We start from the raw sequence: 115,343 nt of genomic DNA on the forward strand, positions 1-115,343 counted from the left end.
ATCGGGATCGGGAAAATCGACATTGCTGATGGTCATGGCGGGCCTCGAACGCGCTGATGAAGGATCGGTCAACGTGGCCGGATCGGAACTCGGCCCCTTGTCGGAAGACCAGCTTGCACGGTTCCGCGGCCGCAATGTCGGCATCATCTTCCAGTCGTTTCACCTCGTGCCCAACATGACAGCGCTGGAAAACGTGGCCGTTCCGCTGGAACTTGCCGGCGATGCCGCCGCCTTCGACAAGGCCAGGGCGGAACTGGACGCCGTTGGCCTCGCTCACCGCATGAACCACTATCCGGCGCAGCTGTCCGGCGGCGAACAGCAGCGTGTCGCTGTGGCGCGGGCCCTGGTTGTCGAACCCGAAATCCTGATTGCGGACGAACCGACCGGCAATCTCGATGAAAGCACGGGCGCGCAAATCGTCGACCTGATGTTCACAGCCCAGAAAAACCGGGGCACCACGCTGGTGCTGGTCACCCACGACCCGAGCCTTGCCGCCCGCTGCGACCGCATGATCCGCGTGCGCTCCGGTGAAATTGAAGAGGAAACGTCCGATAGCGCCCGCCGCGAGGTGTCTGCATGAGCGCGTTTGTCCCGGGGGGCATCCCGGCAAACCATCAAACGCTGCGCCTGGCAGCCCGGTTCGCTTTCCGGGAACTGCGCGGAGGCCTCAAGGGATTTTACATCTTCATCGCCTGTATCGCGCTTGGCGTCGCGGCCATTGCGGGCGTCACCTCTGTCTCCCGCGCCCTGACCGAAGGTATCTCCCGCGAAGGGCAGACCATCCTGGGCGGAGATCTCGATTTTTCGCTGATCCACCGCGAGGCCGACGCCGAACAGCTTGCCTATCTGAACAGCCTCGGCGACGTGTCCCGCGTTGCGACCATGCGGGCGATGGCCCGCCGCCCGGAGACCGGCGATCAGGCCCTCGTCGAGCTGAAAGCCATCGACACCCCCTACCCGCTTTACGGCACGTTTGAGCTTGCCTCCGGAGAACCGCTCGAAACAGCCCTGGCCCGCAAGGACGGAACCTGGGACGCCGTTGCCGATCCCTCCCTTCTGGCACGGCTCGGCGCAAACGTTGGCGATACGCTGTCGCTCGGGCGCGCCACCATCCGCATTACGGGCACCATTGCCAATGAACCCGACAAACTGTCCGGCGGCATGGAGTTTGGTCCGCGCCTTCTGATTTCCGACGCAGCCCTTCCCGAAACCGGATTGATCCAGCCCGGCAGCCTGGTGCGCTGGCATTACCGGGTGCGCATGGCCCCGGCGCCCAACCTGGAAGCAATGGAAGAGATCGTCGAAGAGGCCAAGGCCGCGCAGCCGGAGGCCGGTTGGCGTATCCGGTCGCGCGCCAATGCATCCCCCGGCCTGCAACGCAGCATCGACCGGTTCGCCCAGTTCCTGACGCTGGTCGGGCTGACCGCGCTGGTGGTCGGCGGCGTCGGTGTCGCCAATGCCATCCGCGCCTATCTGGAAACCAAGCGCGAGGTGATCGCCAGCCTCAAGTGCCTGGGGTCTACGGGCGGCTTCGTCTTCAAGATCTATCTGGTTCAGATGCTGGTGCTGGCCCTGCTCGGCATCGCGGTCGGCCTTCTGCTTGGGGCCTTGATCCCCTTTGCCGCTGCCGCCGCCCTTGCACCGGTGCTTCCGGTCAAGCTTGCAGCCAGCATTTATCCGGCAGAACTTGGCCTTGGGCTTATCTACGGTCTTCTGACCGCGCTCGCTTTCGCGATCTGGCCGCTGGGGCGAGCTCACGACGTGCCGCCAACAGCCCTCTTCCGCGATATTGTGACGGGCGGTGCCAAGCTGCCGCGCAAACGCTATCTGGTCGCCACGGGCGTTACCGTACTTGCCCTTGCCGCCATTGCCATTCTGCTGGCCCATGATCAGCGCATGGCGGGCATCTACATCGCGGCCTCCGCGGCGGCCTTCATGCTGCTGGTGCTGGTCGCCCGCGGGATCATGGCCGTTGCCAGGCGCTTGCCCAGCGTCCGCTCGACCGAGCTCAGACTGGCGATTGCAAATATTCATCGCCCCGGCGCGCTGACCCCGTCGGTTGTCCTGTCTCTCGGGCTGGGCCTGTCGCTTCTGGTCGCGCTTGCCCTCATCGACGGCAACCTGCGGCGCGAACTGACCGCGACGATTGCCGACAAGGCTCCGAGCTTTTTCTTCATCGACATCCAGAGCCATGAACGCGATGCCTTCGAGGCACTGCTGAAGACCGAGGCCCCGGCCGCCAACCTTCAGAGCGTTCCCATGCTGCGCGGCCGCATCGTCTCGCTGAACGGGATTGCTGCCGACAAGTTCGTGCCGGCTCAGGAAGGCTCCGGCTGGGTGCTGCGGGGCGACCGCGGCATAACCTATGACGCCAATCTGCCGAAGAACTCGAAACTGGAACAGGGGTCCTGGTGGCCGGAGGATTACTCCGGCATTCCTCTGGTGTCCTTCGACGCGGGGGCTGCCACCGATCTCGGTCTCAAGGTCGGAGACCGGATCACGGTCAACGTCCTTGGGCGGGAAATCACGGCGGAGATTGCCAACACGCGGACGGTGGAATGGCAGAGCCTTGCGATCAATTTCGTGATGGTGTTCTCGCCCAACACTTTTGCCGGCGCCCCGCACGCCCACCTGATGACACTCGGCTGGGACGACGACGTTCCGGAGGACACTGAACTAGCCCTCCTCAAGACCGTCTCCAATGCCTTTCCGACAGTAACGGCCATCCGGGTGAAGGACGCGATCTCGCAAGTCAACGATCTTGTGGCGCAGCTCGCCTGGGCCATCCGGGGCGCAAGCTCGATCACGCTGATCGCAAGTGTTCTGGTTCTGGCAGGGGCCCTCGCGGCCGGTCACCGCAGTCGAATCTACGATGCCGTCATTCTGAAAACCATCGGAGCGACACGGGCTCGACTGATTTTCGCATACGCGCTCGAATACGCCATCCTGGGGCTTACAACAGCGGTTTTCGCCCTGCTGGCAGGCGCTGTTGCCGCCTGGTACGTAATCACGCGGATCATGGACGGGTCCTTCGTGATGATGCCGGTCACGGCAGCGGGGGCCGCATTGATCGCACTGGTGTTGACGGTTGGCTTCGGTCTCATCGGCACCTGGCGCGTCCTGGGTGAAAAACCTGCGCCTGTCCTCAGGAACCTGTAGCGCCTGCCGTTGCTGACCGGCCTCGCAAACGGCAGGGAAATGCCTCCGGCAGGCTATTTCCAGGGCGCTGGCAGCCTTGGCAAAGCAAGACCGAACACATTCTTTCCAGAGGCCGATCTATTGTGATCCGGCCTCGGCAGGCTTTGGCAATCGTCGCTTTGGAGAAAGTCTCGAAATACACTCCCGCCGCGTCAAACATCAGCCCCGGACAACTTGCATACTGAATTGATCTTGGCTATCCGGTTTAGCTCCGGGCAGTTTGTTAAAAGGGGCCATTCCATGTTCAAGTTATTCCCGAAATTTCGTTTGAAGACCATCGCGAGGGCCGCCGCCCTTTCCGCAGTTGCCGTTATGGCATTCGCTCCGGCCGCTTCGGCCGAAAGTCCGTTTCACACCGGCGTCTGGCAGTTGAACACGCCGGAAGGCCCGCGCGGACTTGTCGTCAGTGACTGGCTCGTTTTCGAAAACGGCCTGCCAAAGCGCTGGCTCTACCGCAGGGCTGGCACAAACGACGCCAACCAGTTCGATTTTTTCACCCGTTCCATGAATGATTCCGGCTACACGCCGGTTGGCATCCGGGTGTACCGCACCGGCGACAACGCGATGAAATACACCCTTGCGCCCAAGGGCAAGGAACCGATCGAGGTTTCCGCCGTTCGTCTGTCCATTCCGAATTTCGAGAATTCCTGCCTGTCCGTCGAGAAGAAAGGCAAACGCTTCTTCGGCAACTGGGTCGGCACCGAAGGCTCCAAACTCAAGAAGCTGAACGTCTCGAAAAACCGGTTGACCATTGATGGCCAACCCCGCAAGGTTTCGATTGAGGAAGTTCGTGTCGGCCGCATGGGCATTACCGAAGACGGCAAGCCGATCGCCTTCCTCACCGATGCTGGTGGCGACTATGCGGTTCTGCAATGGTTCAAGCCGGGCGTGAGCGTTGAGCAGATGCGCAATCCGGACAAAGAAATCCTGGACTTCGCGTCGGAGGAAATCGTTCGTAATCCGGCCGGCACCTGCGACAGGCAGATCCAGTCCCGCCTGAAAGCCATGAAATAAACTGGCTGAATCTCAGTTTGTTCTTAAGGATAGACTGAATTAAACGGCCCCGAGCGCGAAGATTACAAATTTTTTCAGAGAATCCGACTTGTGCTCGGGTCGGTCTTTTCCCATATGTTGAGGGAGTTGTGTTGCATGCGCGATTGCATGCTCACGTCTATCTAGAAAGGGATTCATACGACCATGTCGACCTATGACCGTCAATCTCAAGGCGCGTATACCGTCGCCGGCGCACGCGCCGAGGCCGGCATCGATCAGGGCCTGCGCTCTTATATGCTGGGCGTCTATAACTACATGACGATCGGCCTTGCGCTGACCGGCTTGTTTGCGCTGGCCACCGTCATGCTCGCCACCACCACCGATCCGAACGCTGCCGTCGCCAGCCTCGGCAACGGTCGCATGCTTACCCAGCTTGGCGTTGCCATCTACGGCAGCCCGCTGAAGTGGGTTGTCATGCTTGCACCGCTCGGAATGGTGTTCTGGCTGTCCTTCCGCATTCAGTCCATGAGCGCCAGCTCTGCGCGCGCCCTCTTCCTGGTCTATGCGGGCGTGATGGGTATTTCCCTGTCTTCGATCTTCCTGGTCTACACACCGGGCTCGATCGCTCAGGTCTTCTTCATCACCGCCGGCACCTTCGGCGCGCTGAGCCTGTTCGGCTACACCACGAAGAAAGACCTGTCCGGCTGGGGCTCGTTCCTGTTCATCGGCCTGATCGGTATCGTGATCGCGTCGCTGGTCAACATCTTCATGGCATCTTCTGCTCTGCAGTTCGCGATCTCCGTAATCGGCGTCCTGGTGTTCGCTGGCCTGACCGCCTACGACACCCAGCAGATCAAGGAAATGTACTACGAAGGCGACAGCGGTGAAGTCGCAACGAAGAAGTCCGTCATGGGCGCTCTTCGCCTCTACCTCGACTTCATCAACCTGTTCATCATGTTGCTGCAGCTTTTCGGCAACCGCGACTAAGCGCAGCCTCTTGAACAAACGGAAAAGCCCGGCACAGCCGGGCTTTTTTGTGTCCAATCGACAGCTTCCATATCGTCATGACGCTGTCTCTTCTCCACTGAGGGGAAGCCTTCAAACGGCACCGTCCATGGTCAGCAGAACGCAAGGAAGCTGGTAAGGCTTTCAAGCCACCTTGGGCCACGTCTCAGGCGTCGACCACCCGAAGATGCTTCTTCTTTTCCAGAACCTTGAGCACCTGTGCCAGGTCGTGCCCGCGCTTCAGGATCAAGCCCCCGGTTGCCACGACCGAGTAAGCGCCCTGGCGCCGGGCCATCTTCGGATCCTTTTCGATCCGGTAGAGCGGCATCTCCGATGACCTGCGAAACACGGAGAAGACGGCTCGGTCCTTGAGAAGATCGATGGCATAGTCCCGCCACTCGCCATCGGCGACCATGCGCCCGTAGAGCCTCAGAATGACATCGAGTTCGCGCCTGTTGAAGGCAACAACGGGTTTGGAAGGGGGAGCCGGGTGATGTTGTGGCGACGGGCCTGCACCCGCACCACGCTGAAACGCGCTGTCGTCGGCCTCACTCATTCCGCCTCCATTCCGCTCGCGGTTCCGCAGCAGACAGGCACTGGCCATGAGAATCGTCGAGGCAATGCCTGTCACCCGGTTGTCATGATGCGTTGTCTTTGGCCAGTCTGGCAAGCCCGCAACGTCATAATCACCGACCCCGGTCCGCGACCAGCGTAATTTTGCCAATAAACTTCGCAGCGAGAAGTGTAAAAACGAACGTTACGGCAGTTTGCCAAGAAAGAATGCCTAAATTTCCTTGATTTTGCCGCATTCCAGCCCTTGGCCAGCCATTTTAACCACCCATATTAGGATCATACCCTGATGGGTATGGCCTGTAGAAGCCGCGGAATGCATTAGCCCCCCAGCCCCCCGGGGTTTTTACTGGCCAACCAGATTTAATGAGTCAAACATCAGGGCAACTGAAGGGCCGGCTCTACGCCGGCCCTTTTCATATCTTGGCCCGCTCACCCTTCTGCTTGCGGCTTACTTCAGAAAATCCCTAAGAAACGACAGGAACCGTGCATCGGTTCCATAAGCGACATTGACCCGCATCGCCGGCTTCTGCCGCGTCTCCCGATTTGGATAGAAGACCGATCCCGGCGCTATGAAGATGCTTTGCTGACTGGCCGCAGCGCACAGGTCCCGCTCGTTCACATCGTCGGGAAACTCCACCCAGAGATAGAACCCCGGTATGGAACACTCCCGGACGGACAGGCCGATGGCTTCCAGAGTTCCAAAGGACGCCTTGTAGGCCTCTTCCACCCGGCTCTTGAGACGGCGCAGATGCCTCAGATAATGGCCGGCCTGGATCAGGTTGAACACGAACCGCTCCACATGATCGGAAGAATTCACCAGCGTCAGCATCTTGATATCGGCAAGCTGGCGAATGATGTCCGGATTGCCCGCGACATAACCGCACCTGAGACTGGCAGACAGGGTCTTGGAAAACGTGCCGAGGTAAAGCACCCGCTCCAACTGGTCCAGGGCTGCCAACCGTGGCAGCGTGGCCGGAAGAATGTCGGCAAGCGCATCGTTCTCCACCAGAAGAAACCCCCAGCGCTCGGCAAGCTGCATCAAACCGAACGACCGCGACGGCGACAGCGATCCACCGGTCGGATTGTGCCCATGGGACTGGGTCACGAACATTTTCGGCCGGTGAAGAGCCAGTTTCGCCGTCAGATCTTCCAGGTCCGGGCCGTCCCGGTCGCGGCGGATACCGACAATCTTCACCTTGGCGAAGGTCAGTTTCGAAAACAGCGGATAGTAACCCGGCTCATCAACGAACACCGTATCGCCAGGCTCGGTCAGATGCCGGATGATCAGATCCAGTCCGTGGTTGACGCCATGCGTCAGCAACAGCCCCTGCGGATCGGCCGGGATCGACCGTTCAAGCAGTTGCATCCGCAGCCGGTCCCGTAACGGGCCATATCCCCACGAGCTGCCATAGCCGAATTCGATCGCATCGGGAAACGGCGTTTTGGCATTGGCAAAATGCCGGCGCAATTCCGCGCCTTCCATCCAGGATGCTGGCGGGCGCCCATCTCCCGGACGCACTTCGTAATGCTGTTCCAACTGCTCCCGCAGCAGAGACATGCCGTCGACCGCAGCCGTGACATGTGGGGCGGGTGGGGTTTTGGTTGCAGGTCCGACCTGTGACATGTAGTACCCGGAACCAGCCCGTGCTTCCAGAAGCCCCCGGGCGACCAGCCGGTCGTAAGCTTCCGCCATCGTGTTCTTGGAAACACCGTTCTCACGCGCGGCCTGACGGACGGAGGGCAGCCGCTCGAAGGTCTTATAGGCCCCAGCCTCAAGCAAAAGCGCCACTTTTTCGACGATCTGGTCGACACGAGACAGTTTCCGACCGCTCACTGCCACCTTTATTGTCCCCCTGATTTTTCTGGGACAGTACTGCCTATAAATCCGACAACTGTCCCTTGATTGTCCCAATCTTTTTTATGACAGTTTGCCCCACTATGCCAGCAAATGGCAATTTCCTTGGGAGGGAAAAATGACCAAAGTAAGTAGACGCAGCCTTCTTGCAGGTGCAGCCGTAGGCGGCACCGCTCTTGCAGCTCCGATTGCCGCCAAGGCGCAGGAAGCGGTCGAGTGGCGCATGCAAGCACTCTGGGACGCAGGCACCACTCCTTTCGAATTCGAGAAGAAATTTGTCGATCGCGTCAGCGAACTGACTGACGGCAAGTTCAAGATCACTCTGTATTCCGCCGGACAGCTTGTGCCAGCCAACCAGGCATTCGATGCCGTTCGCGCCGGCGCCTTTCAGCTGATGAAGACCTTTGACGGCTATGAAGCCGGCAAGATCCCGGCTTTCGCCTTCACCTCCACCATTCCGTTCGGCTTTCCCGAATCCGACCAGTATGAAGCCTGGTTCTACGAAAAGGGCGGGCTGGAGCTTGCCCGCGAAGCCTATGCACGGGCCGGCCTGTTCTACATTGCTCCGACCGTCTATGGCGAAGAGCCAATCCACTCGACCGTGAAAATGGAAACCATTGCCGACATGGCCGGCAAGAAGGGCCGCTTCGTCGGGCTCGCTTCCGCAGTCATGGCCGACCAGGGTGTCTCGGTAACGCCGTTGCCGACAGCGGAAGTCTATTCGGCACTCGAAAAAGGGCTGATCGATTTTGCGGACCGGGGCGATCTGACCGCCAACTACGAGGCCGGACTTGCTGAAGTGGCCAAGTTCATCATTCTGCCTGGCGTCCATCAGCCGACCACGGCAACCAGCTACGTCGCCAACCAGGCGGCCTATGATGCCCTGCCGGAGGAATACAAGGCGGCGCTTGCCGTTGCCGCGCGGGAAATCTCCGGCTCGTTGCGCCAGCACATCCTGGTGCAGAATGTCGACGTCCTGAATAAATACATCGAACAGGGTGTCGAGGTCATCCATCTCGACCCGGCCGATGTGGCCGCCAACCGGGCCAAGGCTGTCGAGTCCTGGAAAAAGGCTACCAAGGAAGATGATCTGGCAAGTCGCGTTCTCGCGAGCCAGATCGAGTTCATGAAAGCCCTCGGGCTGATCTGACCCTTCCTCCCGCCGGACGGTAGACAGCACCTCCCTGCCGTCTGCCGTCCGGCCGTTTTTCCGATCGGCAAATGCTCAGCTTCATGAAAACCGTCAGTTCCATCGTCACCGGCGTCAACCGGGCGTTCTTTCTCCTTGCGGCGGCACTCATCTTCGCGGTGGTGCCGATCCTGCTGTTCGAAGTGGTTGCAAGATACCTGTTCGATGCGCCGACCGTTTGGGCCATGGAAGCCAGCACGCTGATCTTCGGTCCGCATTTCATGCTGGCCGGACCTTACCTTCTGCATCTGAAGGGTCATGTCGCCGTCGACATCTTCAGTGAAAAGCTGACGGGCTGGCCAAAGGCGGCACTCGACGTGTTCTCCTATGCGGTGATTGCCATCTTCGGAGCCGTTTTGGCCTGGGTCAGCTGGCCGCTTGCCGTCAATGCCTATTCCCTCGGCGAGACCAGCTTTTCCGCCTGGAACCCGCCGGTGTGGTGGCTGAAATTCGTGGTGCCGCTCTCCTTCGCGCTGCTGTTTGCGCAGGCACTTGTGGAAGCCTTCAACGCAGTGCGCCCGGCGCGGGAACAGACCGGAGTGAACGCATGAGCTCCGAACTCGTTCTCGCGATCATGTTCGCAAGCCTCGTTGGCCTTCTGCTCACCGGCCTGCCACTTGCCTTCACGCTCGGCGCACTTGCACTCGTCTTCACGATAACACTCTGGGGGCCTGCGGCCCTCTCTGTTACCGTTCTCAACCTCTACGCCACGATGACATCGGAAGCGCTTCTTGCGATCCCGCTCTACGTCATGATGGCCAGCATCCTGCAACGCTCCGGGGTCATCGAAAGCCTTTACCGGGCCATGGAGCTCTGGTCGCGCCGGTTGCCGGGCGGACTTGCGGTGGGCACCATCGCCATCTGCACCATCATCGCCGCCATGACCGGCATCGTCGGCGCCGCGGTCGCTGCCATGGGCATGCTGGCCCTGCCGTCCATGCTGAAGCGCAAATACAGTCCGGAGCTCGCCATTGGGACAATCTGCGCCGGAGGCACGCTCGGCATCCTGATACCGCCCTCCGTGATCACCATCGTCTATGCCGTGACCGCACAGGCCTCGATCGGCCAGATGTTCATCGCCGGCGTGGTGCCGGGCCTGCTGCTGGCCTCACTCTATATCGGCTACATCGTTCTGCGGTCTGCGCTCAATCCGTCCATCGCCCCCCGTCCGGACAATGACACACCAGCCACCTGGGAAGAGCGTATCGCGTCGCTGAAATCCCTCATTCTGCCGCTGCTGATCATCGTCGGCGTTCTGGGCACGATCTACAACGGCATTGCAACACCCACCGAAGCGGCCGCCGTGGGCGTCTTCCTGGCGTTCCTGTCGTCGCTGATCGAGCGCCGCTTCGGCTGGGACCTCATTTCGGGCGTCGCCCTCGACGTGGTCAAGGTGACCGCCATGATCCTCTGGATCACCATCGGTGCGCGGGCCTTCGTCGCCATCTTCACCGGCACCGGTGGCGCGGACTTCCTCCTGTCCTTCATTCAGGATATCGATACCAACCGCTGGGTCGTACTCGCGGTCATGCTGGGAATTCTGTTCTTCCTCGGCATGTTCCTGGACGAAATGGGCATCATCCTGCTGTGCGTGCCCGTCTTCCTGCCGGTGATCGACTTCCTCGAGTTCGACCGGCTCTGGTTCGGCATCCTGTTCCTCGTTTCGGCGCAGATGGCCTACATCTCCCCGCCCTTCGGCTACACGCTCTTCTACATGAAGGGCGTGCTGCCTGCCGGTATCGGCATGGGCACGGTCTACCGTGCCATCGTTCCCTTCATCCTGCTGCAAGCCATCGGTATCTTCATCTGCGCCCTGTTTCCGGAGCTGGTGCTGTGGCTGCCGCAATCCATGATCAATTGACAGACAGGTTTCCCCGATGAGTGACGTCACTTCGTCCCGTATTGAAGGTTTTCACAAGCTGGACCCGTCCGGCCGGCTTCTGGCCGTCCAGCGGCAGGCGAAGCTGGACAACAAGTCCGTCTCCGATCTTGTGGACGCGGCGTCCGGACATATCGAACTGGCCGACCGCCTTGTCGAGAATGCCATTTCCAGCATCTCCATTCCGGTCGGCATCGCCACCAACATGACCGTGGACGGGCGGGATGTGCTGGTTCCCATGGCCAGCGAGGAATCCTCCGTCATCGCTGCCGTATGCAACTCGGCCAAGCGCTGCCGCGCGACCGGCGGCTTCAAGACCTCGACAAGCGGCCCGCTGATGGCAGCCCAGATCCAGCTTCTGGGGGCCAGCGATCCGGAAAACGTCCGCCTGACGGTTCTGGAGCACCTCGATGACATCCGCACCATCTGCGAGGAAATCGATCCGCTTCTGGTCAAGCTCGGCGGCGGGTTCCGCGATCTCGACATCAGGGTCATCGACACCGCCGAAGGGCCGATGACCATCGTTCACATTATCGTCGACACGCGCGACGCGATGGGCGCAAACGCGGTCAACAGCATGGCCGAAGCCCTGGCGCCGAAACTGGAGGAATGGACCGGCGCGCGCAGCCTGCTGCGCATTCTGACCAACCTCGCCGACCGCCGCGTGGCCCGGGTGCGGGCGGTCTGGCCGCTTGCGGAAATCGGCGGTGAAAAGGTACGGGACGACATGTTGTCGGCCTATCACTTTGCTGATGCCGACCCCTACCGCGCGGCCACCCACAACAAGGGCATCATGAACGGCATCAGCGCGGTGGTTCTGGCAACCGGCAACGACACCAGAGCCGTGGAAGCAGGCGCTCATGCCTTTGCTTCGAAGGACGGCCGCTATCGCTCGATGTCCCGCTGGGAAAAGGACGGCGACGGCAACCTTGTCGGCATCCTGGAGCTGCCGATGGCCGTCGGGCTGGTCGGCGGCGCCACGAAAATCCACCCCACGGCACAGGCCAATCTGAAAATCCTCGGCGTGACCACCGCGGATGAACTGGCCCGGATCATTGTTGCCGTCGGCCTGGCGCAGAATTTCGGCGCGCTGCGCGCCCTTGCCACCACGGGCATCCAGAAGGGCCACATGGCCCTGCACGCCCAGAACGTTGCCCTGATGGTGGGGGCGACCGGTGAGGAAATCGACCAGGTGGCCAACGAGCTGAAGTCTCTCGGCAAGGTGCGGCAGGATCTGGCCGAAGAAATTCTCGCCCGGTTGCGACAGGGCGGCAAGGCCTGAGACGTTCCAGAAGGGTTTGTCCGGACGGATCTTGGCACTATTACCGTGTTGCCCCGTCCGGCGACTCAACTGCTGGCTGTTGATAGCGCTGAAATCGGAATGATTGGCGCCGCTACGGCACAATTGCCTCTTTTCCGCCGGGATGCTTCCTGTATCTTTCCAGAAGCATGACAACCGACCTGATAGATCTGCGCGCGGCACGGACCGCCGATTGTGAGGCACTTGCCGGCATCCATAGCGAAGCCTGGCTGGGCGCCTATCGGGGCGTCTTGCATGGCGTCGATCTTCAGAAGATGATTGCGCGCAGAGGCAGCACATGGTGGCGCGGCGCCCTTGCCAGGGGCGTCGATATCAAGATCCTCAGCATTGCAGATGTCCCCGCCGGTTACGCGACCTACGGGCCGTGCCGGTTGAGTGACACCGGCATGGACGGCGAAATCTACGAGCTTTACCTGAAACCGGAATATCAGGGCCTCGGCTTCGGCCGGGCCCTGTTCCGGAATGTGCGGGAAACGCTGTCGGCGAAGAACATGCCCGGGGTCGCGGTGCAGGTTCTGAGTGCCAACGAGCCCGCGCGCACCTTCTACAAGGCTGTCGGCGGCAAGCTTGCGGCCAAGTCCTGGTACAGGATCGGTGGCCGCAGGCTGGAACTCAGCATCTACGCCTGGCCGCAAACCGGCACCTGACCCGCCGGGTGTATTTTCAGTAGAGAATTCCGGGATTGCCGATGACCTGCGGCGGCTGCGTGCAATCGAAGGAACCGGCCATCGTATCGGCGGCCTGACGCGCCATCTCGTTGGCGTTCTTGTTTGCCTGGGCATCGATCCGGGCAATCTGGCATGTCCCGCCACCGGGCTGCAACTGGGTGACAATCAGCACGCTGCCGGTCTTGGAGCCCTCATCAAGGCTCGGGAACCAGCGCAGGATGGTCGCAAACGGAACACCGCCCCTCAGACGCCATTCCAGCGTTTCGTTGATCGTGTTGAAATTGGGCAAGGTCTGGTTGGCCGCGGGCTCATCAGCGGCAAAAGGACCGAAGGAGACGAACATCCGCAGGTCGCCCTCGGCAACATAGACGCCCATGTCCTTGTAGCCGGCGCACTGCCAGGCACCGCCGAAGGTGCCTTCTTCCTCATCCGCGGACTGGATCAGCGGGCAGGTGTCCAGCAGGATTTTGGTGTAGGCACTTTCGATCGACGCGGCACCGGCAGCCTGCAGAGAGGCAAGCAATCCGCCGAGCGCCAAAAGGGAAAGAGTGAGCCGTTTCATAAATCTATCTCCTCCAGAGCCTGCCGCCGGAATAGAGGCATGTTAATCAATTAGGTGCAATGCAAAAATAAAGGACTTGAACTTCTCCGGCGGGATTGCGATAGACGCAGCAACGAATAACAGGAGTTTCCGAAATGCGTATCGATGCTGTGCCGATTGGCAAGAATCCGCCTGAAGACATCAACGTCATTATCGAGGTCTCCGTTGGCGGCGAACCGATCAAATACGAGATGGATAAAGAAGCCGGCGCGATGTACGTCGACCGCTTCCTGTACACTCCGATGCGGTACCCGGGCAACTACGGCTTCGTTCCCCACACCCTGTGTGGCGACGGCGACCCGATCGACGTGGTCGTGGTCAACCAGCGCCCGATCGTTCCGGGCGCCATCATGAGCTGCCGCCCGATCGGTGTTCTGCTGATGGAAGACGAATCCGGCCAGGATGAAAAGATCCTCGCGGTTCCGACCCACAAGCTCAGCAAGCGCTACGACAACATCAACGACGTGACCGACCTTCCGGACATCACCGTTGCTCAGGTGAAGCATTTCTTTGAACACTACAAGGATCTGGAACCGGGCAAGTGGGTGAAGATCACCGGCGTGGAAGGTGTTGAATCCGCAAAGCGTCTGATCGTGGAATCGATCGAACGCGCCCAGAAGGAATCCGCTGAATAAGCGTTTCCGAACGGACGAAAACAAAAAGGCCTCCCGTGTTTCGAAAGACGCGGGAGGCCTTTTTCATGTCAAGAACCGGAACTAGCGCTCCGCTGCTGCCTCGATACGTTCCATATCCTGGTCGGACAGGCCGAAATGATGTCCGATCTCGTGGATCAGGACATGAGCAACCACATCCCCCAGCGTCTCGTCCATTCCGGCCCAGTAGTCGAGGATCGGCCGACGATAGAGCCAGATCCGGTTGGGCATCTGGCCGCTTATCATGGTCTCCTCGCCTTCGCTCAGCCCCTGTCCCTCGAAAAGACCCAGAAGTTCGTGCGGATCCTCGATGCGAAGTTCATCCAGAACCTCGTCAGGCGCATAGTCCGCCAGGCTGATCTGCAGATGACCGCAGCGCAGCAGGAGATCATCGGGAAGCCCGGACAGGATCTCGCTTGCCATCGCCTCGAAGTCTTCCAGGTCAGGTGCTTTGGTTTCGGTCCAGCTGCTGTAGCTGACCGGGCGGACGGATGCCATATCGCTTCCTTTGACGGATCGGTTCATTCAGGTGTTGGGCAGTACGTAGGTGACAAGAAGATAAATCGCCAGTCCGATTGCGAACACAACCCCGAGACCACGGCCAATCCGGCTGCCCCAAACCTCGATCCGGTCGTCTTCATCCTTGTCGGCGGCGCTCAGATGGTTCTTTGCCCGGTCTGCCATGCGCACGAAGGTCGAACCGGCAACGGTCTCACTCTCGGCATTCACCCTGTCGAGGGTGTGAAGCGCTTCCTTGCGGAGTTTCTCTTTCGGGTGCTCGCTCTGGCTCATGCCTCTACACTGGCCGCGTTGCCTTTGCGTTTCAACCCGAAAGCGGCCAAAAGTGCCAGAAGGGCAAGCCCGCCGGAGGCAACCGCGTTCCAGCCAGCGAAGGACAGGCCGAACAGACGCCAGCTTGCCTCGGTGCAACTGACCACACGCGTCGTTTTCAACGCCTGCAGCATGTTGGCAGCGGAAGTCGGCGTTGCGCTGCCGCCACCGCAATCGCTCGGGCCATCCCAGAACTGCCATTCGGCGCCGGACTGATAGACGCCAAGGCCGGACCCATAGGCAAACACGGCCGCAACGATGAGAAGCACGACCAAAGCTGCACCAGTGCGCTTTGCCTGCATCAGGAAGAGCGCCAGCAGGGCAAGGGGAAGACCGGCATAATAGGGAATACGCTGCTCAAGGCACAGCTTGCAGGGCACATAGCCGCCAATCAGCTGAAACCCCCAGGCAGTCGCGATCGCCGCAAGGCCGCCCAGCAGCAAAAGCCCGGTCAGATTGCGCGAAATCCGGTCGGCTGTCATCTCATCCTCTTACTGTCAGATATATCTAAGCAGAACAAATCCGCCGATCAGCAGCACCACAAATATGGTGAACATGAGACCGAGCCGCTTTTCGATGAAATCGCGGATCGGCGGGCCGAACAGATACAGCAATCCGGAAACGACGAAGAAGCGGATCCCCCGCGATACGATACTTGCGGCAATGAACACCGGCAGGCTGAGCCCCAGCGCCCCGGAGGCGATGGTGATGACCTTGTAAGGGAACGGTGTCAGCCCCGCGATGAACACGAACCACCAGCCGTACTGATGATAGATGTCCTTGAACTCGTCGACGAACGCCATCTTGCCGTAGAAGGTCAGGATCGGCACGGCCACCTGCTCGAACAGGAACAGGCCGATCATATACCCCAGGATACCACCGGCAACCGATGTCACCGTGCACAACAGCGCGTACCACCAGGCTTTCTCGCGCCGGGCGATCACCATGGGGATCAACAGGAGGTCCGGCGGGATCGGAAACACCGAGCTTTCGACAAAGGATACGGTACCGAGCGCGGCAGGCGCACGCGGTCCGGCGGCAAGGGACAGGGTCCAGTCGTAAAGGCGTCTGATCATAGCGCTTCCCTTAGCCGCTGCGCCGCAAAAAGTCACCTAGGGAAATGCGAGACCCATCAGCAGCAAGACGCCGCGCGGCCGCACTGCCATGACAGGCTGACACCTTGGCAAACTGGCCGCGGACACCCAAGGCAGACTTTTCGAACGCATCTGCTAGCATTGGAGCCTGATCAGGTTCCGCACGCCACTGTGAGGGGGAGATGACAGGAACAGCCGCGAAAATCGCCAAATTGGCATTGGCCCTCATGATGAGCGCTCCGGCCGTGGCGGCCGCCCAGCAGGTCGAACTGGAAGGATCGGTCAAGCTGACACCTTTCAAAGCTGACGGCGTCACCCTGTCGACGACCTACACGGTCGACGCGGCCTTCGCCGTAAAACACGACGTCGAGGTTCCCGTCCCCTTCAGACTGGCCGCACCCCGCCGTGAGGCACAGCAAATCCTTGCCCAGGCGAAACCTGCCGGTGGCGGCCCGATCAAGATCTATTTCACGACCGACGACGAAACCAAACGCATCTATTCGTCTCTGCAGATCGTCACCTACACGTTGAAAACCGATGACCCGCAGAAGCGCCTCGAAGTGGGCGACTATGTTGCCATTGAGCTGTTGAAAAAGCTCGGTACCACCGACGATACGCGGCTGAATGTCCGTCGCCAGATCACACTGGGCGAACTGCCAGCATCCGAAATCGTCGGCAACTTCGTCAACAAGGATGGCGACCGGTTGCTCGTACGGCTCGTCGCGCTGGCAAAACCCGGCAGCGCGCGAGGCATCGTCGGCATTGCGGTCGGCCATCCCCGGCAGGGGCGCATCAAGAAAGTGGAAGACATCTACCAGACCAGCGCTTCGCTGGCCTTAGATACGGTGACGTTCAAGTAGCTGAGGGGGGCAAGCCTGCGGGAGGCGGAGCCTCGAACCGTTCCGGCATGTTTGAGCAGCACCATAAAGCGCTTGCCTTGGTGCCCCCCGCCGGAATCGAACCGGCACTCCCGAAGGAACCGGATTTTGAATCCGGCGCGTCTACCAATTCCGCCAGGGGGGCGATCCGGTATCGGGAAGGGTGCCTATCATGAGGCTTTGTCCGATGCAAGCGGTTCCAGCGCGCTGCTGCCCACCGCCTCTGATCGTGGGTCTCCTGGAAGTCGATAAAATTTGAAAAACCTGCTTCACGCAGCCTTAACCCTGGACTGAAGAATCGCGGCCTCAAGGCTCTCAAAGCGTGGCTTCCGGCGCATATTTAAGCTGTTCGCAACTGCTGCTCGCGCAAGTGATCAGTCAGACAGTTTAGGAGACACGGATGACACTTGCAGGCAGCCTTCATGACACAAAACGCACCAAGACGTCTGCAGTGGACGATGCCGCCCGGCACGGGCAGGTGTTCACGCAATCCTTTGTCGACAAATCGCAGTTGATGCCGGCGCCGATCCGGCCTGAATGGGTGCTTGAGGGCGCCCCCCAGGCCATGTGCGCCGTTCTGGCCAAACACAAGTTCGGTTGGGGCGACGCCTGCCACTGGTCGTGCACGGCGGGCAAGTTCCGTTGGCACTATGGTTGGGACGAGTCGGTGATGTTCCTGGAGGGCGAAGTCCGGATCACGGACGACACCGGTCACGTCTATGAAGGCAAACCCGGGGTCACCCTGTTCTTCCCGGCGGGCACCTCCGCTGTTTGGGAAGTGCCAACCTATATCCGCAAGCTCGCCTTCAACCAGAAGCCGGTTCCCTGGTATCTGCATTATCAGTCCCGCATCCTGGAACGTCTGAAGGGCGTCGGCCAAAAGCTTTTCGGGTAAGCCGAAGGAACCGCACGCCAGAGCCAGGCTTGCGACCGCAGCCGCCTGCTGGCTGCCATCCTCCTGCATTTGTTAGCCAGCGAACAAAAGCGCAAATTGTGCGCTTTTTCTGGACAAGCAGAAACCGCTTGGCTAGTAATTCAGCATGAGCAAATCAGGACGTGAAATCGAGCTCAAGCTCGAGCTGGAAACGAGCGCCCAGGACGCTTTGAAACGGGCCGGATCCATCGACGGATTTACCGCCAGCCGGGCGGTGAACAAGACGCTGCAGTCAATCTATTTCGACACGCCGGACCAGGCGCTGCGCAAGGCGAAGGTTTCCCTGCGCGTGCGTAAATCCGGCAACAGCTGGGTTCAGACAGTCAAACTCGGCACCGGCGTCATGGGCGGGCTGTCCTCGCCGGTGGAAGCCGAACACCCGGTCAAGGGTCGCGCGCTTGATTTTTCCGTCATCGAGGACCCGTCCGTTCACGACCGCCTGCTGGAAATCATCGGCGACGCTCCCCTGTCGGAATGCTTTGAAACGGTGATGAAACGCACTGTACGCAACCTGACGCGCGACAGCGACGGCACCTTCATCGAACTCGCCTTCGACAGCGGCAATATTCTGGCCGGCAACGGCAGCCAGCCGCTGACCGAGCTGGAAATGGAGCTGAAGTCCGGCCCGAGCCTTGCCCTTTTCGAGGCAGCCAAGGCCCTGTTGAAGGACATTCCCTTCCGCTTTTCGCCCTATAGCAAGGCGGAACGCGGCTATCGTTTTGCCGAAGGCACCGCGCCGGCGGAACGGGCTCCTTATTTCGCAGAAGACATCGCCTTCTCGAGCGGCATCACCACCGAACACGCCTTTCGCGACGTGCTGCGCTCCTGCCTGACGCAGATTTCCGAGAACCGGCTCGCCGTTCTGTCGTCGGAGGAACCGGAAGGCCCGCACCAGCTCCGGGTGGGCCTGCGCCGACTGCGCAGTGCGTTCCGCCTGTTCCGGCCGATCCTCAACCCGGCGACCATGGCACCGCTCGACCGGATGGCGAAGATCATTGCCACCGAAGCCGGCTCCCTGCGCGATCTTGACGTTCTGGTGGATGAGATCGTGATGCCGCTGGTCTCGAAAGCCCCGGCAACCTTGTCCTTCGACGCCCTTCTGGAAAACCTCAACGCGTCCCGGGACCAGAACACCCGCACAACGCTGACCGATCACCTGAAATCGGACGAGGTCAACGGCTTCCTGCTGGACCTTGCCGCCTATACGGAAGGACGCGGCTGGCTGGACCCGGAAAATTTCGGCCAGACGCAGCTTCTCGCCCAGCCTGTCGAGACCCACGCCGGTGATGCCCTCGCCAAACAGTGGAAGAAGGTGCTGAAATACGGCAAGCGCCTGGAAGAGCTCACCGTTCCAGAACGACACGAAATGCGCAAGGCCATGAAGAAGATGCGCTACGGCATCGAATTCTTCGGGTGCCTTTATCCGAAAGACAAGGTGAAGCCTTTCCTGAAGCGGATGAAGAAGCTGCAGGATATTTTCGGCTATCTCAACGACGTCGCGATGGCCGAACAATTGCCGGTGAAATGCAAGGTCACCGGGGCAAACGCCCTCGCGACAAACCAGGCCATCGGCTTTGTCATCGGCTGGCACGACGCCCAGTGCCAGGCCATGTGGCAACACGCCAGAGGCTATTGGGAAGCAACCCGCGAAACACCGAAGTTCTGGACCTGATGCAAATCACCCGGCAGGTTCGATCGTCAGAATGTCCGGAAAGGAAACCGGCGCGAAGGCTCCCGTCAGCTTGAAGGTGGTCAGATCTTCCTCGCGCGAGACCAGCTGGTCCTGACGGGCCAGCTCGGCAATCGTCTCCTTCAGGGTTTCGATCTCTCGCAGGATAAAGGCCCCCGTGTCCGGCAGCATGCGGCGAGAGAGCGTGAAGAACAGCGACTGGTTGCCGCCCGGATTGGCGATCACCTGCCCCAGAAACCGCGTGTTGATTTCCTTCAAGAGCGGGATCAGCGGTCCGTCCGGGCGGAACCTGAGCGGTTCCTTGTGCAAGACCTTGATGTGGTTGCCAGGGTGCACTTCCACCAGGCCCAGCGCTTCCAGCGACCGGCCCATACGGAACATGTCCTCCCCTGAAAGATCGAAACGACGTTGGATTTCCCCTTGAGGGATCGGCTCTCGCAGCAGGATGAACAGATAGAACAGCGATGGGTCGGCAGCGAGCCGCGCTTCCGTTGCTACCGGCAGCACGCTTGCTTCTTCGGAGTTTCGTGCCGCCCGGTGCAACACATCCGACAGCGGCACCTCCAGAATGTCGCAGATCTCCAAAAGCCGGCTCAGCTTGCAGTCGTGCCCGGCAAAGATCCGTTTGACCGTCGGCTCCGAAATATTCATCCGCCTTGCCAGATCCGCATAGGTCATGCCGCGCGCTTTCAGAACGCCCTGCAAAATCTTGAATGTATCTCCACGCATGATATTGATCCCGAAATGACAGCCTTGGCATCGTTTTTTGATACCATATCATGATCAATTGCAAGAAAAGTTCGAAAGTTGCATGGAAAGTCCAGTTCAACTGTTTGAAAGGACATCCCATGCAGCCTCTGAAACACCTCGCCGCCGCGCTCCTGCTCAGCCTCTCCACGCTGCCTTCCGTGGCTGGTTCGCTCTGGTCGACGGACGGGTTCGATATGCCGGAATCAGTTGCTTACGATCTCACGACTGATCGGTTGATTGTCAGCGTCATGAACGGCGCTCCGAACGCGGTCGATGGCAATGGCCACCTGGCGCTTCTGTCCACTGGTGGAAAGCTCATCGACGCCAATTGGGCAACCGGCATGGACGCCCCCAAGGGCCTGGCGCTGATGGGCGGCAAGGTCTTCGCGGCCGATCTCACCAGCCTGCGCGTTGTCGATGCCGGCACTGGCGACTTGTTGCAATCCCTTCCTGCCAAGGGCGCGGTTTTTCTGAACGATGTCACCACCAATGGCAGCGAGATCTACGTCTCCGACATGATGACGAACACGATCTGGCGCTATGCGAACGGCACTTTCGAAAAATGGCTGGAAAGCCCGGTTCTCAACCACCCCAATGGCCTCTACTGGGATGACGACCGCCTGCTTGTCGGGACCTGGGGCAAGGGCCTCAAGGATGACTTCACCACCGAAGCTCCCGGCAGCCTGCTCGCCATCGACCCGGCCACAAAATCCATCAGCGTCGTGGCGCAGGAGGTCGGCAACATTGATGGCATCACGCGGCTGAACGGCAAACTCGTCCTCAATGACTGGATCACCGGCAAGGTCTTCGAGATCGGGACGGATGGAGCGACAACCGAGATCCTGAATGAACCAGCAGGCCTTGCCGATATCTCCGCACGCAATGGCGTGCTCTATCTGCCGCATATGCTGGAAGGAAAGATTGAAGCGCTAACGCTGGACTAGACGCCAGTTGCCTCGGCAACAGACGATCACAGGGCGCCAAATCCCCACGAACGACGGCTGGGCAGCACATGCCCAGCCTGAAGTGTATTTCCCGCCGAAACAGCATGCGATCCTGCACGGAAGGAGCACCGGACAATCGCTCTCAAATGCCCTTCCCACAAAAATGATGTGCGCACCTCATTTCATGTTACCTTCACGCGTGACCGGCTCAACGACCGGGAACCGGACGCAAGGGCCTGCTGCTGGAGGCGGCCTCGGATCGGAGAGAGGGCCGGATAAGGGAAGAACGCCAAGGGAACGCATGATGGGAGCCTACAAGATCAACCCGGAGTTCGTCATTTCAGATGAACGAACGCTCCGGAGCCAATTTTCCGAGCTATCGCCGCTGGCTGCAAAAAAGTGTCTGAGCGCACTGGATAGGCATGCACAGGATTTCATCAAGCGCTCACCTTTTCTGTGCCTCGGCACCCAGAACGCAGACGGCAAGGCAGATGTCAGCCCGCGCGGCGATCCTGCGGGCTTCGTCAAGGTTCTCGACCCGCAAACGCTCGCCATCCCCGACCGACCGGGAAACAACCGCCTGGACAGTCTGGCCAATATCGTTGCCAATCCGAATGTCGGTCTCTTGTTCCTCGTACCCGGATTTGACGAGACCTTGCGCGTCAACGGCACGGCCACCTTGGTCTCCGATCCGGATCTGCTGAAAATCATGAGTGTCAGGGACCGGGCGCCCAAACTTGCCATTGTCGTCTCGGTAAGCGAGGTCTTCCTGCATTGCGCCAAGGCCTTCCGGCGCTCCCACCTCTGGGATCCGGAGCATTTTCAGGATCGCAGCGAGATGCCGTCGCTTTCCAGGATCATTCTGGATCAGACGACCGGGGCTCCGAATGACTCGGAAATGCAAAAACTGGATGCCGAGCTGGAAGAAACCTACCGGAAGACCCTTTACTGAGGGGCATCCGCCCAGCCATCGCCAATGGCAGACCGACAGCACCGCTTCCCGTCTGGCGCCTTTGTTTCAGGCCAATGCCGCTTCAATCGCGGTCTTCCACAGAGGTTCGATCCGGCTCGTCATCTGGAGCCCAGGCGTAGACCGTGTCCAACGCATCCTGCGAGACGACCTGGAACCCGCAGGACAGGTAAAACGCGTTCGCCGGGCTGCCCTTCAGGGCCATCAGGCGAACCGGCAGTTCCGCCGAAACCGCCTCGGCCTTCAGATCCTCGATGACGCGGCGACCGATCCCCCGCCCCTGAAAGGCCGGGTGGACATAGAGATGATCGAGATAAAAATGGTCGGGCCGCCTGCGAATGACAAAGAAGCCGGCAATGCCTTCTTCCTCGATAAGGATACTGGTATCGGCGGCAACAAAGCTGTCCAGAAACCGCTCCCGTGCCCGCCTGGGATCAAACCGGCCCACGGCTTCCAGGCTGGGCCGCATCGCCTCGACGCGCAGGTCGGCAAGCCTGTCCGCATCCGCGTCAGATGCAGCTTCAATTCGGGTGGTATTGCGGGACATCCGAAACCTCGACAAGGGGACCGGCACACCGGCGGTGCAGACCATGAGCCCTCCCGAACCGGCAGGCACCGTTTATACAGCCGAAGACTGGAACGGCAATCGCAGACGTCGTGAGCCGAACGACGCCTTGCCGTTGCACGATGCCACCATGGAGCGGGCCCATTCCACCGGCATCGCGGTGACCGAATGTCCAGTGATTTCGATGGAAAGCGATTTCGTTACCGGAGGCAGCAAATGCAGCCACAAAAAGCTTTTGAGGTAACAGCAAAAGGTCCATCATGATCAGGTCTGCAGCTGGAAGCACGAAAATTTCATGTTTCAAATCCTTTCTCCTGCTCCTGAGCTTACCGGGCTGGTCAGGGCCTACTGGTTCGTCGAAGACCTGCCCGGCGAACACGCAGGCCAGCTTATCCGCACAAGTCCTGTCCCCCTGACGGTGCTATCGGTCAACATCGGCCGTCCCAACGCCGCGGAAAGCGGCGAACCAGTGCCGGGCGTGTCCCTTCTTGGCTTGCAGTCGCAACGCCGTGGCTGGCATTCGGGCTCAGACACCTATTTCGTCATGGTGATGCTGACGATTCCCGGGCTTGTCAGGCTGTTTCCCCACACAGGACCGGGCACTGCCGGCATGCTGGTCGATCTTGCTTCGCTGACCGGCGATGCAACCATCCAATCTCTGAAAAATGGCATTGGCATGGAGCAGAGACCTCGCCGGATTGCCCCTTTCCTGGATCAGTGGTTCGTTTCCAGAATGAACAGGATACGGCCTGTTCCGGACATCGACCGCATCGCCGCGGCGCACTCAATCCTGCGCCGTGGCGGAACTGTCGAAACAGCCGCAGAGACTGCCCAGCTCAGCCGCCGGCAACTGCATCGTCTTTTTCACCGGCATCTTGGAGTGAGTCCAAAGGAACTCGCGGACCTGGAACGATTGCACAGCAGCTTGCAGAGCGTTCAATCCGGCCGCGGTGAGCCTGTTGAGGGCTTTAGCGACCAGGCGCACCAGATAAGAAGCTGGCGACGGCGGTTGGGCACAACACCGGGGGCCTACGCGCATGCCCCGCGCACGCCGCTGGCCAACCACTTCGATGCAAATGGCTCCACGCCCGAAGTCGCCTACTACTTGTGACGACGATTGTCCCATTCGTTCAAGACCGATAGCCACTTTCAGGGAATGGTCAGGTTTTTCGAATGGAGACCCAACAGACCATGCGTCTTTATCTGCTTCACCTGGGCACAATGCAGCCCGGCGACATACCCGTTCCGGGATACCTTATCCAGACAACGGATGGCATCAACATCCTGATCGATACCGGCTGGCCCCGCTCCTTCGTCGAAGCGCCACGAAATCCACCCGGGCTTGCCGTCGAAATGCGGCCGGAAGATACGGTGGTCGCCCGCCTCGCAGCCATCGGGCTTCAGCCTGCCGACATTGACTATCTCGTCTGTACCCACCTCGATGACGACCATTCCGGCAACCACGATCTATTTGCAGGTGCCGAATGCATCATTCAGCGACACCATTACGAAATGGCCAAAGGGGGTCACCCCCGGTTTGCAGCCAACCGCGCCGCGTGGGATCACCCATCGCTTCGATATCGTCTCGTCGAAGGCGATAGCGAACTTGTGCCGGGCGTGGATCTGCTGGAAACGAGCGGACATGTTCCCGGTCATCAGTCGGTGCTGGTTCATCTTCCGCAGACGGGCGGCGTCTTGCTTGCCGCCGATGCCGTCATGCACCAATCAATGGCGGACGCGGCAACGCGGCAAATGTACATCACCGATATGGATGACGAACGGTCCATCAGACAAAGCACCCGGAAGCTGTCCGATATTGCTAACCGCGAGGGCGTGGCGTTTGTGGTCTACGGACATGACGCTCAGCAATGGCCCTCCCTGCGGCACTCACCCTTGTTTTACGAGTGATGCAGATACCAGTGTCCGTGTTCCGACAGATGGGCGGCACCGCCGCCCACTTGTCTTGCGTCTTGCGGTCTCAACGCGCGCGTCGGGACAAACCCTCTTATTGCGCGACAAGATGCGGCAGCGGGCTCTTCTTCTCGACTGCGGGCGGATTCCATTTGCCCGTGAGCGCAGGTGACTTCGGCGCATAGAGCCGCATGGTCAGATTGAACGGTCCCTTCGGTGCCGGCAGCCAATTGGCTTCCTTGTCCTTGCCGGGGCTTTCATTCTGGAAGTAGAGGTCCAGCGAGCCGTCGGCATTGTAGGCAAAGGGCATCCAGCTCGAAACAGCGAAACGGTTCAGACTATTGGCAACCTGAAAGCCCTGTTTGTCATAGAGCGTCACCGACCAGAATCCATTCGTCGGCGGGATTTCAGACTTGTCGAAATGAAGGACATAGTTGTTGGTGCCATCAAGCAGCTTTCCCTCGCTGTCCGCAAGGTTCAGCGGATAGATCGCATCCTGCGGCTGGTTGGCCCCCAGTCCGACTTGCGTGACAATTGCCCGCTTCAGATAGTAGTTGCCGTAAACGCCCATCGTATCGGTGTTCATCGACCAGTAATTGACGATCTTGGCCAGTCTCGGCAGCTTCCATGCCATCAGCTCCTGTGCAGCCTTGGGGGCACGTTCGACCGCCGTTTTGACGACCGGGTCGGCTTCATCGTAATTGAAGCTCTTGCCGCGCTCGATGCCAAGCTGTTTCATCCGTGCGAGAATTGGCTGGTCAGTGTCATGCGGCGGGATTGTTTTCAAAAGCTCCGCTGCATGCATGAAGTAATCGCCACCTGTCATTGAATCGACCTGCTCTTTCGGCGGCGTCTTCATGTCGATGTCCGGATTGACGGTAACTTCGGGGACTTTCAGATCCTGGCCCCACTTCGACAGCGGCGCGATCTTGAGACCGTCCTGGATCTTGTTGACTGCCGCGTAGTCGGACGGACCGTCCGTCTTGATGCGTCCGATCATCCAGACCATTGGTGTCGGCGCTTCTATCAGCTGCGTGTCCTTGGGCAGCTTGAATTCCTCGACAAACTTGTCGCGCAGGTCGGGCCTCCAACCCTCCGGGGCGATCAACAGTGTCTGGGCTTCCGTCCCTGTCGTACGCCACCCGGGGGAGGCGAAAACATTCGTCCACATGTCGAGCATCGGAAGAAGGTAATAGCGGCCGTCGGTGCTGGGCACCGAAATAACGACCGGTTCCTTGGTGACATCCAGCCAGGCGCTGGAATAGAGCGTATCGAAGTTCGGCCGGACGACAGATCTGTCCTCCGCCGCAGGATAGGCCCGGACATTGTTGAACCAGTTTTGCGGACCACCATAGGACGATCCGCCAGCTGGCACATTGGTAAGCTGCTGACGGGTCAGATCCATTGTAACAAGCGAATAGAAATAGACGTAGGCTTCCGTCGCAATGGCATTGGCTTCATCTTGCGTCAATGCATGAGCCGCGGACGTTGCCATCGACGCCGCGACGATCGCCGGCGTGATGAGTTTTCGAACTCTGTGAAGTGTCGATCTTCCAATATTGAGCATAACTATCTCCTTTCACTGCACGGCCTACCCGGCCAGGTGCTGGGGCACTCTTCCTTGGGAACGCACCTTTGACGCGAGCCGCGGCCGTCTCAGGCGTTTGATCTGGCATCATCGAGCATGCGCTCGCCCGATCTGTGTTTTTTTGGGGGGGTATTGGCTGGCCTCGGCGAGGCCCTTGCTGAATTCCGCGAAACGCTTCGTTGTTGTGCGCCGGTTGTGCCGACTCCTCCTGTCAAAACGGGAAGCGTTCCGAGGCCGCTCCCGGCCTTTTTTGCCCCCCGACATCCTTCCAGATGTTCAACCCCTGGAGGTTGACCTTAGGGAATACGAAGCTGTTGAAACACCTGTCGGAGGGGAGGTTACATGGAGCCTACGCGAAAGTATCACCGGATACGTGCAACTACTGCAGGTAGATATAAATACCAAGCTCGTGATAACGTCACGTCGGGTAGGGCTTTGCGTGGGAGGAGATTGAATGCAGACTGGTGACTCCCCCTCAGCAGCAGAGATTCAATCTGCGATTGACAAGATCCTGAAGAGCCCGGACTTCACCGTTCCGGACCGGGTTGCGGATTTCCTCCGCTACGTCGTCGAGGAAACACTTGCGGGCCGCGAAGAGGGTATCAAGGCATTCACGGTGGCGGTCGACGTCTTTGGCCGGGACGATTCCTTCGACCCTCAAAGTGACCCGGTCGTTCGCATCGAGGCCGCCAGGTTACGACGTGCGCTCGAGCGCTATTATCTGCTGTCAGGCCGAAGCGAACCGATTTTGATCGAAATTCCCAAAGGCAGTTATGTTCCGGCCTTCAGCTACCAGCGGGCAACAGAAACACCTGTTTCCATCGAGAAAACAAATGGAACCAACACAAGATACCGGGTGATTTCGCTATTGGTCCTGCTGGTTTTCCTGGCGGGTACATTTGCCGTTTGGCTGGGGTATTATTCAACTGGCGAGGAAACTGGTGTCACTTCGTTGCCTCTCGGGCCAAAGGTTCTGGTGCTTCCATTTTCCGATATTGGCAACAACGATGCTTCGAAACTCTATGCGGCAGCCATAACCGATGAACTTGTCGGAGCCCTTTCACACTTCAAGGAGATTGCTGTCTTCGGTGTCCAGACATCGAGATCTGTCGCGAACGAAGACGTCGATAGCCTGCGCAAGAGCCTGCACGCCGACTATCTGATTGAAGGAAGCGCAAGGACAGACACCAAAAGCGTTCGGGTGAGCGTCCGCCTGATAGGCACCGCGACCAAAGCGGTCATCTGGTCCCGGACCTATGAATATGAGCTGACCGCCGAGGCCTTGTTCGAAATTCCCACCGAAACCGCTGGTGCCGTTGCCGGTGCCATCGCGCAGCCGCATGGCATTGTTTTCAGCGAAGAAGCCGGCCTGTGGCGAGACCGGCCACCGGACGATCTGCAGGCATATTATTGCAGTCTCCGCTACTACAATTACCGAGACAGACCGGAACCTGAGACCCACGGCGAGTTGCGAGAGTGCCTCGAAAGCACGGTCAGCCAATTCCCGCTCTACGCAACCGCATGGGCGTTGCTCGCACATATTTATATCGATGAGGTCAGGCATGGGTTCACCCAGCGCCCAGGCGCCGAAAAAAGGGCGGTCGAGGCTGCCCGGCGCGCCGTAAGCACCGATCCTGAAAACGTCCGGGCGTTGCAGGCGCTCGCAACAACACTCTTTTTCACCGGCAACCCGAATGAGGCCTATGGCTTTGCTGAACAGGCGGTTGCGCTCAATCCCAATGACAGCGACATGCTCGGTCAGATTGGGCAACTCTTCGGACTGTCGGGGCAAATGGAACGCGGGCGGGACCTGATTGAGCGCGCTTCGCTTCTCAATCCCGGCAGAGACAGTTTCTATCAGGGAAATCTCGCCATCATTTGCTACATGCAGGAAGACTATTCCTGCGCCGCCAATGCCATTGAACGCTCCGACGCAACCCAGGTACCGACCTATTACGGGATTGCCGCAATCACCTACGCCCAAATGGGCCGTATTGACGACGCCGAAGCGGCCCTTGCCAAATTCAAGCGTATGGCGCCCGCGTTCATTCCAAATGTGTGGCAGGAACTTTCGATCAGAAACATTCGCCGCAAAGATCAACTGCACATCGTAGACGGCCTGCGCAAGGCCGGCGCGGACATACCACCGCCACCTGACGCTCAGCAGGGTGTGGACCCATAAACGAAGAGCACCTATCCGCCTGACTATGGAAGCGAGCTTCGCAACACGTCATCCAGAGGCGTAACGCTGAAATCCGGCAACACCTCTTGCAACCGCTCCCCGCACAGCGCGTGATCCGTATTCCAGAGATACCGCATCTCTTTCAGTTCCCGCGCCAGTTCCCAAAAAGGCGCGGTCAATGAAAACATCCACCACGGAAACCGGACAAATTGCAGGTCACGTTGCAAAATACGTTCAAGGCCGGACTTGATCTCCTGTGCCGTCAGCGTATGGCCTTCAAACGGAATATCCTCGAACTGCGACAACTCGTGACGCTTTCCCGCCAGGGCAACCGCGGCACGAGCCCAGTCCGGCACAAAGCACAGCGCTTGCCGTGTCTCCGCCGGGCCGGGGAGCGTAATTCTGTTTTTCGCAATCTCTCTCAGATAGATCAGCGACATGACGCATCCCTGTCGGTCGGGGTCGATTGCATTTCCCGCGCGCAGCACGATGGTTTGAACACCGCTTTGTGCGTAGTCCCGCTCCATGGTCAGCCTTATCTGCCCTTTCCGGCTGACGGGATTGGCCGGCGTGCGCGCCGACCAGACACCACCCTGATCCCCGAAATGGTAGACATTTCCCGGCAGGATAACGGCCGCGCCGCTTGCCCGTGCAGCCCCGATCACCTCCCGGGTGATTTGCGGCAAGATCGTTTTCCAGTCGTGGTAATTGGGCGGATTGAACCCGTTGAGGATGACGTCGCATCCTTGCGCGGCATCCACCAGACTGTCCTTGCCGCGCCGAAACCGTTTGACGGTCCACCCGGCCTCTTCAAACGCCAAAGCACTATGCCGCCCGAATTTTCCGGATGCGCCCAATATCAATACAGTTCCAGACATGTGTTTCTCCAGCCGGTGTTGAATGACTGGGCAACAAGCTAGATAGTCATAAATGAAATGGAATTGCACAAATTTCCATATAAGCTATTCATTATTGAATGACCCTGCTGACAGAAACTCTTGACTGGAGCTATATCCGATCGTTGCTCGCGGTGGCCGAGACCGGCTCCCTGTCAGCGGCGGCAAGAAAAACCGGTCAGAGCCAGCCAACACTTGGGCGCCATATCAAGGCTGTCGAGATGGCGCTTGGCACGGATCTCTTCGTTCGAAGCGCTGGCGGTCTTCAACTGACGGAAGCCGGGCTGTCGCTGCTGGAGCCTGCCCGTGAGATGGCACACGCTTATGCGCGTCTGACCACGCAGGCCGCGGGTCGGGACGCCGCCGTTGCCGGCACTGTGCGCATAACGGCAAGTGTCGTCGTCTCACAGTACCTGCTGCCCCCGATCATCGCCGAGATACGACGCAGGGAGCCGGACATCGAAATCGAGCTGGTCCCTTCCGACACCACCGAAAACCTGATGTTCCGCGAGGCCGACATTGCAGTCCGCATGTTCCGGCCTACCCAGCTGGACGTTGTGGCCCGGAAAATCGCCGACCAGCCCATAGCGCTTTACGCCGCCCACAGTGTCCTTGATCGACATGGCACCCCGGAAACCCTTGAGGAGCTGACAACCATCCCCTTTGTGGGGTTTGATCGTTCCGATATGATCCTGCAGCAAATGCGCAACCTGGGCCTCAGGTTGGACAGGCATTTTTTTGGCGTCCGCTGCGATCAACAGTCCACATACTGGGAACTCGTTCGCGCGGGATGCGGCATCGGCGCCATGCAAACGGTCATCGGAGACGCGGACCCGACGGTCCAAAGGCTGCCCTTTCAGCCTGATCTTCCAACCCTCCCCATCTGGCTCGCAGCTCATGAAGCGCTCCACAAGACACCAAGGGTAAAACGCGTATGGAACATTCTGGCGGAACGGCTAACACCCGATCAGCCCGGATGAAACTTCCGGGGTCTTCTGCCAACGTCAGCATGCGATTGATTGGCGCCGATCCGTTCGCCTCTCAGCGGTTGGCTGATGCACGAATGACGCCAGCTGATGTGCAAGGCAGGTCAGCCAAGCACCATGTCAGAAAGGTGGGCATGCGATGAGCGTAGACCGGCATGGCTTCATTGATGTGGTGGAAACGCATCCTTTTCAGGATGAATTCAGCCCCTTGATGCAGGACGTCCAGTCCCGCCTTTGCCCATCAACAGTCCCGTTGATCCACAGCGTCTATGTCTATGGAAGCGTTGCTACCGGAAAAGCCGTTGTCGGGCGCTCCGATCTGGACTTGTCTCTGATCCTGAACGGCCTGCCATCGGAGCGCGACAGCAAACGTATCGAATCCACGCGGCGTGAACTTGAAGCGGCTCACCCGATCGTCAGCAAAGTCGATTTCGACATCGGTCTGCTGCAGGATGTGTTGTCGGCGAAGTCAGGTCTGGCATGGCGCTATTGGCTCAGACATCACTGCCGCTGCATCGCAGGCGTAGACCTGGCGGAAGGCGTACCGTTGTTCCGCCCGTCCCGGACGCTCGCAATCGCGGTGAATGGCGACTTTCAGGAGGTGCTGGAAAAGTACCGAAGATTGCTTTTGGCACCCGCATCAGCATCCGACCGCTGGCGCCTGATGAGAGAAGCGTCCCGCAAGTTGATACGGTCAACCAATATGCTGCGGAAGGAAACCGACCACGACTGGCCAGACACGCTTGAAGAACATGTCAGCAGACTTCAGCGCCTGTTCCCGACGCATGGCGATGAGTTGCATTACTTTCTGAAGCAGGCTCAAGAGCCCGATGCAATGCCCGAGTGTTTCGCAGAACGCCTGGAAGCCTTCGTGAACTGGATGAGCAACGCCGTCGATAATTCCCCTCAATAACTGCGCTGCCCCATGGCCACCCTAACCCGCGACATTCACGAGCGACACCCTGACACGCCTCCAGGGAGTAAATACCAACAAATGCCCGCTCAAGTGACCTGACCACCCGAACCCGACCGCCTACCAGCAGCCCCGACGCACCAACGAAAACACCATGGATGACTTTCAGCATCGCCAGGCTGACAACTGCAAAACGTCTCCGTTTCGGTCGTTTGCAAGATCTAAGCCCAACCTGCGAAGCTGCCATTCGTTGCATGACGTGCGAATGTCTATCGAGGGCGGCAAGCAGACTTTCGCTGCGGTCGATACGAATGACCGGAAAGGGGCGGAACGGGAAGGTTGTTGATCCCATTGGCGCACGCCTCTTTCTAATTGTAGCGTTCTTTTGGCGCCTTGTGTTTCGAGGCCCGGGCAATCTAAATTGCCACTCAATTCGAGAGGCGTAAAATTGTGGGCATCAGGTTGAACAAGCTGTCAGAAGCAGGCACGCTTTCGCGGCTGAAACTCACCTTGGTTTCCGTGATGGCGGCTTGGCTGACAGCGTGCGCGGGGCCATCGGCAGCGATCATTGGCCTCTCCGCCGATCTCGATTTGCAAACGCCAATTCCCGGTCTCGTGCAAGAAGAAATTTACATCCTGACAGCACGCAAGTTCTCCGATGATCCGGCGCTACTGTTTTCCGGTGATCGCAGCTCGACGCTGAATATGGCGAAGGTTCGGGTCACCATTCCGCCGAACCACAAGGTGGGGCAGATCGAAAGGGCAAGGACCCTGCCGCCCAACCCACGCACCGACTTTACCATCGTAGACCCGGTTGTCTTTCCCAACCAGTATGGCTTTGTTGCAGAGCTTCGAGGAGATCTGAGGGCAAAACCGCGAGGTGAGAGGGACATTCTTTTATTTGTACATGGCTTCAACACGACGCTCACCGACGCGGTACTGCGGACGGCACAGTTCGCGCATGACACCGGATTTACCGGCATCCCTATTGTCTTCAGCTGGGCATCGCGCGGCAAGACCTTCGACTATGTCTACGACCTCAACAGTTCGCTGATCGCCCGTGACCAGTTGATCGAAGCCGCCCGAGTGCTTCTAGAGGCCTCGCCGGCAGGGGTGGATCTTGTTGCGCATTCCATGGGAAATCTCCTGACCATGGAAGCCGTGCGTCAGGGTGCACTTCTTGGCGAACTCAATGCCAGTCGCAAGATACGAAATGTGATCCTGGCCTCTCCAGACATCGACATCGACTTGTTCGAGGCCCAGCTAAAAAGCATTCCGCGCTCCAAGAGACACGTTTATGTCTTGATCTCTGAAAACGACAAGGCGCTCGGGATCTCAAGGTTCCTCGCCGGCGGTGTTTCCCGGGTCGGGGATGCAGACCCGGAACGTCTGGCAGACCTCGGTGTGACCGTCGTCGACCTGAGCCAGGTCAAGGATACGTCAAGCATCCATCACACAAAGTTTGCAGAGGTTCCCGAAGTGGTTCAGCTGATTGGGGCCCATCTGGAGGCGGACGGCCACTTTGAGACCAGTTCAACCCAGCCGAACCGGCCAGCGCAGGTGATCCAGGGCATCGCAAATGTTCCGATTGCCATCTTTGGCGGGCGAACGCGGTCCGCTGGCATACCTTGACCTGATCCAGGGCGAAGTAGCCAGATCTCTGGTGCGGGCTTCCCAAGCCGTTCACTGACTTGTCTTCTGAAGTCTCGCAGCCCCGGGCAAGCGTATGCCTCGGCAGCTCGACTTCAATGGCGTGGGCCCGATCCTGACGATGATCGTTTCCGGGCCGTTGGCTTACACGTAACGCAGCGCCAGATCGCCAGGTTTCAACCGGATGACCAGTCATGCAACAAGGGCATACGGAAAGAATGCCATGCCAGACGCAGGTCTTCGAAGACGTACGGGCCTGCCATTCCCTTTGGTCAGTCTATGTTCTTTTTCATCCCGCATTCCCCGGATGGAAGCCGCTTGCAAGCGGCGGCGACCTTTCTTTCCTGCCAGCCATCTCGCCACCGTTGCGCTGCGTTGCCCTCTTGTCTTCACTCCGACAGGAAGCTTTTCACCTTGTTTTTGGAGGGGGGACCGACATCGGATGATTTTCACCTTAGTTGTTATTCAAAGCGGTCCCCGTTGCTGACAAGGTAGGCCTGAACGGACGTGCACCAATCGTGCCGGGGCTACAGCCTGACCGTCGGCGGTCCAACCCGATGAGCGGACGACCAACCAACAAAGGAGCCATGAGATGAGAAAGCTATTCATGAGCAAAGTGCTGACGATGCTTATGGCTCTGGCGCTGGTCGGAGCGGTTGAAGCCCACGCCCAGGACTATGACGTTGTGCTGAAGGGTGGGCGGGTCATGGACCCGGAGACTTCGCTCGATGCGGTCATGAATGTGGGCATCAAGGGCGGCAAGATCGCCGCAGTGACCAAGGACGAACTCTCTGGCACGGAAATCATCGATGTGAATGGGCTTGTGGTTTCGCCGGGCTTCATCGACACCCATCAGCACAGCCTCGACATTGCCGATGGCCGACTCGCGGCGCAGGACGGCACCACAACCCACATGGAGTTGGAGTTCGGCCGCAGTCCCGTGGCCCAGGCGTACGACATCATTGAAAAGCGCGGCGGCCACCCGATCAACTACGGCTACGCCGCCAGCTGGCCCATGCGGCGGGCCGAGGTCATGGGGGGCTTCGATGGCGAGGCGACCTTCGAAGGCCTGGAGGAGGCTTTCTTCGCCGGCGGAGGATGGGGCACGACGGTCGCAGATCCCTTGCAGGAAAAGCAGATCCTGGAGCTGATCCAGAAGGATATTGATGATGGGGCCCTCGCGGTCGGCTTCCCCCCCGCCTACGGCAGCGGTGCCGGCGTGAAGGAGTCGATCAAGCTGTGGAAGATCGCGGAGGCCAACAACGTGCCGGTTTCGGTCCATGTGCGCTATCAGTCCATGCTGGATCCGAACAGCTCGGTTGAAGCCATGAACGAGATGCTGGGCATGGCCGCCGCATCGGGCGCCCACGCCATTCTCTGTCACATCCAACTGCTCGGCCTCAGCGACCCCTACATGATGCTCGACGTCATCGACGCCGGTCGCAAGGCCGGGCTCAGGCTCACCACCGAGGTCTATCCCTTCGGCGTCACCGCTCCGCCGATAATGGCCGACTACCTGCAATGGGAAAACTCCAATGAGCGCATCGGCTTCAAATGGGACGAGATTCGCACCGAAAAGACGCCCCACTACACTTTCAAGGACAAGGCCGACTTCCAGAGGTACCAGAAGGAAAATCCCACTGAGTTCGTGCAAATGGAGTACATCGACGAGAGCACGGACGAGGGCCTGGCCGCGATGCGCGCCGCAGTGACCTTCCCCGGGACCATCCCGGCCGCCGACGGAACGCCCATCGCGTGGGAGGGCAAACCCGAGGGCGCGGACAAACTGGGCCTGGGGTCCGGGATTGATGTCTGGCCTTTGCCAGAGGATGCCAGCGGCCAGCCGCGAACCACCAGCACCCACGCAATCATCCTGGGAAAATGGGTGCGAGAGCAGGGTGCGCTGACCCTGATGCAAGCGATCGCCAACTCCTCGATTGTTCCCGCCAAGGCGCTGGGTTCACACGTTCCCCAGTTCAACACCAAGGGGCGCCTGCAAGTCGGCATGGACGCGGACATCACGGTTTTTGACCCGAAGACCGTAAAGGCCAACGCCACCTGGGACGATGTCGCAGCGCTCAACGACGGCTTCCATCACACCCTCGTAAATGGCGTCTTCATCTTGAAGGACGGTGAGATCGTTACCGATGTCCTGCCGGGACAGCCGATCCGGCGCACGCCAAAGGGGCGCGAGGAATAGAATGCAAACGCCAGACGGGAACTCAATGAACCCGGTGTTCCAGGATCCGATCTGGCAGGAAGAGAACCGGCAGGTCGCCGAGGGCGCGCCGCAGGCGATGCCCTTGGCGAAACAGTACAGCGTCATGATCTTCTGGGGGACAAACGTGTTCTTCGGCGACGACACGTTCCAGAACTTCCGGCAGAAATTCGGCGATCGCAACGACGTCTTCTCGCCGAGCGAACAAATGCAGCAGGTGACCGGCAACAACGGCGGGATCCTAAAGCTCGCCGGCTGGAAGGAGCCGTATCCGCACGGCGATTTCCTGCTGATCGACGAGACCCGACGTGGGACATCCGGCTGCTGATGGACGCCGACACCATCGACCTGATCATGAAGGACGGTGTTAACTACAAGGACACGCTATGATGCGCGGAGTAGTGTTTGCATCGGGCTGGCGCATCGCCGCGTTGCTGTCGGTGCCGCTCCTGCTCCTCGCGCTGGCGGGTCCCGCGCTGGCGGCGCAGTTCGCGTCGTGGGGGTCGCTGGCACCCTCCATCGAGCCCTACGAAAACCCTTTCGATGAGATGCCGTTCGAGCAGATCGACGATCTCAGCATGATCGCCCGCGCCGACCTGGCCGCCGCAAGTGGGCTCCGCGACACCGCCCTGGAGGAACGGGCGGCCGCAGCGCGGCTTCGGCTTGAGGCCGCGGGCCTCGATATCGCGGCCCTCTTCGTCCAGCGCGCGCTCATCATGCAGCGACGGGAAGAGGCGGTCCTCGGCGCCACGACAACCCATCTGGACAAGGTCGTGGTAATGGACGGCTACACCCTGCCCTTACGGACGCAGGAGGGGCGAGTGGTCGAGTTCCTGCTGGTGCCGTGGGTCGGCGCCTGCGTCCACACGCCGTCGCCACCGGCCAATCAGATCGTCCATGTCGACTACCCCGACGGCTTGGAGGCGCACAGTATGTTCACGCCGATCCGCCTCGAAGGCCGCCTCACACATCGGCCGGCCGAGTACGACTTGTTCCTGGTCGACGGAACGAAGCGCGTCGCCACCTCCTACGCGATGGAGCAGGCCGTCATCGACGGCACGCCCGGTGAGGTGGTTGCCGGCGCGTCGGCGGACGACGATCTGTCCTGGTTCGCGGCCGCGCAGGCGTGGATCACCGGCATCTTCACGACCGCGATGGCGAACATGGCGCAGGGCCGGTCCGTCGGAACCATCGGCCTTGCGCTGCTGATCGCCTTCGCCTACGGCGCGATCCACACGCTGGGTCCAGGCCACGGCAAGGCCGTCGTCATTTCTTACTTCGTCGGAACCGGAGGCAGCTTGAGCCGCGGCGTCTCGATGGGGGTGCGGATCGCGGTGATGCACGTGTTGTCCGCGGTGGTCGTGGTCTTCCTGCTTGATTTTGCAGTCCGCAAGGCGACTGGCGCGGCGCCGTCGGACTACCGGCTGATCCGGCTCGGCAGCTACGCGCTAATCGTCGCCATTGGCGCAGTGATGCTCTGGCGCGCTCTCGCCGCCGTCCGGGCACAGCGCGCGGCCCAGGACCACGCTCACCACCACCACCACCATCATCACGACGCCCATGCTGGCTGCACTGCCTGCGCCGCTGCAAATGCCGGTTCGAAAGGCGGTGGGTGGATCGCTGCCGCTGTTGGCGTGGTGCCCTGTACCGGCGCGCTGATCGTCATGCTCTTCGGCCTGGCCAATGATCTGCTCGTTCCGGCGGTGATGATGGTGGTCGCGATCTCGGCGGGGATGGCGATCGCCATGACCGCCATCGGGGTGGCGTCGATCCTCGGGCGCAACTGGACCGAGGCGCGCGTCGCGGTGACCCCGGAACAGCGGGTCCGCTTCGAGGCGGGTGCACGCATCGCCGGGGCGGCCTGCGTGCTTGCTATCGGAGCCACGCTTTTCGTCGTGACGTTCGTGCAGACGCCAGCTGCGCAAAGCGGGCTGCAAGCGGCAATCGCCCCGCCGCTCCGGACGGTGGCGCAGGAGGGGCACGAAGAATAGTACGTAAATACCAGCCGTTGGCCCATCGTAGATGCCAATGGCGGAGTAGGGTCGAGTACGAACCATTGCGCTGCACAGGCAGAATGCTTGGGTACGGGCGTCGGAAGGCGAACAAGCTGCGTTGTTTTATTGTCGGTGATGCTGGGCGGCGATCCGGCGTAAATCTTTCCGCCGAAAAGATTTTCCTCGTTCTCAGATCCAAGTTCCTCGATAATCGGAGAATATACACCTCGATTTGCTTGAGACTTTCGATCAAATGGCTTGGCGTAATGGATATAGTTGGTAAGGATGAAATTCGGATTCTGGTATTGCGTGAGAGAAAACTTGACTGGCAGTGAAGTTTTGCTTCTGCCATGATTTCTTGAACCGGTTCAGCCACTTTCTGGGAACTTTGGCGCCTGAGTGAGGATGTTTGAACATGATGCGGGGAACCGGTAATCAAGACGCAGACAAAATACGCTGCATTGCCCCCCGGGTGCACTGCGCTGTCGTTGCAGCATTGACGGTTGCGGCTCTGATCGGGGCTTCGACACTCGCACATGCGCAAAGTACCGGCATCGTCTCCGAGCATGGGGATGTTGATGACGATGGCGACAAGGATGCGGCTGACCTCGCCAAACAGCTTTCCAACCCGGTGGCTAGCCTGATCAGCGTTCCCTTCCAATTCAATTGGGACACGGGAATCGGCCCCAAGGACGCCGATGCCACCATCCTGAACATTCAGCCGGTCATACCTTTTAAACTGAATGAAGACTGGAATCTGATTTCCAGGACGATTGTGCCCGTTCGCTGGCGAGATACGCCTGCTGACGGGATCGATAGCACCTTCGGACTTGGCGATACTGTTCAGTCCCTCTTTCTATCGCCAAGCGCTGCGGTCGGCGGCTGGATTGTCGGGGCTGGACCAGTCGCGCTTTTACCGACAGCGACGGATTCAGCCTTTCAGGGGCGTCAGCTCGGTCTGGGGCCGACGGCCGTTGGTCTCAGGCAGCATGGCGGGTGGACCTACGGTCTTTTGGCCAATCACCTTTGGGGTTTGACGGACCCGGACGACAGGGACCCCGTCAATGCCACGTTCCTTCAGCCGTTTGTCAGTTACACCACGCAGTCCGCCACAACTTTTGCTCTGCTCACGGAGTCGACCTACGATTGGAATGCCGACCAATGGACAGTCCCGATCAACGCAGCGGTGTCGCAGCTTGTCACCATTGGCGACCAGCATGTGAGTTTTCAGCTTGGCGGGCGTGTCTACGCGGAAAAGCCGGACGGTGGCCCGGATTGGGGCGCACGGGCATCGGTAACATTTCTATTTCCGAAGTGATACATCAGTGACGTGCAAGCCCGATCAAGATACGACGTCATGCGAATACGCATTGATAATCCAATGCAGTGAGGGAACCGGACGACGCCCGGATTGCGGCCATTGCCATTGAACTTGTGGCACTCACCGCACCATCGCCCTGTAATTTGATCCGGTGATCAGGCAGGGCCGGGTCATGGATCCGGAGACAGGCTTTGATCGGGTGACGCCTGTTGGCATCGAGGATGGCAAGATGGGGTCGAATACATAAAACGATTTCATCGTGCCTTGCTGTTTATAGGGCCGCTCGGAACCGAAGACCCAGCAGAGCTATCGAGTCGTCTTCGGGGTTCAGGGCAGGATTGTGGATGTACTGCACGCTCGGGGTCAGTTCGATGGCCTCGGTGAGCTGCCACTTCATAAAGGCCTCGACAGTGATCTGGTCATCCAGTTTGCGACCGAACGTATCTTCGTTCGGTCGGCTCCAGTTGACGCCAAGGCCGAAAATGCTGCTCGTGGGATCCTGGCTGTATCCGAAACCGGCACTGACAGAGGCCTCATAGAGACTGTCGCCTCCGTCCGCCCAGCCACCACGCAGGAACGGAAACCAGCGCTCACGCACGACCTGGCTGGCACTGAAGGCCACGCCGTAACCGTCGGGCGTGCCAGCCTGCTCGCGCGCGTCAATCTGCCAAAAGGTTACATGCGCATTGTTGAAAAACCGCGCCTTGGCCCCGCTCGTCCAACCCACCTCGAAAGACTTGAAGGTCTCTCCCTCGTCGAACAGGGTGTCGGAGAAGGGGTTCGCCGCATCCGCGTTGGCGTCCACGATCCCGCCCCCCATGTAAATCTTGTCGTTCAGGAAAGATCCCACGGCCACACCCAGCGCGGCGTCGGGCAGCCCGCCTATGGTTCCTGACCCGGTCTGGAAGGCGAGGTTGGCGAATCCCTGCCAGGGGCTCGCAAGCGCATAGGCATCGGTATAATCGGTGACATCAAGCAAACCCAGATAAACGGCCCCGCGCCCACCGGCGAAATTCTGGTTCCAGTAGAGATGCGTCAACCGCCACCCCTGATCACTGTAGGTGGGGCCGATAATACCGGCATATCCCAGTTCCTCGGCGAAATCCTTGACCGGGACGGTGTCCAGGCGTTGGCGGTTGTCCACCTTGAAAAGCAGGGTGCCCGTGTTTCCGGAGCTGCGCCCGAACAGTTCCCACTCTCCGAAGAGACGAAAGACGCCGGAGGCGGCCGTGTTCTCGCCCAAGCTGTGTGACGCGACATACCCAAGGGTGATATAGTCGAACCCGAAATCGAAGCCCGTGCGATCCTTTATCGAGGCTTTCCATTCCAACCATGACTTCAGGAAATTGACGTCGAGAACCGTGTCTCGTTCCTGATCGTCAGCCGCAAGCAGGGCCGACGTCGAATCCGGCCCGGCGAGCGAGTCGATTTTAGGTTGCGCGTGCAAGGTTGAGGGAACCGTGAAGCCAAGGAGCACGCCCGCCACCGCGCTGCCGATTTTCGCGGTCAGAGGAAGCGTCGGACGCCCCGCCTTCTTCGGCCCGGTCTTCGGCCCTGTTTTCGGCCCTGCCCTCACACAGTGCGGCTCGATCAGCGCGAGAAACCAGATCCATGGAACCACCTCGCCCATGCTGGCGCGGAACTTCTCCCTCCGCGTCTGCTTTTTCTTGATCTTCTTCATCGCGCTGCGGAGGCCGGACAAGGCTGGCTGCTTTGGCATCGGGACGGTCCTTTGTGATCCCGGCCAGTCTACCCCAAGCCGTTCACAGGGCTAGGTTGTTCAGACGTTCTACAGCTCCGATCGGAAGATCTGCACCTTGTTTTTGGGACGCGAAACCGGATGATCTGCACCTTCATTGTTGTTCGAGCCGGAGCCTGTTGCTGACACTGCGAAGGCTCGGTTCCCTGGCATGTATGTTGCCGGATGGGGGGCATCCACCGCATCAGGTCACACCGGCATCTGGCTTCAGACTAAGGCGCATCTGCCGGCAGGCGAAACTTGGACCTGCAGATCACTTCTCGGATCGCTGACGGATAGTTCACCACGGATCACTATTCGTGTCAGGGGCGACACTCCGGTGTCATCGCAAGCGGGTTCCCAGCGTATACGGACGCATTGATCCCTATCATGTATTTCTTGCGCTGAGGGTCTGGCTGGGCAACTCGCCGAACATATCTCTATATGCACGGGCAAACTGGCCACTGCTCAAGAATCCATGCTGAATGGCCACATCCTTTACGGATCTTGGAGGCGCTTCCTCTGAAAGCAACTTCTCCCGAACCGATGTGAGGCGAAGTCGATGCAAGTACGCGCCCGGCGAAATTCTATATATCTCAAAGAATGCCTGGTGCAGTCGTGACTTGCCCACACCTGCCATGCGGCAGAGATGGGCAACGGTAAGGAGAGAACAATCGGCGCCCCTGATTTTACGAATGGAGTCCCGAACAATATTCAGCTCGCGCCTGGAGTTTGCCGTCTCGCTCATTTTCAGTTGAGTCGTCTCGATGGTCCAGTCTGCAGCGGCTTCGATCATCGCAAGTTCAACGGCACGCGGCAACCTGCCAAAGGTGCCTCCCGGCCCCTTCAACGAGGCACAGGCAAGCGGCTTCCAGAAGATCCCCCGCAGCCGCTCCCTGTAGGGCGTCGGAACGTACTTCTGGCGGTGAGTGCCAACAGCAAGACTGAAATCTCTGCCGATCAAAGCGGAGATCTTTCGGTTCAGCACCGACTTGCGTATACCGACCGTGATTGCGTCCCGATACTCCGAAACGAAGTCGAACTCATGTGCGCCGTCGAGACTGAAGACGGTATTTGGCGTCGCGGTCATGCCATTCAGAATGAATTCGCCCTTCCAGGTGATGGGAATGATGTAACCGACCCAATCCGCTTCAGGAACCGTCGTCCAGATTGACCGGGCACCCGTCTTGGAATGAATGATGAAGCTGTCTCGCCCACGCACTTCAACGCTGGTCAAGCCAAGGTGACCCGGATCCAGTTGGACAAGTGCCGAGTAAGTCGTGGGTAGCCGCTCAAGACATTCGGAATTTGGCGCTTTTTGCTTCCAGTCAGCCATCTCCACCCTCAGTTGGTCTAGATACTACATACACCTTAGCCCGGATCGGAAAATCTGCACCTATGTTTTGGGGCAAGTAATCGAAATTGGACGATTTTCACCTTCATTTTAGTGAGATTCACCCCTTTTACTGGCAAAATGACGTAGGTGCAGATGCTTCAAAATTGTCGGGCATTCCGCTGAAACTGGTTTAGATCATGAAATTCGAGGGCAAATAGGAATGGTGATGCTGCTGCGATCCTTCGCAATGCCTCTTCGCCATTTCCTCGCTGGCTTTTCCATGACCGCGCTGCCGCAGTCGCGCCGCAAGCGCCCGGCGAATACCTTCGTCGCCTTGGAGCATCGAGGACTCTGGTCTGCACGGATGATCGGGGCCACGGTTTCAAGCGTCGCTTCATTGCGGCCGTCAGCCACGTCAACACGGTTACCTATCTACCAAGGGTGTCGAACGTCCGATCCTGACGGTGTCAGTGAAAGCGCGTCAGCGGTGCGTGTTGGGTTTGAGATGGCAAGTCCGCCCCCCTCATCATCTTCGAAATACGAACCAAATCCCAAGAGAACCCATGAACACAGAGGCGTGATATGAAACTTTCTCGTAGACAATTTGGTCTTGGAACAGCGGCAACGGCTGGTGGGTTGTTTCTTCCAGCGGTCGCCTCCGGGTCGGCGACGGCCCAAACGAACATGTTCGAAGGATCAATGGACCAGTTTTCCGTGACGCCACCCGAGGACGGCAAGAACTGGCACCCCTTGGCGGCCCAGCGACCACACAACGATATTCTGTCCCGTCTTCAAGGCATTATGCAGCGAGAAGGATTTGATGTTCTCTTGCTGATTAACCCGGAAAACATACTCTATTCAACGGGCTATTTTTCCAAATTCGCCTACGCACCAGGGGTTCCTGCAGGATCCCAGACGGCGGCAGTTATTCCGGCAGAAGGGAAGGCGCATCTAATCGTCAGCTTGTACGAAAAAGATGATGCCCCAAGACAGACAATAGATGTTGAGTATGAGTCCGTAGCCGGTTTCGTTTTTGTAGATGACGGAACAGCGGAGTCACATCAGGAACGCGATCCTGTCCTTGACCCGGCGCTTACCATTAAAGCTGCATTGAATATTGCAAAGGGTTACTTGGGACCAGATGGAAAAATCGGTATCGAGGCGGGCATGTTGCTCGGAGGATTTAGGGATTACATAGAAAGTGAATTAAACGGAACGCCGCTAACGGACTGTAGCGGCGTGATGTTTGAATCGCGCCTGATCAAGTTTCCTTGGGAAGTCGATATGCTGAGATTGGCGGCCCAACATGCGGAGCGTTTCATGGCGCGCGCAGCTCGGGAACTGAAACCTGGGATGAACGCCATGGGTTTTGACAAGATAATTCAAATAGCCGCTTGGGAGGAAGATAGAGAAAACTCCATGAGCACTCTTGGCTACCAGACTGGAATAGGACCTTATTGGGGCATCGGCTTAGCCCCTCGGAACTATGTAATCCAGGAGGGCGATGTTGCGCGTATTGATGGCGGCGGTGTGCATTTGGGCTATATCAGTGACATCTCGCGTACCTGGGTTGTTGGTGGCTCGCAGCCAAATCAAGCGCAGGTGGATACCTACGACGCATTGTATGCCGGCTTCGCAAAAGGCCTTGAGATGCTCGCGCCTGGCGTGAAGATGAAGGATCTTTATGCTGCCATCCGAGCAGAAGTGGAAAAGTCGTCGGTTATTCCTGTTTATCCCCGAGGACACATGGGGCACGGCATTAGCGTGGCTCCGACAGCAGAGGACGTTCCCAAGATCTCGGTAAATGAGGAAACCGTATTCCAGCCTGGCATGTGCATTAGTATGGAGTGCTCGTATATGGCGGCCGAGGGAGCTCCCGCACCGGGACCGTACAACATTGAAGACTCCTTTGTGATTACCGAAGATGGATACGAGCGGTTCACCATGGCCCCAGATTCGATATTCTGGAACGTATAGCGACGCGTTCTCCGGTGGGGCTTTCTCGGAATCGCGATGAAAGTCCCTCTGGGGACATTTACAGAAAGAACAGTCGAAGCCACAGAGAGGAGCGGGGCATCACCACCACTGAGGCACGCGTGTGAGGGCCATAAATCGCCTTTTCGTGCCGCAGAGTCCCGTCTCGATTTTGTCAGCGCCAAGGGGCAGTCGTCGGTCTGACTTGCCAATGGCCTCTGAGTGTCGTTGTGGCCCGCTTTCTATGTCGATCCGGGAAGCCGCCGGGCACCCGACTTTCTGAAAACCGGATCGCGCGTTCTGCAAGGTGGCCCGATCGGTGTCTCTTGAGACAAATCCGGCGAGAGGCGCAGCCGCCAAAATCTAAACTGTGTTTGGAAACAGCATGAACCTCAAAAACTCTCTTGCCACTGGTATACTTCTCACGGCCCTCTTTGGAATGATTGTTCTGTTGTTTAACGTTCCTGTTGGTATGGATCCGAAACGGTTTGGTGGCTTCGTTTTCGGCGCAATTCTTGTCTTCGGTGTTGTGAACCTGGTTCTTGTGCTCCTGGATGGAAGTCAGACCAAAACAGACAAGGACCAGCGGCCCTAAGGTACCAGCGCGATGGCGTTTAAGGATCGAGCGTCTGGTTTTGCAAGTTCACGCTGCCGCAGCCGGAAACCTCTGCGTTTTCTGTTTCAAGGATCAGGTTGATCCGTGTCGCAACCATTTGTCCATTCAATGCTCGCCTGCGATTGTCGGGTTCATGCGCTCAGCTTGTTTGCGTATTCAAGAGACACCAGCTGTTTGATTTGAGGGCCGTTACGGCGTGCTTCTGAGGTGCCAATTTATTCCGGGGGGATGAATTGCTTTTACAAATTCCTATCAATTTGCGAATTGGACCGTACCAGCGGGAACGCGCACCTATGGCCGAGGCAGTTTAATGCGGTTTCGTTTGTCTCGAGTCGTTTTCGCGGCCGCCGTTTTCCTTGCCGCTCTATTTGCAAGTGCGGCCAGCTATTATTGGCTCGGGTGGTCCGACTTTGTTCGGACCGGACTTGCGATCCTGATTGTCCCTACGGTTGCCCTTCTATGGTTTTTTCCCGGTGAGAAGCAGCTGATCCGTCGCGTCATCGTTTGCGGCGGGCTGTGTTTTTTCTTTGTTGCCTATGCCAACAAGGACCTTTATCCGCAATCCTTCGTTCCGCTCCACGCCCGCATGGCTGATGCCACATTCAACGGTGACCTTGTAACGGTTGTCAATTTCCGCGATGCAATCCACCCCGTTGGTGCGCTTGCGCAGCCACGCTGGACGACACATTCATTTGACCTGGGAAAGGTATCCGGCGCCCAGCTTATTCTTCAGCCGTTCGGCCCTTCGCTTGCGACCGTGCATGTGATGACAAGCTTCGAATTTTCAAATGGGGATCGATTGGCAGTTTCATTCGAAGCCCGGCGCACCAGTTGGGATAAGTTCGATGCGCTGGCCGGCTTCTTGAAACACGATCAGCTGTATCCCGTCATTGGAACAGAACGCGACTTGCTATGGAAGCGTCTAGCCCACATTCCGCCAAACGAACTCTATTTCTTCAACCTCCAAGGGACACCGTCTCAGATCCGAGCCTACCTCAGACGCCTGCTGGAGTTTGTTGCCGAGGTGCATGACGCACCTCAATTCTACTCAACGATATCGGAAAGCTGTTTTACAACACTGATCAAGCTCAGTCCCGAGATCGAGAAAACCGTGCCTTGGTACGACTACAGGCGCTGGGTACCCGGCGCTTCTGTCGGACTGCTCCAGGGGCTCGGCCTGATCGACAACTCGGTCAGCGAGACGGAACTGGTTCGACAGCGGAAATTGGGCGCGGGCGTGCGTCCTCCATGGGAGTTTTCCGATGCACGATCCTGGAGTGAACATCTTCGCTCACGCATCGGACAGCCATGATCATTTGGAAGGGAATACTCGAGCACTGAAGTCTCACGAGAAAGGCTGGATACAGACGTGGATTATTTAGAAGCAATAGCCACTCAGCTTTGGACGCAGATCTTCGCCTGGGGTCAAAACCTCAACTGGAGCGAGATTTCCGTCGGTGCCTTTTTGTTTCTGTTCGTTTTCATCGCCCGTAAACAGATTTCAAAGGCTCTTTACACTTTTTCGGCGCATATCGCTCAGACCATCAGAATGCCACTGAACAATGTTGTCCGGCGGGCTGCACTGCCGGTAATCCGCGTGTTGATCATTTCCCTTCCGCTCTATGGATTGCTGGGCGCATTAAACCTTCCACCGTTGATAAACCAGACGCTCGAGCGACTGGTGATTTCCGTGGTGCTCGCAGCCGTTTTTTCCGCGGCCTATTCACTGGTTGATGCCGTGGCCAGATGGGTCGTCAACGCAAAACGTGGGCGGAGCCATCTGCAAATCGATTGGTTGAAGAAAATCTTCAAGGCCATTGTCTTTGTTTTGGGCCTGGTCTCCGTGCTTCAGGTCTGGGGCGTCGATATAGGCCCCGTTCTGACAGGCATGGGCGTGCTTGGGGCCGGTATGGCGATTGCTGCGCAGGATCTGTTCCGCAATCTGATCGCAGGTGTGGCAAGCATGGGTGAGCGCCGGTTTGAAATCGGCGACTGGATCCGCGTCGAAGGGGTTGTGGAAGGCATTGTCGAGAAGGTGGAACTGCGCTCCACGCTGATCCGTCAATTCGACCAGGCAGCCGTTCACGTTCCCAATGCCGACCTTGCTAATACGGCGATGAAGAATTTCACCCGGCGGGATCAGCGGCAGATCTACTGGACCATCAAGGTTGTCTACGGAACGACGGCAGAACAACTCACCAAAATCCGCGACGACATCAGGACCTACGTCCGTGAAAGCGACGATTTCGTACTGGAAAGCGAGGTCCCAACCTATATTTACTCAGACAGCTTTTCAGACAGCTCGGTAGATATACTGGTCTGGTGCTACACGAAAACAACGGAATTCGGAGAGTATCTCGCGGTCAAGGAGCGGCTGCTCCTGGAAGTGAAAAGGATCGTCGAAGGCGCAGGGACATCCTTTGCGTTTCCGACGCGCACGATTGTGTCGGCAAGTGGCAGCTAGGCCAAAAGAATCGCGCTTGCTGACATCTCGTGACGAGGCTCCAAGTTTTAGGTGGTTCGACCTCAGCCCCCTGTTTGCCAATTGCTTCCTTGATTGGCGTGTTTGCCGAGATGTCCCATAAAATTGGACGGTCAACACCCCGCGACTTGTGCGTCATTCATCCAAAAGCAGCGAAACGTCCTGTCAGGACCTTGATGCGGAGCGCAGCGAGTTATTGACTAAGGAGGATTGGTTTAAAAGTCCGCGTTTGTTATCGGAGCGCAAAGCCTCCATCGATTGAGACTACGGCCAACAGTTGCTCAGGGCCGGTGTTGCCACCGGCCCCTTCGTTATATCTCTACGCCTTCAGAGATCGTTAGCGCGTCTTCGAGTTCCACGCCAAGGTATCGAAGGGTGCTGTCCATCTTCGTGTGGCCGAGAAGAAGCTGAACCGCTCGCAGGTTGCCGGTCTTTTTATAGATTTGGGCAACCTTCGTCCGTCTCATGGAATGCGTGCCATACGCGCTGGGTTCCAAGCCGATTGAACGCACCCAGTCTTTTAAGAGACGAGCGTATTGCCGCGTCGATATATGCGGGCGATCATGAAATCGGCCGGGCCAGAGGTACTCGTGGCCAATCATAACCGGATTGCTGATCCACTCCATGAGGGCCCTTCGGGTGCCCTCGGTGATCTCAAACCGCACCGGTGATTTTGTCTTGCTCTGCAAGATCGAAGTCCGTTCCTTGACTGCGCCAGCCGAGAAGACGTCTGCGACTTTCAGCCGGACCAGATCGCAGCCGCGCAGTTTGCTATCGACTGCCATATTGAATAGGGCCAGATCACGGACAGCGCCAGCCAGTTCAAGGCGAACACGGATCGCCCAGACGTGCTTTGGGAGCAGTGGCCTCTTCTGGCCGACAACACGACTGCGGTTCCATGCCTTCTTGGCGGGCACCACCATCGGTAAGTTGAATGTAGACATAGCGGTTCCTCCGAACCACTCCTACCCACCGCAACACTCACGACAGTCGAGCAAGCAATGATATGTTACGTTTTGGTGAAGCGGGCAATGGTCGCTTGGAGCCCTGAGTGGATCTCGCTTGACCGGTCTCGCAGACTTCAACTTTCCCGGTTTCGGGATTGCAATTAGCCGGCGGGCAGGAACTCGGGAAAGGTCCAGCTTCCGTCGAGGATTTCGGCGCGGGGCTGATAGAGGCGGATCGTGTAGTTGCAGCCCGGCGTTATCGGGATGCAGTTGATCCGGCCATCCTCGCAGCCGCCGAAGTGGATGGTGTAGGAGCCATCTTTGTTCGGCGTGGCCGAGGTCTGGTTGTAGCTGTTCCGGCCGAGGTTGTTGGGCGCCAGGTAGCCTTCAGCGTCGTAGACGGTGATCGACCAGAAAGTGTCCACCGGCACGTCCCTGACGGTCACCACATGCGGCGTTTCGCCGTCATTCCTGTCGACGGCGCCAACGATGCCCTGAGCCGTGGTACCCGGTTGCCCAGCCCAGCCAGCCATTCCGATCAGGTGGTCGAGCGGATCGATTTCGCCTCGGCGACCGAAGGAGGTGGTGGACTCAAGTCCAACGACCGCTGCCAAGTCGCTGACGGCCTGGCGCGCTGCAGCGAGGGCCTCGAGATCCCAGTCCGGCGCTTCGAAGGGACCGGTTCTGCCGCCTTCAATGACAATGCCGTCCTGCACGGCATGGGCGCGGGCGGCATCGTCGGGATCGCCCGCGTCGACGAAGGTGCGGAACAGCAGCATCGCGAAGCGGGTCCCGACCTCGTCCTCGGTCAACTCGTAGGAACCGGGATCGGCGTAGGCGAAGTTGTAGTGATCCTGGCTGATCACCAGTACCGACTGAAACCGTCCGTCGCCGTCCGGCAGGGTCACCGTCACCGGCTCCGACAGGTCGATGATGGCGACGGAGTACAACGTGTCCTGGTTGGCGCGGATGATCGGCTGCGGCGCATCGGCAGAGGCGACCTCGCGCTCATGGGCGATCTCACCGACGCTGGTCCCGTTGGTCTGCATCGTGACCCGAAACATCGTGTCGCTCTCGGCGCGCATGAGGTTCTGGATCGTGATATCCTCGGCTAGAGCGGGCACCGAAAAAAGACCGGTCGTGAGAACTGCAATTGCAGCAAGTCGAAGAAGTCTCATGATACTTCAGTTCCCTCAACCGAGTTTGCTCTCGGTCATCTTGAAGCTTCTCTGAAGCCATGCATTGACTTGCCTCAACGTCAACTTCGCCCGCAGTGCCTGCATCTGGCAGACAATCCTCTTTACAGACGCAACGAAGGGCGGCTTTGGCGAGTTGCATCGCAGCACCCTATCAGCAGGTGAATGTCGGCAAAGGGCCGTTTGTGTCGACCAGGCTTCAGCCAAAGTCAGGATCGGGATGCTGCGCCGCCGCAAATCCGCTCAGAGCCCATAGACACCGATGCTGCGTCTAGGACGAATGACCGCTCTGATGTGCTGCGCCGTGCAGGAAGTTCCGACCAGGGCCGATCTAGCGAGTTACCAAGCCTATTCCTGAGCTGCCAAGCGTTCCGCGAGTTTGTCGAATGCCTGTTTCCAACCACCTTCGACCGCAGCCCCTTCGGGAACACCGACTTGGGCCATCGTCATCACGGTCTTTCCATCGACTTCGTTCAGTTCGATGATCACCTCGGTGATGTCGGGTGTGCCTTCTGGCATTCCCATGCTCAGCGGCGAAATAATCGTGCCGTCCTCGGTGCACATGCTCTCTGTATAGACAAGGCGCGACGGTCTGCAGACCTCCTTGTAGACTCCCGTGAACCACATCGACATCGTGCGCTCCGGCGAGGTCATCTCCATGCAAACCTTGCGCGTCCCACCGACAACGACATCCATCTCTGCGGTTGGGACTGACATCCCCATCGGCCCATACCATGACTTAAAAAGCTCTGGGTCAGTCCACATAGCCCAGACATCTTCGATTGGCGCGTCAAGCTCACGCTCAATCTTTACCCAGCTTTGCAGATCACTCATGGCTTTTCCTTCATTGATTGCAGGACACTGTCCATCGCGTCGAAGCGGAGCTCCCAGATTTCGCGGTATTGGTCGGCCCAATTGGCGACGACGCGCAAAGGGGCTGCATTCAGTTTGCACGGTCGGAATTGTGCATCTTTCCCGCGTGTGACCAAACCCGCTTTTTCCAGAACACGGATGTGTCTCGACACGGCAGGGAGCGTCATGTCGAACGGTTCCGCAAGCGCATTCACAGTGGCCTCCCCCTTGGCGAGATGCGCAAGAAGCGCCCTACGGGTTGGATTGGCCAATGCTGCGAAGGTGGCGTCGAGTTGTTCGGACTCAGTCATACTCGTTATTATTATACAATCTTGTTAATTAAACAAGCAGTATAATATGATGTCTGCTTCAGCCCCGCGTTGCTGCTCTCGATGACGACCATCTGAGCAAACATTGACGGAGTTTCCAAAAGGGACGCTTTGTCCGCAGTGCAGGCATCTGGCAGACAATCGTCTTTGCAGACGCAACGAAGGTCGGCTTTGCCGAGTTGCGTCGCAGCAACGTATCAGCGCGTGAATGGCAGCTCCGGGCCGTTTGTGTCGGCCAGGCACCAGCCAATGTCCGGATCGGGATGCTGTGGCGCTGCAAGTCCGCTTAGAGCCCACTTTTACACTTGCTGCGGTAGAGGCGAACGTCTGCTATGCCGCTGCTTTGCCTTCTGGCCGAGCTTTCAGGAACAGTGCCAGAACCCCCGCTCCGAGCGCAAACCAGACGGAGCCTATCCAGACAAGATCGTAAGCATGGTGTGCGGTGAACAGATAACCACCCGCGAACGCACCCATCGCGCCGCCGATGGCGTGCCCTGCGGAGATGAGTCCCATCGCCAGCCCCATCTTTTTGATGCCCACGTTGCTGGCTACCAGACTGGCGGTCACCGGGACGGTCGAATAATCGACCGCTCCGAACAGAGCAGCAAACAGGAACAACATTTCGACGGATGTGCCGGGAATGCTTGCGAGCAGGACGAATGTCAGGGCGCGCAGTATGTATATGGCCGCAAGAAGCATAGGACGATTGACCCGGTCCGTCAGCCAGCCGGCCCCGATCATACCGACCAGATTGACGAAGGATAAGAGGCCGTAAGCGGTTGCGCTCGGGAGCGGTGGAAAGCCGCAGAACGCTGCAAAGGGCAACAAATGGGTCTCGATCACACCTGTTGTGGTGAACCCGCATATCAGAAAACTCCAGAACAACAGGTGAAAAGCCGGTTGTCGCAGAATGTCAGTCAGGTCGTTTCGCAGTGTGGGCCGGACGTTGGGTGTGTCATTCTCTTCCACCGTCGGACCGTCTGCCTGCATGCTCATACGAATACAGGGGATCAGGGCGAGGCTGGCGAGCGACAGCGCGCCAAAGCTCCACCGCCAGCTTGCAAATGCCAAAACGGCTGCGATGAGCGGAACGATCAGGAACTGGCCACCCGTGCCCCCCGATGTGCCGACCCCCGTTGCCAGTCCATGATTGGTTGAAAAGCTGCGGGTGACTACCGTGGCTACCACATGCGTGGCAACGATGCCAAATCCTGCGGCACAGAACCCGGCAAACCCGATAATGAACATCAGCTTCCCGTTCATCAGCGCCACGAGTGCACAGCCGATGCCCAGCAATCCCATACCGAGGTTGAGTGTGAATTGTGACCCGCGACGATCCACCAACCGCCCGGCAAAGGGCGCGATGATTGCCATGATCACAAGCGCAACGGCCCCGACGCCGGAGATGTAGCTGCTGGTCCAGCCAAACTCGGCTTGCCAGACAGGCATGATCAATCCCAGTGCCGCACGGGCAGAAAAGGCCAGCGACAACGCGAGAAATCCAAAGGCAACAATGGCCCAGTTCTGCTTTGGCGGGATGGGATTGGGGTCTGACATGTGCGGTCTCCTTATCTGCATGGAGTGCCACACGAGCCAGACTAAGACGAACGAAAACCTGGCCCTTTTACTTTAGCTAAGCTAAAGTTAGTCATGGCTATACGGATTCAGGACCTCCATACATTCCATGTCGTTGCGCGTGCGGGCACGATGCAGGATGCCGCCCATGAACTGGGCGTGACCCCGGGTGCCATCAGCCAGCGGATACGCGCAATCGAAGAGCGTCATGGATCGCGGCTGTTCAAACGCAGCAAGAATGGTTTGATGCTGACACCTGCGGGATTGGCGCTTCAGTCAGACGTAAGCGCATCATTCGCCACCCTTGAAAAGGCGACAAAGAAGCACTTTGTCAGCAATGATAAAACGATCCGTATCAACTCATCCGCAAGTTTTGCGCATACCATGCTGGTGGCAAGTCTTGGACGATTTGCCGACGTGCATCCCAGAATCAGGGTCTCGGTCGAAACCGATGACCGCCTTGTCGATCTCAGATCGGAGCCGGTCGACCTTGCAATCCGCCACGGGCTTGGCATGTATTCAGGCATGCACTCGGAGTGGCTGTGTTCGCCGGAACTTGTGCTGGTCGCCAGCCCGGCATTGTTGGAAAAGACTGGCCCGCTGATCAAGCCCTCAGATTGCCTGAATCATAAGTTACTGCCCGATGCCACTGGCAAGGACTGGTCAATCTGGTTCGAGGCGCAAGGCATTGACGCCAGCAAAGCAACTTATGGCCCGCAATACGGCAACGATTTTCTGACTGTCAAAGCTGTGATCGACGGACAGGGCCTTGCACTGCTCAACGATATTTATGTGAAAGAAGGACTGGCATCAGGGCAGCTTGTCCATGCTCTCGACACCGCATGGCCAACAACCTTTGCATATTATGCCGTCACCCTTCCTGAAACTTTCGAGCGACCAGCGGTCGTAACATTTGTCGACTGGCTTAAAGAGGATATGTCTGACTGTGCGGCTGAAAGTTGACATTGGTGCAATCGCAGCGAAATGGTGCTTCGTCCCGCGCTGCCGACCTTGCCGAATTAACTGGTTGAGCAGTTGCAATGAATGTCTCCTGCGACTGGCCGCACTGCAGCGACATCGAGTTGGATGACCGGCAGCAAAGAGCCGTTTATGTCGACCAGGCACCAGCCAAGTCCAGATCGAGATGCCGCGCCGCCGCATGGCTGCTTGGAGCCCTAAGTTCGCCCGAACGATCATGTCCAATCCTTCAGTTCTGGTCTGGCTCCATCCCTTCGGGCTCGGCCGCGGTCGCGGAGAGCATCTCTTCGAACAAAGCCTTCCACTGCGGCTCGGGAAGAGCAAGCAGACCGAATGCCTTCAACAGGAATGCACCTTCTGCGGCGAGGAAGGTCGTTGCCAACCGACGGTCTTCCCGCTTCGTTAGATCAAGTCCGCCAAAGCGGGCAGCATACCAGTCGCGCATCTCTAACAGCCTATCGGGATGTTGAAGAAGCGCGGTCATGGCCACGGCCGCACGGGAATGGTCCGCCTCATCGGCATCCCGCATTGCCGCGAGATGCCCCAGGATCAACGCTTGTGGCGAAGGATCGGGCCCGGTTCGCCGGGCCACATCGGCGTCGAAAGCGTCTTCCCAGCGGGTGATCATTGACCAGATCAGATTGTCGCGTGTCCCGAAGGCGTATTGCACGCCACCCTTGGTGATCCCCGCGGCTTTCGCCACCGCGTCGAAGCTGAGCGCAGAGGCCCCTTCGGCGATCACCAGCGCCTCGGCGGCATCCAGAACCTTGTCACGGTCGATAGAGCGGGGACGTCCGGCCATTTTCTCTCTTTCAATACGATACGACTGTATTTATATATATGCGCAGCCATGTGACGCAACCCTAACCCGACTCCCCAAGGAAACTCCAGATGCTTCCCCACAACCGTTGGCTTGTGCTGGCCATAGTCTCGAGCGCCCTGTTCCTGATCGTCGTCGACATGACGGTGCTCTACACGGCGTTGCCCAGGCTGACCCAGGACCTTGCCGCGACGGCGTCCGAAAAGCTATGGATCGTGAACGCCTATCCGCTGGTTGTAGCGGGCCTCCTGCCGGGTATGGGCGGTTTGGGAGACCGAGTCGGCCACAAGCGCATGTTCCTCGCCGGGCTAGCCGTCTTTGGCCTCGCCTCGCTGGCGGCCGCCTTTTCACCGACGCCCCCGGCGTTGATCGCGGCACGGGTGTTGCTGGCCGTAGGGGCAGCGATGATGATGCCGGCGACCCTGTCGCTGATCCGCCTTACCTTCACCGACGAGAAAGAGCGCGCCTTCGCCATCGGCATCTGGTCCGCCGTCGCCTCCAGCGGTGCAGCCGGGGGGCCCGTCCTCGGAGGCCTCCTGCTGGAGTGGTTCTGGTGGGGGTCGGTCTTTCTCATCAACGTGCCGATCGTCCTCGCAGCCGTCGTTGGCGGTGCGCTGATGCTGGTCAATCGGCGGCCCGAAACGGCGCCTCCCTTCGATCTTGCAGGCTCCGCCCAGGTGATGGTCGGGCTGGTCGGTTTGGTCTACGCCATCAAGGAGGTCGCCAAGAGCGACCCGTCCATCGCAGCCGCTGGCGTCGCTCTCGCCGTCGGGATCATCGCCATGGCCGCCTTCGTGCACCGCCAGCGGTCGAGTATCCATCCAGTGATCGACTTCGCGCTCTTCCGCAACGCGCGCTTTGCCTCTGGCGTGGTCGCTGCGCTGGTGGCGGCAGGAGCCCTGAGCGGGGTCGAGCTGGTGTTCAGTCAGCGCCTTCAGCTGGTTCTCGGCCTCTCGCCGCTCGAGGCGGGCCTGCTGATCCTGCCGATCTCTGCCGCATCCTTCATCGCCGGCCCCGTGACGGGCCTCGCGATGCCGCGTTTTGGGGACGTGCGCGTGCTGACCTCGATGATGGCGCTGACTGGCCTTGCCTTGGGCGCCTTCCTGCTGACGCATCAGGGACCGACCGCCCTCTGGCTTTCGGTTCTGGCGGTCATGGGCTTCGGGATCGGGGCCACCATGACCGCCGCGTCGAGCGTGATCATGATGTCCGCTCCCGAGGAACAGGCCGGCATGGCGGCCTCGGTGCAGGAGGTCTCGTTCGAACTCGGCGGCGCCGTAGGCATCGCCATCCTCGGCAGCGTCATGACCACACTCTACACCCGCGCCATGACCGTTCCCGCAGGTCTCAGCACGACCGTGACCGACAGCATCGATCAGGCGCTGCTGATTGCCGAGAGCCTGAACGACAGCGCTGCCGCGCACCTCACGTCGCTGGCCCGGGGCGCCTTCGACGAAGCTTTCGTCGGTGTGATCGCGGTGGCGTCCGTCATGGTCCTGGGTGCGGCGTTCGGCATTTGGCGCAGGGGGACATGACATCGGGCCAAGCCGTTCGCGGCGACGTGGATCATGTGTGCCGAGCCGTAGGGCATCATTGTCCGCGCCGCTGGTAACTGGCTGCCATCCGTCTTCGCAAATGCAATGAATGACCGCTTTGCGGTGTTCGTGCGCTGAGAATGACGCGCTGCTTGCCGAATCCGGCTATTTCTCCGGGGCCTCTTTACCTTTGGCAACAAGGATATAACCCGCGCGATGAACCGTCACGATCTCAACCGGGAGCGAACGGATACGGCCGCGAAGGCGGTTTATCAGCACGTCGATGGTGCGGTCGCCCGGGGACCAATTGCGCCCGCAGGTGAATTGTGACAGCTGATCCCGCGTTTGCATCTGTCCTTCGTTCAACAGGAGGGTATGCAGCAGTCGCGTTTCGGCAGGTGCCAGAATAAGATGGTGGCCGTCGGTATCGAGCCTGCGGCTGCGCGGGTCGAATGTCATACCGGCGATCTCGAAAACACCGTACTCAGCTAGGGTGTCTTCATTGGAATGAGCTATCAGCAATTGCTTTATTCGGCTGCTCAGTTCAAGTGTATTAAACGGTTTGGTCACATATTCGGTGGCGCCGAGTCCGATCCCGAGAATCTTGTCTCGCGATTCATCCATCGTGCTGAGAATTATGACCGGGCAGTCACTTCCGCTTTTGATCGCGTTCAGCAACAAAAGGCCGTCACTGTCCGGCAGGCACCGGTCGAGTAGGACCAGATCGAAATGGGTGTCTGCCAGGACGTCTTCGGCCTCGCGCGCTGATCCGACAATGACAAAGTCGGCACCGGCGCCGGCGATGATATCCTCGAGCATCAGCTGCACAATCGGGTCGTCATCGATGCAAAGAACAGAGGCTCTCTTGGCCTCTGACCGTGGACGGACATGATGCGTCGGGCTGGTCATTCCGCAGCCCATGCCGCATTCAGCCGTCGCCAGGACGGAATTTCCGCCAGATCCCGGTCGAGCAGAGAACGATGTGCAGCCAGATTGACGGGCTTGTCTTTGTCGTTGCCGTCGGCTTCGAGATTGCGCAGGGCGGATTCCAATTCCGGCAACGCCAGGATCGCGCTACTACCGGCAAGCCGGTGCGCGGACAATGTCAGCACACGCCGTGGGGTATCGGCGGCCCGCAATTGCCGGCGAAAGTCCGACCAGTTGGATGCGAACACGTCGATCATCGCTTGGACGGTTCCGGGCGCGAGACCCTGCAGACTCTCGGGTTCCTCGTGGCCTGTCGGACCGGTTGAAAAGCTTCGCGGACCCAATCCGAAAATGGCCGACGAAAGGCTGACCTGACCGGCCGGTTTGGCGAGAACCTCGTCAAACCCTGTCGATCGCCCGACCAGCGCATCGACATTGGCCGTTAACGCCAGGAACTTGGCCTGCCGGCTCGTCCGCTCTTGCAGATATTGAATCAGTGTCGGACCATCGCCATCGGGCAAAAGGTAATCGACCACATAGACGTCAAACTCGGCTTCAGCTGCATGATGCTTTGCCTCCTTGACGGATGCAGCGCGGGTGACCTTCAGTCCGATACGTTCCAATTGGTGGGCAGTCACATTGGCGCCGATAGGATCGTCATCGACCAGCATGCAGGACTGTGCGTTCGGCAATTTGCCGGTCGTATGGCTCTGAGATCGCGGGCCGGTCGGATCCAGGGTTTCGGCATGGAAAAGCGGCACTTCGAACCACACCAATGCGCCCTTCTCGAGGTTTTCATACCCGATCCGGCCCGCCATGGCGTCGACCAGATGGTGCGAGATCGCCAATCCCAAACCTGAACCGCCATTGCCGGTATCGCGCGCGGTGGTGTTCTCGAAGGGCCGGAACAGGGCTGTCGCGGCATGCTCTGGCAAGCCCGGCCCATGATCGCGTACCTCGAAACGCAGAGCTTCCCTGCCAGCTTCGGCTGCAATGCGCCGGATTGCAACGGCGACCCCTTCGCCGTTATCCGCCTTTTGCGCATTCGACACCAAATTGCTTAGAACCTGCTGGATCATGCCCCAGTCGACATACGCCGATTTTGGAACATCGACGCCAATGTCGAACTCAAGCGGTGTCCGGGCGACGTTTCGACCGATGATGGCTATCCGGCTGTAGACACGAATTTCTTCGAACAGATCCGTGTCTGTCGGGCGCGGCACGGGCGGATCATTTTCGAATTTTGAGTAATTCAGCACGTTGTTGAGGGTCTGCAGCAAAGCCTTCCCCGCACCTTCGATCACGTCGAGAAAGGTTTCCGAAGTGGCTTGATCCGCAGTGCGCAAAAGTTCAACTGCGCCCAGCACACTGTGCAGGGGGGTGCGTATTTCGTGGCTCATCGTTGCCAGAAACCGTGACATACCGCGCTCTGACTGCTTGGCTTCCTCTGCATCGCGCATGTGCGCAGTGACGTCGTTCAACAGGACCACATGACCCAGTGCGGTATTCTCTACCGCATCGTGCAGTGTGCGAGTGCGGACATCGAAACAGCGCGGTCCGTCCAGCGTGTCCAGCCAAACCGGGTCTTCCGACGCTTCGGTGTTTTCCATGATCTTGTCGATGACCGCCTGCAGCGAACTTTTGCGACGCCGCATGGAACGAAGATAGATGATATCGCCAGCCTGCGCGTCGCGGCCAAGAAACAATCCCGCGGCCGCCTGGTTCGCATTCACCAGATTGCCCCCGTGATCCAGAAGAAATGCAGCATTCCGCAGGCTTTCAAAAACGGCGAAATACCGGTCCTTGTCCAGCGTGATGGCGCGGGAACGCTCCTGCAGTTCACGTAGGCGCCGGTTGTCGTTGTTGTCGTGCCAGTCCGCGCTGATACTGAGCTCGCAGTGGTCGAAGAAATCACGAACACGGGACGCTTCCTGGGCGGTCACGCCGCCGGGTAACCGGGCAAGTTCGGACACGTAGAGGTTTCGGAAGTGCTTGAACAAGCCGAGATACATCTGGAGCGTAATGCCTTGAGATCGATGCATCCGGGCGATGAGGCGCATGCGGGAAAATCGTGGATCCGACGCATAATCAAGCGTCGCGATAGGACCGTTCGGCGCATCGTCGCTGCTGGCAAGATACGTCCCAAGGGCATTGGTGACACTGACAATCGCCTCAACCCATGCGGCGCGGATCGTCGTGGTGAAGGGCGCGTAGCCGTTTGATTTGGCGATCTCGATGGATTGATCGACCAAGCGGTCGAGGCGCTGTTGCAGAAAGTCTGTCAGCGCATCGTTACTACTGTTGCGTCCGAATCCGGGCGGCGTGTCTGCTTGCATGTCTGTCGGCATCTGCATCTTGACCCGTAGGCCCTCCCCAAGAAGCAACGCTTGATCGCAATAAGACCACTAAATCCTGTTTTCGCAAACCCGTGACGTTGTTTGTTTACATCTCGTTTACATCCAGTAACAACTTTGCAGCCTTTGGCGGCGGCTCCTCCTCTATCCTGTCTTTCAATAATCAACCCACAGAACTGGGCGCGTAGACATAGGGAGGATGAACATGCTGCGCATGAAGCGTCGTGAGTTCCTGAAAACGTCATCACTTGCCGGTGCCGGCGTTTTAGCCGCGAACAAGGCATGGTCCTTGAACAGGCTTGAACCCATCGGAGATACTCTGGCCGAGGAATATCCCTATCGCGATTGGGAAGATCTCTATCGCCGGGAATTCACCTGGGACAAGATCGGCAAGGCGGCGCATTGCATCAACTGCATCGGCAATTGCGCTTTTGATATTTACGTCAAGGACGGCATCGTCATCCGCGAGGAGCAGTTGGCGAAGTATCCGCAAATCAACCCCAACGTCCCCGACGCCAACCCCCGCGGCTGTCAGAAGGGCTCGATCCATTCCGCAGCCATGTATGAGGCCGATCGCCTGCGCTACCCCATGAAACGGGTGGGCGAGCGCGGCGAGGGCAAATGGCAGCGCATGGAGTGGGACGATATCACCGAAGAGATTGCCGACAAGGTGATCGACATCTTCGAGAAATACGGACCCGGAAAGCTGATGACCCATACCGGGTCGGGCAGCCAGTCGATGGTCCGGTTTGCGGCGCCCTATCGTTTTGCCTCGCTGGTCGGCGGCGTGCAGCTGGATATCTTCACCGATGTGGGCGACCTGAACACCGGCGCGCATCTGGCCTATGGCAACCCGCTGGAAAGCTTCACCTCGGATGGCTGGTTCGACGCCGACTATATCATGATGTCGATGTTGAACCCCAGTGTGACACGGATCCCCGACGCGCATTACCTGTGGGAGGCCAAGTACAACGGCGCCCGCATCGTCTCGGTGGCGCCGGATTACAACCCGTCGTCGATCCACTCCGATCTGTGGATGCCGATCAAACAGGGCACTGACCCGTTCCTGGCAATGTCGATGGTCAATGTGATCATCGAGGAGGGCCTCTACAAACCCGATTTTGTCAAGGAACAGACCGACCTACCGGTTCTGGTCCGCACCGATAACGGCAAGCTGCTGCGCGAAGCCGACCTGGTCGATGGCGGCTCGGACCAGAACTTCTATCACTGGGACCTGAACACCGGTGCCCCCGTGATGCTCAGGGGCACGATGGCGTCGGAGGAGAAGACCATCGCGCTTGATGGCGTCGATCCGGCGCTTGAAGGCACCTTCACGGTCGAGGGGATCGAGGTCACCACGGTCTTTGAAAAAGTTCGCGCCGAAGCGGCGAATTACACGCCCGAATCCACGGCGAAAATCACCGGCATCGCCGCCGACACCGTGCGGGGCGAGGCGCGTCATTTTTCCAAGGCGAAAAAGGCGATCCTGATGCTGGGCTTCAATGTCGGGCGCTATTCCAACGGCATCTACACCGGTTGGGCGCAGGCGCTGATGCTGGCGCTGACCGGGCATGGCGGCAAGACCGGCGGGATGGACACTTCCTGGGTCGACTGGAACCATGGCGCATGGCTGCAACTGGCGCTTTACGGGTTCGAAAAGCTACCAAGGCTGGAGCCCGGCGGTCTGGGCGAATTCCAGCGCGGCCACATGATCGAACACGCGCGCAAATATTACGACGCGGACAAGTTGAAAGAGCGCGTCGGGTTCAACATCGACGAGATGGAAGAGATGATCAACGAGAGTATCGGCGAAGGGTGGATGCCCTACAACGGCGATATGAAGGGGCTGATCTCGATCGCGGACAACAAATTCCGGCGCAACAAGTTCGTCGACAAGTACCGCGAGCGCATCCTTGAAGAGGTCGAGGAGCTTTTCGTCGACATCAACGTGCGCATGGACAGCACGGCGCAGTGGGCCGACTACCTGTTGCCCGCCGCCAGCCACTACGAGGCCTGGGATCTGCGCGGGGTCGGCTTCCACCGCTTCATCAACGTGTTCTCCAGGCCGGTCGAACCGATCGGCGAAGCGAAGCCGGACTGGGACATCATGGAGTTGCTGACCCGCAAGATCCAGGAGCGGGCCATCGCACGCGGGATCGAGGGGTACCAGGATGGCGACGTCACCCGCGATCTGCATACGATCCATGACGACTACACCATGAACCAAACGCTCCTGACCGACTACGACGCCACCAAGTGGCTCGTGGACAACAGCCCCGAAATGGGCGGCGTCTCTCTGGAAGAGGCCGCCGAACGGGGCTTTATCGTGATGAATGCCAAGGGGGGCAACAACCAGCCGATCCCGGTGGACGAACCCTATCGCCCGTTCGTGGCACAGACCGAGAACAAGAAGCCGTACGACACCCTCACTGGGCGTGTTACCTTCTATTGCGACCACCCGACATTCGAGAAGCTGGGCGCGATGGTGCCCACTGCGCGGCATCACGCAGGCAGTGAAGCATCGAACTTCCCGCTGAACTACTACTCGCCGCACACGCGATGGGGCATCCATTCCAACTGGCGGTCGAACAAGTTCATGCTGCGGCTGCAGCGGGGCGAACCCAACATCTACATCAACCCGAAACTGGCGGCGCAAAAGGGCATCACGGACGGCTCGAAGGTGCGGGTTTTCAACAGCGCGGGCGAGTTTTTCGCGCAGGCTAAGTTCTATCCCAGCCTGCCGCTAACCTCGATCATGATGGAGCACGGGTGGGAGCCGCATCAATACGAGCAGTGGAAACCGATGAACAACACCATGGCCACGCTGATCCAGCCTTTGGAACTGGCGGGCGGATGGGGGCACCTGGGCTTCAAGCTTTTCAAATGGAATGCAAACCAGCTCGCGCATGAAAGCGGCGTTGACGTGGAGCCGGCTTAAGAGCCGCGTGAGAGGGAGGAATAAGACATGGCCGTGAAACGTCAGCTGAGCATGGTTCTGGATTTGAACAAATGCATCGGGTGCCACACGTGTACATCCGCATGCAAACTGCAATGGACCAACCGCAACGGTCGGGAATACATGTACTGGAACAATGTCGAGACCAGACCCGGCACCGGGTATCCGAAGAACTTTCACGAGATGGGCGGCGGGTTCGACGAGGACGGCGCTTTACGCCTGGGAAAAGAACCCAGCGCCGAGGACTATGGCATTCCCTGGGAGTACAATTACGAAGAAGCCCTTATGACCGGCACGGACCCGTGGCTGCGCCCCAATGTCAAACCGACATGGGGGGCGAACTGGGACGAGGACGAGGGTGAGGGCGACTATCCGAACTCATACTATTTCTACCTGCCGAGGCTGTGCAATCACTGCGCAAATCCTGCCTGTCTGGCCGCCTGTTCGCGCAACGCGATCTACAAGCGTCAGGAAGACGGGATCGTCCTGATAGACCAGGAGCGCTGCCGTGGATATCGCTATTGCGTCTCAGCCTGCCCCTACAAGAAGGTCTATTTCAACGAGCAGATCTCGAAATCCGAGAAATGCATCTTCTGCTATCCGCGCATCGAGAAGGGCCTGCCAACCGCCTGTGCCAAGCAATGCGTCGGCCGGATCCGCTGGATTGGCTATCGCGACGACAAGGACGGGCCGATCCACACGCTGGTAGACAAATACAAAGTCGCCTTGCCGCTCTACCCCGAGATGGGGACACAACCCAACGTCTTCTACGTGCCGCCCCTGTCGCCGCCGAAAATCGATGAGGCCGGAGGCGCAACCGCCGAATCCCGCGTTCCGCTGGACTATCTCGAAAGCCTGTTCGGTGACGGGGTCAGCGCGGCACTGGAAACGATCACCGCCGAACGCGCCAAGAAGGCCGAGGGCGGCGAGAGCGAGTTGATGGACACGCTGATCGGCTATCGTCACGCCGAAATGTTCAAGCTAAGCTGATGTCGGTCGCGGTATCATCACGCCCTCCGATGGGCGACAGCCCGCAAAGGGCACGGGCGAAGGAACGCGTCTGGCGCCTGGCAGCGCTGGCCTTCGGGCATCCGTCCAAGGAGTTTTTCGACGCCGTGGCTTCGGGGCAGTTTCACGAGGCCTTCAGCGACGCCTGGGCGGATACGACCGGTGCGCCCTGGCCCGCCATGCCCGTCTCGCCGGATTTCGCCAGTTTCGAGGCGGGCTATATCACCGCCTTCCTGCACGGCGATCGGGGCAAGCCTGTTGCCGCCCTGCTGGCCGGAGAGCATGAGCACATTCTCGCGGGCCTGACCCGGCCCTCCTTCATGCTGAATGTCGCGGCCTTCTACAAGCATTTCGGCTTGAAGGCGGCGACCGGCGACGAAGGCAAGACCGACGAGCCCGATCATCTTGCCAGCATGCTGGAACTGATGGCGGTGCTTTGCCACTTCGAGGCGACCGCGCTGGCCAAGGGCAAGGATGCCTCGGGCTATCGCCGTGCGCAGCGCGATTTCCTGTGCCGCCATCTCGGTCCAACGCTGGAGGCCGTCGCCGGATTGCTGCGGCGGAATCCGGTCGAGTTGCTGGACCCCACGATCGGTCAGCTCGTGCAGGACATCAGCGCCTGGGCCGCGGTCCAGATCAACGAACTGGAGGTCCGGGTCGGTCCGTTTCACGACCCCGATGCGCCCAAAACCAGCAGCGGCCCCGCCGAGTCGGCGGCACAAAACCTCTGGGGATAAGGAGACCCACCATGCAAAGAACGATCGTGACCCTGACCGCATTGGCCATGCTTTCGACTCCGTCTCTGTCTGTCGCCCAAGCCGTGGAAGATGCGAATATCAAACTGATCGAGGCCTATGAAACTGTAAAAGTTTCGACCATTCCCGACGGCATCTACCTGCGCAACGTCAACGACCCGGACGACATCATCTGGCAACGCCTGCCCGAATATCGCGTTGCCATGTTACCGGCCCCGGCGGTGCATCAATCGGTGGAGCTCAGGGTCAATTACGATACCGAGGCAAGCTATCTCAACGTGACATTGGCCAAGACGTCGGATCGGTTCTATGTGCGGCTGCGCTGGGTGGATGACACGAAAGATACCGAAACGGCGTTTGACCGGTTCCGGGATGGCGTCGCGGTGCAGTTTTCCATGGGGGATGACGAGACATCCTACATAATGGGAGACGGCCCCGACAGCCCGGTGAATATCTGGTACTGGCGCTCCGACAAGGGCGAGGTGCAAAACCTTGCGGCGGGCAGCCCCGGCAGCACCACGATCCTCGACGAACAGCCGGTCAGCGGCGAAAGCCAATATTCCGACAATGACGGCGATCCGAACCAATGGACGGTCGTGATGTCGCGCCCGATCGAGGCGGATGGCGATCACAATGTGTCGCTGGACCGGGACATGGTGCCCATGGCCTTCGCCGTCTGGCAGGGAGCCGAGAAAGAGCGCGACGGGTTCAAGCGCGTATCGGACGGCTGGATCCTTCTCGACATGGCATCGGAATAAGCCATGGATTTCCTGACCCCTGAAGAAAAGGCAAGTGGCCCCAAGACCGATTGCGGACTGGGTCACGCCTGCCAGTTCTGCCCGAAAGAAGACAGCTGCACGCTCGACAAGCCGTATCACAACAAGGTTCTGATCGAGAACCGGCTGCAGGAGATCGACCAGATCATCGTCGTGCTGGCCAACAAGGGCGGGGTTGGCAAAAGCACGGTCAGTGCCAATCTGGCCGCCGGGCTGGCGCGAGAAGGATTTCGCGTAGGCGTGGCCGATGCAGATATCCACGGGCCTAATCAAAGCCGGTTTTTCGGTTTTGCAGGCGCCAAGATCCGCACCACGCCAGCGGGATTGCAGACCCATGGCTTCCAAGCCGCAGAGATCGCACATCCGGTCGAGGTCGGATCACTGGCCTTCATGCTCGAAGACGACACCACTCCGATCGTCTGGCGAGACGCCTACAAACATGATTTCATCCACCATCTCATCGGCAGCTTCGATTGGGGATCTCTGGACTTTCTGGTGGTCGACATGCCCCCGGGCACCGGCAACGAGCTGATCACGCTGTGCGACATGCTTGAAGGCAGCAACGTGTCGGCAGTTCTGGTGACGTCGCCACAGGCAGTGGCACAAATGGACAGCCTCAAGGCCGGGCGGTTTTGCCGCGAGCGGGGCCTGCCAGTTGTCGGAGCCGTGGTGAACATGGCCGGAGTGGAATGCCCGCATTGCCACGAAGAATTTCATCTGTTTCCCGATGCGGGCGTTAGCGAGGCGTTGGGCCAACTCGACATCGACAAGATCGCCGAAATCCCCCTTTCGCCCGATCTCGCGCTGGGATCAGACCGCGGGGAGCCGGTCGTGACCGCGATGCCCGACACCGCGGTGGCGCGCGCCTTTGCTCCGATGATCGAAGCGGTCGCCGCGCTTGGGCGTGAGGGTTTTCACCAGGCGGTCGCCGCAACAATGCAAGATGTGTTTGCCGAAAATCTGAACGACGCGGACCTGCAGGCGGCGTTGGCGGCATTGCCTGAAAACGACGCGCTAGGCGTCGGGCTCTCGGAACTACTGAACCAGGAGGCCGCCAGACTTAAACAGGCCACGCAACCGGCGGAGGATGACGGATAGATGCACGGATCAGTTGAAAGGGTTTCGCGTCGGGGATTTTTCCTCGGCCAGTTCGGGGCACGCCCCGAGGCAGCACCGGGTTGGTATTCGGTTGACGGCCTTTCCGCGGGCCCCGACGACGTGTTCTGGGATGGGTGGGCCGACGAAACCGGCCTGTTCGTTGTCGGCGATCACGGGGCGATCAACCACTTCGATGGTGAAGACTGGGTCCGGCTGCCCTGTCCGGCACCCGTGCCGATCCATGCGCTTTGGGGCACAGATCGGGCAAACCTGTGGGCCGTCGGTTGGATGGGATTGATCCTGCACCATGACGGAGAGATCTGGAGCCAAATGCGTGGCTGCGTGGTCGACGCGGGCGGAAAATATGCCTCCGTTGAGGAGAATACCCCACTGTTCGCCATTTGCGGCGGCGCGGACGGACAGGCGTGGGCCGTTGGTGATCGCGGCATGATCCTTCATTTCGACGGGGCTGATTGGACGGTCGAGAACGCTGGCACGCACGCTCATTTGCGCGCGGTGATCCGCCTCGACGATGGGCGTGTGATGGCCGCTGGCGGCGATGGCACGGTGCTGATGCGCGATGTCGAGGGCACATGGCACGCACTGGACTGCCCGGTGGGCTCCAATTTCACTGCCGCAATGGCCTTGCCTGACGGGCGCGTTTTACTGGCCGGAGGCCGCTATTTCATACAGGCGAACGGGTTTCGCGGCGATCTTGTCATGTGGGATGGTGAGACGTTCGAAAAGCTTTTCACCGACACGGAGTTTAGCCGCTTCCGGGCCTTGGGGCGGACCGGCAAAGGCCTTGTGGCGCTTGGGGATGCAGGACAAATCCATCTGTTACGCGACGACCATATCGACCGCCTGCAAAGCGGCACAGGGCACGATCTCCTGGGCCTGGTCGACCTGCCGTCAGGTGATGTGATGGCGGTCGGCGATTATGGCAGTCTTTTGGTGGGCGGCAGCGCGGCGCTGAGCTGTTTCGCACCCGCCATCCGGCCCGGCGAGGAGCCGGCGAACTGGTCCGCGATGCAGAGCGGTACCGACCGCCAGCTTTGGGGCATCTGGCACGATCCCGAGCAGGACATGCTGTTTGCCTGCGGCGAGGAGGGGACCGTGCTGGCCCATGATCGCGGCAAATGGGAGGCGCTGCCGCCGGCAGGCGCGCTTGGAATTCACGACCTGGCGCGCGCCCCGGATGGCGGATTGCTGGCTGCGGGTCAGTTGGGCGAAATTCACCATTTCGATGGCACGGCCTGGCGCAAGCATTTCGACCTGTTCATGGACATCACGCTGTTGTCGATGTGGTCCGATGGCCGCGGACAGATCTTTGCCGTCGGCGACGAGGGGCTTGTACTGCATTGGACGGGCGTGGATTGGGAGCGTATGCCATCCGGCACCAAGAGCGCGCTTTATGGCGTGTGGGGTATCGATGCGGAGCATCTGCTGGCCGTCGGGGATTTCGGCCAGGTCATGCGGTGGAACGGCAAGCGCTGGGACGAGTTTAACGCCGGAACCGAACATTTCCTTTTCGACGTCTGGGGGCGGTCTCTGAGCGATGTTTTTGTTGTCGGATTATCCGGCACAATCGGCCATTTCGACGGGTCTCGATGGCATATCACCCCGGCGCGGGCGCGCAACGACCTCTTGGCACTGACCGGGACCGAGACCGACGTGGTGGCCGTTGGCGCCGCAGGCGCAGCGGCGCGTTTCGACGGCCATCGCTGGCATATGGACCCGACCGGCACAACGGCCGGCTTGCGGGCGATCGCAGTGGATGGCGCGGGCCGGTATTTCGCTGCGGGCGATGGCGGGACAATCCTGTTCCGAGACGCTAAATGACACCGTTTACGCGAGAACCGAAGTGCTCGACCTCAGAGGCAACCCAGGTCCAGCCGCCCCTGTTGGGATACATCCAGTCCCAGGGGCGCGGTGGTGGCGACAGGGTCTTGAGCAATGTCGCCGATCGCCTGATCGCGGCGGGCATCCGGGTGTACGGCATCGTTCAGGTCAACCGCGAAAGGCGCGACGGGCAGCGCTGCGACATGGACATCAGAATCCTTCCGGAGGGATCGGAGGTCCGGGTGTCGCAAAGCCTCGGCCTTGGCGCGCGCGGGTGCCGGCTGGACAGCGGTGCCCTGGAGATAGCCGTCGCCAGCGTTGGTGCATCTTTCGGTCCGGATGCGGATCTGCTGATCGTCAACAAGTTCGGCAAACAAGAGGCCTCCGGCGCAGGCTTTCGCACAGTGATTGGAGAGGCCATCGCTCTTGGCGTGCCTGTTCTCACCTGCGTGAACGTGCTGAACCAGGAGGCATTTGACCAGTTCTCAGCCGGACTGCAGGTGCGGCTGGAAGCGTGCGAAACTACGCTGGTCAACTGGTACCTGACCTGCCGGCAGACCCCTTGGCCAAGTAGCCGCGCTCATTTGGACACCGTCCAGAATGTTCCCCCCACCAACAGCACACCGTGACAAGCTGTCCAAAGGTCAACACCCTTCGCCGCAGTTTCACACTTGATCACTGCGCGTGAGCCACATCTTGAAAATCGGACGCTGAACATGATTTGGCAAATGCCCGAAACGTCCGCACTGCCGGCATCTGGCTGCCACCCGTCTTCTGCAACGCAGCGAATGACCGCTTCGGCGGACTACGCCGCAGCAGAATGTTAGCGCGTGAATGACCGGTTAGGGCCGAAACTAAACGCATATTGGCACCAATTTTCAGCTTTCTATGAGGTTATTAAGTGTCGGCTTGGTCGATCTAGATTGCGATTATTGCATAGTGTTCCGTATGGAGCTGACCTCGCTCAGCGGAGAACTTAGAAAGCTGGCAAGGGCTCTCTGCAACATTCGAATCGATTCAGTTCAGCGCACCTATGTGGCCAGCATTAAGTAACCCCGTCGATTCCCTCCGAGGCCGAAATAAGCCGGAAAATGATTTCTGGGCTGTGCGTTGGGTCGAACGGATCGCCTGCCCACGTCCCCCAAACGTATTCAACGGCGAGGCCCCGTGACTTCGCCAACTCTATAACCCGCTCGGCGGCCATGAACCGCAGCGTGCTACGCGAGTGCAAACGCTCGGTGGGATTGCCCAACTCGTAACTCTCGAGGAAGGTGACCAATTCGCCCTCGGCGCGCTCGACCTCGTGAACAACCCGCACCAATCGGCCGTCCGGCAACCGCCTCGGCGCGCCTGCTTGCTCGGGGGTCCAACGATCCCAGGCGCGCGCCGCAGGGTTACGGGTCTCAAACAGGAAGGCCCCGCCGGGGGCTAGCCGCCGGCCTACTTCGCTAAAAAGGTTCTCAACGTCCGTGTCCCGAAGGAGACACTGGAATGCATGGCCGGTCATGATGATGGCGTTGAACCGTTCAGTTTCCGGGACGTCCGCTATCGTCCCTTCGATCCAGCAGACGGCGTCTCCGCCCTTGATACGGGCTCTGGCGAGCATCGGCCTCGCAGGCTCGATACCGACGACCTGGTATCCAAGGTGAGCAAGTTCGATCGCGAAGGTGCCGGTCCCGCAACCGAGGTCGGCGACCTTCGCCGGTGGGGCTAAGAGCTGGGATAGGTAGAAGTCGAAATCTTCGCGCTCGTCGTTCAGCGTGTCGTAGACAGCCACGAGATTGGAGGCGTGGTACAATTCATCCATTACTACATTCTAGAGCTCTGGCAGGCAGAGCGAAACGTTCTACTGGTAATATCGCTCTGTAACCGACTTTCAGGAATTGTGCACTGAGTGTCCGCATGGTTGGCATGTGAGCGGAGATTGTTCTTTGTGGATGTTACGAATGGCCGCTTTAAAGGCTTGCTTCGCTGCGAAGAGGAGCTGAGTGAATGTCGGCTTTGGGCTGGAAGCAGACATTCGGCATTGGTGTGTGCGTTGAAAATGCGGGCATTTGTGTAGATGCATGGCGTCACAGGGCTCCTACAGTGCTTTTAGGACTTTAAAGAAATTCGAGTTTTTGATGCGGCGCATTCAAAGAACTTACACCTAATTTTTCATATTACACCTGATGAATTAAGTATTTTTATATATTGGCATTTTTATACATGTATTTGATTCTAGAGTTACATTAAGTTAAATTTCACAAAAGAGACCTAGTTGTGCAGTTTACGGATATTGTTGCTGCTGCAGAACTCGAATTCAGGATTGCCGCGCCCCCTGTCACGGAAGTAGTTCTTCATGACCACGCGACTCTGGTTGATTGCCCTCTCACTGATCTCCAACGTCCTGGCGCTTGCCCTTCCGCTGGCACTCATTCAGGTCTATGACCGGATCCTTGCCAATCAGGCTGTTGGAACTGCAATCGTCATCTTTACGGCCGTGGCCCTCGCCATTCTCATGGATGGACTGGTCAAATACGCACGCGCCGCCATTCTCGGGCGCCTTGCAGCCAAGGCGGAATACGAGCTCTCCCTGAAGACTGCTGAAAAGCTGCTGACGATCGACGCGAAAAAGCTCGCCGGTTTCAGCCCGGGGCGCATTCGCGAACTGTTTACGGCCATCAACAGATCCAACGATGTTCTCGTGGGTCAGTCGACGCTCGCGCTTTTCGACGCGCCCTTCGCCGTCACGTTTCTTGTATTGGTCTGGTTCCTGGGGGGCCCCACGGTTTTCGGACCGCTGGCGGTGCTTCTCGTTTTTGGTGCCCTCGCGCTCTACGCCGGCTTCAGACAAGCACGCGCCGGCGTGAGACTGTTCGAGGCATCCGCGGACCAGACATCCCTGATCATGAATGATCGGGAGCGGATCGACCGGATTGTCGAGCGGGGGGATCTGGGAGATTTCGCCGGCGAATTGCGCCATTACGAAAAACAAAAGGCCGCAGCGCAGGAAGTCATTGAAAGCAACCTGGCTGCCGCGCTCAACCTGAGCCAGACCGGCGGGCTTGCAACGACGGTCCTGGTTCTCGGGGTCGGGTCGCTTGTTGTCCTCGCAGGCGACATGACAACCGGCGGGCTCGCAGCTTGCCTCATTCTCGGTCAAAGAGGCGTCGCCGGCCTGCTTGGCCTCATCAGCGCGATGGCGCGGCACAGGGTCTCAGCGTCCGCATTCAGAACCATAGAGGACCTGCTTTCGCTGCCGTCGACGTCCGCCCTGGATCTCGCGTCGCGCAAGGGCAAGGAGGCTGTCGGGCTGCGCTTTCGGGTCGACGGCCAGCTCCATGATGTGCGTCCCGGCCGGTGCCTGATCGTCAGACCGGCCGATGCGCAGCAGGGAAAACTACTCTTTCAGGAACTTGTACGCATCGTGGAGAGCGGCAGGCGAGAAACCGCGGGAAATCTTGATAACGTGGAACTGGTCGCGACCGATGGCGAACCGATGCCGTCACACCAGGGCCACGTCTCGGTCTGCGATGCCGCGCTGACTGTCTTCAACGGCACGATACTTGAGAACATGACGGCCTTTGACAGCGACGCAACGGGGCGCGCACTCTGGCTGTCGGAACGACTTGGCCTCGACGCTGCAATCGGCCGTCTGCGGGAGGGGCTGGAAACGCCTCTGTCGCCGGGGCTCGGTGTTCCGCTTTCCGACGGCCATCTTCGGCGCCTTATGATTGTCCGGGCCTTGTCCGGACAGCCGAAGCTACTTTTGCTTCGCAATCCCTCGCTCTATCTGGATGCACGCGGCACGGAGCTGCTTGCCGCGCTGCTGAAAGACCTTGCGGGCGAGACAACCGTCGTCGTGTTCGAGGATGCCGGCGGCTTGGTCCGACACTTTGAAACGGTCGAGGACCTGGTCTGCCTGCCGCCGCAAAAGACGGAAGCTGCCGCATGAACGTCCAGACCAAACTGGCCAGGGATAAGTCGACGCCAGCCACAGAAAAGACAGGCACTGCGAGACGGGAGACCGACCTGGAAAGCATCCTGCACAGCGCATTGACCGACCTCGGTTGGCGGCGGTCCCATGACGTCCTGCTTGCAGCGACACCACATCAAACCGGTGTTGCCACGCTTGACGAGGCTGCGATGGTGCTCGACCTCATCGACGTGGGCGCAAGTGTCGAGGCACGAGTTCCGGCTGCCTGGCGCAGCGGCCTTGATGGCGCCCTGCTGCTTCAGGACAAGACGGGCGTCCATGCCCTCGTGCGCAAGGACACCCGTCTGACCGCGTCCTCATCCGCAAACCTTACCCACGAGCAGGTTGTGCGCCGGATCAACCATGCCGGTAAGATGCTCTTCGTCCACGACCCGGAGCATTCCGTTGCGGCCGTTCACGCAACGACCATCCGGACCCGGATACACAAGGTTGCCGTTACGGCGCTGTTTCTGTCCCTCGTCCTGAACCTCCTGGCGCTTTTCATTCCGTTCTTTTCCATGGCGATCTTCGACCGGGTCCTGGGCGCACAGGCATCGCAAAGCCTGGTGCCGCTTCTTACCGGAGCAAGCGTCGTTCTTCTGTCAATCCTGGTTCTGCGAAGCACGCGTTCCCGGATCCTTGCAGCAGAATATGCGAGGCTCGTTGCAACAACCCGGCTCATTTCGCTGTCTCGTATCCTGCGCCTGCCACAAATGGTCCGCCAGCGGCTTGGCTTTGACCGGCTCCAAACCCGATTGCAGACAACTTCACTGAGCGCAGAAGTGTTCGCCGCCCAGAACACGGCGGCAATCTTTGACGCGCCGTTCGTGCCGTTGTCGATCTTTGCAATCGCGTTTGTCGGAGGCTGGATGGCCGTGGTGCCCGCGGTTTATCTTACGCTTTTCTTTGCACTGAGCTGGCTTTTGAGCGAAGCGAGACAAGGCCTCGACCCACAGCTTGAAAACGCGAATGCAAAACGCGTGGAAGCTCTTACGGAACTGAGCGACAAGGCGGCGGACATCCAGAGCATCGATCATGGCTCTGCCTGGTTCGCCAGGTTTGCATCCATCGCCCGGCGGGCAGCCTTTGCAAAACACAGGCAGGCACAGCGATCCGCGGCTCTCCAATCGCTTGCCTATGTGCTTGGCACCGGCGCAGCGCTGACAACTCTTTGTATCGGCATCGCCCTTGCCATGTCCGGGACGATCACCGCCGGAGCGCTGATCGGCACGATGCTGCTGACCTGGCGCGTGACCGGTCCTTCCCAGGCCTTTTTCCTGGCCATGCCGAGGCTCAAGGCCATTCGCAAGGCCGTTTCGGGCCTGGAGCAGTCGATTTCGCTGGGAGTGCCGCAGGCGCAGCCAGCGGCGCTCGAAAGACTGGAGAACGGCGCGCCGGAAATCAGTGGCAAGGGTCTGTTCTTCAAGTACGACCAGAATGCGGACCCGGCCCTGACCGGCATTTCCTTCGATTGCGCTCCCGGCAGCTTCACCATTGTCATGGGCCCGAACGGATCCGGAAAATCGACGTTCCTGAAGATGGTCGCCGGTCTTGTTTCGCCGCAGTCGGGTCGTCTTTCGATCAACGGACGATCGGTGACCCAATATGATGCGGATGACCTGGCGCGATCCACCTGCCTGCTTCGTCTTGAAGCCTCCGACAGCGAGATGTGGCGTTCCCAAGAGACCCATGAAGTCGTGGCCAAAAGTCACCTGATCCTGCTCGATGACAGCAGCGGCCCTGCCGCTACCAGGGACCGTTCCGACCTGCTTCAGGTGCTGACGGCTCTGAAAGGCAAGGCGACGATCCTGTTCGCGACGCATGACACGTCATTTGCCGAGCTTGCCGACAATGCCCTCATTCTGGACGAAGGCAGCACGGCCTATTTCGGCCCTGTCACGCCCCCCGGCCAATCCCCTTCACCGTCCGAGGAGACGAGCTTATGAAACCCTCCAAAGCGGATGATCGGTTTGAGCTGAACGACGGCAAGGCGGTCAGACTGACCAATGTCGCCGCCGCTGCCGTCGGTGTCTCCCTCGTGGCTTTCATTGCCTGGTCGGTCATGACACCAATCGACGAGGTTGCAAAGGCGCGTGGTGTGGTCGAACCGGTCTCCGAGGTACAAAGGCTCCAGTCCGAACATGGCGGAGCCCTGGCATCCGTTCTGGTGCGCAAGGGAGATGTGGTTGCACGGGGCGACACCATCGCCATCTTCGACCACGAGGAAGTACGCTCCGAACTGCGCGAAGCGCAGGCAAAGGCCCTTGCCCTTGAGCTGGAAAAGGAACGTCTTCTCGCGCTGGTCGAACAGCGCGAACCGGATTTCCATTCAGCCTCCGGTGCGGCTCTTGCTCCGGTGAACCTGCTCGAGGTCGATACAGCAGCAGAGGCTGTGCCTCACCATGATATTGCCGCCGTAAGGGAGTTGATTGCCCGGGAAGAAGCCGCTCTGGACGCCAGAAAGGCCTTTTTGGAAAACGAACGGCAGGTTATCCAGCGACAGGTTTCGGAAAAAAACGCCGATCTCATGGCGATCCTGCACGAGAGGCCGGCTGTTGAACGACAGCTGGCGGTTGCGAAAGAACTGTCCACGACGCTTCAAGGAATGGTTGACCGGGGGCTCGCTCCGCGCTCAAGGCTGGTTGAGGCGGTTCAGGAAGAAGCACGCTACGAATACGAGCTGGCGAACCTCTCCGGTCGGAAGGCAGTCATCGAAGCGGAGATCTCCGAGCTGCGTGAAGCGATGGAACGGGTTGACCTGAACGAGGCCGCCGACGCACGCGACCGGATCGCGGAAATCAACGGTGAACACCGTGTTGTAGACGAGCAAATTGTGCGTCTGCGCCAAAGGGTGCTCGCCACGGAACTCAAGAGCCCGGTGGCGGGCTATGTTCAGTCGGTACCCGATACGGTTGTCGGGCGGGTGATTGAAGCTGGTGGCCTTGTTGCCGAAATCGTTCCGCGTGACGTCGGCCTTCGCTTCGCCGCCCGGTTGCAGCCCCGCGACGTTGGATTTGTCTCTGTCGGACAGCCGGCAAGGCTCAAGATCGACGCCTTCGATTTCAGCCGCTACGGCGCACTCGAGGGCAATGTTCTGGAGGTGTCTCCGACAACAATCGTGGATGAGCGGGGTACCGCCTATTACGAAGTCCTGGTCGATGTGCCGGTCACCTATTTCCGCGACAATCCGGAACAATTTGCCTTGCTGCCCGGCATGACCGGAGAAGCCGATGTTCTCACCGGCAAGAAAACCGTCTTCGAATACATATGGAAGCCGATCTACACGAATCTGAATCTGGCCTTGAGCGAACGGTAGGGAGAGACCGCTATGGCTGATCAACCGGACAAAACTGCTTCGCCCAAGGTCTCAAAGGTCACTCCGGAGGAGATCAAGGACCCCAGGAAGATACAACCCGAAGAAGGGTTTGGCTGGACTCTCCAGAAGGAAGGCAAGGACGGAACTTCTACTGCTTCGCCATCCGACAGCAATGGCCAGGCTGGCAATGCCGAAGATCCGGCCGCAGCCGGCACGATACAGGGGCAACACTCCGGCTCAGAGCACGCAACCAACCTTTCCCAAGCCCCCACCGCGCCACTGGATCCCGTTACCCCGGCTCCAACGCGGGGTGTCTTACCGGATTCCAATGCCATTCCCGTATCCGCACCGGGCATAGTCGCGCGCCCTGCCCCTGACATGGATCCGCCATCACCGGCCTCCCAAACCAGCTCTGTGTCAGGCGCGCCTCACCCAACAAGAGCGCATGCAGCGTCTTCGTCTGGTGGAGGGATCGCCCCCGAACCGCTCACGGGCAGCAGACCACCGCCAGGTGGCGGCTTCCCACAGTCGCCACCGACCGTCGGTACTCAGCCACCAGGGGGTACGAACACACTGCATCCGGGCGGCGGCCACACACCACCCACACCGTCCGGTTTCACTCCACCGGCAGGAGGAACAAACGCGCCCGGATCTGGAGGCGCAACAATTCCCGGCGCGACGCAAACCGCAGCGCACATTGCCGGTCTGGACACCGGCTCAGTGAGCGAAGACCACAACGTGGTCGCAGGTAGACTGTCGACGGGCGGACTTCTGACCGTCACGGATCCCGACGCAGGCGAAGAAAAATTCCAGGCTGTGACCGGCGTTTCGGGCTCAGCCGGTTATGGCGCCTTTTCGGTAAATGAAAACGGCCTCTGGACCTACACCGCTGACAACAGTCAGGCGGTCATACAGGCGCTGAAGCCGAGCGACAGCCTGATCGACAGATTGACCGTCCACAGCGCGGACGGGACCACACATGAACTGCGTGTTGTCATTACCGGCACAAATGACGCTCCGGTTCTCAGGGCTGCAACAGCCACCGCGACGGAGGATGGAAAAACCGTCACCGGCCAGATGTCGGCTACGGATATCGATGCAGGCGATACGAAAGTATTTTCCGCAGGCCATCCGGTCGACGGCTTCACGATGAATGCGGACGGCTCGTGGTCGTTCAACCCCAGCCATGCGGCCTATCAGCACCTGGCTGTCGGCCAGACACAGCAACTGACCATTCCGGTGACGGTCACCGATAGCGCGGGAGCAACCGACACCCAGAACCTCGTCATCACAGTCAACGGCAGCAATGATGGCCCGGTTGTGTCCGGACCAGTCGATCTGGGCAGCGGAACGGAGGACAAAGCGGTCCAGATCAGCGAAGCGCAGCTTTTGGCGCACGCCACGGACATCGACACGGGCGATACGCTGTCCGTCACAGGATTGAGCGCGAGCCACGGGACCATCACCGGCGATGCAGCGCACGGCTTCACCTTCACGCCGGACCCGAACTACAATGGCCCTGTGACCTTGATTTATCAGGTCACGGACAGTCACGGTGGCACAGTCGCCCAGACGGCTTCCCTGACACTGGCGGCAACACCGGATGCCGCCATCATCACCGGCACCGACGCGGGCTCGGTCACCGAGGACAGAAATGTCGGACCATCGTCCGCCCATCCCCTTTCCGTCGGCGGGATCCTGTCCGTTCACGATCCGGACGGCACGGCCTTCAATCACTTCCAAACCAACCAGTTCGGCGAACACGCAGTCTCCGATCCCTTCGGCGGAAGCCTGCACATCAGCCGCGGCGGTATCTGGGGCTACGAGGTCGACAACACCAATCCCGCCATCCAGGCGCTTGCCGCGGGTGAAGAACGCCATGCGATCTACGAGGTGCATGCGGCCGATGGCACCGCGCACCGGATCGATATCACCGTCCACGGCACCAACGATGCCCCAGTGCTGCGCGCGGCGACGGCCTCGGCCACGGAGGACGGAAAGACCGTCACCGGCCAGATGTCGGCCACGGACGTCGATCATGGCGATCGCCAGACCTATGCGGTCGGTCAGGCCGTCGACGGCTTCACGATGAACCAGGACGGATCGTGGTCCTTCGATCCGTCCCACGCGGCCTATCAGCACCTGGCCGCGGGCCAGACCCAGCAGGTGACCATCCCGGTGACGGTGACCGACAGCGCTGGCGCGACCGACACACAGAACCTCGTCATCACGGTCACCGGAACCGATGATGCCGCAGTGATTGCAGGTGTGGACACAGGCGACATAACGGAGAATACCGCAGGATCTAACATGTCGCCGGACTATGCCCAGCCGGGCATGGCAACGCTGGGCAATTCCCCTCTTTATGCCGACGGCAAGTTGACCATCGCCGACCCGGATGCCGCTGAAAACGCGTTCGACACGCGTCATAGAGCTTACGACTACCACGGCACCTATGGCGATCTTGCCCTGAAGGCGGATGGTACCTGGCACTATCATGCAGATGCCGGTCACTGGACCGCAGCCGGCGGCTATTCAACGACGCGCGGCACCGCCATCGACCAGCTGGGCGAAGGCCAGAGCCTGACCGACACGATCACGGTCTATTCCAAAGACGGCACGGCCCATGACATCGTCATAACGATCCATGGCAGCAACGACAGGCCCTATTGCTCTTCCGAAGTGCAACTGGCCAGCGGCACGGAAGACGTCGCCCAGACCCTGACGATGAAACAGCTTTTGGCGAACACGGTGGACGTGGATGCCAATGATGCCGGCAAGCTCTCCGTCTCGGGCCTCAAGGTCGATCACGGCTCGATCCGGGACAATCAGGATGGAACGTTCACCTACACACCGGAAAAAGATTATAACGGTCAGGTCAACTTCACCTATGACGTGAAGGACGCTCATGGCGGAGTGACCCATACCGGGGCAAGCACAACGCTGGCTGCAACTCCGGATGCCGCCATCATCACCGGCACCGACACGGGTGACATTACCGAGGACCGGAATGTCGGGCGATCGTCCGTGCATCCGCTCGGCGTTAGCGGAATTCTGACCGTCCACGATCCGGACGGCACCGCCTTCGATCACTTCCAGTCCAACAGCTTGGGCGAACACGCGGTCTCCGACCCCTTCGGCGGCAGTTTGCATATCCTCCCCAGCGGGTGGTGGGGCTACGAGGTCGACAACACCAACCCCGCCATCCAGGCGCTTGCCGCGGGTGAAGAACGCCATGCGATCTACGAGGTGCATGCGGCCGATGGCACCGCGCACCGGATCGATATCACCGTCCACGGCACCAACGATGCGCCGGTGCTGAGCGCAGCGACGGCCTCTGCCACGGAGGACGGAAAGTCCGTCACCGGCCAGATGGTGGCAACCGACGTCGATCATGGCGACACAAAGACCTTCGCGGTCGGTCAGGCCGTCGACGGCTTCACGATGAACCAGGACGGTTCGTGGTCCTTCGATCCGTCCCACGCGGCCTATCAGCATCTCGCCGCGGGCCTGACCCAGCAGGTGACCATCCCGGTGACGGTGACCGACCACGCCGGGGCGACTTCAACGCAAAACCTCGTCATCACGGTAACGGGCAGCAATGACGGTCCCGTTGTGTCCGGCCCGGTCGACCTGGGCAGAGGAACAGAAGATCATTCCGTCCAGATCTCGGCGGCGCAGCTCTTGGCCCATGCCACCGACATCGACACCGGCGATATGCTCTCCGTCACCGGTCTGACCGCAAGCCACGGAACGATCAGCGGCGATGCCGCGCATGGCTTCACCTTCACCCCGGACCCGGACTACAACGGCCCGGTCACGCTGAGCTACCAGGTGACCGATGGCCATGGCGGAAGCACCGCCCAGACAGCCTCGCTCACGCTTGGCGCGACGCCGGACGCGGCGGTGATCACCGGCACTGATACGGGAAGTGTTATCGAAGACCGAGGTGTTTCGGCAACGGGAGATCTGCAGGCCGGTGGCACGCTCACCATCACAGACCCCGACGCGGGCGAAGCGGCATTCACGCCGCAGACAGGAGCCACGGGCTCGGGCGGCTACGGCACGTTCTCCCTCGATGCGCAGGGCCACTGGACCTACACCGCAGACAACAGCCAACAGGCGATCCAGGCGCTTGGCCGTGGGCAGAGCCTGACAGATTCGCTCACAGTGACGAGTGTCGACGGGACGCGGCATACGTTGTCAGTCGAGATCAAGGGCGTGATCGACGCGCCCGCGCTCACCGTGACGGCGACGCAGGGGACCGACAGCGCCACCGCCACAGCGGGCAGCATTTCCACGGCGACGCTCGCCGCGCATGAGGACCAGACCATCGGGCTGGGGATTGTTCCCCAGCTCGTCGATACCGACCCGACCGAGACACTGTCCAAGTCTGTGGTCATCATGGGGTTCCCGCACGGTACCACCTTCAACCATGGCCACATGAATCCGGGAGGGACCGGCAGCTGGTTGGTCGATGTTACGGATCTCCCGGGACTGGAGTTGACCCCTCCGAAAGACTTCACCGGCCCGGTCACATTGAAGGTGACTCTGGTCGCAGTCGATCGCTCACCCGGCGAAGGTCGCCCGGCCGCCCCATCGGTCGCGACGCTCCATATCGACGTGGCACCGGTGCAAGACGCGGCGGTGATCACCGGAACGGATTCAGGCGACATCACCGAGGACCGGAATGTCGGACGATCGTCCGGGCATCCGCTCGGCGTAAGCGGAATTCTGACCGTCCACGATCCGGACGGCACCGCCTTCGATCACTTCCAGTCCAACAGCTTGGGCGAACACGCGGTCTCCGACCCCTTCGGCGGCAGTTTGCACATCCTCCCCAGCGGGTGGTGGGGCTACGAGGTCGACAACACCAACCCCGCCATCCAGGCACTTGCCGCGGGTGAACAACGCCATGCGATCTACGAGGTGCATGCGGCCGATGGCACCGCGCACCGGATCGATATCACTGTCCACGGCACCAACGATGCCCCGGTCCTGAGCGCGGCGACGGCCTCGGCCACGGAGGACGGAAAGACCGTCACCGGCCAGATGTCGGCCACGGACGTCGATCATGGCGATCGCCAGACCTATGCGGCCGGCCATCCGGTCGATGGCTTCACCATGAACCAGGACGGTTCCTGGAACTTCGATCCGTCCCACGCAGCCTATCAGCACCTGGCGGCCGGCCAGACCCAGCAGGTGACCATCCCGGTGACGGTGACCGACAGCGCCGGGGCGACCGACACCGAAAACCTCGTCATCACTGTCACGGGTAGCAATGACGGGGCACGGTTCACGGGGACCGACAGCGCTTCCGTGGTTGAGGACCGCAATCTGACTGGTGGCAACCTGACGGCGGGCGGAACCCTGACTGTCACAGATGTCGACACCGGGCAGGACAGTTTTACGCCTGTCACGAGCCAGCAGGGGACCGGAGGCTATGGCAGCTTTTCGATCGACGAGCACGGCCATTGGACCTATACGGCCGACAACAGCCAGCATGTGATCCAGGCGCTTGATCCGTCGAGCACGCCTCTGACCGACACTCTGGTGGTGACATCTGCGGACGGAACGCAACATACATTGACTGTTGCCATCCACGGCACTTCCGATACACCGGTGGTGAAGCCGAGTGTGGCAACCGTGCAAGGGGTCGGGTCGCAACATCTGACCGGCACATTCGGTGGCTGCGCCCCCGGCGGCTGGGGCATCGACAACGGTCACGGCGGTTCGGTCAGCTCGCTGCAAGGCCAGTATGGCACGCTGATCATCGATCCCCAGACCGGGCACTTCGAATACAACTACCAGCAGAATTCCGGTGTCATCAAGCACGGCGGCAGTTCGGGTGCGTCCGGACAGCATGTCGATACGTTCCACATAGTCCAGCAAGGCGTTGCCGCCGGCGACGCGGATGTTCAGGTGCAAATCGATGTCCAGAGCGTTCATGGCAACAGCGGGCATCATGTCGACCAAACGGTTCTGCAGGGCATCACGTTCACACCGGTGGCCCCCGTCCAACACGATGCACCGGACGATGTTGACACGGATGAGGTCACGCTTGACCTGACCGACGCGAGTACCGCGTTGGAGCACGTGCAGGAGATGGACAGCACTGCAATGGACTTCACCGACACCGGCGCCGGGTCAGATGACAGCGATGCCAACACAGCTCCAACACTGGCACCAGAGGGACCTGTCGCCGGTGGAATCGAGCGACTTTCGGCCTATTTCGACGCCATCGGACAAGGGCACGACGCGGCGCCATCAGCCATGGCACCCGCTGCTCATCTGAGCCCTTACCTCGATGCCGCCGGTGCGGATCCGGATTTGGCAACCCCGGTCGCAGATCTACCTGATCCGTCGACGCTCGACATTGGCGACCTGTCCGCAAAGGTCGAGGACAACTCTGGGGCCACCCCGGAGCCGGGGCCAGGCCACGATGGACCGCAGGATATCCCCGAACCCGTCTTGCCGGATCCAAATGATGACACGTCCCAATACGGTTGAAGCTATCAAGTGAAAAAGGACCGTACGCAATGAGCAAAAACCTGATCTGTCTTGTGACGGTTCTTTTCCTGTCGGGTGCACCTGTGTGGGCGGACAGGGGCGATAGCGGGAGCGAGACAACAAACACGTCTAACGGAACACGCAAATTGATCGTTGAGCACCCATGCGACGGGATCGCATCGCCAACACCTGGCTGTTCCAAAGAAACTTCTTTCATGCTGATGGCGTCGGTTAAAACGCCTCAAAGCAGCATCTTTTGCAGCGACGGCGAGGTGCCTCGTCGGATCGGGTATCAGATCCTTGACCGCGCGGATGGCGAATGGGATGCCCTCGTCACGGTCGACGGCACAAAGATCCGTGCAATGACGGCGTATAGCTATTTTGGCAATTCCAAACCACCAAACGGTTTTGTGGTCGCGCTGCTCGGCGAGGACGGCTCCGTAGTCCTGGTTTACGGGGACGGAGAAAACGACTGGCTGGAGCAAGGTGAAAACCGCTACGATACATGCCTCTAGTCGCCTGACGATCAAAGGTATGGCAGCGGAGATCTGCCTTTCACCGATTCCGTCCCGATCGCCACCGAGGTAGAGGTCGATGACCAGCACATCCACATCTTACACTTTTATCTCGTGGCAGTCGTCGGTCTTGCGTACAGCGCAAGAGTCCTTAGAAATCCCGTGATGACGCCTTCCGTTCACATGTCTGACTACGTTGGGGACCATCCCCAAGTTCGGCAATCGTCCGACTTGTAGGCGTGAAGGGATCTTTGAATGAATAGGCGCTGGATGTCGGCACTAGGCCGCTTGTGTCGACCAGGCACCAGCCAAGGTCAGAAACGGCATGCTGTACCGCGACAAGTCTGCTTCGAGACCTGCCAAGACCGTCCGTGGAAGCTCCGCTCGCCCCCCCAAAGCTAGGCAACTGCGCTTTCGACCGCGCACTTTGCCCGGAAAGCGCCCGCGACCAGCGCGACGGCGGCGAAGCATATCACGGCAGATCCTACGCCCGGACCCGCCATGAGAAATCCGAAGAGAGGGGCACCGACAGTCTGGCCTACGGCGATAGTCAGGAAACCGACCATGAGTCCGGTCGCAGGCCGATCCGGCAAGGTGTGAGTGCCCCAGATGAGATAGACCCCTGTTAGCATCACGTAGCCTGCGCCGAAGATAACCCCTCCAACCAGCGTGGGGACAGGACCGAGGCCGAAGCCGACCAGTAAGATACTGATTGCTATCAGACCCAGGAAAGCCCAGTGAACGCGGTCGTGACCAAATCGGCTGACGAGCGCTCCGGCCAAGGCTCCGGCCATCCCCCCGGTGCCGATGCACATCCAGAGAAGGCCAGTTCCGGTTGGCCCCCAGCCCATCTGACTTGAGACGAGCTGCCCCCCAAAAGACCAGAGCGCGGTGCTCGCAACTCCCATCAGGAAGGATGCCGAAATCAGTCGCAGGACCGGCCCCGTCATCGGGGGCAGGCCACCTGCGCGACCGTTGCCCGAGGCCGCAGGAAACGAGATCGCAGCTGCGATGGCCAACACCAGCGCCACGGCTGCGAAAGCTCCGAAGGCCAACCTCCATTGTCCCGTGATGGCGAGCGCGATGGGCCCCGACAGCACCACGCCCGCACTCACGCCCGCATTGATCACCGTGTTCGTAAGGTCCTGCCGGCCTTTGCTGACCGCGGCGGCGACTGCGGCGGCCATGGGCGGAGAGGCGAGGCCCGTGCTTGATCCGGCGACCACGACTGCGATGGCCAGGATCAGCGGTGACGGCGCGATCGCGATGCCGGCCATACCTATCGCCGCGACAAGGGCGGCACCTACCGCGACGGCGCGCGCGCCAAACCGTTCGGTCAGGATAGCCGAGGCGACGATCGCTATACAGTAGCCGGCGAAGGAGCCCCCCGAGATGACGCCGCCGAGGGACGGGCCGAGGCCCAGTTCGCCGTCGATCTGAGGCAGGAAAAGGCCGAAGGCGAAGCGGGCAAAGCCGTAACAGACCGCGATGAGGGCGAAGCCCGTCACGCCGATGCGAAGGGCCGGACTCATGAGCGCGCCCTCTCCATCAGGATGGCCGCCGCCGCTCGTGCGGCTGAGACGGTTTGCGCTCCGCGATACACAGCCGCGTGGGTTGCCCCCTCGAAGAGGACCAGCACCTGCTCTGCGAGCGCGGGGTCTTCGCGTCCCAGGTCCATGGAAACGACCTCGCCGACCCGGCGGTGGAACGCCTCCTTGTGCAGCGCAACCGCCTCGGCAATCTCCGGCGTGTCTCCCCCAGTTTCAGCGCGCGAGCGAAGGAAAAGGCAGCCCCGACATCCCTCAACCCGGACCCAGTCCTCGAGCGCGGCAAACAGGGCGTCGACGGTCCGCACCTCGATCCGGGCCATAAAGCGCCGGTCCCGCTCGGTCAGGACGCGCGCCATGAGCTCGGCCTTGCTGCCGGCGTGCTTGTAGAGCGTTCGGCTCGACATCCTCGCAGCCTCCGTCAGCCGGTCCACGCCGGTGGCCACGTAGCCGTGTCGATCGAAAAGCCTCTCGGCGGCGGCGGTGAGTTTGCTGGTCATGTCCACGGGAACCTCCTTTGGCGTCCTCGGACACGACTGTACAACGATCGTTTTACTTTGCAAACCAGCAGGAACAGAGGTCCGCTTTGCCTCGCAAAGCCACCATTGATCGAGACGGCGCCTTATGACCACTCCGGGCCGTGAGGCCACCTTCCGGTTCCGCTCTTCAATACATCGAACCGGACAGTCGCCGTACAAGCCGATTGGTGAGGTTCGGTACATTGCGGACATGTTTAGGCCCTCGTCTCCTCAGCGAGGAAATCCGGGATGGTGGGTATAAACGAGCGAAGCAGTTCACGGGATGGGAGGCTTTGGCGGGCAGGTCGTGCCTGGAGCTTGTTTGGGTTTGTCCGTTTCCAGCTGAACAAATCACCGGGATTGATCGATTGTACCGACAATCTGCACGTAGCGGCCGCCCGGTTGCCCGGATAGCGTTTGTTCAGTCGGAACAAAGGACATGAAATATGAACGGCGCGGACATTCTTGTCGAAATGCTCATCGGATACGGCGTTGACACGATTTTCGGTGTGCCGGGCGATACCAATGTGCCACTTTACGAGGCCCTGCAGGCGCACGAAGGCCGCATTACCCACATCATGGCCCGCGACGAGCGCTCGGCGGGTTTCATGGCGGATGCCTACGGCCGGTTTACCGACAAACCCGGCATCATCGAATGCCCGTCTGGTGCGGGCGCGATGTATTCCCTTCCGCCGATCGCTGAATCGAACGCATCTTCCGTGCCCGTCATCCTGCTGACGATTGACATCCCCCTTCCCGGTGAGGGGCGCGGGGTCCTGACCGAACTCGACTGTGCCAAGCTCTTCGAACCCGTCACGAAGATGTCGGTTCAAATCAAATCGCCGGAAAAGTTGCCGGAGATCGTCCGGCGGGCTTTCCGGACGGCCTGCTCGGGAAAACCGGGAGCCGTCCATCTTCAGATTCCGGAAGACATGCTGACGGCCAAGGTTGATCCGGACCGGGTCTCCCTGCACATAGAGGAAGACTGCAAAACCTTTCCCGCCTTTCCGACCCGTCCAGCCCCCGGACTTGTCGAGAAATTGCTGGAGACGGTGAAACAGGCTGAAAAACCGCTGATCGTATCGGGCGGCGGGGTGATCCGCGCCTGTGCCGGCGATGAAATACTCGCTCTCGCGGTGCGTCTGAACGTCCCGGTCTGCACAACCATGACCGGTCAGGGGACGATGCCCGATGACCACCGGCTTTCGATCGGCGTGATAGGAGACAACGGGTTTCACCCGCACGCAAACCGCGCCATGGAAGAAAGCGATTTTGTCCTGTTCGTCGGTTCGAAAATGGGATCGGTCGTGACCATCGGCTGGACATTTCCGAAGGTCACCTTGAACAAGCGCGTTGCCCAGATCGATATAAACCCTGAAGTCATGGCCAACAATTACGAGAACGTGGTGTCCGTCACAGGCGATGCAAAGCTCGTTCTGCGGGAGTTTCTGAAAATCGTGCCGGAGGATTTTGACGGTTCGAAGTACCATCCATGGGTCAATCATCTGAATTCACTGCGCGCCTCCTTCTGGCAAGGTGCGGAATCGCTTTTGAGCAACGACAGCAAGCCCCTTCGTCCCGAGCGGGCCGTGAGATGCTTCAACCAAGCTTTGGAAAAATCAGGCAAGCCCGCGCTGATCTATTCGGATGCGGGAACCCCGACGCCCTATATGACCCGCTTTCTGAAGATCAACGACCCTCGCACCCGTTTCGCGATCCCGCGGGCATTCGGCGGGCTGGGGTCGGCCTTGCCCGCAACAGTCGGGGCATGGCGCGCCGATCCGTCACGAAGGCCGATCGGTCTTTTCGGGGACGGCTCCTTCGGGATGGCGGTTGGCGAAATGGAGACCCTTGTAAGGCTGAACATTCCGGCCATTCTGATCCTGTTCAACAACGGACACTACGGCTGGATCAAGGGTCTCCACCGGCTCAAGGGGCACAACCAGTGTTTCAGTGTCGACTTCATGCCGCCAAAGGGACAGGCCATTGCGGAGGCCTTCGGTCTGACAGCCTGGACCGCCAAGTCCCCGGAAGACCTCGACGCTGCACTTGCCAAAGCATTCGCCCATGAAAACGGCCCGTGCCTGATCGATGTTCACATCGAATCGATCGCCGACCGCGTGCCACCGGTCTATTCCTGGCTGAACAAACGCGGGGAGGATCCCCTCGATCTCGCCTCGAAAGAAGTTGCCTACATGTGATTGGGAACACGCCGGACATGAGCAACTCCAACATGCAGGTTCCCCGGTCGGCAAAAGGCCTGAAATTTGTCGTCCTTGGCGGCGGAATGGTGGGCGTTTGCGTTGCGCTTGAAATGCAGAAACGCGGCGCCGAGGTGATCCTGCTCGACCGCGACGATCCGGGCGGCGGCACGTCCTACGGGAATGCGGGCGTCTTTGCCCGCTCTTCGCTGTTTCCAATCAACAACCCCGGGCTGCTCGTGGATCTGCCGGGATTGCTGACAAATATCCGTGTAGCCTTTCGGTACGACCTGAAATATCTGCTCTCCAATCTGGCCTGGGCGAGCCGTTTTCTGTTGAGTGCCCGGAAGAAAACCTTCCAAGAGACGACAGTTGCGCTCGACGCGCTCATCCGCTTGTCGATCAGGAAGCACCTTGAGCTCATCGACGCCTGCAACGAGAGCGCTCGTCTGTCGGACGCGGGTTGGATGTTTCTCTATCGTGACATCGGCAGATATGAACGCGCGGGGCTTCTGCGGGCGACTCTTGGAAACTTCGATGTCGACACTCAGGAGCTCGACGGCACCGCGTTGCATGATCTGGAACCGGACCTTGCCCCGATTTTCCCGCGCGCGCTCTGGGTTCGTGACAGCTATTCGGTCAATGACCCCGCGGCTCTGGTGAAGGCCTATGCGGCAAAGTTCACCGCGCAGGGCGGAAAGGTCCTGCGGAGCGACGTGCGTACAGTGTCGGAAGATCTGGATGGCGTAGAGATTGTGCTGGCCGACGGCAGCTTGCTGAAAGCCGACAAGATCGCCGTATGTCTGGGCCCGTGGTCCAAGGACTTCCTGGCGAAATTGAACCTGTCCGTGACCATGGGATTTGAACGCGGATACCACATGCATTTTGAAGGTGCGCAGGATGGAGCGAATGCAAAAATTCTGAGACGGCCGGTCTATGACACCCAGGGCGGTTATGTGCTTTCCCCGATGACAAAGGGGCTGCGGCTCTCAACCGGAGTTGAACTCGCGGCCTGCGACGCACCCAGCTCAACCGCCCAGATCGATCTGGCGGAAAAGGCAGCGCGTGAAGCCTTCGCCTTGGGCGAGCGGATGGACCCCGAACCCTGGCTCGGACGTCGCCCGACATTTCCCGACAGTCGTCCCGCCATTGGGCCCGCGCCGACCTACAGGCACATTTCGGTGGCATTCGGGCACCAGCATATCGGCCTTGCAACGGGAACCGGCACCGCAGACGTGCTGGCGGATCTGATCGAGGGGAAAACGCCGGCCATCGACGCGCTCCCGTTCCGTCCCGACCGCTTCATACGGCACTTCGGCTAGGGTTTGGACCCCAGGTCATCGCAGTTTCCGGGTTTCCGACAACAGCCAGTCGCGGAAATCAAGCACGGGTTTTGAATGCCCGTTTCGTTCCGGATAGACCACGAAATAGCTCAGGCCACTGGCCACCGCAGCGCCGAAGGGGGTGTGCAACGTACCGCTCGCAAGTTGCTCCTCGACCATCATGGTCGGGACGACCGCAAGCCCGATCCCCGAAATTGCAGCCTTTATGACCATGGATGTCTGCGAGAACCGCGGTCCGGAGATGGACCCCTCATGCGCGAGGCCCTTGGCCGCGAGCCAGCGCAACCAGCTATCGGGCCGATGCGCATTCTGGATCTTGGTGTACTTCGCGTGCTCTTCAAGCTTCAGCACCTCTTTCGGGGAGATGAGGGAAGGAGCAGCAACCACCGTGACCTCTTCGCTGATGAGGTGATGGACTTGCGCATTTGCCCATGCACCGCGCCCGCGCAGAACCGCCACGTCGATCTTCAGGTCATCAATATCCTCATCCCCGTGGATCGGCACCATGTTGAAACGGGGATTTTCATAGCCTGAGAGAAACCGGTGCATACGCGGAACCAGCCACTGGCTGGCGAAACTGTCCTGGACGCCAATCTGCATGGCATCGACCGAACGGCTGCCGCGCACGATGTCAATTGAGGCCTCCTCAAGGTCATCGAGCACCTTGGAGATGGTCTGCAGGAAGGACCGGCCGGTTTCGGTCAGCACGAGACGGGGCCCGAACCGCTCGAACAGATGCACGCCCAGCTGATGCTCAAGCTTGCTGACCTGACGGCTGACGCCGCTTTGCGTAAGGCCGAGGTCCTCTCCGGCACGGGTAAAGTTCAGGTAGGTCGCTGCGGCCTCGAACGCATGAAGGGCCGCAATGGAAGGTACGAAACGCCGCATATCATGAATATTGATCATGATAAGCCGCCAAATCAACGGTTTTCACATGATGGAACTGCTGGCACCCTCAAAAACAAAGAAAAACAGAGGGTTCAAAAATGTATCTGAGAAAACGGGACGCGATTGATCGCAATCTGTTGGCCATGCTCGTGGAAGATGCCCGGATATCCACGTCCCAGCTGGCGCGCAAACTTGGCGTGGCAAGGTCGACGGTGAATGAACGCATCAGCCGGCTGGAAAAAGAAGGCGTCATCATCGGATATTGTGCCATCGTGAAACCTGAGCTGGAGGTGGAGGAGACACGCGCCCATTTTTCCCTGAGATGCGAAAGAGCGCGGTGTGCCCACATCGTTTCGGCACTGGAAACGTTGCCGGAGATCCAGGAGTGCATGTCGATCACCGGAACCTACGACCTGGTCTGCACCGTTGTGACGCCGAGCGCGGAAGATCTCGATGCGGTGGTTGATGAAGTGTCGCGGATAAACGGAATTCAATCGGTCGATGTGACAATTGTTCTGGCGAGCAAATTCAAGCGCAAGGCGCTGATGTCCGATACGAATGTGACGCGTTTTCCGATTGCCTGTTAGGCAACGTCTTCATTTATGGGTCCACACCCTAGCCCGAAGAGACGGAGGCCCCCATCAGGAGCGCCGCTGCGTCGAGCATATGAAACACCGGAAGACCGGTGGCGGCCCGCACCGCACCGGCATAAGGCGGCAGGTTTCCGCATTCGAAAAGGAGCGCAGACAAATCCGGGTTGTTTGCCTTCAGGTTCTGTGCAGCCTCGACAACGGCTTTTTCGATTTCTTCCCGGTTGAGGGTCAGAGCCTGGCTGTTTCTCGTCACAAGGAAGGTTCGTTCGAATTCCGTACTGCTTTCCAAACCCGCTATGGCGACATCCTCTTCCCGAATGCCGGCGGCCCTTAGCGCCCTGGGACCCAGGGCGGCTCGGGAAGCCGTCAGAATGCCGATCCGCCCGGCACATTCAGCGCCAATGGTGGAATACATGGAAAGCGCGGACAGCATCACGGGGACGCCGACCGACTTCGCAATGGTAGCCTGCGCGGTGACGAGAAAGCCGCATGTCGAAACAATGGCACTTGCGCCTTCTTCCTCAAGCTGCCGGGCCGCAAGGATGAAGTGGTCAATGAGCTCGGGCGCGGGGACCCCGTCCTGAACGATCAACGGGCTGTCCGCGCCAGGAACGATCTTCACGCGTGCCTCGAACGGATAGCTTTCCGGATTGCCCACATCTCCCCGTATCCTGACGAATGCAGTGTCGAGGGACAGGATACCGAGGAAATTCTTGTTCAAGGTCGTTAACTCCAGCCCTCCAGCGGGATTGGCTCCAAAGTCACCAGGGGCAATGTTGCCGCCCAAATTACCGTAGCTATGCGCCGGGCTATACACGCAAAACGCGCCATTTGCCCCGTTTGGACTGCAATCTGCAAGACCGGACCGTCACAATGCCGGATACCTCTTCGAAACCGCCGATCTAGCTGTGTATCGATCCACAGACTGCCGCTAAAGTTTCGTGATAAAAATAACGACATGCCAACCACGGGAACAAGCTGATGAACATGAAATCGAGCATTCTTGCCGCTTCGATCCTTGCATTTAGCGCAGCAACGGCACACGCCGAAAAATGGGACATGGCGCTTGCCTATGCAGCGACCAACTATCATTCCGAGATTGCGGCTGAGTTTGCTGCCGAGGTCACTGAGAAGTCCGATCTTGAGATCGTGACTCATCCAGGTGGCTCCCTCATCGGCGGGGCCGAAATATTCGGAGCGGTGCGCAAAGGCATTACGCCGATTGGAGAGCGTCTGATTTCTGCGCTCGGCAACGACGATCCGATTTACGAAATCGATTCAATCCCCTTCCTGGCAACCGGTTTCGACGGGGCGAAAAAACTCTATGAGGCTTCAAAGCCTGCGCTCAGCAAGAAGCTCGACGAGTCCGGATTGCATCTGCTTTATTCCTGCCCCTGGCCGCCGCAGGGCTTTTACTCCGCGAAGGAAGCGTCCAGCCTGGATGCCCTGTCCGGCCTTAAGTTCAGGGCCTACAACGCGACCACGTCAAAAATGGCGGAAGGCCTTGGCATGGCTCCGACTAAGATCGAGGCCGCGGAATTGGCACAGGCCTTTGCGACCGGCGTCGCCCAGGCCATGATTTCCTCCGGCTCCACCGGATATGACCGTAAATTGTGGGAACATGTGAACTACTACTACGATGTCAAAGCCTGGCTGCCGCGCAACATGGTCATCGTCAACAAGAAAGCCTGGTCCAGACTTGACGACGCCACGCGGAATGTTCTGACGGAAGCTGCGGCAAATGCCGAAACCAAATGCTGGGCCAAGGCCGAAGAACTCGATTCCTGGTATGTCGAGCAATTCAAGGAACAGGGCATGACCGTCGGCACCTTGAACGAAGATGTGCTCGCCTCCTTCAAGTCGGTCGGCGGTCAGTTGAAGGACGCCTGGATTGAACGCGCAGGTCCGGAAGGCGCTGAAGTTCTCGAGGCTTATGAAAAAATGAACTGATCCGGACATCTGACGGGCGGTCCTGAAGGGCTGCCCGTTTTCAGTTGCAGACTGCGTCTTTCACGGGGGCTGAATGCGTTCCATTTCCGGTTTTCTGGACCACATCTATCGCTTTGCCGGGGTACTTTCCGGGGGTGCACTCGTATTCCTGTGCGTGTTGGTGCTCTACAGCATCGTGGCGCGGCTGTTCGGCTTTTTTGCAGGCGGCGCTACGGACTTTGCCGGCTATGTCATGGCCACTTCGACCTTCCTGGCGCTGGCCTACACCTTTCGTGGAAACGGTCACATACGGGTGCAACTGCTCATCCAGGCGACCACGGGAGGCCGCCGCCGCGTCATCGAGATCCTCTGCCTTGCCGTCATGAGCGCAGCGACGGTGTTCGTCGCCTACTACATGAGCAATCTGGCGCTTGAGAGCTACGAATTCGGCGAGCGCAGTGAAGGGGCGGATGCCGTCCTCCTATGGATCCCGCAGACACCGGTTGCGATCGGGGCAGTCCTTCTGGCGGTCGCGGTGGTTCACACCCTGCTGCTGGTTCTGTTTGACTACGACGCGATCAATCCTGAAGAACAGGGCAAAGAGGGACCGAACGAAATATGACCGAGTCCCTTTCCATCGTCATTTTCCTTGCAACGCTTTTCGCCCTTCTGGGCTTTGGCGTCTGGGTTGGCGCGGCTCTGTTGATAACGGCCATCATGGGCATGTGGCTGTTCACGTCGGCTCCAATTGGCGACTCCATGGCGATCACGATCTGGAGCGGGCAGTCCTCCTGGACGCTAACCGCATTGCCGCTCTTCATCTGGATGGGCGAAATCCTGTTCAGAACCAAACTCAGCGAAACGTTGTTTCGTGGGCTGGCGCCGTTCCTGCGGAACCTTCCAGGCGGATTGCTGCACGTGAATGTCGGCGCGTCCGCGGTCTTTGCCGCCATCTCCGGATCCTCCGCCGCGACGGTGGCGACCGTGGGCAAGATGTCCATTCCCGAACTCCGGCAACGGAACTACCCGGAGCACATGATCATCGGAACGCTTTCCGGCGCGGGAACGCTGGGGCTCTTGATCCCGCCGTCGATCTCCATGATCATTTTCGGCGTGACCGTGAACGAGAGCATTACGAAGCTGTTCATGGCTGCCATGATCCCGGGACTGTGCCTGGCACTTCTGTTCATGGCCTACATCGCAGTTTGGGCGAAGATAAACCGGGGGAGCTTCAATCCCGTCCAGGATCTGGACACCTCCCATCTGGCCCGGCGGTTGTTGGACCTTGTGCCGGTCCTTGTGCTGATCGCAGCGGTCATTGGTTCGATTTACTCAGGCATTGCGACTGCAACGGAAGCGGCGGCCCTCGGTGTGCTCGGATCCCTGATATTGTCGGCGCTTCAGAGAAGCCTGTCCTGGGAGACGTTTTCAGAGAGCGTTCTCGGCTCGATCCGGACCACATCGATGATCATGCTCATCCTCATGGGCGCCGGCTTCCTGTCGCTTGCGATGGGGTTCACCGGAATTCCGCGGGCACTGGCGGAAGGCATCGGAAGCCTGCACTTGTCGCCGATCGCCCTGATTGCGATCCTCACGATCTTCTACATCGTTCTCGGGTGTTTTCTGGACGGTCTGTCTTCCATCGTACTCACGATGGCCGTCATCGAACCGATGGTGCGGGCAGCCGGTTTCGACATGCTCTGGTTCGGCGTTTATCTCATGATCGTCGTGGAAATGGCGCAGATCACGCCGCCGATCGGTTTCAACCTGTTCGTCCTGCAGGGAATGACCGGACGTGACATGGCCTTCATCTCGAAAGCTTCCTTCCCGATGTTCCTGGTCATGTGCGTCTTTGTCGCCATTCTCGTCGCATTCCCTGGCCTTGCGACCTGGCTACCGCACATCTTGAGCAAATAGGAGCGCTCAATGGCGAAGCAGACCATTCTCGTACTGGTTGACATCGAGCACTCCGACGGCGCTGAAAAGCTGCTCCAGTATGCCTGGGGAGCTTATGGCGGCAACGACATTCACGTCGCCTTCGTCCTTCCCTTCGGATTCTACAACTACATCGAGCCATACATTCCCGAGGACAGCCAGAAAGCCGCCGCTGACCAGGCGAAGTCGGAATTGCTCAATCTGATGAAACGTTCAGAAGTGAGCAATGCCACGCCGCATGTGTTGCGAGGCGGAGTTGGGGAACAGGTACTGTTGCTGGCAGACAAGATCAGTGCGAGCCTTATTGTGCTCAATGCGGTTCGGAGCGACAGCCATCTTTCAACACTGGGCACGAACGCCGCTCAGATCGCCCGCCATGCAGCATGCAGCGTCTTGTTACACCGCATCTAAAGCTCTGGCCGTTTCACTGCCGCACCAAGTTTATTGGCACGCCCGGGTTCCTTTTTCATCACCGGCGCAATTTTCGGCTTCGCCGTCGCCGGGGCCGCAATCCATACAGGCCACAAGGTCGTTGGCGCGGTCCGGTCGGAGGCCTCAATGGCATGGCTTCTGGAGCGGCTGCCGCAGGTCAGTGCTGTCCTGTGCAGGGCAGCAGACAGACGCCGAAAAGAAAACGCGCCATGCTTACCCTCAACGAAGGCACTTTCTCTGGAAGATTTCTTGATCCTCGAGAGGACATCTGAATTTTCATCAATATAATCAAATTCTGAATAATATACTTTAGATAAATTCAATAAAATTTCAAAAATATCGAAAAAATAACCTGACAGTTAAAAAGTTATACAGATAACATCCAAAATAAATTTTGCAAAATTGAAGATTATTCCTATATAATATCGTATCTGCAGCAATTTTACAGGGCGCTGCCGGCAGGAGCCTACACACTTCGCCCCAAAATCGAGGGCGGAATGGCGATGATTAGATCCACTTTCCAAAAATTCCTGGACCCCGAATCCTTCACGACCTATTTCGCATTTCTGAGTTTTGCGATGATCATCTACGTGTCGGTTGAGGGCTATTTTTGATCAACGACGATTGCCGTTGGAGGCGTGCTGGCGGGGTGAAGGCAACGCGAAGGCAAAGTTCAGCTTGTTCAGGCCATTACCTATAAAGGGGAGATGAGCCAAAGCCCGGCAAGACAACGGCCAGGGCTGATAAGTGCCACCCCAATTGTCCTGCGCAAGCTTGGCCCTAAGCGGAACTCCCCGGGTCGTAGGGCTCGATACTGGTCTTCACCTCAACATCCATTCCCAAAAACTCCGCTCCGGAGCGCGGATCGTATGTTCCGCTGATGGGGATCGCCTGGCGGGGCGTCCGGGTCACGGCAACCCGAATGAGATTGGGACTTCCGATGATGCGATTTGTCGGATCGAACTCCACCCAGCCTTCGCCTGGCAAATAGACTTCCGCCCACGCATGGGTCGCTCCGCCACCGGAGTGCATGTGTCCGTCATCGGCGACATCGTTCAGATATCCCGTGACAAAACGGGTTGCGAACCCGGAGCGGCGCGCGGCTTCCATGAACAGGAAAGCAAAATCCCGGCAACTGCCGGTTCCTTTTTTCAGAGTTGTCGCGGCACTCTGCGTGCCGCTTCGCTCCCGCCGGATATAGGTCAGCTTGTCGTTGACCGTCTCGGACAACAGCCGCAGGAAAGCGAGAACCTCATCTGGGCCAGGACCGATCACTGCCGCCAGCCAGGCATCAATTGCCTCGCCTTCTTCCGGGTTTTCAAGCGATATGAATGGCGCAAGGTCGATAAGATCTTCCTCTGGATACGTGAAGGGATAAGCGCTTCTGCCCCGCTCCGGAGAAACGATGAAATCATCGTGGGAAAACCGCCTGATCAGCAGTTCGCTTCGAAACTCGAGCACATTCGAGGCCTCGGAAAACTCCGCGTTCGCAACCGAATTGCCGAACGTGTCGAAGTGCCAACTCAGCCGCGGTTCGGGAGAAATGGCAATTGCAGATGAGAGCAGCCGCAAATCGTGACCGTCTCTGGGGCGCAGCAAAAGCCGGTGAGCTCCAAACTTTACCGGCCGGCTGTAGCGATATCGTGTAGTGTGGAGGATACGAATAGCGGTTGTCATCGGAACCTTGTCGCCCCCGCATGCCGTTGTTGGTTGTCCTTGGCTCGGAAAGCGCTGCAGCCTGGACCCTATTTAGCTCATGCACAAGGAAGATCGACATGCTCATCCGAATAGGATTTGAGATTACCGTCACATGCCCCGAGCCTGTCCCGATGCTTCTGGCCTTGAGTGTGCACAGCGATTTTGCCGGCAGAGTGATCGGCTCCGATCATGTCCGAAATATAAGCATCCCCAATATCCGGGAATACACGGACGGTTATGGCAATCGCATCACCCGGGTAATCGCTCCTACAGGCGTGTCCACGTTCTGGTCCGACTGCATCGTGGAAGTGGACGGCCAGCCAGACGAAGTCCATCCCGCAGCATCGCAAATCCCTCTGCAGGATCTGCCCAACGAAACGTTGACCTATCTTTTCGCAAGCCGCTACTGCGACTCTGATCTGATGGGGGAATTTGCCTGGAAAACATTCGGGCAGACGAAAGAGGGATGGTCAAGAGTTCAGGCGATCTGCGACTTCGTTCACAGTCAGGTCACGTTCGGCTACAACTTCGGCCGGCCGGACAAAACTGCGGCAAACGTCCTGAAGGAAAAGACCGGTGTTTGCCGGGATTTTGCCCAACTGGCGATAAGCCTATGCCGAGCGATGGGCATACCGGCCCGCTATACCAGCGGTTATCTGGGAGACATCGGTGTCGCCGACACGGGTTTCGACGATTTCTGCGCCTGGTTTGAAGTTTATCTGGACGGCAGATGGTACACATTCGACGCGCGCTACAACGTACCAAGGGTCGGACGTGTTCTGATGGTCAGGGGGCACGATGCGGCCGACGTCGCCATGGTGACGTCTTTCGGCGCCTACGAGCTCACCAGTTTCCGTGTCTGGAGCCTGGAGTTGGCCGACACGGAAGACGATGAGGCCTTGCGCCAGTCGCTTGAAACCAGACCGCACCCCCAACAACGTGGATTGGGAAGTCAGCAGGACGCAATCCTATTGCAGACGGGAATCTGACCCCTTCGGCAATTCAGATACCTGACTTGATGAAACAAGAAGGTTTGGGCGTTGCTGTGCGGTTTGGACTTTCGTTCGACGCGCACGACTGACGTGTTCCGTGGATGGAGCAGCATTAAGAAGACACTCAAAAACAACCAGATCTGGGCGACCGTCCGTGAACGCTCCTGTTGGTCTCATGCTCAGGTGACCGGGTTTGACCTTCGGGAGCTTCGCGCCGCCGTTCTCGGCCGGCTCACCACGATTGCCGTACCCTCGATACGAAAAACGAAAGCTTCCGCTTCGAAACAGCACCACAAGTCAAGTCAGTCCCGTGGAGAGGAACCCAAGATCTTGACCGCGCGCAGAGTGACTGATCACGCGACGACAAGCTCTACTGGAAGCTGATCACGACCTTTACCGGCCTTTTTCTTGAGATTATTCGCATTCAGTCAACGAAGAGCTTGTATGACTTTGCCGGAAACGATTGAGTTTCAAGCCCTTGCACAGTCTGCGGGGCAGCCGGACGCATGTGTCCGCACATCAATATGTTCTTGAGGGACTTTGGAATGAAATTGAGAGCTTTTGTCTCGGTGCTGGCCCTGCTGCCGGCAACTGGCGTTGCCGCCGCCCCATTTGCCAGTGGTGACTGGGAAGCAGCCAGGATCGGCGGGACCTGCCTTGTCTATAACAATGCGCCCGCGCGCGACACCTCCGGCTCGCTGCAGTTCAGCTTCGACGTCAAAGGCTACAGCGCTGACTTCACTTACGAATATGCGCCTTATTCCGAAAACGAGGAAGATCCCTGGGCCGAGACAGATCTGGTAGAAATCACCATTGACGGGGAAGACATCTGGCTGGGGGAAGAGATGTTCCCCGTCGGCATGCAGGCCCCAAACAAGATTTCGATGACATCCGGGTTCGTGAAGGAAATGGCAGCAGCGGTGGCCAGCGCCAAGTCGCAGGTCGACATTTCCGTGGAGCGGGAGAGCCTGGGCGAAACGTGGCTTTATGGCCGCTTCTCACCGGTTGGCTTCAGCGAGAGCCTGGCCAAGGCGGCCGAGATGTGCGACTTCGACCCGGCCAATCTTCCGGAGTCCTGATAAAAGCCTTTTCGGCGACACGCAAAAAGATTTGATCCCTGCGGCCCCGGGCATAGGTTCCGGGGTTTGCCGGCCGAAGAATGGCACTGGCTTGGCGCTTAAGGCGCAGGCACCAACTTCCGTCAGGTGTCACCGCTGACAACAAGCTGCATGCGGTCCGCGGCGACGCGGGCCCGGGTGCATTGAAGGGGCTTGCCAGCCATATCCAGATTGACGCTTTCCACCACCATCACCGGCTGGCCCAGCGCCAGACCGAGCTGTTGGGCATCCCGGGTTTCCACCAGTTCGGCGGTAATCCGCGTTTCCTTGCGGCGGTAATCGGAGATTCCAGCCCGGTTCAGGGCTGTGGTGATCGACCCTGTCTCGGCATAGTCGGCAACGAAGTTGGGCACGCGGGCCTGTTCGAACCAGCTTGTCGCCACGATCATCGGCACGCCGTCGGCAACGCGCAGGGTTTCCACACGAATAAGCACCGTGCCGAGCGGCACACCAAGCTGATGCGACAGAAGCGCATCGGCTTCCTCGACAGCCGAGCCGATCAACCGACCGGACGGGGCCCGGAGCTGGCCCGAAACGATTTCCGAAAAGCGTGTGCGCGGTCCGATGGGGTAGCTGAGCGGGGCTGAGGCGACAAATGTGCCCCGGCCCTGGTCGGCCCGCAGAATGCCGTCCGACGTCAGCGCGGCGATGGCCCGGCGCACCGTGTGGCGGTTGACGCCGAACCGGGCCGCCAGTTCGGATTCCGGCGGCAGGCGGCTGCCTTTTTCAAAGGCACCGCTCACGATTTCCGCCTTCAGCGTTTCCATGATCTGGCGCCACACCGCAATTCCGGCGCTGCGGTCGAGAGTGCTGTTCGTCGTCATGCGCTCGTCATCAAATTTCGGTACCAAAGAGTCAACCGGATTATTTGTCTAGACAAATAGACAAATCGAATCTAGGACAAGGGTGTTTTCGAACACTTTCCGAAGAACCGCCCAACCCAAAAGGCGCTTCATGACAGATATCACCTCCACTCCCCTCTCCTCGAACATCGAAGCAGACGCCGCTGTTGGCGCCCGCCAGAAAGTCATCGCGACGTTGGCCGCCGCTTCCGCCGAAGCTGTCGCGGAAAAATTCAATGCGCTTCCTCCCCAGAGCTACGAACTGGTGCGCCAGCCCGAAACGGGCCTGGTGATGGTGCGTGGCCGCATGGGCGGAACCGGCAGCCCGTTCAACCTGGGTGAGGTTACCGTCACCCGCTGTGTGGTCCGGCTAGAAACCGGTGAAACCGGGAACGCCTACAGCCTTGGCCGCAACAAGCGGAAGGTGCTGCAGTCCGCCGTGATCGACGCCTTGTGGCAGCGCCCGGCGATGCAGGACCGCATCGAGACGGACATCATCGCACCGCTGGCCGAAGCCCAGCAAGGCGCGAAGGAAACCGTCCGCGAGGAAACCGAGGCCACCAAGGTCAACTTCTTCACCATGGTGCGGGGAGACAACTGATGAGCGCAAGCAACGCAACCGCCGCCGCCCCGCTGGCCGCGGGTTTTCAGGATCCGGTTCACGATGCGCAGGGCTGCTTCCGCGCCATCATGAACGCCATGGCCCGCCCGGGCACCCGGCAGGCGATTTCCGCCGGCAACCTGAAGCCGCCCGCACCGCTGACGCAGGTGGCCGCCGCCATCGCCCTGACCCTGTTCGACTACGACACGCCGATCTGGCTCGACAAACCGCTGATGGCCTCGGACGCAGTAAAGACCTTCCTGCGCTTCCACACCGGCTGCCCGATCATCACCGAACCGGTGGAAGCGGCCTTCGCGCTGATCAGCACCCCGGAGAGCATGATCCCGCTGGCAAGTTTCAACCAGGGCTCCGCAGAATATCCGGACCGCTCGACCACGGTGATCCTGACCGGACAGGACTTCGGGTCCCATCCGGCAGTCACATTCAGCGGCCCGGGCATCAAGGACACCGTCTCCTTTGCCTCCGGCCCGGTTCCGCCGGTGTTCTGGGATCAGGTGATCACCAACAACCGCCAGTTTCCCCGGGGCATCGATCTGGTCTTTGCCGGTCAGGACGCGCTGTGTGCCCTGCCCCGCTCCACCCGCATCCTGAAAGCGGAGGTCTGACCCCATGTATGTAGCTGTAAAGGGTGGCGAAAAAGCCATTCGCAACGCCCACAAGCTCATGGCCAAGCGCCGCCGGGGCGACACATCCGTTCCCTCGCTGACACTGGAGCAGATTGCTCAGCAGCTCTCCCATGCCGTTGCCCGCGTCATGGGCGAAGGCTCGCTCTACGACGAGACATTGGCCGCGCTTGCCATCAAGCAGGCACGCGGTGACCTGATCGAAGCCGCTTTCCTGATGCGTGCCTACCGCACGACCCTGCCGCGCTTCGGCTACAGCCAGCCGATCGACACCGCGAAAATGCTGGTGGAACGGCGCGTCTCGGCCACCTACAAGGACCTGCCCGGCGGCCAGGTGCTGGGCCCGACCTTTGATTACAGCCACCGCCTGCTGGACTTCGCGCTGGCCGCCGAAGAGGACGGCCTTGAAAAGCCGGCCGAAACCGCCCGCGTTGAAGACGACAGCATGCCGCGCGTCACCGATCTGCTTGGCGACGAAGGCCTGATGGAGCCGGACCCGGTGACCGACGAGGACGCCCCGGTCGGCGACCTGACCCGCGAACCCCTGTCCTTCCCCGCCGACCGGGACCTGCGCCTGCAGAACCTTGCCCGTGGCGACGAAGGCTTCCTGCTGGCCCTGGCCTATTCCACTCAGCGCGGCTACGGCCGCACACACCCCTTTGCCGGCGAGATCCGCTACGGCGAAGTTGAAGTGGAGTTCTTTGCCGAGGAGCTCGGCTTTGCCGTCACGCTTGGCACCATCAAGGTGACAGAGTGCCAGATGGTCAACCAGTTCAAGGGCTCCGCCAAGACGGCGCCAACCTTCACCCGCGGCTACGGTCTCGTCTTCGGTCAGGTGGAGAGAAAGGCCATGTCCATGGCCATGGTCGACCGTTCCATGCGCTGGCAGGAGCTGGGCGAGGAACCATCCGCCCCGGCCCAGGACGTGGAATTCGTCCTGTCCCATTCGGACAACATCCAGGCGACCGGCTTCGTCGAACATCTGAAGCTGCCGCACTACGTCGATTTCCAAGCCGAACTGGACCTCGTGCGCCGCATGCGTGGCGAGTGGTTCGAAAAACGCCGCCAGGAAGAAGAAGAGGGCAGCACTGCCCAGGAGGCCGCAGAATGAACGACACGGCTCAGATTTTTGAACAGGGCGAATACAACTTCGCCTATCTGGACGAGCAGACCAAGCGCATGATCCGCCGGGCAATCCTGAAGGGCATCGCCATTCCGGGTTATCAGGTGCCCTTCGCCTCTCGCGAAATGCCCATGCCTTATGGCTGGGGCACCGGCGGGGTGCAGGTGACGGCGGCAATCCTGGGCAAGGACGATTGCCTGAAGATGATCGACCAGGGGTCCGACGACACCACAAACGCCGTCTCCCTGCGCGGTTTCTTTGAAAAGACCGCAGGTGTACGCACCACCTACGAGACGTCGGAGGCCAGCGTCATCCAGACCCGCCACCGCATTCCGGAAAAGGCCTTGCGCGAAGACCAGATCATTGTCTTCCAGGTCCCGATCCCCGAACCCCTGCGCTTCCTGGAACCACGCGAAACCGAGACCCGGAAGATGCATGCGCTCGAGGACTATGGCCTCATGCATGTGAAGCTCTACGAGGACATCGCCAAGAACGGCCACATCGCCACCACCTACGCCTACCCGGTAAAGGTCAACGACCGTTATGTGATGGACCCTTCGCCAACGCCGAAATTCGACAATCCGAAGATCGACCAGATGGCAGCCCTGCAGCTTTACGGCGCCGGTCGCGAGAAACGCATCTACGCCATTCCGCCCTACACCAAGGTGAAGAGCCTCGACTTCGAGGATTACCCGTTCGAAGTGCAGAAATTCGACAAGCCCTGCGGCCTGTGCGGCGCGGAGAATGTCTACCTGGACGAGGTCATCCTGGATGACAAGGGCGGACGCATGTTCGTCTGCTCCGACAGCGACTATTGCGAGGAACGGCGCGCGGACGGCCACTTGGGCCCGATGGCGGCTGATCCTGCGGCACATCAGTTCGGCGCCACCCAGGCAGAGGAGACCGCCCGATGAACGCCTTTCCGTCCACGGACCCGCTGCTGCAGGTTCACAACGTCACCCGCTATTATGGCGACCGCATCGGCTGCGCCGATGTCTCCTTCGATCTGTGGCCCGGCGAAGTGCTGGCCATCGTCGGCGAAAGCGGTTCCGGCAAGACAACGCTGCTCAACTGCCTGTCGACACGGCTTGCCCCAACGGCCGGCGCCATCGAATACCGCATGCGTGACGGCACCATGCGCAATCTCTACCAGCTGACCGAGGCCGAACGCCGCCTCCTGATGCGCACCGATTGGGGCTTCGTGCACCAGAACGCGGCCGAAGGCCTGCGCATGAATGTTTCCGCAGGCGCCAACGTCGGCGAGCGGCTGATGGCGGTTGGTGAGCGTCACTACGGCAACATCCGCTCCACGGCCGACGACTGGCTGGGACGGGTGGAAATCGAAAGTGACCGTATCGACGACGATCCGCGTTCCTTCTCCGGCGGCATGCGCCAGCGCCTGCAGATCGCCCGCAACCTCGTCACCCGGCCGCGGCTGGTCTTCATGGACGAGCCGACCGGCGGCCTGGATGTCTCCGTGCAGGCCCGCCTTCTGGATCTGCTGCGCCGTCTGGTGGCCGATCTCGGGCTATCGGTGGTCATCGTCACCCACGATCTTGCCGTGGCCCGGTTGCTGTCGCACCGGATCATGGTGATGCGCCACGGCAATGTCATCGAAAGCGGCCTGACGGACCAGGTGCTCGACGATCCGCGCGAGCCCTATACCCAGCTGCTCGTTTCTTCCATTCTCCAGGTATGAGGACCGAAATGCCCGTACGCCTCTATCTCAACAATGTCGGCAAGTCCTTCACCATGCACCTGCAGGGTGGAACCGTCATTCCCGTGGTCGAGAAAGTCGAATTTTCCGTCAATGCCGGGGAATGCGTCGTCCTTGGCGGGCCTTCGGGTGCCGGCAAGAGCTCGATCCTCAAGATGATCTACGGCAACTATCGCTGTGACGAAGGCCAGATCCTGGTGACGGCCGGCGACGAAATCGTCAACATCGCCGGAGCCGAACCGCGCAAGGTTCTGAGCCTGCGCGAAGACACGATCGGCTATGTCAGCCAGTTTCTGCGCACCATCCCGCGCGTGTCGGCGGAAGACGTGGTCGCAGAACCGCTGATCGCCCAGGGCACCAGCGAGGAAGAAGGCGTCGACAAGGCGCGCTCCCTGCTGTCGCGGTTGAATGTGCCCGAGCGCCTGTGGACCCTGCCGCCAGCCACCTTCTCCGGTGGCGAACAGCAACGCGTCAACATCGCCAGGGGGTTCATTGCCCATTACCCGATCCTGCTGCTGGACGAGCCGACCGCCTCGCTCGATGCTGCCAACCGGGCCGTTGTCGTCCGCCTGGTGGAAGAGAAGAAGACACACGGCGTTGCCATGGTCGGCATCCTGCACGATCAGGATGTGCGGGAACAGATCGCCGACCGCATCATTGATGTAACCGGGTTCAGCGCGGAAGCGGCCGCCTGAGGCGCAAGATGAGGAAAGGCTTGCAGACGGGCGGAAACTGTCACAGAAAAGTCACCGCCCGTCTTTAGGTCACTCCTTCAGAAAGTTGAAGGACGTGGCCCTGCCACCTCCCGGCCGAACCACATTTCAAAAATTGCGATTTCCGTCATGCGCTATGCCCTCTATTTCGCCGCCAATGCCGACGACCGTCTGATGCAGCTTGGAAACACCTGGCTCGGGCGCGATCCCTTCACCGATGCAGCCCTGCCGCAGCCGGAGCTGCCCGGCATGACGCCGGCACATTTTCAGGAGCTCACGACCGATCCCCGGCGCTATGGATTTCACGGGACCTTGAAAGCCCCGTTTTCCCTTGCCGCCGATCAGACCGAGGCGGAGCTGGTGGAAGCCTGCGCAGCCTTTGCGGCGGAAATCGCGCCTTACGAGATAGAAGCGCTCGGCGTGAACAGGCTTGGCCGTTTTCTGGCACTCACCCCCGAGGCGGAAGAGCCGGCCCTGCGCGCCTTCGCCAGCCTGTGCGTGCGCCACTTCGAGCCCTTCCGCGCGCCACTTTCGGAGGCGGATCTGGAGCGCCGCCGCAAGAGCGGACTGTCGGAAAAGCACGACACTTACCTCGTCAGATGGGGCTATCCCTATATCTTCGACGAGTTCCGTTTTCATCTGACGCTGTCCAACAAGCTGGAAGACGATACCGACATGGACCGGCTGACAAATGCAGCCCGGCATCACTTTTCGGACGTTACCGGCAGAAAGCGGCTGTGCCGCCACTTTGCGCTTTACACCGAAGCCGAGCGCGGCGCGCCGTTCGAGGTTCACACGGTTTTTGAGCTGACCGGCAACACCGCCCCTGCCGATGCGCTCAGCCAGAGCGGGCACCGCGCCCAAGAGGAAACTGCATGAGCAAGCACCCCAAAGTCTTCAGGAACGCCAGTCTGGTTCTCGCAGACGAAGTGTTCGACGGTTCCCTGACAGTCGATGATACCGGTCTGATTTCCGGCATCGGGTCGCCGACCGACGTCGACGGCCATGACTGCGAAGGAGATTTCCTGCTGCCCGGTCTGGTCGAACTGCATACCGACCATCTGGAAACCCACTATGCTCCGCGTCCGAAAGTCCGCTGGAACCCGGTGTCTTCCGTACAGGCCCACGATGCGCAGATCGCCTGCTCCGGCATCACCACGGTGTTCGATGCGCTGCGCGTCGGCATGGATGAAGATGCGGACCTCGGCTATGCGGACATGCGCGCACTTGCCGATGCCATTGAAACCGGCCAGCGGGAAAACCGCCTGCGCGCCGATCATTTCATCCACCTGCGCTGCGAAGTGTCCGCACCCGACGTGCTCGACGCCTTCAAGGTTTTTGAGGATGACGACAGCATCCGCCTGATCTCGCTGATGGACCACACCCCCGGCCAGCGCCAGTTCGTGTCGATGGATGCCTACAAGATCTACTATCAGGGCAAGAAGGGGTTCACCGACGCCCAGATGGACGAGTTCATCCGCAAGCGCCAGGCCCGCGCCAGCAGTCTGGCCCCTGAAAACCGCAAACGTCTGTCAGAAATCGCTCAGGCACGCGGCATCGCCATCGCCAGCCACGACGATGCCACCGTGGCGCACGTGGACGAAGCGCTGTCGCTGCAGACGAAAATCGCCGAGTTCCCGACCACTCTGGAAGCGGCCAGGGCATCACACGAGGCAGGCATGGCCGTTTTGATGGGGGCGCCGAACGTTGTTCGGGGCGGCTCCCATTCGGGCAACATCTCGGCGAAGGAACTTGCCGAGGCTGGTGTTCTGGATGTGCTTTCCTCCGACTATGTGCCGATTTCACTGCTGCAGGCCGCGTTCCAGCTTTCTGCGGAAGTCGAGGCGATTTCCCTGCCGCAGTCCGTCGCAATGGTCACGGCAACGCCTGCAAGAGCCATCGGCCTGAAAGACCGCGGCATTCTGGAACCCGGCCTCAGGGCGGATCTCATTCAGGTGAAGATGGTTGGCGACATTCCGATCGTGCGCGGTGTCTGGCGCGAGGGCAAACGGGTTGCCTGAGGCTGCTTCCGCCATGACAGAAAAACTCGGCCCGGGCCGCATGGTACTTGTGGTCGGCCCGAGCGGGGCCGGCAAGGACACATTGATGGCTGCGCTCAAGGCCCGCCTTGCGGGCCGGACGGACGTCAGCTTCGCCCGGCGCGCAATCACCCGCAAAGCCGATGCAGAGGCCGAGGATCACGACACGCTTTCGCGCGCCGAGTTCGACCAGCTTAGAGATGCCGGCAATGTTGCCCTGTGCTGGGAAGCCCATGGGCTCGGCTACGTCATCCCACAAAGCTACGACCAGGCGATCGAAGCCGGCGAAACCGTAATTGCCAATGGCTCACGCAAGGTGCTGAAACAGGCAGAAGACAAGTATCGCAACGCCAGCGTTCTGCTGATCACTGCACCGGTCGAAATTCTGGCCGAACGCCTTGCCGCACGCGGCCGTGAAAGCAGGCAGGAAATAGAGGAACGCTTGCGCCGCGCCGACCTGGAGCCGGAAAACGTCGCCAACCTGATCCGCATCGAGAACACAGGCACGGTGGAAGGGGCGGTCGACAGGATGGTCGCCGCGCTCGGTCTTTGACCGTTTCCGTACCTGCACCTAGTCCGCGAAGGCGCTCTGGACGGCCTGGCTGAAAACCAGGGCCTTGGCATCAACAGCCTCCAGATGGTCACCGCGGAATGCGTGAACCATGGTACGGAACTTTCTTGCTTCTTCGCCCAGTTCTGGCTCCCAGGCCAACTTCCGGAGATGGATCAGGGCATGTTCATGCCTGACGACCAGATCTGCCAGATGGAGGGCGGAACCGATCATGTAGGCCCGATACTGCAGGCGTTTGACATGATCGATCTTGAGAACGTCCGGCTCCTGCAAAAGCTGCCAGAATCCGATGACATTCGCGCAGGCGGTGCGCATCAGGCGACCGCATTTCTCTTCGTCTGACCGGGACATACTTGCCTCGCAAGATTCACCACGACTTTTCAAGCGTAGCGCCAAACCCTGAAACTGCAATGAACCAGAAGAGTCATGAGGCCTTGCCACACGCCCAGATTCCTTGATTTTGAAATTCACTATTTCAAACAGGCAGTTGCGCGGTGGACGACGCAGGGGAAAAAACTGCCTCCAGACCAGACAATCCAACCGCAGGGCGGAACTTTGCTTCAATTTCTGCTCAGCGAACGCCTGCGGAGATCGCCTGATTGATTTGCAAGCCTGCATTCACGGCACGATAAATCGGGAAGGGCGTGCGCTGTGACAGGTCAATGTCCCGCCTCAACCACTCCTGATCTTCCAGAACACCAAGGGACTTCGACAACGCCCGATCCGTGACCGGTCCGAGACCGGACTTGATTGCCGTAAACCGGCTCGGGGTCCCGGTTACAGCCAGGATCGGTACTGTCCAGCTGCGCCTCAAGACGGCAAAAGCGTCTTCGTTGGGAACGATCTCCTCGATCCGGCTCGCCACGGCGGCGGCGGCCTTGCCTGTGTCCGTCAACCGAAACTCCGGTCGCAAGGGATGGCCGTGGCCGGGGTTTCGCTCCAGCAACCCGAGCTGGATCAGGTGTTCCAGGCTTGCCGCAAACGAACTGCGGCTTGCCCCCGTTGCCGCAATCAACGGAGCCTGGCGGCCGGGAAGGCCTGCATGCAGCTGAGCCAGAATTTTCAGGGACCAGGCCTTGGATGTGAGGTTGACAAGAAGCTGCATATCCATTTTTTATAGTTACTATATTTTTGCTACATAAGGAAGTCTCATGCCTGTCGTTTCACTGGATAACACGATCACCCTCGCCCTCTCGGTTCGCGACAGGCATGCAAGTGCCGACTGGTATGCGGAAAAGCTCGGGTTCGAGCTGCTCTATCATATGGACGACGCTGGCTGGAGCGAGTTGAAAACCTTGACCGAAGGCGTGACCCTGGGGCTGGGTGAACAGTCCGAACCCTCTCCGGGAAACACGGTTCCCGTGTTCGGTGTGGCCGATATCGCGGTTGCCCGCGGCGCGCTGGAAAAGGCGGGCGTCAAATTTGACGGACCGACAGAAACCATCGAAGGCATGGTCAGCACGGCAACCTTCTACGATCCGGACGGCAACGCCCTCATGCTGGCCCAGGACCTGTCCAAATAGCGGGTTTCAAAAGAGAGGATATCCCGGAAGGTGCGGCGACACTCTGTTGCCGCGCCAACGCCAATCCTTGCGCGCGCCTGAAGTGAAACACACGAACACCCCGACGTGCCCCAACTCGGCGATTAACTGACCACCGGAAGGCGCGAGAGACCCGCAGAGAAAACCTGATTATGTGACCCAGAGGAATAGAAAGCACAAAATCTTTGCATTGGCAGAATAGTCGACTACTCTCTTATTCTTGATCTCATTTTGAAAATAGAGTTCTGCGGCATGCCTGCGTCATTGTTTGAAAAATACGGCGGCTTCAGCTCGGTGAGCCGTATCGTAATGACTTTTTACGACAAGGTTCTCGACTCCGATGAAATTGGAGACTTTTTCGACGACGTCGACATGACGCGCCTGATTGATCATCAGACGAAATTCATCTCCTACCTGATGGGCGGCCCGGTTTCCTATTCGGAAGAGCGGCTGAGACGAACCCATGCATCCCTTGATCTGACAAACGAGGATTTCGACCAGGTTGCGCGCCTCCTGCACGAGACATTGGTGGAGCACAAATTAGATCCGGGCGACATACAGTCCGTAATGTCGGAAATCCAGGCACGCCGGGCTGCCATCCTTTCGCCCGGTGCAACATGAGCATCACCGCGATCAACCAGCAACTGTTGCGCGCGATCGGGGTTGGCATCGCCGTCGTCAACAGCAAGGATCTTCAGATCCTGTTTCAGAACGGTCCGTTTGGTGATTGGTTCGGCAAGTCGGAAGCCGCCACCACACTGGCCGATCTACTGCCGGACATTGATGTCGAACAGCTCCGCGCGGAAATAGAAGACCAGGGCCGCTTTACCGGCGAGGTGTCCGTCAAGCTGAAGCGCCGGACGCTGGTCATCGCCTTGACGGTCTCCCCGGCCGAGGAGCAGGACTTCCTTGTCGTGGAGTGTCAGAACATCACGCGGATCCGCGAACTGGAGTCGATGATCGACAGTTATTCTTCCATGGTCGAGCGGAATACGCGGGAACTGGAGCGGGAAAAGGAACGTGTTGAACGCCTGCTCCTCAACCTTATGCCGCGCTCGGTCTATGAGGAGTTCAAGACCTTCGGCGTCGTCACGCCACAGCTTTATGAAAGCGTATCCGTGGTCATGCTCGACTTCGTGGGCTTCACCAAATTCTCGTCAGAACACGACCCCACGGTAACGCTCGGGGAGTTGAACGACATCTTCACTGCTTTCGACCGTATTGCAGAGCAATTCGGTTGCGAGCGCATCAAGACCATCGGCGATGCCTATCTCGCTGTTGCGGGCATGCCCGAACCTTCACCGGACCACATGCGTGCGGTGGCCAATTGCGCCGTCCGCTTCATTCGCTACCTGGAACGCAGAAACCAGAGCCATCAGCACAAGTGGAAGGCGCGCGTCGGACTGGGCACGGGAGCAGCCGTCGGTTCGGTCGTCGGGATCCAGAAATATGTCTATGACGTCTTCGGTTCAGCGGTGAACCTGGCCGCGCGCTTGCAGGAATTTGCCAATCCGATGTGCGTCGTGGCGCCCGATGCCATGAAGGAGTTTCTGGTGGATGAATTTCACCTGGAAGACCTTGGCAAACGCGATATCCGCAGCTTCGGAGAGATGCGGCTGATGCGGGTCAACCCTGGTGTCGAACTGGCGCACCGGGTGAGACAGTTCTGAACACACAAGCCCGGTGCCGTAGCAAATTCGGCACCCAAACACACCACTTGAATCCGACGGAAAATGACGCGGTGCCGCACCGAGATGCGGCACCTTCGCCGTGTCATGCCGTCAGTTTTTCTTTTTCTTCTTGTTGCCGAACACGTTGCCCAGAAGGCCGGAAGGCAGGCCGAAGCCTTCTTCAACCGCCTTCAGAACTTCCTCATCGTCGACATCGCCTTCGAGAACCTTCTGAACGTCGATCTGGGTCTTGCCGCCGGTCGCCTTGTTGATGACCTTGTTGGCCTGGTCGACCAGTTCCTGAGACGGTTCCTTCTTGCCCTGCAGAATGGAGATCAGCTCGCCGCCGGTCTGCTGCAGTTGCTTGTAGGCCGCTTCCGGATTTTCCAGAATGCCCTTGATGTCCGGATAGATACGCGGATCGTTCCAGGCACCTTCGATCACGATCGGCACACCGAGACCGGCCAGTTTCTTGTCCTCGCCCTTCCGGCGCGGCTGCGGGGCCTGACCTTCAAGCGTCGGCACGATTTTCGGCTCCACACGCCAGGAAAGGCGCTGCGCCGGCATGTCCGTTGTGCCCTTGCCGGTCATGCGCACCAGGGGACCGACCAGGGACAGATCATTCGTCTTGGCGATGCCGTTCTGGATCTCGAAGGTCGAGCCGAGCGAGCTGAAGTCGGTCTTGGCCGACGGGTTGGCCTGCCAGCCGAGCAGGGTTTCCACCGACAGACCACGCACCATCTTCGGCACGTTGATGCCCTTGATCGCACCGTCCATGAACTTGTAGTCGGCCGTTCCGTTCAAGGCCTGAACCAGCGCCTGTTCGCTGCCACCCTTGGACGTGACATTGAGGTTGATGGTGGTCTTGCCCTCGATCCAGTTGAAGTCGGCAGCATCGCGCAGCAACGGATAGGCATTGAGGTTGGCGAGCGCGAACTTCGCGGCAACGGCCGGCGTGGCGGAGGCCCCATTGAGCGTAACCGTACCTGTGCCGGTGCCTCCATAAAGGGCCAGTTTTTCCAGGTTTGCTGTCAGCACACCGTTCTTGATGGTGGTCGACAGGGCACTCTGGTCAATCTTGATCTTGTCCCAGCGGATTTCCTTTGTCGTCAGCTTGAAATCGGCATCGATAGCATTGAGGCCGGAGAAATCGATCGGCTCCGTGCTCCAGCCGCCTGCTCCGCCGCGCTTGCCGCTACCACCACCGCTCGAGGAATTTCCGGACGCCTTCCCGGAACCATTTCCGCCGCCGCTGCCGGATTTCGATGCGCCTCCGAGATAGGGATCGAGCACAAGTTCACGCAGGTCCAGTTGCGCCGTGACGTTTGGCTTGTTGCCGAGAACGATGCGCCCGTTGGCTTCACCTGACGTATCGTCCAGCGTGAAGCGGGTTTCCTCGAAAGAGATCGTCTCGCCGGCAACACCGAATATGCCCGACGCCTTGAACCGCTTGAGACCGCCGCCGTTGCCGAGCGGCTTGCCCAGCCATGCCATGAGGCCCCGCAGGTCCGCCGTATCGACACTGACCGCACCATCAAGCGCACCGTCTCGCGAAGCTCTGCCATTGAAGCCTGCGCTGACGCGATTGCCTTTCACCGTCACCGAAACCGGTGCGGCTTCCCCCGCCAACAGGCGGGCAGTGTCGCCTTCGCCGGTTACGCTGAAGGCTTCGCCCCGCCAGGACAGGGCGCCGCTGAGCGAAACAGGTTTTTCCAGGCCCTGAAGATCGATATCCAGGGCAAGGTTCGTCACACGGTCAGCTTCCGGATCGCCGCCAACAGCCGACGCGAGACCCAGGCCGCCGACTTCGCCCTCGGCGATGCGCACGCCGCCGTTGATATCAAGCCCGGCAAGCAACTCCTCACCCGTCGAACCGGCGGTTTCGAACGCCAGATCCACGCTGAGCTTGCCACTGGCCGGCAGATCCTGGCCCGCAAGCTGCAGGAGATCGGCAATCGAGCCATCTTTCAGCACCAGCCGGCCGGAGACTTCAGGAACGCTCCCGGACAAATCCGCATCCGCCGCACCGCCAAGAGAAAGCTGGCCAAGCGTGATGTCGAGATCGGCCAGCGACAGCATGGCTTCGGTGCCAGCAACCTTGGCCGACACGGCAAATGCCCCCGGATCGGCTGCCAGATCCTGACCGGCCAACGCGGCAAGCGCCTTTAGGGAAGGCCCGGCGGCAGAAAGAGCCAGGTCGGCACGCACCGGATCCAGACCGGACTGGCCGGTGACGGAAAGACTGTTCTCACCACTGGAAATCTTCAGGTCTACCGGAACCTGCTCGCCGCCCATGAGGCCGAGCGGATTCGTGAGAGACCCGTCGACGGTGACCGGCATTTCGCGGAAGGTGAACGTGGATGTGAGATCGACTTCGCCCGACAGGCTGGGCGCCTGCAAACTGAGATCAAGGTTGGAGATACGAACCGGCTCCGCTGCGTCGGGCGCCTTGTAGGTCACCGTACCGCCGGTGATCTGCAGGCTGTCGACACCGATGCTCTTCAGGTAACCGTCTGAACCTGCAGCCGTTTCTTCCGCGCCCGCCTCGGAAGCAGGCGCTGGCGCGCTTTCCACCACCGCAGCGGTTTCGGCGTCGCCTGTTTCCGCCTCGATCAAGTCGCCAATGTCGCTGATGTCGCGGCGCGGTTCCCAGCTCGTGGTGCCGTTCGGGCCGATTTCCAGATAGATGTCCGGCTTGTCCAGGGCAATTCCGGTCACCTGGATATTGCCGGAAATGAGACCGCCCCAGGCCAGACCGAATTCAACGCGCTCGGCCTTGGCAAATTCGATCCCGTCTGCCCCGGCTTCACCGGACAGTCCGATATCTTCGGCAACCAGGGAAAACCCCGGAAAAAGCGACAGGGACACAGGCCCGTCCAGGCGCACGCGCCAGCCAAAGCGCTTGTCCACCTGTTCCACCACCTGACGCTTGATTTCGTCCTTGGGCAGGAACAGTGGCACCACCAGAACGATGGTTGCCAGCATGAACAGCAAACTGCCCAGTCCGATCAAAAGCCGACGCATTTAGTCTCTCCCCGTCGCGAATCGGTCCTCAATGTAGACCAATCGAGCCGGAACGTCCCCAAGCAGAAGCAATAGCTTTCGCAGGAAAGAAGTAAGAACGCTCAATTACCGGCAAATCGATCCACCGCGCCGCACCCCGGCCCCGAACCGGCATGCGGACGAAGGCAATGTGCCTGCAGATTTTGACAAAAGCAGGAAGCCTGCCGAATTAGGGTCATCCAGCACTCCTGGCAGTAAAAACAAACCAGCAGTCAACCAAGGGCCGATTGACCGGCTCGCTCGGCTTCAGGACAGGGCAAACATGTGATTGTCCCAGGAAATCCCCGGCGGACGAGCCAGAATTTCGGCTGGCTGCGTGGGATCGCCCACAAGAGACAGCGCTCCGTTGCCATCGGATATCAGGAAGCTGCCCTGATCGATCGGCGCTACGCCGCATCCGTCCGCAATCGCTTCTGCCCCCAGGAACGCACCCGTATCGGCTTTCCAGAACAACGTCTGACCACCCCTTGGAGCGGACGTGGCAATCACGTCTCCGCTTGCGTTGGCGGTAACTGAGCCAATGTAATTCTGCAGGCCGGAGGCAATACCGGTCGGAATTTCCGTCAGAAGAGGCGCCTCGTCGCGAGAAAACACGCCAACCAGCGGCGGCAGGTCCGTCTCCGGACCTTGAAACTGACCGCCAACCCATGCGCGCCCTTGCCCATCCAATGCCATGTGCCGAAGCGACAACTGGTGCAGGGAGGCGTCCAGAGCGTGGCTTGTGTGAACGTCGCCGGTTTCGCTGTCCAGAAACGCTACCGTTGGCGCCATCGTGTCGAGATTGAGCTTTTCGCGGCCCTTGTCCGGATGGGTCATGATGCCGCCATTGGCGACAACCAGCGTCCGTCCGTCCGGGGCCAGCAGAAGATCATGCGGCCCGATGCCGTGGGTCTCGATCTCGCCGATACGCTGCACCCGACGGCCGCTCATGTCGTAGACGCCCAGCACACCGCGCGCTGCGGCGTAGTCGTTTTCGACTGCATACAGCAATTTGCCATCGGCCGAAAAACAGCCATGACCGTAATAATGGCGGCCCGGCTCCGCTGTCAGAACCTCCGGCTCGACATCCTGAAACGGCCGTACCACGACCGCGAATGTGCCAGGTCGGCGGGCGAAGGCCACAAACCGCGTTCTGTCGGGTGAAATCGCGACACCATGGCCGCGCCCCGGCAGCGAGATCCTGGCCAGAACCTGCCCCAGATCATCCACGACACCGACACCGTAGTCACCGTTTTCAAGCTTGTAGGCGCTCACGAACAGCGGCACGTCTTCCAACGCCTGCCGGCTCAACAGGCTTTCCGCCAGCGTCGACCCGGAGAAGGCCGGCAAGGTGGCAAGACCGCCGAGCGCGGCCAGAAACCCGCGCCGGGAAAGAGGTTTAGTCACCATCGAGCGCATTGAAGCCTCCCGCCAGTTCCAGAGCACCGGCCAGTTCAAGAGCAATCGTGTCGCGAAGCGATTTCAACGTGATCGCCACAACGGCGACCTTGTCGTAGGCGTCGCCGTCCTCGAAGGACTGGCGCAAGGGGGGCTGCAGCGCTTCCAGAAGACCGACAGCGTTGCCGAACTCGAAATCGACCGCATTATAGATCCAGACGAAATCGTTCGGGGTCAGATCCATGAGATCCAGAGCACCGAGAGCCTCCTGAACGCCGCGCAGTTCGCCGACAAGGTATACCACGCTGTTGCCGGAGCGCGAAAACGGAAACCGCGTCGCCTTGGCCTTGTCCTTGCCTGTTCCAAGTGCCGGAAGAACGTCCTGGTCGCGGGCAATGATCAACCCCGTGACCAGCACATTGAACACGCTTTCCAGCGCTTCCTTTGATGTGTGAAACCGTTCGTTTCCGCCTTCAGCGGTCAGGAGCACCGCGCTGTATCCGTCCGGATCCTGCCAGCCTTCCGCGATTTCAGCAGCCATCGCGGCAAGGTTTTCCGAAATCGCCAGCGCATAACCGCAAGTGAAGGCCTTGTCCTTGCCCTCCTGTCCCAGCCGAACCGCGCTGTTCTTGTCGAAAGCCAGCAGTTCCAGCGCCGTCAGCCCCTGAACTGCCACGCTCTTGTCCTTGAGGGTGTCCGCCGACAGCGCGTCCTTGTCCTCGGAGGCCAGAAGCTTGCGGATCTGGCGCTGCGTGATGCCGCGCGGATCCGGTAGAAAGGCCAACCGGCTGAGGCGATCGTTGTCGAGCAGCGGGCCAAACCGCAAGAAGTGCACATGCGCGAAGTCGCGTACCGTCTCCGAATACGCTGTCTTGAACGTTTCGACCGATGCCGCGTCCCCAGTGGAGCAGACCGCACGCACCGCATCCGGAAGCTTTGCCGTGGTTTCTGCAAAGGCGCTGGTTTGCGGCTGAATGTAGGTGTCGATCAGATTGTCGAGCTTCGGCTCATAGTCCGTGGCAAACGCAGGCTGGACGGTGACAGCACCAACGGCAAGGACAGCGAATAGCAAACGGCGCATCAAAGGGACTCCAGAAAATGTATCAGCGATTGCCGGTCAGAAGGCGAAAGCGCAACAACCGCGTCGCGCGCTTGTCTGGCTTCGCCATCGTGCCAAAGCACTGCCTCCAGCAGGTTCCGTGCGCGACCGTCGTGCAGGAACCGCGTATGACTGTTGACCGTCTCGGTCAAGCCAATGCCCCACAGCGGCGGCGTACGCCACTCCTGGCCACCGGCGTCACCCACCGGTCGGTTGTCGGCAAGGCCGTCTCCCATGTCATGTAACAGGAAATCAGAATAAGGCCAGATCAACTGGAACCGGTGCGCGGGATTTTCCGCCTTCCGGCTGGTGACGAACTTCGGCCGGTGACAGGCCGGACAACCGGCCGCGTAGAAAATCTCCTTGCCCTTCAGCACATCGGGATCATCCACGTCCCGGCGCATCGGCACTGCCAGGTTTTCAGAATAGAAGGTGACGAGATCCATCACCGGATCAGGAGCTTCCGAAACGCCGAGGTTGGCCTGTTCGCCATGCGGCAAGACCCGGCAGGCGGTCTGTGCGTCTGTGCAGTCGCCGTAGTTGTCCGGCATCTCCGGCGTGGAAATGCCGATGTCTCCGGAAAATGCAGCCGCACTCTGGGCACGGATTGAAGGCTCGGACGCCTTCCAGCCGAAACGGCCAAGTGTCAGCGCGCCGGTTTCAGGGTCGCGCACCCGGCTGACCCTGCCGGAAATGCCGTCGCCGTCCGCATCGTCCGGATCTGCAAGCGCTTCGATGTCGCCGGGATGGATGGCCTGCACGAGACCGAGGCCGATCATGGGCGGCGCCACCCGGGGCGAGATCAGTGTGTCGGGATGCATGTCGCCATAGCCAAGATCCCGGATCTTGTAGAGAGGCTTTTGCAGCACGGCCGTTTCGCCACCGGCCGTTGGAACCTCGATCTCTTCCAAGTCGATATCGAACCGCCCTTCACCCGCAAGGCCCGTCACGGCAAAGGTCTGGAACTGGCCGCCATAGGTCGGTTCCGGAACAAGCATGATGTCCCTGTCGGCCAGCGCCTGGCGCTCTTCGTCGGTTTGAGGCGGAATCGACAGGCGCAGGAACAGCGAAACGGCGTCTTCGCCGTCCAACGGCGGCCGTCCCCGACCGTCCTTTAGATGACAGCCCTGACACGAGCGCGCGTTATAAAGCGGCCCAAGGCCATCAGAGGCCTGCGTCGACGAGGGGGAAGAGGCCCAGAGTTTCCTGAACAGGCCATTGCCCACCTTGAAGGTCGCCTGTTCTTCGAACGTCAGATTCGCATTGGACTGGGAATAGGCATCCCGGTTGATCCGCTTTCGGGACGTTCCGGCCCCACCTTGCATGAGCTCGAAGCTTTCCGCGGCTTCGAAGTCGGCCGGAGGCTGCAGAACGCTCGCGGCCTTGAGCCGGTCTTTTGACGATAAATCATCGCGGTAAGACAGCGTATCGTCTGCAAGGGCGGTGCCTGCTACGAGGCAGAAACACAAAAAGACGCCTGCCTTGGCGCCCGGTCTGGGGAACAGTCTCATATTCGCATCCTGACTTTTATCCGCGAGCCCCAATTCGCAGAAAAGCTGTCAGGCGGCCGAAGCCGCCCGACGATTTGTTTGATTATTCGAAAACGGAACCTGGATTGTCCAGGCTGTCGGAGCCTTCGAACGCGATACCGTCGAGGTCAAGCACCTTCACGACACGTTCGATGGAAGCAGTCTGGTCGACCAGGGCATCCACGGCTGCCTGCACGACGGCGTTGCCCTCTTCGTTGTCTTCGCCAATCATCTGGTCATAGGCTTCACCGCCTTCGGCCCGCGCCTTCATGGCTTCGAAAGCCGCCAGCGTGGCGTCGAGTTTCGTCTTCATTTCCTTGGCCAGCGCCGGATCCTTTTCCGCTACCAGATCGGCCAGGGACGCACCGGACACATCGTTGCCGACCGGGCTCTCATAAGACCCGAAATAGACGTTCCGGATACCGACTACGTCGTTGTAGTGCGACATGTGGGTGTTGTCGGAGAAGCAGTCATGCTCTTCTTCCGGATCATGCAGCATGAGCCCAAGCTTGATGCGCTCGCCAGCCAGCTCACCGTAGGAAAGAGAGCCCATGCCAGTCAGAATGGTGGCAAGCCCACCGGCTTCACCCTTGCTGGCCAGTTCCTCGCGAGCAGCTCCGTCCGGAGCCCAGGCAGCGGCCATTTCACCAAGATCGGAAATCAGCAGATCGGTTGCAGCCTGCAGATACTGGATGCGGCGTTCGCAGTTGCCGCCGGTGCAATTGGCCGGATCGAAGTCGGTCGCCGGCCGGTTGCCCGCACCCGCATCGGTGCCGTTGAGGTCCTGACCCCACAGCAGAAATTCGATGGCGTGATAACCGGTGGCCACATTCGTTTCCACTTCACCGGCTTCCTGCAGCGTATCCGCAAGAAGGTCTGGCGTGATTTCGGTGGCATCGATGGTTTCACCGCCCACCTTGAGCGACGGATTGGCAATCACGTTGGCGACGTAGAGGTCGTTTTCTTCCGATTCATCG

101 protein-coding genes and 1 tRNA gene (2 of these 102 only partly in view) are annotated in these 115,343 nt (G+C 59.6%); 65 read left to right on the forward strand and 37 right to left on the reverse strand.

What is annotated here, in order from left to right:
• The 4 genes from AC2A6O_RS09265 to AC2A6O_RS09280 form a co-directional block, all read left to right on the forward strand.
• Positions 1-580, forward strand: the 3' portion of a protein-coding gene (locus AC2A6O_RS09265; RefSeq protein WP_498926563.1) for an ABC transporter ATP-binding protein. It extends 131 nt beyond the left edge of the window; 580 of the gene's 711 nt are visible here — the last part of the coding sequence; its start codon lies off the left edge, out of view; the stop codon is at positions 578-580.
• The gene (locus AC2A6O_RS09270; RefSeq protein WP_498926564.1) at positions 577-3,159 is read left to right on the forward strand and encodes an ABC transporter permease; all 2,583 of its coding nucleotides are present in this window, start codon (positions 577-579) and stop codon (positions 3,157-3,159) included. The genes AC2A6O_RS09265 and AC2A6O_RS09270 overlap by 4 nt, the downstream gene beginning before the upstream one ends.
• A 279-nt stretch (positions 3,160-3,438) precedes the next feature.
• Complete coding sequence (locus AC2A6O_RS09275) at positions 3,439-4,212, forward strand: hypothetical protein (protein WP_148583716.1); 774 nt, start codon at positions 3,439-3,441, stop codon at positions 4,210-4,212.
• 183 nt (positions 4,213-4,395) lie between these two features.
• A complete protein-coding gene (locus tag AC2A6O_RS09280) occupies positions 4,396-5,178 on the forward strand; it encodes a Bax inhibitor-1/YccA family protein (RefSeq protein WP_148583717.1) in 783 nt (260 codons plus the stop codon).
• 184 nt (positions 5,179-5,362) lie between these two features.
• Here the strand turns inward: AC2A6O_RS09280 and AC2A6O_RS09285 are convergent, their stop codons facing one another.
• Together AC2A6O_RS09285 and AC2A6O_RS09290 are read right to left on the reverse strand one after the other, a co-directional pair.
• Positions 5,363-5,752, reverse strand: a complete 390-nt coding sequence (locus AC2A6O_RS09285; RefSeq protein WP_148583718.1) for a DUF2794 domain-containing protein — start codon at positions 5,750-5,752, stop codon at positions 5,363-5,365.
• Positions 5,753-6,217: 465 nt separating this feature from the next.
• Positions 6,218-7,609 carry an aminotransferase-like domain-containing protein gene (locus AC2A6O_RS09290; RefSeq protein ID WP_498926565.1) on the reverse strand — a complete coding sequence of 464 codons (1,392 nt, stop codon included), beginning with the start codon at positions 7,607-7,609 and terminating at the stop codon, positions 6,218-6,220.
• Between the two features lie 133 nt (positions 7,610-7,742).
• On the opposite strand from AC2A6O_RS09290, the gene dctP reads away from it, so the two are divergent.
• The 5 genes from dctP to AC2A6O_RS09315 all read left to right on the forward strand — a co-directional run bounded on the left by dctP (position 7,743) and on the right by AC2A6O_RS09315 (position 12,660).
• On the forward strand, positions 7,743-8,774 hold the full coding sequence (gene dctP / locus AC2A6O_RS09295) for a TRAP transporter substrate-binding protein DctP (protein WP_148583720.1): 1,032 nt from the start codon (positions 7,743-7,745) through the stop codon (positions 8,772-8,774).
• An 83-nt stretch (positions 8,775-8,857) separates the two neighbouring features.
• Complete coding sequence (locus tag AC2A6O_RS09300; protein ID WP_209001043.1) at positions 8,858-9,364, forward strand: TRAP transporter small permease subunit; 507 nt, start codon at positions 8,858-8,860, stop codon at positions 9,362-9,364.
• Positions 9,361-10,674 carry a TRAP transporter large permease gene (locus tag AC2A6O_RS09305; protein ID WP_498926566.1) on the forward strand — a complete coding sequence of 438 codons (1,314 nt, stop codon included), beginning with the start codon at positions 9,361-9,363 and terminating at the stop codon, positions 10,672-10,674. Before AC2A6O_RS09300 ends, AC2A6O_RS09305 begins: the two co-directional genes overlap by 4 nt.
• 16 nt (positions 10,675-10,690) lie before the next feature.
• Positions 10,691-11,974: a hydroxymethylglutaryl-CoA reductase, degradative gene (locus AC2A6O_RS09310; protein ID WP_498926567.1), complete on the forward strand. Its 1,284-nt coding sequence runs from the start codon at positions 10,691-10,693 to the stop codon at positions 11,972-11,974.
• Positions 11,975-12,141: 167 nt separating this feature from the next.
• A complete protein-coding gene (locus AC2A6O_RS09315) occupies positions 12,142-12,660 on the forward strand; it encodes a GNAT family N-acetyltransferase (protein ID WP_498926568.1) in 519 nt (172 codons plus the stop codon).
• 16 nt (positions 12,661-12,676) lie between these two features.
• Here AC2A6O_RS09315 and AC2A6O_RS09320 read toward each other — a convergent pair whose 3' ends face one another.
• Complete coding sequence (locus AC2A6O_RS09320) at positions 12,677-13,243, reverse strand: hypothetical protein (RefSeq protein WP_498926569.1); 567 nt, start codon at positions 13,241-13,243, stop codon at positions 12,677-12,679.
• Between the two features lie 134 nt (positions 13,244-13,377).
• On the opposite strand from AC2A6O_RS09320, the gene ppa reads away from it, so the two are divergent.
• Entirely contained in the window at positions 13,378-13,917 is a 540-nt protein-coding gene (gene ppa, locus AC2A6O_RS09325) for an inorganic diphosphatase (protein WP_498926570.1), read from the forward strand.
• An 81-nt stretch (positions 13,918-13,998) separates the two neighbouring features.
• Here the strand turns inward: ppa and AC2A6O_RS09330 are convergent, their stop codons facing one another.
• From AC2A6O_RS09330 to AC2A6O_RS09345, 4 genes are read right to left on the reverse strand one after another with little or no spacing between them, the layout of a single operon-like run.
• Positions 13,999-14,433 carry a metallopeptidase family protein gene (locus tag AC2A6O_RS09330; protein WP_148583727.1) on the reverse strand — a complete coding sequence of 145 codons (435 nt, stop codon included), beginning with the start codon at positions 14,431-14,433 and terminating at the stop codon, positions 13,999-14,001.
• A gap of 27 nt (positions 14,434-14,460) precedes the next feature.
• A complete protein-coding gene (locus AC2A6O_RS09335; RefSeq protein ID WP_148583728.1) occupies positions 14,461-14,727 on the reverse strand; it encodes a hypothetical protein in 267 nt (88 codons plus the stop codon).
• The gene (locus tag AC2A6O_RS09340; protein ID WP_498926571.1) at positions 14,724-15,248 is read right to left on the reverse strand and encodes a disulfide bond formation protein B; all 525 of its coding nucleotides are present in this window, start codon (positions 15,246-15,248) and stop codon (positions 14,724-14,726) included. Before AC2A6O_RS09340 ends, AC2A6O_RS09335 begins: the two co-directional genes overlap by 4 nt.
• A 15-nt stretch (positions 15,249-15,263) precedes the next feature.
• A complete protein-coding gene (locus tag AC2A6O_RS09345) occupies positions 15,264-15,842 on the reverse strand; it encodes a YqaA family protein (RefSeq protein WP_148583730.1) in 579 nt (192 codons plus the stop codon).
• 200 nt (positions 15,843-16,042) lie between these two features.
• On the opposite strand from AC2A6O_RS09345, the gene AC2A6O_RS09350 reads away from it, so the two are divergent.
• Positions 16,043-16,720 (forward strand): hypothetical protein, encoded by a 678-nt coding sequence (locus tag AC2A6O_RS09350; RefSeq protein ID WP_498926572.1) that lies wholly within the window; start codon positions 16,043-16,045, stop codon positions 16,718-16,720.
• A gap of 78 nt (positions 16,721-16,798) precedes the next feature.
• Here the strand turns inward: AC2A6O_RS09350 and AC2A6O_RS09355 are convergent.
• A tRNA-Leu gene (locus AC2A6O_RS09355) sits at positions 16,799-16,883 on the reverse strand.
• 255 nt (positions 16,884-17,138) lie between these two features.
• Between AC2A6O_RS09355 and AC2A6O_RS09360 the strand changes: the two genes are divergently transcribed.
• Positions 17,139-17,633 (forward strand): cupin domain-containing protein, encoded by a 495-nt coding sequence (locus AC2A6O_RS09360; protein ID WP_498926573.1) that lies wholly within the window; start codon positions 17,139-17,141, stop codon positions 17,631-17,633.
• A gap of 145 nt (positions 17,634-17,778) precedes the next feature.
• Positions 17,779-19,344, forward strand: a complete 1,566-nt coding sequence (locus tag AC2A6O_RS09365; protein WP_498926574.1) for a CYTH and CHAD domain-containing protein — start codon at positions 17,779-17,781, stop codon at positions 19,342-19,344.
• Between the two features lie 6 nt (positions 19,345-19,350).
• Here AC2A6O_RS09365 and AC2A6O_RS09370 read toward each other — a convergent pair whose 3' ends face one another.
• Positions 19,351-20,091 (reverse strand): helix-turn-helix domain-containing protein, encoded by a 741-nt coding sequence (locus tag AC2A6O_RS09370; RefSeq protein WP_498926575.1) that lies wholly within the window; start codon positions 20,089-20,091, stop codon positions 19,351-19,353.
• Between the two features lie 119 nt (positions 20,092-20,210).
• On the opposite strand from AC2A6O_RS09370, the gene AC2A6O_RS09375 reads away from it, so the two are divergent.
• On the forward strand, positions 20,211-21,056 hold the full coding sequence (locus AC2A6O_RS09375) for an SMP-30/gluconolactonase/LRE family protein (protein ID WP_498926576.1): 846 nt from the start codon (positions 20,211-20,213) through the stop codon (positions 21,054-21,056).
• A gap of 304 nt (positions 21,057-21,360) precedes the next feature.
• Positions 21,361-22,008, forward strand: a complete 648-nt coding sequence (locus AC2A6O_RS09380; RefSeq protein ID WP_498926577.1) for a pyridoxamine 5'-phosphate oxidase family protein — start codon at positions 21,361-21,363, stop codon at positions 22,006-22,008.
• Between the two features lie 82 nt (positions 22,009-22,090).
• On the opposite strand, the gene AC2A6O_RS09385 is transcribed toward AC2A6O_RS09380, so the two are convergent.
• Positions 22,091-22,573, reverse strand: coding sequence for a GNAT family N-acetyltransferase (locus AC2A6O_RS09385; protein ID WP_498926578.1), 483 nt, complete (start codon positions 22,571-22,573; stop codon positions 22,091-22,093).
• Between the two features lie 43 nt (positions 22,574-22,616).
• Between AC2A6O_RS09385 and AC2A6O_RS09390 the strand changes: the two genes are divergently transcribed.
• From AC2A6O_RS09390 to AC2A6O_RS09400, 3 genes are all read left to right on the forward strand, one after another.
• Positions 22,617-22,835 (forward strand): hypothetical protein, encoded by a 219-nt coding sequence (locus AC2A6O_RS09390; protein ID WP_498926579.1) that lies wholly within the window; start codon positions 22,617-22,619, stop codon positions 22,833-22,835.
• Between the two features lie 51 nt (positions 22,836-22,886).
• Positions 22,887-23,702, forward strand: a complete 816-nt coding sequence (locus AC2A6O_RS09395) for an AraC family transcriptional regulator (protein WP_498926580.1) — start codon at positions 22,887-22,889, stop codon at positions 23,700-23,702.
• Positions 23,703-23,782: 80 nt separating this feature from the next.
• Positions 23,783-24,499, forward strand: a complete 717-nt coding sequence (locus AC2A6O_RS09400) for an N-acyl homoserine lactonase family protein (protein ID WP_498926581.1) — start codon at positions 23,783-23,785, stop codon at positions 24,497-24,499.
• A gap of 97 nt (positions 24,500-24,596) precedes the next feature.
• On the opposite strand, the gene AC2A6O_RS09405 is transcribed toward AC2A6O_RS09400, so the two are convergent.
• Positions 24,597-26,069, reverse strand: coding sequence for a DUF1254 domain-containing protein (locus AC2A6O_RS09405; RefSeq protein WP_498926582.1), 1,473 nt, complete (start codon positions 26,067-26,069; stop codon positions 24,597-24,599).
• 475 nt (positions 26,070-26,544) lie between these two features.
• Here AC2A6O_RS09405 and AC2A6O_RS09410 point away from each other — a divergent pair, with 475 nt between their 5' ends.
• Positions 26,545-28,272, forward strand: a complete 1,728-nt coding sequence (locus tag AC2A6O_RS09410; RefSeq protein WP_498926583.1) for a tetratricopeptide repeat protein — start codon at positions 26,545-26,547, stop codon at positions 28,270-28,272.
• Positions 28,273-28,295: 23 nt separating this feature from the next.
• Here AC2A6O_RS09410 and AC2A6O_RS09415 read toward each other — a convergent pair whose 3' ends face one another.
• A complete protein-coding gene (locus AC2A6O_RS09415; protein ID WP_498926584.1) occupies positions 28,296-29,150 on the reverse strand; it encodes a Rossmann-fold NAD(P)-binding domain-containing protein in 855 nt (284 codons plus the stop codon).
• Between the two features lie 98 nt (positions 29,151-29,248).
• Between AC2A6O_RS09415 and AC2A6O_RS09420 the strand changes: the two genes are divergently transcribed.
• The 7 genes from AC2A6O_RS09420 (at position 29,249) to AC2A6O_RS09450 (ending at position 38,247) form a co-directional block, all read left to right on the forward strand.
• A complete protein-coding gene (locus AC2A6O_RS09420) occupies positions 29,249-30,148 on the forward strand; it encodes a LysR family transcriptional regulator (protein WP_498926585.1) in 900 nt (299 codons plus the stop codon).
• Positions 30,149-30,293: 145 nt separating this feature from the next.
• The gene (locus AC2A6O_RS09425; RefSeq protein ID WP_498926586.1) at positions 30,294-31,067 is read left to right on the forward strand and encodes a nucleotidyltransferase domain-containing protein; all 774 of its coding nucleotides are present in this window, start codon (positions 30,294-30,296) and stop codon (positions 31,065-31,067) included.
• A 462-nt stretch (positions 31,068-31,529) separates the two neighbouring features.
• On the forward strand, positions 31,530-32,699 hold the full coding sequence (locus AC2A6O_RS09430; protein ID WP_498926587.1) for an alpha/beta hydrolase: 1,170 nt from the start codon (positions 31,530-31,532) through the stop codon (positions 32,697-32,699).
• A gap of 610 nt (positions 32,700-33,309) precedes the next feature.
• Complete coding sequence (locus AC2A6O_RS09435) at positions 33,310-34,917, forward strand: amidohydrolase family protein (RefSeq protein ID WP_498926588.1); 1,608 nt, start codon at positions 33,310-33,312, stop codon at positions 34,915-34,917.
• 25 nt (positions 34,918-34,942) lie between these two features.
• Positions 34,943-35,263 (forward strand): hypothetical protein, encoded by a 321-nt coding sequence (locus AC2A6O_RS09440; protein WP_498926589.1) that lies wholly within the window; start codon positions 34,943-34,945, stop codon positions 35,261-35,263.
• Between the two features lie 58 nt (positions 35,264-35,321).
• On the forward strand, positions 35,322-36,926 hold the full coding sequence (locus AC2A6O_RS09445; RefSeq protein ID WP_498926590.1) for a HoxN/HupN/NixA family nickel/cobalt transporter: 1,605 nt from the start codon (positions 35,322-35,324) through the stop codon (positions 36,924-36,926).
• 421 nt (positions 36,927-37,347) lie between these two features.
• Positions 37,348-38,247, forward strand: a complete 900-nt coding sequence (locus tag AC2A6O_RS09450; protein WP_498927080.1) for a transporter — start codon at positions 37,348-37,350, stop codon at positions 38,245-38,247.
• 274 nt (positions 38,248-38,521) lie between these two features.
• Here the strand turns inward: AC2A6O_RS09450 and AC2A6O_RS09455 are convergent, their stop codons facing one another.
• The gene (locus tag AC2A6O_RS09455) at positions 38,522-39,826 is read right to left on the reverse strand and encodes a carbohydrate porin (protein WP_498927082.1); all 1,305 of its coding nucleotides are present in this window, start codon (positions 39,824-39,826) and stop codon (positions 38,522-38,524) included.
• Positions 39,827-40,376: 550 nt separating this feature from the next.
• Complete coding sequence (locus AC2A6O_RS09460) at positions 40,377-41,324, reverse strand: helix-turn-helix domain-containing protein (RefSeq protein ID WP_498926591.1); 948 nt, start codon at positions 41,322-41,324, stop codon at positions 40,377-40,379.
• Between the two features lie 582 nt (positions 41,325-41,906).
• Here AC2A6O_RS09460 and AC2A6O_RS09465 point away from each other — a divergent pair.
• The 4 genes from AC2A6O_RS09465 to AC2A6O_RS09480 all read left to right on the forward strand — a co-directional run bounded on the left by AC2A6O_RS09465 (position 41,907) and on the right by AC2A6O_RS09480 (position 46,378).
• The gene (locus tag AC2A6O_RS09465; RefSeq protein WP_498926592.1) at positions 41,907-43,301 is read left to right on the forward strand and encodes a M24 family metallopeptidase; all 1,395 of its coding nucleotides are present in this window, start codon (positions 41,907-41,909) and stop codon (positions 43,299-43,301) included.
• 382 nt (positions 43,302-43,683) lie between these two features.
• A complete protein-coding gene (locus AC2A6O_RS09470) occupies positions 43,684-43,893 on the forward strand; it encodes a hypothetical protein (RefSeq protein WP_498926593.1) in 210 nt (69 codons plus the stop codon).
• Between the two features lie 607 nt (positions 43,894-44,500).
• On the forward strand, positions 44,501-45,226 hold the full coding sequence (locus tag AC2A6O_RS09475) for a lipoprotein N-acyltransferase Lnb domain-containing protein (RefSeq protein ID WP_498926594.1): 726 nt from the start codon (positions 44,501-44,503) through the stop codon (positions 45,224-45,226).
• Between the two features lie 57 nt (positions 45,227-45,283).
• Entirely contained in the window at positions 45,284-46,378 is a 1,095-nt protein-coding gene (locus AC2A6O_RS09480; RefSeq protein WP_498926595.1) for a mechanosensitive ion channel family protein, read from the forward strand.
• 329 nt (positions 46,379-46,707) lie between these two features.
• Here AC2A6O_RS09480 and AC2A6O_RS09485 read toward each other — a convergent pair whose 3' ends face one another.
• From AC2A6O_RS09485 to AC2A6O_RS09505, 5 genes are all read right to left on the reverse strand, one after another.
• Positions 46,708-47,340: a tyrosine-type recombinase/integrase gene (locus AC2A6O_RS09485; RefSeq protein WP_498926596.1), complete on the reverse strand. Its 633-nt coding sequence runs from the start codon at positions 47,338-47,340 to the stop codon at positions 46,708-46,710.
• A 164-nt stretch (positions 47,341-47,504) separates the two neighbouring features.
• Positions 47,505-48,521: a DUF1254 domain-containing protein gene (locus AC2A6O_RS09490; RefSeq protein WP_498926597.1), complete on the reverse strand. Its 1,017-nt coding sequence runs from the start codon at positions 48,519-48,521 to the stop codon at positions 47,505-47,507.
• Between the two features lie 366 nt (positions 48,522-48,887).
• A complete protein-coding gene (locus AC2A6O_RS09495; RefSeq protein WP_498926598.1) occupies positions 48,888-49,373 on the reverse strand; it encodes an SRPBCC family protein in 486 nt (161 codons plus the stop codon).
• The gene (locus AC2A6O_RS09500) at positions 49,370-49,702 is read right to left on the reverse strand and encodes an ArsR/SmtB family transcription factor (protein ID WP_148582780.1); all 333 of its coding nucleotides are present in this window, start codon (positions 49,700-49,702) and stop codon (positions 49,370-49,372) included. The genes AC2A6O_RS09495 and AC2A6O_RS09500 overlap by 4 nt, the downstream gene beginning before the upstream one ends.
• Before the next feature lie 348 nt (positions 49,703-50,050).
• Positions 50,051-51,277, reverse strand: coding sequence for an MFS transporter (locus AC2A6O_RS09505; RefSeq protein WP_498926599.1), 1,227 nt, complete (start codon positions 51,275-51,277; stop codon positions 50,051-50,053).
• A 93-nt stretch (positions 51,278-51,370) separates the two neighbouring features.
• Between AC2A6O_RS09505 and AC2A6O_RS09510 the strand changes: the two genes are divergently transcribed.
• The gene (locus AC2A6O_RS09510) at positions 51,371-52,258 is read left to right on the forward strand and encodes a LysR substrate-binding domain-containing protein (protein ID WP_498926600.1); all 888 of its coding nucleotides are present in this window, start codon (positions 51,371-51,373) and stop codon (positions 52,256-52,258) included.
• Between the two features lie 244 nt (positions 52,259-52,502).
• Here the strand turns inward: AC2A6O_RS09510 and AC2A6O_RS09515 are convergent, their stop codons facing one another.
• A complete protein-coding gene (locus AC2A6O_RS09515) occupies positions 52,503-53,075 on the reverse strand; it encodes a TetR/AcrR family transcriptional regulator (RefSeq protein ID WP_148582527.1) in 573 nt (190 codons plus the stop codon).
• 89 nt (positions 53,076-53,164) lie between these two features.
• Between AC2A6O_RS09515 and AC2A6O_RS09520 the strand changes: the two genes are divergently transcribed.
• Positions 53,165-54,628 (forward strand): MFS transporter, encoded by a 1,464-nt coding sequence (locus AC2A6O_RS09520; RefSeq protein WP_498926601.1) that lies wholly within the window; start codon positions 53,165-53,167, stop codon positions 54,626-54,628.
• A 165-nt stretch (positions 54,629-54,793) separates the two neighbouring features.
• Here AC2A6O_RS09520 and AC2A6O_RS09525 read toward each other — a convergent pair whose 3' ends face one another.
• Both AC2A6O_RS09525 and AC2A6O_RS09530 read right to left on the reverse strand, forming a co-directional pair.
• Positions 54,794-55,537: a response regulator transcription factor gene (locus AC2A6O_RS09525; protein WP_498926602.1), complete on the reverse strand. Its 744-nt coding sequence runs from the start codon at positions 55,535-55,537 to the stop codon at positions 54,794-54,796.
• Positions 55,534-57,909: an ATP-binding protein gene (locus AC2A6O_RS09530; protein ID WP_498926603.1), complete on the reverse strand. Its 2,376-nt coding sequence runs from the start codon at positions 57,907-57,909 to the stop codon at positions 55,534-55,536. The genes AC2A6O_RS09525 and AC2A6O_RS09530 overlap by 4 nt, the downstream gene beginning before the upstream one ends.
• A 205-nt stretch (positions 57,910-58,114) precedes the next feature.
• On the opposite strand from AC2A6O_RS09530, the gene AC2A6O_RS09535 reads away from it, so the two are divergent.
• The 7 genes from AC2A6O_RS09535 to AC2A6O_RS09565 are packed head-to-tail and all read left to right on the forward strand — an operon-like array spanning position 58,115 to position 66,973.
• Complete coding sequence (locus tag AC2A6O_RS09535) at positions 58,115-60,847, forward strand: molybdopterin-dependent oxidoreductase (protein ID WP_498926604.1); 2,733 nt, start codon at positions 58,115-58,117, stop codon at positions 60,845-60,847.
• Positions 60,848-60,874: 27 nt separating this feature from the next.
• A complete protein-coding gene (gene clrB / locus AC2A6O_RS09540; RefSeq protein ID WP_148583187.1) occupies positions 60,875-61,855 on the forward strand; it encodes a chlorate reductase subunit beta in 981 nt (326 codons plus the stop codon).
• A 29-nt stretch (positions 61,856-61,884) separates the two neighbouring features.
• Positions 61,885-62,610: a molecular chaperone TorD family protein gene (locus AC2A6O_RS09545; protein ID WP_498926605.1), complete on the forward strand. Its 726-nt coding sequence runs from the start codon at positions 61,885-61,887 to the stop codon at positions 62,608-62,610.
• A gap of 11 nt (positions 62,611-62,621) precedes the next feature.
• Positions 62,622-63,386, forward strand: a complete 765-nt coding sequence (locus tag AC2A6O_RS09550; RefSeq protein WP_148583185.1) for an ethylbenzene dehydrogenase-related protein — start codon at positions 62,622-62,624, stop codon at positions 63,384-63,386.
• Between the two features lie 3 nt (positions 63,387-63,389).
• On the forward strand, positions 63,390-64,502 hold the full coding sequence (locus AC2A6O_RS09555) for a P-loop NTPase (RefSeq protein WP_498926606.1): 1,113 nt from the start codon (positions 63,390-63,392) through the stop codon (positions 64,500-64,502).
• Positions 64,503-66,344: a hypothetical protein gene (locus tag AC2A6O_RS09560; RefSeq protein WP_498926607.1), complete on the forward strand. Its 1,842-nt coding sequence runs from the start codon at positions 64,503-64,505 to the stop codon at positions 66,342-66,344.
• On the forward strand, positions 66,341-66,973 hold the full coding sequence (locus AC2A6O_RS09565) for a DUF2478 domain-containing protein (RefSeq protein WP_498926608.1): 633 nt from the start codon (positions 66,341-66,343) through the stop codon (positions 66,971-66,973). Before AC2A6O_RS09560 ends, AC2A6O_RS09565 begins: the two co-directional genes overlap by 4 nt.
• A 416-nt stretch (positions 66,974-67,389) precedes the next feature.
• On the opposite strand, the gene AC2A6O_RS09570 is transcribed toward AC2A6O_RS09565, so the two are convergent.
• Positions 67,390-68,151, reverse strand: coding sequence for a class I SAM-dependent methyltransferase (locus tag AC2A6O_RS09570; RefSeq protein ID WP_498926609.1), 762 nt, complete (start codon positions 68,149-68,151; stop codon positions 67,390-67,392).
• A gap of 534 nt (positions 68,152-68,685) precedes the next feature.
• On the opposite strand from AC2A6O_RS09570, the gene AC2A6O_RS09575 reads away from it, so the two are divergent.
• The 5 genes from AC2A6O_RS09575 to AC2A6O_RS09595 all read left to right on the forward strand — a co-directional run bounded on the left by AC2A6O_RS09575 (position 68,686) and on the right by AC2A6O_RS09595 (position 80,643).
• Positions 68,686-70,281: an ABC transporter transmembrane domain-containing protein gene (locus AC2A6O_RS09575; protein ID WP_498926610.1), complete on the forward strand. Its 1,596-nt coding sequence runs from the start codon at positions 68,686-68,688 to the stop codon at positions 70,279-70,281.
• Positions 70,278-72,248, forward strand: a complete 1,971-nt coding sequence (locus AC2A6O_RS09580) for an ATP-binding cassette domain-containing protein (protein ID WP_498926611.1) — start codon at positions 70,278-70,280, stop codon at positions 72,246-72,248. Before AC2A6O_RS09575 ends, AC2A6O_RS09580 begins: the two co-directional genes overlap by 4 nt.
• Entirely contained in the window at positions 72,245-73,618 is a 1,374-nt protein-coding gene (locus tag AC2A6O_RS09585) for an HlyD family type I secretion periplasmic adaptor subunit (protein ID WP_498926612.1), read from the forward strand. The genes AC2A6O_RS09580 and AC2A6O_RS09585 overlap by 4 nt, the downstream gene beginning before the upstream one ends.
• A 378-nt stretch (positions 73,619-73,996) precedes the next feature.
• The gene (locus AC2A6O_RS09590) at positions 73,997-80,128 is read left to right on the forward strand and encodes a VCBS domain-containing protein (RefSeq protein ID WP_498927084.1); all 6,132 of its coding nucleotides are present in this window, start codon (positions 73,997-73,999) and stop codon (positions 80,126-80,128) included.
• Positions 80,129-80,157: 29 nt separating this feature from the next.
• Positions 80,158-80,643, forward strand: coding sequence for a hypothetical protein (locus tag AC2A6O_RS09595; protein WP_498926613.1), 486 nt, complete (start codon positions 80,158-80,160; stop codon positions 80,641-80,643).
• A 398-nt stretch (positions 80,644-81,041) separates the two neighbouring features.
• On the opposite strand, the gene AC2A6O_RS09600 is transcribed toward AC2A6O_RS09595, so the two are convergent.
• Entirely contained in the window at positions 81,042-82,175 is a 1,134-nt protein-coding gene (locus tag AC2A6O_RS09600) for an MFS transporter (RefSeq protein WP_498926614.1), read from the reverse strand.
• Entirely contained in the window at positions 82,172-82,690 is a 519-nt protein-coding gene (locus AC2A6O_RS09605; RefSeq protein WP_498926615.1) for a TetR/AcrR family transcriptional regulator, read from the reverse strand. The genes AC2A6O_RS09600 and AC2A6O_RS09605 overlap by 4 nt, the downstream gene beginning before the upstream one ends.
• Positions 82,691-83,154: 464 nt before the next feature.
• Here AC2A6O_RS09605 and AC2A6O_RS09610 point away from each other — a divergent pair, with 464 nt between their 5' ends.
• A complete protein-coding gene (locus AC2A6O_RS09610) occupies positions 83,155-84,909 on the forward strand; it encodes a thiamine pyrophosphate-binding protein (protein WP_498926616.1) in 1,755 nt (584 codons plus the stop codon).
• A gap of 17 nt (positions 84,910-84,926) precedes the next feature.
• Entirely contained in the window at positions 84,927-86,231 is a 1,305-nt protein-coding gene (locus AC2A6O_RS09615; RefSeq protein WP_498926617.1) for an NAD(P)/FAD-dependent oxidoreductase, read from the forward strand.
• 15 nt (positions 86,232-86,246) lie between these two features.
• Here the strand turns inward: AC2A6O_RS09615 and AC2A6O_RS09620 are convergent, their stop codons facing one another.
• Positions 86,247-87,158: a LysR substrate-binding domain-containing protein gene (locus AC2A6O_RS09620; protein ID WP_498926618.1), complete on the reverse strand. Its 912-nt coding sequence runs from the start codon at positions 87,156-87,158 to the stop codon at positions 86,247-86,249.
• A gap of 80 nt (positions 87,159-87,238) precedes the next feature.
• Here AC2A6O_RS09620 and AC2A6O_RS09625 point away from each other — a divergent pair, with 80 nt between their 5' ends.
• Complete coding sequence (locus tag AC2A6O_RS09625; RefSeq protein ID WP_148585669.1) at positions 87,239-87,727, forward strand: Lrp/AsnC family transcriptional regulator; 489 nt, start codon at positions 87,239-87,241, stop codon at positions 87,725-87,727.
• Positions 87,728-87,755: 28 nt separating this feature from the next.
• Here the strand turns inward: AC2A6O_RS09625 and AC2A6O_RS09630 are convergent, their stop codons facing one another.
• Positions 87,756-88,454: an aspartate/glutamate racemase family protein gene (locus AC2A6O_RS09630; RefSeq protein ID WP_148585670.1), complete on the reverse strand. Its 699-nt coding sequence runs from the start codon at positions 88,452-88,454 to the stop codon at positions 87,756-87,758.
• Positions 88,455-88,714: 260 nt separating this feature from the next.
• On the opposite strand from AC2A6O_RS09630, the gene AC2A6O_RS09635 reads away from it, so the two are divergent.
• The 4 genes from AC2A6O_RS09635 to AC2A6O_RS09650 all read left to right on the forward strand — a co-directional run bounded on the left by AC2A6O_RS09635 (position 88,715) and on the right by AC2A6O_RS09650 (position 92,008).
• The gene (locus AC2A6O_RS09635; protein ID WP_498926619.1) at positions 88,715-89,683 is read left to right on the forward strand and encodes a TRAP transporter substrate-binding protein; all 969 of its coding nucleotides are present in this window, start codon (positions 88,715-88,717) and stop codon (positions 89,681-89,683) included.
• Between the two features lie 73 nt (positions 89,684-89,756).
• A complete protein-coding gene (locus AC2A6O_RS09640) occupies positions 89,757-90,284 on the forward strand; it encodes a TRAP transporter small permease subunit (protein WP_498926620.1) in 528 nt (175 codons plus the stop codon).
• Positions 90,281-91,579: a TRAP transporter large permease gene (locus tag AC2A6O_RS09645; RefSeq protein ID WP_498926621.1), complete on the forward strand. Its 1,299-nt coding sequence runs from the start codon at positions 90,281-90,283 to the stop codon at positions 91,577-91,579. The genes AC2A6O_RS09640 and AC2A6O_RS09645 overlap by 4 nt, the downstream gene beginning before the upstream one ends.
• Positions 91,580-91,588: 9 nt before the next feature.
• Positions 91,589-92,008: a universal stress protein gene (locus AC2A6O_RS09650; protein ID WP_498926622.1), complete on the forward strand. Its 420-nt coding sequence runs from the start codon at positions 91,589-91,591 to the stop codon at positions 92,006-92,008.
• Here the strand turns inward: AC2A6O_RS09650 and AC2A6O_RS09655 are convergent.
• Together AC2A6O_RS09655 and AC2A6O_RS09660 are read right to left on the reverse strand one after the other, a co-directional pair.
• Positions 92,005-92,352, reverse strand: coding sequence for a hypothetical protein (locus AC2A6O_RS09655; RefSeq protein ID WP_498926623.1), 348 nt, complete (start codon positions 92,350-92,352; stop codon positions 92,005-92,007). The two genes, AC2A6O_RS09650 and AC2A6O_RS09655, sit on opposite strands and share 4 nt — an antisense overlap.
• Before the next feature lie 457 nt (positions 92,353-92,809).
• Entirely contained in the window at positions 92,810-93,706 is an 897-nt protein-coding gene (locus AC2A6O_RS09660) for a transglutaminase family protein (protein ID WP_498926624.1), read from the reverse strand.
• 98 nt (positions 93,707-93,804) lie between these two features.
• Here AC2A6O_RS09660 and AC2A6O_RS09665 point away from each other — a divergent pair, with 98 nt between their 5' ends.
• Both AC2A6O_RS09665 and AC2A6O_RS09670 read left to right on the forward strand, forming a co-directional pair.
• Positions 93,805-94,716, forward strand: coding sequence for a transglutaminase-like domain-containing protein (locus AC2A6O_RS09665; RefSeq protein ID WP_498926625.1), 912 nt, complete (start codon positions 93,805-93,807; stop codon positions 94,714-94,716).
• 548 nt (positions 94,717-95,264) lie between these two features.
• Entirely contained in the window at positions 95,265-95,798 is a 534-nt protein-coding gene (locus tag AC2A6O_RS09670) for a hypothetical protein (RefSeq protein ID WP_498926626.1), read from the forward strand.
• A gap of 122 nt (positions 95,799-95,920) precedes the next feature.
• Here the strand turns inward: AC2A6O_RS09670 and phnF are convergent, their stop codons facing one another.
• Positions 95,921-96,661 carry a phosphonate metabolism transcriptional regulator PhnF gene (phnF, locus tag AC2A6O_RS09675; RefSeq protein WP_148585677.1) on the reverse strand — a complete coding sequence of 247 codons (741 nt, stop codon included), beginning with the start codon at positions 96,659-96,661 and terminating at the stop codon, positions 95,921-95,923.
• A gap of 130 nt (positions 96,662-96,791) precedes the next feature.
• Between phnF and phnG the strand changes: the two genes are divergently transcribed.
• The 9 genes from phnG to phnN all read left to right on the forward strand — a co-directional run bounded on the left by phnG (position 96,792) and on the right by phnN (position 104,069).
• Positions 96,792-97,280, forward strand: a complete 489-nt coding sequence (gene phnG / locus AC2A6O_RS09680) for a phosphonate C-P lyase system protein PhnG (protein ID WP_498926627.1) — start codon at positions 96,792-96,794, stop codon at positions 97,278-97,280.
• Positions 97,280-97,906, forward strand: coding sequence for a phosphonate C-P lyase system protein PhnH (gene phnH / locus AC2A6O_RS09685; RefSeq protein WP_498926628.1), 627 nt, complete (start codon positions 97,280-97,282; stop codon positions 97,904-97,906). The genes phnG and phnH overlap by 1 nt, the downstream gene beginning before the upstream one ends.
• A 4-nt stretch (positions 97,907-97,910) precedes the next feature.
• Positions 97,911-99,035 (forward strand): carbon-phosphorus lyase complex subunit, encoded by a 1,125-nt coding sequence (locus AC2A6O_RS09690; protein ID WP_498926629.1) that lies wholly within the window; start codon positions 97,911-97,913, stop codon positions 99,033-99,035.
• Complete coding sequence (locus AC2A6O_RS09695; RefSeq protein ID WP_055660043.1) at positions 99,032-99,961, forward strand: alpha-D-ribose 1-methylphosphonate 5-phosphate C-P-lyase PhnJ; 930 nt, start codon at positions 99,032-99,034, stop codon at positions 99,959-99,961. The genes AC2A6O_RS09690 and AC2A6O_RS09695 overlap by 4 nt, the downstream gene beginning before the upstream one ends.
• A complete protein-coding gene (phnK, locus tag AC2A6O_RS09700; RefSeq protein WP_148585681.1) occupies positions 99,958-100,746 on the forward strand; it encodes a phosphonate C-P lyase system protein PhnK in 789 nt (262 codons plus the stop codon). The genes AC2A6O_RS09695 and phnK overlap by 4 nt, the downstream gene beginning before the upstream one ends.
• Before the next feature lie 8 nt (positions 100,747-100,754).
• Positions 100,755-101,459 (forward strand): phosphonate C-P lyase system protein PhnL, encoded by a 705-nt coding sequence (gene phnL / locus AC2A6O_RS09705; protein WP_148585682.1) that lies wholly within the window; start codon positions 100,755-100,757, stop codon positions 101,457-101,459.
• Positions 101,460-101,606: 147 nt separating this feature from the next.
• A complete protein-coding gene (locus tag AC2A6O_RS09710; protein ID WP_498926630.1) occupies positions 101,607-102,356 on the forward strand; it encodes a DUF1045 domain-containing protein in 750 nt (249 codons plus the stop codon).
• The gene (locus AC2A6O_RS09715; protein WP_498926631.1) at positions 102,353-103,498 is read left to right on the forward strand and encodes an alpha-D-ribose 1-methylphosphonate 5-triphosphate diphosphatase; all 1,146 of its coding nucleotides are present in this window, start codon (positions 102,353-102,355) and stop codon (positions 103,496-103,498) included. Before AC2A6O_RS09710 ends, AC2A6O_RS09715 begins: the two co-directional genes overlap by 4 nt.
• A gap of 13 nt (positions 103,499-103,511) precedes the next feature.
• Positions 103,512-104,069: a phosphonate metabolism protein/1,5-bisphosphokinase (PRPP-forming) PhnN gene (phnN, locus tag AC2A6O_RS09720; protein ID WP_498926632.1), complete on the forward strand. Its 558-nt coding sequence runs from the start codon at positions 103,512-103,514 to the stop codon at positions 104,067-104,069.
• 18 nt (positions 104,070-104,087) lie between these two features.
• Here the strand turns inward: phnN and AC2A6O_RS09725 are convergent, their stop codons facing one another.
• Positions 104,088-104,438, reverse strand: a complete 351-nt coding sequence (locus AC2A6O_RS09725) for a hypothetical protein (protein ID WP_148585686.1) — start codon at positions 104,436-104,438, stop codon at positions 104,088-104,090.
• Between the two features lie 220 nt (positions 104,439-104,658).
• A complete protein-coding gene (locus AC2A6O_RS09730) occupies positions 104,659-105,192 on the reverse strand; it encodes a winged helix-turn-helix transcriptional regulator (protein WP_498926633.1) in 534 nt (177 codons plus the stop codon).
• Positions 105,193-105,238: 46 nt separating this feature from the next.
• Here AC2A6O_RS09730 and AC2A6O_RS09735 point away from each other — a divergent pair, with 46 nt between their 5' ends.
• The 3 genes from AC2A6O_RS09735 (at position 105,239) to AC2A6O_RS09745 (ending at position 107,298) form a co-directional block, all read left to right on the forward strand.
• Positions 105,239-105,610 (forward strand): VOC family protein, encoded by a 372-nt coding sequence (locus AC2A6O_RS09735; protein WP_498926634.1) that lies wholly within the window; start codon positions 105,239-105,241, stop codon positions 105,608-105,610.
• Between the two features lie 270 nt (positions 105,611-105,880).
• Positions 105,881-106,249, forward strand: coding sequence for a group I truncated hemoglobin (locus AC2A6O_RS09740; protein ID WP_498926635.1), 369 nt, complete (start codon positions 105,881-105,883; stop codon positions 106,247-106,249).
• Positions 106,246-107,298 carry an adenylate/guanylate cyclase domain-containing protein gene (locus tag AC2A6O_RS09745; RefSeq protein ID WP_498926636.1) on the forward strand — a complete coding sequence of 351 codons (1,053 nt, stop codon included), beginning with the start codon at positions 106,246-106,248 and terminating at the stop codon, positions 107,296-107,298. The genes AC2A6O_RS09740 and AC2A6O_RS09745 overlap by 4 nt, the downstream gene beginning before the upstream one ends.
• 111 nt (positions 107,299-107,409) lie before the next feature.
• Here the strand turns inward: AC2A6O_RS09745 and AC2A6O_RS09750 are convergent, their stop codons facing one another.
• The 5 genes from AC2A6O_RS09750 to AC2A6O_RS09770 all read right to left on the reverse strand — a co-directional run.
• Positions 107,410-110,322 (reverse strand): AsmA family protein, encoded by a 2,913-nt coding sequence (locus tag AC2A6O_RS09750; RefSeq protein ID WP_498926637.1) that lies wholly within the window; start codon positions 110,320-110,322, stop codon positions 107,410-107,412.
• Positions 110,323-110,607: 285 nt separating this feature from the next.
• Positions 110,608-111,759, reverse strand: coding sequence for a DUF1513 domain-containing protein (locus AC2A6O_RS09755; RefSeq protein ID WP_498926638.1), 1,152 nt, complete (start codon positions 111,757-111,759; stop codon positions 110,608-110,610).
• Entirely contained in the window at positions 111,740-112,819 is a 1,080-nt protein-coding gene (locus AC2A6O_RS09760) for an imelysin family protein (RefSeq protein WP_498926639.1), read from the reverse strand. Before AC2A6O_RS09760 ends, AC2A6O_RS09755 begins: the two co-directional genes overlap by 20 nt.
• Complete coding sequence (locus tag AC2A6O_RS09765) at positions 112,819-114,348, reverse strand: di-heme oxidoreductase family protein (protein WP_498926640.1); 1,530 nt, start codon at positions 114,346-114,348, stop codon at positions 112,819-112,821. Before AC2A6O_RS09765 ends, AC2A6O_RS09760 begins: the two co-directional genes overlap by 1 nt.
• A gap of 82 nt (positions 114,349-114,430) precedes the next feature.
• On the reverse strand, positions 114,431-115,343 hold the 3' portion of the coding sequence (locus tag AC2A6O_RS09770) for an imelysin family protein (protein ID WP_498926641.1). 350 nt of this gene lie beyond the right edge of the window; 913 of the gene's 1,263 nt are visible here — the last part of the coding sequence; the start codon falls outside the window, past its right edge — the gene reads right to left on this strand; its stop codon occupies positions 114,431-114,433.

The sequence above is a fragment of the Labrenzia sp. ATLA3 genome, from assembly GCF_057180185.1.

Excerpts from the sequence above, each read along its gene's own strand:
- AC2A6O_RS09690 (WP_498926629.1), top strand. The coding sequence starts at position 97,911 with ATGTATGTAGCTGTAAAGGGTGGCGAAAAAGCCATTCGCAACGCCCAC.
- AC2A6O_RS09285 (WP_148583718.1), bottom strand. The coding sequence starts at position 5,752 with ATGAGTGAGGCCGACGACAGCGCGTTTCAGCGTGGTGCGGGTGCAGGC.
- phnN (WP_498926632.1), top strand. The coding sequence starts at position 103,512 with ATGACAGAAAAACTCGGCCCGGGCCGCATGGTACTTGTGGTCGGCCCG.
- AC2A6O_RS09525 (WP_498926602.1), bottom strand. The coding sequence starts at position 55,537 with ATGACCAGCCCGACGCATCATGTCCGTCCACGGTCAGAGGCCAAGAGA.
- AC2A6O_RS09400 (WP_498926581.1), top strand. The coding sequence starts at position 23,783 with ATGCGTCTTTATCTGCTTCACCTGGGCACAATGCAGCCCGGCGACATA.
- AC2A6O_RS09565 (WP_498926608.1), top strand. The coding sequence starts at position 66,341 with ATGACACCGTTTACGCGAGAACCGAAGTGCTCGACCTCAGAGGCAACC.
- AC2A6O_RS09300 (WP_209001043.1), top strand. The coding sequence starts at position 8,858 with ATGAAAACCGTCAGTTCCATCGTCACCGGCGTCAACCGGGCGTTCTTT.
- AC2A6O_RS09360 (WP_498926573.1), top strand. The coding sequence starts at position 17,139 with ATGACACTTGCAGGCAGCCTTCATGACACAAAACGCACCAAGACGTCT.
- AC2A6O_RS09590 (WP_498927084.1), top strand. The coding sequence starts at position 73,997 with ATGGATCCGCCATCACCGGCCTCCCAAACCAGCTCTGTGTCAGGCGCG.
- AC2A6O_RS09280 (WP_148583717.1), top strand. The coding sequence starts at position 4,396 with ATGTCGACCTATGACCGTCAATCTCAAGGCGCGTATACCGTCGCCGGC.
- AC2A6O_RS09535 (WP_498926604.1), top strand. The coding sequence starts at position 58,115 with ATGCTGCGCATGAAGCGTCGTGAGTTCCTGAAAACGTCATCACTTGCC.
- AC2A6O_RS09315 (WP_498926568.1), top strand. The coding sequence starts at position 12,142 with ATGACAACCGACCTGATAGATCTGCGCGCGGCACGGACCGCCGATTGT.
- AC2A6O_RS09350 (WP_498926572.1), top strand. The coding sequence starts at position 16,043 with ATGACAGGAACAGCCGCGAAAATCGCCAAATTGGCATTGGCCCTCATG.
- AC2A6O_RS09510 (WP_498926600.1), top strand. The coding sequence starts at position 51,371 with ATGGCTATACGGATTCAGGACCTCCATACATTCCATGTCGTTGCGCGT.
- AC2A6O_RS09605 (WP_498926615.1), bottom strand. The coding sequence starts at position 82,690 with ATGACCAGCAAACTCACCGCCGCCGCCGAGAGGCTTTTCGATCGACAC.
- AC2A6O_RS09530 (WP_498926603.1), bottom strand. The coding sequence starts at position 57,909 with ATGCAGATGCCGACAGACATGCAAGCAGACACGCCGCCCGGATTCGGA.
- AC2A6O_RS09575 (WP_498926610.1), top strand. The coding sequence starts at position 68,686 with ATGACCACGCGACTCTGGTTGATTGCCCTCTCACTGATCTCCAACGTC.
- AC2A6O_RS09610 (WP_498926616.1), top strand. The coding sequence starts at position 83,155 with ATGAACGGCGCGGACATTCTTGTCGAAATGCTCATCGGATACGGCGTT.
- AC2A6O_RS09310 (WP_498926567.1), top strand. The coding sequence starts at position 10,691 with ATGAGTGACGTCACTTCGTCCCGTATTGAAGGTTTTCACAAGCTGGAC.
- ppa (WP_498926570.1), top strand. The coding sequence starts at position 13,378 with ATGCGTATCGATGCTGTGCCGATTGGCAAGAATCCGCCTGAAGACATC.
- AC2A6O_RS09460 (WP_498926591.1), bottom strand. The coding sequence starts at position 41,324 with ATGGCTGACTGGAAGCAAAAAGCGCCAAATTCCGAATGTCTTGAGCGG.
- AC2A6O_RS09725 (WP_148585686.1), bottom strand. The coding sequence starts at position 104,438 with ATGTCCCGGTCAGACGAAGAGAAATGCGGTCGCCTGATGCGCACCGCC.
- AC2A6O_RS09520 (WP_498926601.1), top strand. The coding sequence starts at position 53,165 with ATGCTTCCCCACAACCGTTGGCTTGTGCTGGCCATAGTCTCGAGCGCC.
- AC2A6O_RS09445 (WP_498926590.1), top strand. The coding sequence starts at position 35,322 with ATGATGCGCGGAGTAGTGTTTGCATCGGGCTGGCGCATCGCCGCGTTG.
- phnL (WP_148585682.1), top strand. The coding sequence starts at position 100,755 with ATGCCCGTACGCCTCTATCTCAACAATGTCGGCAAGTCCTTCACCATG.
- AC2A6O_RS09320 (WP_498926569.1), bottom strand. The coding sequence starts at position 13,243 with ATGAAACGGCTCACTCTTTCCCTTTTGGCGCTCGGCGGATTGCTTGCC.
- phnK (WP_148585681.1), top strand. The coding sequence starts at position 99,958 with ATGAACGCCTTTCCGTCCACGGACCCGCTGCTGCAGGTTCACAACGTC.
- AC2A6O_RS09730 (WP_498926633.1), bottom strand. The coding sequence starts at position 105,192 with ATGCAGCTTCTTGTCAACCTCACATCCAAGGCCTGGTCCCTGAAAATT.
- AC2A6O_RS09640 (WP_498926620.1), top strand. The coding sequence starts at position 89,757 with ATGCGTTCCATTTCCGGTTTTCTGGACCACATCTATCGCTTTGCCGGG.
- AC2A6O_RS09380 (WP_498926577.1), top strand. The coding sequence starts at position 21,361 with ATGGGAGCCTACAAGATCAACCCGGAGTTCGTCATTTCAGATGAACGA.
- AC2A6O_RS09735 (WP_498926634.1), top strand. The coding sequence starts at position 105,239 with ATGCCTGTCGTTTCACTGGATAACACGATCACCCTCGCCCTCTCGGTT.
- phnG (WP_498926627.1), top strand. The coding sequence starts at position 96,792 with ATGACAGATATCACCTCCACTCCCCTCTCCTCGAACATCGAAGCAGAC.
- AC2A6O_RS09620 (WP_498926618.1), bottom strand. The coding sequence starts at position 87,158 with ATGATCAATATTCATGATATGCGGCGTTTCGTACCTTCCATTGCGGCC.
- phnF (WP_148585677.1), bottom strand. The coding sequence starts at position 96,661 with ATGACGACGAACAGCACTCTCGACCGCAGCGCCGGAATTGCGGTGTGG.
- AC2A6O_RS09755 (WP_498926638.1), bottom strand. The coding sequence starts at position 111,759 with ATGCGCTCGATGGTGACTAAACCTCTTTCCCGGCGCGGGTTTCTGGCC.
- AC2A6O_RS09275 (WP_148583716.1), top strand. The coding sequence starts at position 3,439 with ATGTTCAAGTTATTCCCGAAATTTCGTTTGAAGACCATCGCGAGGGCC.
- AC2A6O_RS09670 (WP_498926626.1), top strand. The coding sequence starts at position 95,265 with ATGAAATTGAGAGCTTTTGTCTCGGTGCTGGCCCTGCTGCCGGCAACT.
- AC2A6O_RS09560 (WP_498926607.1), top strand. The coding sequence starts at position 64,503 with ATGCACGGATCAGTTGAAAGGGTTTCGCGTCGGGGATTTTTCCTCGGC.
- AC2A6O_RS09650 (WP_498926622.1), top strand. The coding sequence starts at position 91,589 with ATGGCGAAGCAGACCATTCTCGTACTGGTTGACATCGAGCACTCCGAC.
- AC2A6O_RS09745 (WP_498926636.1), top strand. The coding sequence starts at position 106,246 with ATGAGCATCACCGCGATCAACCAGCAACTGTTGCGCGCGATCGGGGTT.
- AC2A6O_RS09335 (WP_148583728.1), bottom strand. The coding sequence starts at position 14,727 with ATGAGCCAGAGCGAGCACCCGAAAGAGAAACTCCGCAAGGAAGCGCTT.
- AC2A6O_RS09485 (WP_498926596.1), bottom strand. The coding sequence starts at position 47,340 with ATGTCTACATTCAACTTACCGATGGTGGTGCCCGCCAAGAAGGCATGG.
- AC2A6O_RS09440 (WP_498926589.1), top strand. The coding sequence starts at position 34,943 with ATGAACCCGGTGTTCCAGGATCCGATCTGGCAGGAAGAGAACCGGCAG.
- AC2A6O_RS09395 (WP_498926580.1), top strand. The coding sequence starts at position 22,887 with ATGTTTCAAATCCTTTCTCCTGCTCCTGAGCTTACCGGGCTGGTCAGG.
- AC2A6O_RS09715 (WP_498926631.1), top strand. The coding sequence starts at position 102,353 with ATGAGCAAGCACCCCAAAGTCTTCAGGAACGCCAGTCTGGTTCTCGCA.
- AC2A6O_RS09495 (WP_498926598.1), bottom strand. The coding sequence starts at position 49,373 with ATGAGTGATCTGCAAAGCTGGGTAAAGATTGAGCGTGAGCTTGACGCG.
- clrB (WP_148583187.1), top strand. The coding sequence starts at position 60,875 with ATGGCCGTGAAACGTCAGCTGAGCATGGTTCTGGATTTGAACAAATGC.
- AC2A6O_RS09660 (WP_498926624.1), bottom strand. The coding sequence starts at position 93,706 with ATGACAACCGCTATTCGTATCCTCCACACTACACGATATCGCTACAGC.
- AC2A6O_RS09365 (WP_498926574.1), top strand. The coding sequence starts at position 17,779 with ATGAGCAAATCAGGACGTGAAATCGAGCTCAAGCTCGAGCTGGAAACG.
- AC2A6O_RS09750 (WP_498926637.1), bottom strand. The coding sequence starts at position 110,322 with ATGCGTCGGCTTTTGATCGGACTGGGCAGTTTGCTGTTCATGCTGGCA.
- AC2A6O_RS09390 (WP_498926579.1), top strand. The coding sequence starts at position 22,617 with ATGAGCCCTCCCGAACCGGCAGGCACCGTTTATACAGCCGAAGACTGG.
- AC2A6O_RS09375 (WP_498926576.1), top strand. The coding sequence starts at position 20,211 with ATGCAGCCTCTGAAACACCTCGCCGCCGCGCTCCTGCTCAGCCTCTCC.
- AC2A6O_RS09470 (WP_498926593.1), top strand. The coding sequence starts at position 43,684 with ATGAACCTCAAAAACTCTCTTGCCACTGGTATACTTCTCACGGCCCTC.
- AC2A6O_RS09760 (WP_498926639.1), bottom strand. The coding sequence starts at position 112,819 with ATGCGCCGTTTGCTATTCGCTGTCCTTGCCGTTGGTGCTGTCACCGTC.
- AC2A6O_RS09550 (WP_148583185.1), top strand. The coding sequence starts at position 62,622 with ATGCAAAGAACGATCGTGACCCTGACCGCATTGGCCATGCTTTCGACT.
- AC2A6O_RS09415 (WP_498926584.1), bottom strand. The coding sequence starts at position 29,150 with ATGTCTGGAACTGTATTGATATTGGGCGCATCCGGAAAATTCGGGCGG.
- AC2A6O_RS09450 (WP_498927080.1), top strand. The coding sequence starts at position 37,348 with ATGCGGGGAACCGGTAATCAAGACGCAGACAAAATACGCTGCATTGCC.
- AC2A6O_RS09645 (WP_498926621.1), top strand. The coding sequence starts at position 90,281 with ATGACCGAGTCCCTTTCCATCGTCATTTTCCTTGCAACGCTTTTCGCC.
- AC2A6O_RS09515 (WP_148582527.1), bottom strand. The coding sequence starts at position 53,075 with ATGGCCGGACGTCCCCGCTCTATCGACCGTGACAAGGTTCTGGATGCC.
- AC2A6O_RS09435 (WP_498926588.1), top strand. The coding sequence starts at position 33,310 with ATGAGAAAGCTATTCATGAGCAAAGTGCTGACGATGCTTATGGCTCTG.
- AC2A6O_RS09385 (WP_498926578.1), bottom strand. The coding sequence starts at position 22,573 with ATGTCCCGCAATACCACCCGAATTGAAGCTGCATCTGACGCGGATGCG.
- AC2A6O_RS09570 (WP_498926609.1), bottom strand. The coding sequence starts at position 68,151 with ATGGATGAATTGTACCACGCCTCCAATCTCGTGGCTGTCTACGACACG.
- AC2A6O_RS09600 (WP_498926614.1), bottom strand. The coding sequence starts at position 82,175 with ATGAGTCCGGCCCTTCGCATCGGCGTGACGGGCTTCGCCCTCATCGCG.
- AC2A6O_RS09710 (WP_498926630.1), top strand. The coding sequence starts at position 101,607 with ATGCGCTATGCCCTCTATTTCGCCGCCAATGCCGACGACCGTCTGATG.
- AC2A6O_RS09340 (WP_498926571.1), bottom strand. The coding sequence starts at position 15,248 with ATGACAGCCGACCGGATTTCGCGCAATCTGACCGGGCTTTTGCTGCTG.
- AC2A6O_RS09305 (WP_498926566.1), top strand. The coding sequence starts at position 9,361 with ATGAGCTCCGAACTCGTTCTCGCGATCATGTTCGCAAGCCTCGTTGGC.
- AC2A6O_RS09635 (WP_498926619.1), top strand. The coding sequence starts at position 88,715 with ATGAACATGAAATCGAGCATTCTTGCCGCTTCGATCCTTGCATTTAGC.
- AC2A6O_RS09665 (WP_498926625.1), top strand. The coding sequence starts at position 93,805 with ATGCTCATCCGAATAGGATTTGAGATTACCGTCACATGCCCCGAGCCT.
- AC2A6O_RS09500 (WP_148582780.1), bottom strand. The coding sequence starts at position 49,702 with ATGACTGAGTCCGAACAACTCGACGCCACCTTCGCAGCATTGGCCAAT.
- AC2A6O_RS09765 (WP_498926640.1), bottom strand. The coding sequence starts at position 114,348 with ATGAGACTGTTCCCCAGACCGGGCGCCAAGGCAGGCGTCTTTTTGTGT.
- AC2A6O_RS09475 (WP_498926594.1), top strand. The coding sequence starts at position 44,501 with ATGGCTGATGCCACATTCAACGGTGACCTTGTAACGGTTGTCAATTTC.
- AC2A6O_RS09425 (WP_498926586.1), top strand. The coding sequence starts at position 30,294 with ATGAGCGTAGACCGGCATGGCTTCATTGATGTGGTGGAAACGCATCCT.
- AC2A6O_RS09595 (WP_498926613.1), top strand. The coding sequence starts at position 80,158 with ATGAGCAAAAACCTGATCTGTCTTGTGACGGTTCTTTTCCTGTCGGGT.
- AC2A6O_RS09345 (WP_148583730.1), bottom strand. The coding sequence starts at position 15,842 with ATGATCAGACGCCTTTACGACTGGACCCTGTCCCTTGCCGCCGGACCG.
- AC2A6O_RS09330 (WP_148583727.1), bottom strand. The coding sequence starts at position 14,433 with ATGGCATCCGTCCGCCCGGTCAGCTACAGCAGCTGGACCGAAACCAAA.
- AC2A6O_RS09370 (WP_498926575.1), bottom strand. The coding sequence starts at position 20,091 with ATGCGTGGAGATACATTCAAGATTTTGCAGGGCGTTCTGAAAGCGCGC.
- AC2A6O_RS09270 (WP_498926564.1), top strand. The coding sequence starts at position 577 with ATGAGCGCGTTTGTCCCGGGGGGCATCCCGGCAAACCATCAAACGCTG.
- AC2A6O_RS09410 (WP_498926583.1), top strand. The coding sequence starts at position 26,545 with ATGCAGACTGGTGACTCCCCCTCAGCAGCAGAGATTCAATCTGCGATT.
- AC2A6O_RS09545 (WP_498926605.1), top strand. The coding sequence starts at position 61,885 with ATGGGCGACAGCCCGCAAAGGGCACGGGCGAAGGAACGCGTCTGGCGC.
- AC2A6O_RS09615 (WP_498926617.1), top strand. The coding sequence starts at position 84,927 with ATGAGCAACTCCAACATGCAGGTTCCCCGGTCGGCAAAAGGCCTGAAA.
- dctP (WP_148583720.1), top strand. The coding sequence starts at position 7,743 with ATGACCAAAGTAAGTAGACGCAGCCTTCTTGCAGGTGCAGCCGTAGGC.
- phnH (WP_498926628.1), top strand. The coding sequence starts at position 97,280 with ATGAGCGCAAGCAACGCAACCGCCGCCGCCCCGCTGGCCGCGGGTTTT.
- AC2A6O_RS09695 (WP_055660043.1), top strand. The coding sequence starts at position 99,032 with ATGAACGACACGGCTCAGATTTTTGAACAGGGCGAATACAACTTCGCC.
- AC2A6O_RS09585 (WP_498926612.1), top strand. The coding sequence starts at position 72,245 with ATGAAACCCTCCAAAGCGGATGATCGGTTTGAGCTGAACGACGGCAAG.
- AC2A6O_RS09490 (WP_498926597.1), bottom strand. The coding sequence starts at position 48,521 with ATGAGACTTCTTCGACTTGCTGCAATTGCAGTTCTCACGACCGGTCTT.
- AC2A6O_RS09625 (WP_148585669.1), top strand. The coding sequence starts at position 87,239 with ATGTATCTGAGAAAACGGGACGCGATTGATCGCAATCTGTTGGCCATG.
- AC2A6O_RS09580 (WP_498926611.1), top strand. The coding sequence starts at position 70,278 with ATGAACGTCCAGACCAAACTGGCCAGGGATAAGTCGACGCCAGCCACA.
- AC2A6O_RS09555 (WP_498926606.1), top strand. The coding sequence starts at position 63,390 with ATGGATTTCCTGACCCCTGAAGAAAAGGCAAGTGGCCCCAAGACCGAT.
- AC2A6O_RS09505 (WP_498926599.1), bottom strand. The coding sequence starts at position 51,277 with ATGTCAGACCCCAATCCCATCCCGCCAAAGCAGAACTGGGCCATTGTT.
- AC2A6O_RS09420 (WP_498926585.1), top strand. The coding sequence starts at position 29,249 with ATGACCCTGCTGACAGAAACTCTTGACTGGAGCTATATCCGATCGTTG.
- AC2A6O_RS09740 (WP_498926635.1), top strand. The coding sequence starts at position 105,881 with ATGCCTGCGTCATTGTTTGAAAAATACGGCGGCTTCAGCTCGGTGAGC.
- AC2A6O_RS09465 (WP_498926592.1), top strand. The coding sequence starts at position 41,907 with ATGAAACTTTCTCGTAGACAATTTGGTCTTGGAACAGCGGCAACGGCT.
- AC2A6O_RS09405 (WP_498926582.1), bottom strand. The coding sequence starts at position 26,069 with ATGCTCAATATTGGAAGATCGACACTTCACAGAGTTCGAAAACTCATC.